Origin of the sequence: Marinobacter sp. SS21, from assembly GCF_028369065.1 — a bacterium.
Classification (GTDB): Bacteria; Pseudomonadota; Gammaproteobacteria; order Pseudomonadales; family Oleiphilaceae; genus Marinobacter.
The window spans coordinates 114,549-217,039 of the sequence record NZ_JAQNDA010000008.1; the positions used below are offsets into that span (position 1 = coordinate 114,549).

86 protein-coding genes, 3 tRNA genes and 2 pseudogenes (1 of these 91 only partly in view) are annotated in these 102,491 nt (G+C 58.8%); 56 read left to right on the forward strand and 35 right to left on the reverse strand.

Going from position 1 to position 102,491, the window contains the following annotated elements; genetic code table 11:
* Positions 1-26, forward strand: the end of a protein-coding gene (locus N6L25_RS12340; protein WP_271980753.1) for a flavin reductase family protein. 589 nt of this gene lie to the left of the window's left edge; only the last 26 of its 615 coding nucleotides appear in the window; the start codon falls outside the window, past its left edge; the stop codon is at positions 24-26.
* Between the two features lie 20 nt (positions 27-46).
* Here N6L25_RS12340 and N6L25_RS12345 read toward each other — a convergent pair whose 3' ends face one another.
* Positions 47-994: an AEC family transporter gene (locus tag N6L25_RS12345; RefSeq protein WP_271980755.1), complete on the reverse strand. Its 948-nt coding sequence runs from the start codon at positions 992-994 to the stop codon at positions 47-49.
* Between the two features lie 159 nt (positions 995-1,153).
* Here N6L25_RS12345 and N6L25_RS12350 point away from each other — a divergent pair, with 159 nt between their 5' ends.
* From N6L25_RS12350 to N6L25_RS12360, 3 genes are all read left to right on the forward strand, one after another.
* A complete protein-coding gene (locus N6L25_RS12350; protein ID WP_271980757.1) occupies positions 1,154-2,065 on the forward strand; it encodes an ROK family protein in 912 nt (303 codons plus the stop codon).
* A 77-nt stretch (positions 2,066-2,142) separates the two neighbouring features.
* Positions 2,143-2,541, forward strand: a complete 399-nt coding sequence (locus N6L25_RS12355) for an antitoxin Xre-like helix-turn-helix domain-containing protein (protein WP_271980760.1) — start codon at positions 2,143-2,145, stop codon at positions 2,539-2,541.
* Positions 2,542-2,564: 23 nt separating this feature from the next.
* A complete protein-coding gene (locus tag N6L25_RS12360; protein ID WP_271980948.1) occupies positions 2,565-3,239 on the forward strand; it encodes an RES family NAD+ phosphorylase in 675 nt (224 codons plus the stop codon).
* 177 nt (positions 3,240-3,416) lie between these two features.
* Here N6L25_RS12360 and N6L25_RS12365 read toward each other — a convergent pair.
* Together N6L25_RS12365 and N6L25_RS12370 are read right to left on the reverse strand one after the other, a co-directional pair.
* A tRNA-Ser gene (locus N6L25_RS12365) sits at positions 3,417-3,507 on the reverse strand.
* A gap of 119 nt (positions 3,508-3,626) precedes the next feature.
* Positions 3,627-3,905 carry an acylphosphatase gene (locus N6L25_RS12370; RefSeq protein WP_271980764.1) on the reverse strand — a complete coding sequence of 93 codons (279 nt, stop codon included), beginning with the start codon at positions 3,903-3,905 and terminating at the stop codon, positions 3,627-3,629.
* 182 nt (positions 3,906-4,087) lie between these two features.
* On the opposite strand from N6L25_RS12370, the gene N6L25_RS12375 reads away from it, so the two are divergent.
* From N6L25_RS12375 to N6L25_RS12405, 7 genes are all read left to right on the forward strand, one after another.
* Positions 4,088-5,713, forward strand: coding sequence for a methyl-accepting chemotaxis protein (locus N6L25_RS12375; protein WP_271980766.1), 1,626 nt, complete (start codon positions 4,088-4,090; stop codon positions 5,711-5,713).
* A 65-nt stretch (positions 5,714-5,778) separates the two neighbouring features.
* Positions 5,779-6,030, forward strand: a complete 252-nt coding sequence (locus N6L25_RS12380) for a hypothetical protein (protein WP_271980768.1) — start codon at positions 5,779-5,781, stop codon at positions 6,028-6,030.
* A 93-nt stretch (positions 6,031-6,123) separates the two neighbouring features.
* Positions 6,124-6,783 (forward strand): UvrY/SirA/GacA family response regulator transcription factor, encoded by a 660-nt coding sequence (uvrY, locus tag N6L25_RS12385; RefSeq protein WP_271980770.1) that lies wholly within the window; start codon positions 6,124-6,126, stop codon positions 6,781-6,783.
* Positions 6,767-8,620, forward strand: a complete 1,854-nt coding sequence (uvrC, locus tag N6L25_RS12390) for an excinuclease ABC subunit UvrC (RefSeq protein WP_271980773.1) — start codon at positions 6,767-6,769, stop codon at positions 8,618-8,620. The genes uvrY and uvrC overlap by 17 nt, the downstream gene beginning before the upstream one ends.
* 6 nt (positions 8,621-8,626) lie before the next feature.
* Complete coding sequence (pgsA, locus tag N6L25_RS12395) at positions 8,627-9,205, forward strand: CDP-diacylglycerol--glycerol-3-phosphate 3-phosphatidyltransferase (protein ID WP_271980775.1); 579 nt, start codon at positions 8,627-8,629, stop codon at positions 9,203-9,205.
* Between the two features lie 114 nt (positions 9,206-9,319).
* A tRNA-Gly gene (locus N6L25_RS12400) sits at positions 9,320-9,395 on the forward strand.
* A 96-nt stretch (positions 9,396-9,491) separates the two neighbouring features.
* Positions 9,492-9,565 (forward strand) — tRNA-Cys (locus N6L25_RS12405).
* A gap of 153 nt (positions 9,566-9,718) precedes the next feature.
* Here N6L25_RS12405 and N6L25_RS12410 read toward each other — a convergent pair.
* Genes N6L25_RS12410 through N6L25_RS12425 form a run of 4 tightly spaced genes read right to left on the reverse strand, consistent with a single transcriptional unit; the run spans position 9,719 to position 12,594 of the window.
* A complete protein-coding gene (locus tag N6L25_RS12410; RefSeq protein WP_271980777.1) occupies positions 9,719-10,600 on the reverse strand; it encodes a DUF7281 domain-containing protein in 882 nt (293 codons plus the stop codon).
* A gap of 10 nt (positions 10,601-10,610) precedes the next feature.
* Complete coding sequence (locus N6L25_RS12415) at positions 10,611-11,918, reverse strand: hypothetical protein (protein ID WP_271980779.1); 1,308 nt, start codon at positions 11,916-11,918, stop codon at positions 10,611-10,613.
* Between the two features lie 5 nt (positions 11,919-11,923).
* Positions 11,924-12,358: a type II toxin-antitoxin system VapC family toxin gene (locus N6L25_RS12420; protein ID WP_271980781.1), complete on the reverse strand. Its 435-nt coding sequence runs from the start codon at positions 12,356-12,358 to the stop codon at positions 11,924-11,926.
* A complete protein-coding gene (locus N6L25_RS12425; protein WP_271980785.1) occupies positions 12,358-12,594 on the reverse strand; it encodes a type II toxin-antitoxin system Phd/YefM family antitoxin in 237 nt (78 codons plus the stop codon). Before N6L25_RS12425 ends, N6L25_RS12420 begins: the two co-directional genes overlap by 1 nt.
* Positions 12,595-13,494: 900 nt before the next feature.
* On the opposite strand from N6L25_RS12425, the pseudogene N6L25_RS17720 reads away from it, so the two are divergent.
* Positions 13,495-13,593: pseudogene (locus tag N6L25_RS17720) on the forward strand (PEP-CTERM sorting domain-containing protein); the annotation flags it as partial.
* Positions 13,594-13,695: 102 nt separating this feature from the next.
* Here N6L25_RS17720 and N6L25_RS12435 read toward each other — a convergent pair.
* The 3 genes from N6L25_RS12435 to N6L25_RS12445 are packed head-to-tail and all read right to left on the reverse strand — an operon-like array spanning position 13,696 to position 18,474.
* Positions 13,696-15,258: an FGGY-family carbohydrate kinase gene (locus tag N6L25_RS12435; RefSeq protein ID WP_271980791.1), complete on the reverse strand. Its 1,563-nt coding sequence runs from the start codon at positions 15,256-15,258 to the stop codon at positions 13,696-13,698.
* Positions 15,255-16,859 (reverse strand): glycerol-3-phosphate dehydrogenase/oxidase, encoded by a 1,605-nt coding sequence (locus tag N6L25_RS12440; protein WP_271980794.1) that lies wholly within the window; start codon positions 16,857-16,859, stop codon positions 15,255-15,257. The genes N6L25_RS12435 and N6L25_RS12440 overlap by 4 nt, the downstream gene beginning before the upstream one ends.
* Before the next feature lie 10 nt (positions 16,860-16,869).
* On the reverse strand, positions 16,870-18,474 hold the full coding sequence (locus N6L25_RS12445; RefSeq protein ID WP_271980797.1) for an FAD-binding oxidoreductase: 1,605 nt from the start codon (positions 18,472-18,474) through the stop codon (positions 16,870-16,872).
* A 231-nt stretch (positions 18,475-18,705) separates the two neighbouring features.
* Between N6L25_RS12445 and recC the strand changes: the two genes are divergently transcribed.
* From recC to recD, 3 genes are read left to right on the forward strand one after another with little or no spacing between them, the layout of a single operon-like run.
* Complete coding sequence (gene recC / locus N6L25_RS12450) at positions 18,706-22,290, forward strand: exodeoxyribonuclease V subunit gamma (protein ID WP_271980801.1); 3,585 nt, start codon at positions 18,706-18,708, stop codon at positions 22,288-22,290.
* A gap of 1 nt (position 22,291) precedes the next feature.
* Entirely contained in the window at positions 22,292-26,059 is a 3,768-nt protein-coding gene (recB, locus tag N6L25_RS12455; protein ID WP_271980803.1) for an exodeoxyribonuclease V subunit beta, read from the forward strand.
* A gap of 11 nt (positions 26,060-26,070) precedes the next feature.
* Complete coding sequence (gene recD, locus N6L25_RS12460) at positions 26,071-28,290, forward strand: exodeoxyribonuclease V subunit alpha (RefSeq protein ID WP_271980805.1); 2,220 nt, start codon at positions 26,071-26,073, stop codon at positions 28,288-28,290.
* Here recD and N6L25_RS12465 read toward each other — a convergent pair.
* Both N6L25_RS12465 and N6L25_RS12470 read right to left on the reverse strand, forming a co-directional pair.
* On the reverse strand, positions 28,282-28,938 hold the full coding sequence (locus N6L25_RS12465; RefSeq protein WP_271980807.1) for a transglutaminase-like cysteine peptidase: 657 nt from the start codon (positions 28,936-28,938) through the stop codon (positions 28,282-28,284). The two genes, recD and N6L25_RS12465, sit on opposite strands and share 9 nt — an antisense overlap.
* 9 nt (positions 28,939-28,947) lie before the next feature.
* Entirely contained in the window at positions 28,948-29,613 is a 666-nt protein-coding gene (locus tag N6L25_RS12470; RefSeq protein WP_271980809.1) for a type II secretion system protein N, read from the reverse strand.
* Between the two features lie 211 nt (positions 29,614-29,824).
* Between N6L25_RS12470 and gspE the strand changes: the two genes are divergently transcribed.
* The 11 genes from gspE to gorA all read left to right on the forward strand — a co-directional run bounded on the left by gspE (position 29,825) and on the right by gorA (position 39,791).
* Positions 29,825-31,336 carry a type II secretion system ATPase GspE gene (gspE, locus tag N6L25_RS12475; protein WP_271980812.1) on the forward strand — a complete coding sequence of 504 codons (1,512 nt, stop codon included), beginning with the start codon at positions 29,825-29,827 and terminating at the stop codon, positions 31,334-31,336.
* Between the two features lie 7 nt (positions 31,337-31,343).
* A complete protein-coding gene (gspF, locus tag N6L25_RS12480) occupies positions 31,344-32,555 on the forward strand; it encodes a type II secretion system inner membrane protein GspF (protein ID WP_271980814.1) in 1,212 nt (403 codons plus the stop codon).
* Positions 32,556-32,600: 45 nt separating this feature from the next.
* Positions 32,601-33,044, forward strand: a complete 444-nt coding sequence (gene gspG, locus N6L25_RS12485) for a type II secretion system major pseudopilin GspG (RefSeq protein ID WP_271980816.1) — start codon at positions 32,601-32,603, stop codon at positions 33,042-33,044.
* 3 nt (positions 33,045-33,047) lie between these two features.
* Positions 33,048-33,578, forward strand: coding sequence for a type II secretion system minor pseudopilin GspH (gspH, locus tag N6L25_RS12490; RefSeq protein WP_271980818.1), 531 nt, complete (start codon positions 33,048-33,050; stop codon positions 33,576-33,578).
* The gene (gspI, locus tag N6L25_RS12495; protein WP_271980820.1) at positions 33,575-33,952 is read left to right on the forward strand and encodes a type II secretion system minor pseudopilin GspI; all 378 of its coding nucleotides are present in this window, start codon (positions 33,575-33,577) and stop codon (positions 33,950-33,952) included. Before gspH ends, gspI begins: the two co-directional genes overlap by 4 nt.
* On the forward strand, positions 33,949-34,734 hold the full coding sequence (gene gspJ / locus N6L25_RS12500; RefSeq protein WP_271980822.1) for a type II secretion system minor pseudopilin GspJ: 786 nt from the start codon (positions 33,949-33,951) through the stop codon (positions 34,732-34,734). Before gspI ends, gspJ begins: the two co-directional genes overlap by 4 nt.
* A complete protein-coding gene (gene gspK / locus N6L25_RS12505; RefSeq protein WP_271980824.1) occupies positions 34,731-35,732 on the forward strand; it encodes a type II secretion system minor pseudopilin GspK in 1,002 nt (333 codons plus the stop codon). Before gspJ ends, gspK begins: the two co-directional genes overlap by 4 nt.
* A 38-nt stretch (positions 35,733-35,770) precedes the next feature.
* Positions 35,771-37,075 (forward strand): type II secretion system protein GspL, encoded by a 1,305-nt coding sequence (gene gspL / locus N6L25_RS12510; RefSeq protein ID WP_271980827.1) that lies wholly within the window; start codon positions 35,771-35,773, stop codon positions 37,073-37,075.
* Positions 37,076-37,079: 4 nt separating this feature from the next.
* A complete protein-coding gene (locus N6L25_RS12515; protein WP_271980829.1) occupies positions 37,080-37,604 on the forward strand; it encodes a type II secretion system protein M in 525 nt (174 codons plus the stop codon).
* 57 nt (positions 37,605-37,661) lie between these two features.
* Complete coding sequence (locus N6L25_RS12520; protein WP_271980830.1) at positions 37,662-38,330, forward strand: GNAT family N-acetyltransferase; 669 nt, start codon at positions 37,662-37,664, stop codon at positions 38,328-38,330.
* Positions 38,331-38,438: 108 nt separating this feature from the next.
* Entirely contained in the window at positions 38,439-39,791 is a 1,353-nt protein-coding gene (gorA, locus tag N6L25_RS12525; protein ID WP_271980950.1) for a glutathione-disulfide reductase, read from the forward strand.
* Positions 39,792-39,799: 8 nt separating this feature from the next.
* On the opposite strand, the gene N6L25_RS12530 is transcribed toward gorA, so the two are convergent.
* From N6L25_RS12530 to N6L25_RS12540, 3 genes are read right to left on the reverse strand one after another with little or no spacing between them, the layout of a single operon-like run.
* Entirely contained in the window at positions 39,800-41,758 is a 1,959-nt protein-coding gene (locus tag N6L25_RS12530) for an ATP-binding protein (protein WP_271980832.1), read from the reverse strand.
* On the reverse strand, positions 41,755-42,744 hold the full coding sequence (locus tag N6L25_RS12535; RefSeq protein ID WP_271980834.1) for an ABC transporter substrate-binding protein: 990 nt from the start codon (positions 42,742-42,744) through the stop codon (positions 41,755-41,757). Before N6L25_RS12535 ends, N6L25_RS12530 begins: the two co-directional genes overlap by 4 nt.
* A 57-nt stretch (positions 42,745-42,801) precedes the next feature.
* Entirely contained in the window at positions 42,802-44,868 is a 2,067-nt protein-coding gene (locus N6L25_RS12540) for a TonB-dependent receptor plug domain-containing protein (protein WP_271980836.1), read from the reverse strand.
* 195 nt (positions 44,869-45,063) lie between these two features.
* Between N6L25_RS12540 and N6L25_RS12545 the strand changes: the two genes are divergently transcribed.
* Complete coding sequence (locus N6L25_RS12545) at positions 45,064-45,726, forward strand: J domain-containing protein (protein ID WP_271980838.1); 663 nt, start codon at positions 45,064-45,066, stop codon at positions 45,724-45,726.
* 62 nt (positions 45,727-45,788) lie between these two features.
* On the opposite strand, the gene N6L25_RS12550 is transcribed toward N6L25_RS12545, so the two are convergent.
* The 3 genes from N6L25_RS12550 to N6L25_RS12560 form a co-directional block, all read right to left on the reverse strand.
* Positions 45,789-46,772 carry a bile acid:sodium symporter family protein gene (locus tag N6L25_RS12550; RefSeq protein WP_271980840.1) on the reverse strand — a complete coding sequence of 328 codons (984 nt, stop codon included), beginning with the start codon at positions 46,770-46,772 and terminating at the stop codon, positions 45,789-45,791.
* Positions 46,769-47,464 (reverse strand): FadR/GntR family transcriptional regulator, encoded by a 696-nt coding sequence (locus N6L25_RS12555; protein ID WP_271980842.1) that lies wholly within the window; start codon positions 47,462-47,464, stop codon positions 46,769-46,771. The genes N6L25_RS12550 and N6L25_RS12555 overlap by 4 nt, the downstream gene beginning before the upstream one ends.
* 145 nt (positions 47,465-47,609) lie before the next feature.
* Positions 47,610-49,088 carry a flavin-containing monooxygenase gene (locus N6L25_RS12560; RefSeq protein WP_271980845.1) on the reverse strand — a complete coding sequence of 493 codons (1,479 nt, stop codon included), beginning with the start codon at positions 49,086-49,088 and terminating at the stop codon, positions 47,610-47,612.
* A gap of 382 nt (positions 49,089-49,470) precedes the next feature.
* Between N6L25_RS12560 and N6L25_RS12565 the strand changes: the two genes are divergently transcribed.
* Positions 49,471-51,141 carry a sensor domain-containing diguanylate cyclase gene (locus N6L25_RS12565; protein WP_271980847.1) on the forward strand — a complete coding sequence of 557 codons (1,671 nt, stop codon included), beginning with the start codon at positions 49,471-49,473 and terminating at the stop codon, positions 51,139-51,141.
* A gap of 105 nt (positions 51,142-51,246) precedes the next feature.
* Here the strand turns inward: N6L25_RS12565 and N6L25_RS12570 are convergent, their stop codons facing one another.
* The 3 genes from N6L25_RS12570 to N6L25_RS12580 all read right to left on the reverse strand — a co-directional run bounded on the left by N6L25_RS12570 (position 51,247) and on the right by N6L25_RS12580 (position 53,358).
* Positions 51,247-52,443, reverse strand: a complete 1,197-nt coding sequence (locus tag N6L25_RS12570; RefSeq protein ID WP_271980850.1) for a benzoate/H(+) symporter BenE family transporter — start codon at positions 52,441-52,443, stop codon at positions 51,247-51,249.
* Positions 52,444-52,461: 18 nt separating this feature from the next.
* Positions 52,462-52,659, reverse strand: coding sequence for a tautomerase family protein (locus tag N6L25_RS12575; RefSeq protein WP_271980852.1), 198 nt, complete (start codon positions 52,657-52,659; stop codon positions 52,462-52,464).
* A gap of 90 nt (positions 52,660-52,749) precedes the next feature.
* Positions 52,750-53,358 (reverse strand): glutathione S-transferase family protein, encoded by a 609-nt coding sequence (locus tag N6L25_RS12580; protein WP_271980854.1) that lies wholly within the window; start codon positions 53,356-53,358, stop codon positions 52,750-52,752.
* Positions 53,359-53,615: 257 nt separating this feature from the next.
* On the opposite strand from N6L25_RS12580, the gene N6L25_RS12585 reads away from it, so the two are divergent.
* Positions 53,616-53,966 (forward strand): winged helix-turn-helix transcriptional regulator, encoded by a 351-nt coding sequence (locus tag N6L25_RS12585; RefSeq protein WP_271980856.1) that lies wholly within the window; start codon positions 53,616-53,618, stop codon positions 53,964-53,966.
* 11 nt (positions 53,967-53,977) lie between these two features.
* On the opposite strand, the gene N6L25_RS12590 is transcribed toward N6L25_RS12585, so the two are convergent.
* On the reverse strand, positions 53,978-55,996 hold the full coding sequence (locus N6L25_RS12590) for a protein-L-isoaspartate(D-aspartate) O-methyltransferase (RefSeq protein ID WP_271980858.1): 2,019 nt from the start codon (positions 55,994-55,996) through the stop codon (positions 53,978-53,980).
* A 132-nt stretch (positions 55,997-56,128) separates the two neighbouring features.
* Positions 56,129-57,097 carry a beta-ketoacyl-ACP synthase III gene (locus N6L25_RS12595; RefSeq protein WP_271980860.1) on the reverse strand — a complete coding sequence of 323 codons (969 nt, stop codon included), beginning with the start codon at positions 57,095-57,097 and terminating at the stop codon, positions 56,129-56,131.
* Positions 57,098-57,308: 211 nt separating this feature from the next.
* Here N6L25_RS12595 and N6L25_RS12600 point away from each other — a divergent pair, with 211 nt between their 5' ends.
* Positions 57,309-58,370: a methyltransferase domain-containing protein gene (locus N6L25_RS12600; protein WP_271980862.1), complete on the forward strand. Its 1,062-nt coding sequence runs from the start codon at positions 57,309-57,311 to the stop codon at positions 58,368-58,370.
* A 91-nt stretch (positions 58,371-58,461) separates the two neighbouring features.
* Here N6L25_RS12600 and N6L25_RS12605 read toward each other — a convergent pair whose 3' ends face one another.
* The 4 genes from N6L25_RS12605 to ycaC all read right to left on the reverse strand — a co-directional run bounded on the left by N6L25_RS12605 (position 58,462) and on the right by ycaC (position 63,074).
* A complete protein-coding gene (locus N6L25_RS12605) occupies positions 58,462-60,225 on the reverse strand; it encodes a monovalent cation:proton antiporter-2 (CPA2) family protein (protein ID WP_271980864.1) in 1,764 nt (587 codons plus the stop codon).
* A gap of 34 nt (positions 60,226-60,259) precedes the next feature.
* Positions 60,260-61,174, reverse strand: a complete 915-nt coding sequence (locus N6L25_RS12610) for a pirin family protein (RefSeq protein WP_271980866.1) — start codon at positions 61,172-61,174, stop codon at positions 60,260-60,262.
* A gap of 146 nt (positions 61,175-61,320) precedes the next feature.
* A complete protein-coding gene (locus N6L25_RS12615; RefSeq protein WP_271980952.1) occupies positions 61,321-62,184 on the reverse strand; it encodes a pirin family protein in 864 nt (287 codons plus the stop codon).
* 263 nt (positions 62,185-62,447) lie between these two features.
* Positions 62,448-63,074 (reverse strand): isochorismate family cysteine hydrolase YcaC, encoded by a 627-nt coding sequence (ycaC, locus tag N6L25_RS12620; RefSeq protein WP_271980868.1) that lies wholly within the window; start codon positions 63,072-63,074, stop codon positions 62,448-62,450.
* A gap of 275 nt (positions 63,075-63,349) precedes the next feature.
* Here ycaC and N6L25_RS12625 point away from each other — a divergent pair, with 275 nt between their 5' ends.
* From N6L25_RS12625 to N6L25_RS12685, 13 genes are all read left to right on the forward strand, one after another.
* Positions 63,350-64,264: a LysR substrate-binding domain-containing protein gene (locus tag N6L25_RS12625; protein ID WP_271980870.1), complete on the forward strand. Its 915-nt coding sequence runs from the start codon at positions 63,350-63,352 to the stop codon at positions 64,262-64,264.
* 179 nt (positions 64,265-64,443) lie between these two features.
* Complete coding sequence (locus N6L25_RS12630; protein WP_271980872.1) at positions 64,444-65,541, forward strand: AraC family transcriptional regulator; 1,098 nt, start codon at positions 64,444-64,446, stop codon at positions 65,539-65,541.
* A gap of 143 nt (positions 65,542-65,684) precedes the next feature.
* Positions 65,685-67,859 carry a prolyl oligopeptidase family serine peptidase gene (locus N6L25_RS12635; protein ID WP_271980873.1) on the forward strand — a complete coding sequence of 725 codons (2,175 nt, stop codon included), beginning with the start codon at positions 65,685-65,687 and terminating at the stop codon, positions 67,857-67,859.
* Between the two features lie 103 nt (positions 67,860-67,962).
* Positions 67,963-69,594 (forward strand): GMC oxidoreductase, encoded by a 1,632-nt coding sequence (locus N6L25_RS12640; protein WP_271980876.1) that lies wholly within the window; start codon positions 67,963-67,965, stop codon positions 69,592-69,594.
* A 465-nt stretch (positions 69,595-70,059) separates the two neighbouring features.
* Positions 70,060-71,799, forward strand: a complete 1,740-nt coding sequence (locus N6L25_RS12645) for a sensor domain-containing diguanylate cyclase (RefSeq protein WP_271980878.1) — start codon at positions 70,060-70,062, stop codon at positions 71,797-71,799.
* A gap of 195 nt (positions 71,800-71,994) precedes the next feature.
* Entirely contained in the window at positions 71,995-73,533 is a 1,539-nt protein-coding gene (locus N6L25_RS12650) for an aldehyde dehydrogenase family protein (protein ID WP_271980880.1), read from the forward strand.
* A gap of 529 nt (positions 73,534-74,062) precedes the next feature.
* Positions 74,063-74,533: a chemotaxis protein CheW gene (locus N6L25_RS12655; RefSeq protein WP_271980882.1), complete on the forward strand. Its 471-nt coding sequence runs from the start codon at positions 74,063-74,065 to the stop codon at positions 74,531-74,533.
* Positions 74,505-76,151 (forward strand): CheR family methyltransferase, encoded by a 1,647-nt coding sequence (locus tag N6L25_RS12660; RefSeq protein WP_271980884.1) that lies wholly within the window; start codon positions 74,505-74,507, stop codon positions 76,149-76,151. Before N6L25_RS12655 ends, N6L25_RS12660 begins: the two co-directional genes overlap by 29 nt.
* Positions 76,148-76,777 carry a chemotaxis protein CheW gene (locus tag N6L25_RS12665; RefSeq protein WP_271980886.1) on the forward strand — a complete coding sequence of 210 codons (630 nt, stop codon included), beginning with the start codon at positions 76,148-76,150 and terminating at the stop codon, positions 76,775-76,777. The genes N6L25_RS12660 and N6L25_RS12665 overlap by 4 nt, the downstream gene beginning before the upstream one ends.
* Positions 76,774-78,528 carry a methyl-accepting chemotaxis protein gene (locus tag N6L25_RS12670; protein ID WP_271980888.1) on the forward strand — a complete coding sequence of 585 codons (1,755 nt, stop codon included), beginning with the start codon at positions 76,774-76,776 and terminating at the stop codon, positions 78,526-78,528. The genes N6L25_RS12665 and N6L25_RS12670 overlap by 4 nt, the downstream gene beginning before the upstream one ends.
* A gap of 133 nt (positions 78,529-78,661) precedes the next feature.
* Positions 78,662-80,929, forward strand: coding sequence for a hybrid sensor histidine kinase/response regulator (locus N6L25_RS12675; RefSeq protein ID WP_271980890.1), 2,268 nt, complete (start codon positions 78,662-78,664; stop codon positions 80,927-80,929).
* A 9-nt stretch (positions 80,930-80,938) separates the two neighbouring features.
* Positions 80,939-81,988, forward strand: coding sequence for a chemotaxis-specific protein-glutamate methyltransferase CheB (gene cheB / locus N6L25_RS12680; RefSeq protein WP_271980892.1), 1,050 nt, complete (start codon positions 80,939-80,941; stop codon positions 81,986-81,988).
* 185 nt (positions 81,989-82,173) lie between these two features.
* On the forward strand, positions 82,174-82,884 hold the full coding sequence (locus N6L25_RS12685; protein ID WP_271980894.1) for an SGNH/GDSL hydrolase family protein: 711 nt from the start codon (positions 82,174-82,176) through the stop codon (positions 82,882-82,884).
* Positions 82,885-82,909: 25 nt separating this feature from the next.
* On the opposite strand, the gene N6L25_RS12690 is transcribed toward N6L25_RS12685, so the two are convergent.
* Complete coding sequence (locus tag N6L25_RS12690; protein ID WP_271980896.1) at positions 82,910-84,283, reverse strand: ATP-binding protein; 1,374 nt, start codon at positions 84,281-84,283, stop codon at positions 82,910-82,912.
* Positions 84,267-84,935 carry a response regulator transcription factor gene (locus N6L25_RS12695; RefSeq protein ID WP_271980898.1) on the reverse strand — a complete coding sequence of 223 codons (669 nt, stop codon included), beginning with the start codon at positions 84,933-84,935 and terminating at the stop codon, positions 84,267-84,269. Before N6L25_RS12695 ends, N6L25_RS12690 begins: the two co-directional genes overlap by 17 nt.
* 203 nt (positions 84,936-85,138) lie before the next feature.
* On the opposite strand from N6L25_RS12695, the gene N6L25_RS12700 reads away from it, so the two are divergent.
* From N6L25_RS12700 to N6L25_RS12710, 3 genes are all read left to right on the forward strand, one after another.
* Positions 85,139-85,702, forward strand: a complete 564-nt coding sequence (locus N6L25_RS12700) for a cupredoxin domain-containing protein (protein WP_271980900.1) — start codon at positions 85,139-85,141, stop codon at positions 85,700-85,702.
* Positions 85,703-85,810: 108 nt separating this feature from the next.
* A complete protein-coding gene (locus N6L25_RS12705; RefSeq protein WP_271980902.1) occupies positions 85,811-87,625 on the forward strand; it encodes a copper resistance system multicopper oxidase in 1,815 nt (604 codons plus the stop codon).
* A gap of 77 nt (positions 87,626-87,702) precedes the next feature.
* Positions 87,703-88,371, forward strand: coding sequence for a copper resistance protein B (locus N6L25_RS12710; RefSeq protein ID WP_442915242.1), 669 nt, complete (start codon positions 87,703-87,705; stop codon positions 88,369-88,371).
* 213 nt (positions 88,372-88,584) lie between these two features.
* On the opposite strand, the gene merR is transcribed toward N6L25_RS12710, so the two are convergent.
* Positions 88,585-89,040, reverse strand: coding sequence for an Hg(II)-responsive transcriptional regulator (gene merR / locus N6L25_RS12715; RefSeq protein WP_271980904.1), 456 nt, complete (start codon positions 89,038-89,040; stop codon positions 88,585-88,587).
* Positions 89,041-89,112: 72 nt separating this feature from the next.
* On the opposite strand from merR, the gene merT reads away from it, so the two are divergent.
* From merT to N6L25_RS12745, 6 genes and pseudogenes are all read left to right on the forward strand, one after another.
* Positions 89,113-89,505 (forward strand): mercuric ion transporter MerT, encoded by a 393-nt coding sequence (gene merT / locus N6L25_RS12720; RefSeq protein ID WP_442915240.1) that lies wholly within the window; start codon positions 89,113-89,115, stop codon positions 89,503-89,505.
* 13 nt (positions 89,506-89,518) lie between these two features.
* A complete protein-coding gene (gene merP, locus N6L25_RS12725) occupies positions 89,519-89,797 on the forward strand; it encodes a mercury resistance system periplasmic binding protein MerP (RefSeq protein WP_271980906.1) in 279 nt (92 codons plus the stop codon).
* 2 nt (positions 89,798-89,799) lie between these two features.
* On the forward strand, positions 89,800-90,045 hold the full coding sequence (gene merF, locus N6L25_RS12730) for a mercury resistance system transport protein MerF (protein WP_271980908.1): 246 nt from the start codon (positions 89,800-89,802) through the stop codon (positions 90,043-90,045).
* An 11-nt stretch (positions 90,046-90,056) separates the two neighbouring features.
* Positions 90,057-91,691, forward strand: a complete 1,635-nt coding sequence (gene merA, locus N6L25_RS12735) for a mercury(II) reductase (protein ID WP_442915243.1) — start codon at positions 90,057-90,059, stop codon at positions 91,689-91,691.
* Positions 91,690-91,995 (forward strand): annotated as a pseudogene (locus tag N6L25_RS12740) (Tn3 family transposase); the annotation flags it as partial. The gene merA and the pseudogene N6L25_RS12740, both read left to right, overlap by 2 nt.
* 30 nt (positions 91,996-92,025) lie before the next feature.
* Positions 92,026-92,355, forward strand: a complete 330-nt coding sequence (locus N6L25_RS12745) for a YnfA family protein (protein WP_271980958.1) — start codon at positions 92,026-92,028, stop codon at positions 92,353-92,355.
* Here the strand turns inward: N6L25_RS12745 and N6L25_RS12750 are convergent.
* Positions 92,324-92,869 carry a winged helix-turn-helix transcriptional regulator gene (locus N6L25_RS12750; protein ID WP_271980914.1) on the reverse strand — a complete coding sequence of 182 codons (546 nt, stop codon included), beginning with the start codon at positions 92,867-92,869 and terminating at the stop codon, positions 92,324-92,326. The genes N6L25_RS12745 and N6L25_RS12750 overlap by 32 nt on opposite strands.
* A 216-nt stretch (positions 92,870-93,085) precedes the next feature.
* On the opposite strand from N6L25_RS12750, the gene N6L25_RS12755 reads away from it, so the two are divergent.
* From N6L25_RS12755 to N6L25_RS12765, 3 genes are all read left to right on the forward strand, one after another.
* Positions 93,086-93,820 carry an SDR family oxidoreductase gene (locus tag N6L25_RS12755; RefSeq protein WP_271980917.1) on the forward strand — a complete coding sequence of 245 codons (735 nt, stop codon included), beginning with the start codon at positions 93,086-93,088 and terminating at the stop codon, positions 93,818-93,820.
* A gap of 14 nt (positions 93,821-93,834) precedes the next feature.
* Complete coding sequence (locus N6L25_RS12760; RefSeq protein ID WP_271980919.1) at positions 93,835-94,428, forward strand: 2-hydroxychromene-2-carboxylate isomerase; 594 nt, start codon at positions 93,835-93,837, stop codon at positions 94,426-94,428.
* A 78-nt stretch (positions 94,429-94,506) separates the two neighbouring features.
* Entirely contained in the window at positions 94,507-95,328 is an 822-nt protein-coding gene (locus N6L25_RS12765) for an acyl-CoA thioesterase (protein ID WP_271980921.1), read from the forward strand.
* A 19-nt stretch (positions 95,329-95,347) separates the two neighbouring features.
* On the opposite strand, the gene N6L25_RS12770 is transcribed toward N6L25_RS12765, so the two are convergent.
* The 3 genes from N6L25_RS12770 to N6L25_RS12780 are packed head-to-tail and all read right to left on the reverse strand — an operon-like array spanning position 95,348 to position 98,809.
* Complete coding sequence (locus N6L25_RS12770; protein ID WP_271980923.1) at positions 95,348-96,067, reverse strand: hypothetical protein; 720 nt, start codon at positions 96,065-96,067, stop codon at positions 95,348-95,350.
* Between the two features lie 12 nt (positions 96,068-96,079).
* Positions 96,080-98,329, reverse strand: a complete 2,250-nt coding sequence (locus tag N6L25_RS12775) for a xanthine dehydrogenase family protein molybdopterin-binding subunit (RefSeq protein ID WP_271980925.1) — start codon at positions 98,327-98,329, stop codon at positions 96,080-96,082.
* 3 nt (positions 98,330-98,332) lie between these two features.
* Positions 98,333-98,809: a (2Fe-2S)-binding protein gene (locus tag N6L25_RS12780; protein WP_271980927.1), complete on the reverse strand. Its 477-nt coding sequence runs from the start codon at positions 98,807-98,809 to the stop codon at positions 98,333-98,335.
* Positions 98,810-99,184: 375 nt separating this feature from the next.
* On the opposite strand from N6L25_RS12780, the gene N6L25_RS12785 reads away from it, so the two are divergent.
* Positions 99,185-100,957: a response regulator gene (locus N6L25_RS12785; RefSeq protein WP_271980929.1), complete on the forward strand. Its 1,773-nt coding sequence runs from the start codon at positions 99,185-99,187 to the stop codon at positions 100,955-100,957.
* Between the two features lie 295 nt (positions 100,958-101,252).
* On the opposite strand, the gene N6L25_RS12790 is transcribed toward N6L25_RS12785, so the two are convergent.
* On the reverse strand, positions 101,253-102,065 hold the full coding sequence (locus tag N6L25_RS12790) for a hypothetical protein (RefSeq protein WP_271980931.1): 813 nt from the start codon (positions 102,063-102,065) through the stop codon (positions 101,253-101,255).
* Positions 102,066-102,491: the final 426 nt, after the last annotated feature.

The following is a 102,491-nucleotide window of genomic DNA, read 5'->3' on the forward strand; positions in this document are numbered from 1 at the left end:
TGCTGACAATTCCCCGACCGTCGTAGTCTCCGGCGGCCTCAGTCTTTTAAGCGGCGCCACTGGCACGAAGCACGAACGCCCCTGCTGTGATGGTGACACTGGCCAGCAGGGTGGTCAGCGCGACGATGTTTGCAGCCAGTCGATCGTTGCCGCCCAGCGCTTTGACCATGACATAGCTGGCGGCGGCCGTGGGGCTGGCAAAGAACAGGAACATCAAGCCCAGTTCCTGGCCTTTGAACCCGCAAAGCCAAGCGCCAGCTGTCGCTATCAGGGGTAAGGTGATCATCTTCATGACGCTGGCGCCGAGCGCGGACTTGCTGTCACTGCGGATGGTGCTCAGGGACAAGGTGCCGCCAATGCACAGCAGTGCGAGCGGCAGGGTCAGCGAGGCGAAGTAATTGCCACTGGTGTGAAGCCAGGAGGGCAGGGTCACTCCCGACCAGGCCACCGGGATGGCTGCCAGCACCGCCAAAATGAGGGGGTTGCGCAGGATATCTCCCAGGATGCTGGATAGGCGGGCTTGCTTGTTGGGGTGGTAGGCGGTGAGCACGATAACGGACAGGGCGTTGTAGGAAATGATCACCAACCCCAGCAAGATACCTCCGGCTGAAAGCCCGAAATCGCCGTAAGCGTTAGCCGCCAGGGCCAGGCCGACAATGCCGCAGTTACCGCGAAACGCGCCCTGGACGAATACGCCCCGGTCTTCCCGGGGGACGCGCCACACTGACCACAGCCAGGCAATGCCGAAGCACGCAATGGTTGCCGTCAGGTAGTATCCAAGCATGGCCGGGTTAAAGGCGCTGCCGAGATCGGCCCGTACGATGCTGAAAAACACCAGGGTTGGTAGGGTGGCGCGAAACACCAGCGCCGAGGCGGTGTTGATGAAGGCGTCGTCGATCCAGTTAAGGCGTTTCAGGCCCAGGCCAATAAACACCATGGCGAATACCGGCAAGGTGGTTTCCAGGGTCTGGAAAAAGATGTTCGCAAGGGTCATGGGTGTTAACGGCGCTCTGGAGAAAGCTGGTATTTTCGCTTATCGCTGTGATGTTGGGAACGTAACTATTGGTCGACACTGCGGTCTCAACGTGGCGAGCCAATATTCGATGTTTTTTCGCTCAGTTGTCGAGTTTGCCGTAGGGCTGGTGAGGTCGTTATGTCCGATTCCTGGATGATTGGTGTCGACTTGGGCGGCACCAAAACCGAAGTGATTCTGCTGGACAGGGACAGTCGAGAGTATTTCCGGTTGCGTCAGCCGACACCTCCGGGAGACTACGCCGCCGGATTGGAGGTGATTCGGTCGTTGGTCGGTGAGGCGGAAAGCGCCGCTGGAGTTCGGGGGATTTCGGTGGGGGTCGGAATACCGGGAACGGTGTCTCGTCGGTCGGGGCGGGTGAAAAACGCCAATTCGACCTGCCTCAATGGCCGACCTTTGGCCGCGGATCTGCAACGTACCTTGCAGCGCCCGGTAACCCTGACCAACGACGCCAATTGCCTGGCCCTGTCGGAGGCGACGGACGGTGCCGGCAAAGGGTATGAGGTGGTGCTGGCGGTGATTCTTGGGACTGGCTGTGGTGCCGGGGTGAGCGTAAGGGGGCAGCTGCTGACTGGGCCTAACGGCCTGGCGGGTGAATGGGGCCACAACCCCTTGCCCTGGACGTCTCAGGAGGAGCTGGCGCGACGACCTTGCTTTTGCGGCCAGCTGGGCTGCGTGGAAACTTTCCTGTCGGGAACCGGATTGTCGCTGACCCATCGCCTGCTGTGGCGGGCCAGGCACAGTGCCCAGGACATCGTGGCCGCCGCTGCCGGGGGAGATCGTGCCGCCCGGCGTACCCTGGATCACTACATGCCTCAGTTGGCGAGGGGGTTGGCGTCGGTCATCAACGTGTTGGATCCGGATATCATCGTGGTCGGAGGTGGCTTGTCCAATGCGCAGGCAATCTACGGAGAACTGCCCCGGCTGCTTCGCGACCATGTTTTTGGCGGGGAGTGTGACACGCCTGTGGTGCCAGCCCGGCACGGAGACTCCAGTGGTGTACGTGGTGCCGCCTGGCTGGGGGCGCTTTGACCAAGCCTGTCTCCATATGGACGAAAATTATTAAAGTGTCTATAGTGAGACGAGGTGAGTGAGAAGGAGGAAAGCCCATGATGCAGAGCTCGATTACCCAGTCAGCTCCGCCCCCCAATGTCCGTGCGGGATTGCAGGCGGTGCTGAATATCCTGGACAGGTGGCAGTGTTCTCCGGGGCAGATCCAGAACATTCTCAGTATTTCCCGAGCGGCGCTGTACAAGTATCGCCAGCATCCCGAATCGGCGTCGCTGTCTCGGGACCAGCTGGAGCGCCTTAGCTATGTGCTCAATATTCACGCCAGCCTGAGAACCCTGTTTGATAACCCTGGCAACGTTTACGGCTTCATGTCCCTGGCCAATGATAATCCCTACTTTAACGGCCGCACCCCGCTGGAGGTCATCAGCTCCGGTCAGTTCGCCGATTTGTACGAAACCTTCAAGCGGATTGACGCCTTAAGGGGAGGGCTTTGGTGACGGACTACGCCGCACTTCCATGGATGGAAAACACAGAAGTCATCGGCTTTCGTCTGGTGAATTCCAGATTTCCACCCATAGCGTTGTTTGATGATGTGGCCGACGCCGACGATTTCGAGGCGCTGTATCAATTGCAGGCCCTCACCAACCCCCGACTTCGCACCGAGGTCGGTGAGCTGAACCTGATTCCCAGGGACCAGATTCCGTTTGGCATCGCCGGCTGCTCCTACGCCACCGCGCCGTTCACCCATGTTAATCCTGATGGGGGGCGCTTCAATGATGGCCAGTACGGCGTGCTCTATATTGCCGACTCTTTTGCCACCGCGATTGACGAGGTTGCTTACCATCAGGAGCGCTACTGGCAAGGCGTGCGCGGCCTGCAATACGACCGGTTCGTGTTCCGGGGCCTGGTCTGCCGCTTTGAAAGCGCCGCGCTGAAGGATGCCGCTGCGCTGCCCATGACCGACCCGATTTATGATCCCGGGAGTTATGAGGTATCGCGGTCGTGTGGTCGGACCCTGCGCGAGCTGGGCGCAAGTGGCCTACAGTTCCGGTCGGTGCGCGGCAAGCGGGATCGCGCCTTGTGCTGGGGGTTGTTCACACCGAAGCGCGTACGTCGAATCCACCAGTCCTGTCATTACGAATTTATCTGGACAGGAACCGAGATAGGTTCAATCAGTAAGCTGTCCAGGCCTTAGCGGTGCCCGGAGAGGGAGGGATTATTCGGCACTGCGTGCCTCACCCCTTCGGGGTCGTCGTCGCGTTGCTCCGACGTTTCTCAGCCTGCTACGCAGGCATCGGTCGAACCCGCGAGGGTACTCTTGACCCTCCCAATCGGCCAATAAAAAACCCGGCTCGAAAGCCGGGTTTTGTATTGGCGGAGAGGGAGGGATTCGAACCCTCGATACGCTATTAACGTATACACACTTTCCAGGCGTGCTCCTTCAGCCACTCGGACACCTCTCCAAGAAACTCTTTCAAATCAGCAACGTCGTCGCTCATTTGAGGGCGCAAACTTTAATGGTTTTGCTGGGCTTTGGCAACTCCGATTCGATAATTCGTTTAAAAAAATTCTGGAACTGTAATCAGCGGCGTATGGCAAAGCGGGTGAATTCGCCAGTGGCGGCCGATTCGGTTACGTCGATATCATCCACCCTGGCCGCTGGTGGGCCTTGCAGGCACCACTGGTGAAGGGCTTTAAGGCGGTCAGGTTCGGCTTCTGCGACCACTTCCACTCGCCCGTCAGGAAGGTTGAGGGCGTATCCGGTGACGCCCAGTCCGGTGGCGCTCTTTTCCGTGGCGGCGCGGTAATAAACGCCCTGAACCCGTCCGCTGATTCTCATTGTCCATCGCTTCTGGTTCATGCTCTGCTCCCCCTGAGTGACTGGCTGCCTTGCTCTGATCACTTTGCCTCACTCGGATGACGGTTTAAAGCCTTTCGCTGCCATCGCCGCCCGGTTTGGTTGCGGGCAGTCGCTCGCACTGAAATAAAAGTGACACAAAAAAGTCATAACCTGCCCGGACCCTTACTGATCGGACGTTCTGCATGCTTACAACGGTTCGCAGCCGCATCCTGTTTTTCTCCGGTTTGTCGATTGCCGCGCTGGCGGCCTTGGCGTCAGTGGCCTGGATCATCATGTTGCGGGCCGAGCAGGCCAGTGGTCAGCTGGTGCGCGGAAATCTGAACGAAGCCTGGCAACTGAGCGACCTGGAGCAGGACCACCGACGCATTCAGGATCTTGCCTACAAGGTGAAAGCGCAGCTTCTGCTGTGGGACGAAATCGATGCCGAGTTCGCAGCGGTGTCCGCGGTGTTGCCCAGACACTGGCAGGACATCGCCGGTAACGACGCCTTGGCGTCCTGGGCCGTGGATAATGCGGCCAATTTTGAGCGTGTTGAGGCATTGATCTCTGCGCTGGCAGAGGCCATTGCGCAAAAAAGCTACTATCGGGTCGGTCAGGTGGTGGATTTCCAGCTGTTTCAGTCGTTGGACCCCATGCTGGAGGCCATTCGGGCCCGTCAGCTGTCCAGTCGTGAGCAAATTGCCATGGAATCCTCCAGCCTGCTGGCATTCCTGTCTCGCCAGCAGCACGGCCTGGCGGTGGGAAGCGCCGCTTTTCTCTTCGCGATCATTGCAATGACCCTGTGGCTGCGCCGCACCGTGATCGTTCGGCTGCAGTCCATCGAACGCGATTTGTGGGCGATGGAGCAGGCCTCGGATTTGACCCGTTTGCCGCAAGTTGCCGGTAACGATGAAGTTGCGGGTGTGGGCGCGGCCCTCTCTGGGTTGGTGGGGCGATTTGGGCGTTTTGTCACGGATATTCGCGCCACTGCCGAAAGCGTCAATCACCAGTCTGTAAGGCTGGATGAACAGGCGGAGGAGGTTCAGCAAAGCTCAGGCAAGACCCGGCAGCAGATTCAGGATGTCGCCAGCTCGATGTCGACCATCGCAGGTCAGGCGTCGGTCATCGAGGAGATCACGGCAGGGTCAAGTCGCACCGTTGTGGCTGCTGTCCAGCGTAATCTGGAGGTTCAGGCCGGGCTGAGAAACAGTGAGCACGCTGCTGAAAATGCCGTCGAAGTGATTGAGCGGGTGATCGGATCGATTCAAGCGTTGGCGGAGGCGTCCGGCAAAATCGAGCAAGTGATCGGCGTGATCGCGGAGATTGCCGAGCAGACCAATTTGCTGGCGCTAAATGCGGCAATCGAAGCTGCTCGAGCCGGAGAGCATGGTCGAGGCTTTGCGGTTGTTGCCGAGGAGGTCCGCAATCTTTCCCGGAGGACCGCGGACTCCACGGGCGAGATTCGTCAGTGGGTCGCGGACCTGTCCGAAGGCGTCGGTGATGTGGACAGGCTATTATCAGAAATGCGGGAGGCAGGTAGTCAAAACCAGGCTCAATTAGAGAGCCTGAAGTGGCATCTTTCGGGGTTAAAGAACCAGTTCGAGAGCCTGGAGCGGCACAGTGTCGAGATCGGTGGCGCTTTGGCGGTCCAGCGCGATGAGATTGACCGTGTGGGCCGGCGGGCGTCCGCACTGGATACCAGTGCCGAGCTGCTGAGCCAGAGCGTTGCCAGTACCCGTGCGGTCAGCGACGGCCTGCGCAGCGAATCCCACTCAATGACTGCACTGGCCGCAAGTTTTCGCACGACAGCCCAAGCGGCACACGAATAGACTGGCCATTGTCGCTGCCGGTGATTACGATGTGGGTTTGGTCCAACCCCTAGGCAGGTTCTGCAATGAGTTCACACTCCGACTTATCCTCGCAAGCCGACCCCCGCAGTGAGCGCTTTGTGGTGGATGCAAATCTGATACCCGACGATCAGCTTCTGGGGTTGGTGGAGGAGTACTGCACCCGCTATCACGGTCTCAATGACGTGGAATCACCAATGGCGGAGCGAGACCGGGTGATGGCCGCGGTTAGGCGAGGGGAACTGGTGGTGTGGTTTGATCCGGCCGAGAACGTTGCCGGCTTGGGGCTTGCCGAGTAGGTCGATGTACCAAACGTTACTATCCCAAAGGATGCCTAAGCGGTACAATCTTCTGTAATTTTTCCCGCAATACTGTCTGGCATGAGGTGAGTTTTGATAAGGGTACTGGTTGTTGATGACCATGACTTGGTCCGCTCCGGGATTACCCGGATGCTGGCTGACGACCCCGATATTGAAGTCATCGGCGAGGCTTCTTCTGGCGAATCGGCCATTGACGCGGTACGCCAGTCTCGGCCTGATATTGTTCTGATGGATATACGGATGCCCGGTATCGGCGGATTGGAAGCCACCCGCCGTATTCTGAGAATCGATGATTCGATCCAGGTGATTGTGGTGACCGCCTGTGCCGACGATCCATACCCAACCCGGGTAATGCAGGCCGGCGCCACCGCTTACATCACCAAAGGGGCGGATATCCGCGAAATGGTTCGTGCCATTCGCATGGCCCATACCGGGCAGCGGTACATCAGTCCCGAGATTGCCCAAAAAATGGCCCTTAAGAACCTGGGCGGAGAGTTCGCTGAGGAAAAGGGGGAGTCGGTGTTCGACCGCCTCTCCGAGCGGGAATTGCAGATTGCCATGATGGTCGTTGACTGTCTGAAAGTGCAGGATATTTCTGACAAACTCTGCCTCAGTCCAAAGACGGTCAACAGCTACCGCTACCGCATTTTCGAAAAACTGGAAATCTCCAGCGACGTAGAGTTGGCATTGATGGCAGTCAGACTCGGGTTGCTCGATGCCGACAAGGTCTGAAACGCAACGCCAGGAGTTTGATTCAAAAGGATTTCTAAAACGGCTGACCGAGCGTCCCGGTGTTTACCGGATGTACGACGTTGAGGCCAAGGTGCTTTACGTGGGTAAGGCCCGCAACCTGAAGCAACGGGTCAGCAGTTACTTTCGTAAGACCGGTCTGGCGCCGAAAACCGAGGCGCTGGTGAGCCGGATCGACGCTATTGAGATCACCATTACCGGCAGCGAGACCGAGGCCCTGTTGCTGGAACAGAATCTCATCAAGTCCCTGCGTCCGCCCTACAACATCCTGCTCCGGGACGATAAGTCCTACCCCTATATTTACCTGTCTTCCCATGAAGATTATCCATCATTGACCTTTCGCCGCGGGCGTAGCAAGAAGGACCAGGGGAGCTGGTACGGTCCGTTTCCTAGCTCCGGAGCGGTCAAGGAAAGTCTTAATGTTTTACAAAAGATCTTCAAGATAAGATCTTGTAGTGAAAGCTATTTTAGAAATAGAGCCCGTCCGTGCCTGCAGTATCAGATCCATCGCTGCACGGCGCCGTGTGTGGAATACATATCACCCGAAGATTATCAGCGCGACGTACGCCATGCGACGATGTTTCTGGAAGGCAAGAACCCGGCGATCCTGCGAGATCTGATGGATGCGATGGAGCAGGCCTCGAAGGCGCTTAATTTTGAGCAGGCGGCCGCGTATCGTGACCAGATCAGTCACCTGCGACATGTCCAGGAGCAGCAGTCGGTCGATGGCGAGGGCGGTGATGCCGATGTGGTCGCCATTGATCAGGATGCCGGCATTGTCTGCATCGTGGTGATCATCGTGCGTGGCGGTCGTGTGCTGGGCACCAAAGACTATTTCCCCCGCTTTTCCCTTGAACAGTCCGAGGCCGAGCTGGTGAGTGCGTTTCTCGGTCAATTCTATTTTGGCGGAAATGTAAAACGGGATATTCCCCGGGATGTCCTCGTGCCGGTTGAGGTGGAGGGTGCCGAGCTTCTCGCTGAGGCGCTCAGTGAGGCCTCCGGACGAGAGGTACGCATACGGGGCAATGTGCGGGGCGAGCGCCGGCGCTGGCTGGAGTTGGCGGTGACCAACGCCCGGCAAACGCTGCAATCGCACCTGGCCAGTAGGGAAACGGTGTATCGGCGGCTACTGGCGCTCAGGGAGTTGCTGGAGTTGGCCGAAACACCGTCGCGGATGGAATGTTTTGATGTCTCCCACAGCCATGGGGAAAATACGGTCGCGTCCTGTGTGGTTTTCGACGAGAATGGTCCGCTCAAGTCCGATTATCGGCTATATAATATTCAAGGAGTTACCCCCGGCGACGATTATGCGGCCATGCATCAGGTGCTTAGCCGGCGCTACCGCAAGCTGGCGGCGGGGGAGGGGAAGCGTCCGGATCTGGTGTTTATCGATGGCGGCAAGGGACAGCTGAATGTGGCGCGGCAGGTTTTTGAGGAGTTGGCGATCTCCGACATACCCCTAATCGGGGTCGCCAAGGGCGTCACGCGCCGGGCGGGCATGGAGCAGTTAATCGACGCCATCACCGGGGCCGTCTTCCGGGTGCCCGCGGATTCGCCGGCGCTGCACTTGATTCAGCACATCCGGGATGAGTCCCACCGGTTTGCCATTACTGGACACCGGGCTCGAAGGGACAAGAAACGACGCCAATCCACCCTGGAAGGGATCGAGGGGATTGGTGCTAAACGACGTCGCGAATTGATTCGATATTTTGGCGGCATACAGGAAATACGAAAGGCCAGCGTCGATGAGATCGCCAAGGTACAGGGCATCAGCCGGAACCTGGCGGAAACGGTCTACGCAGCGCTGCACGACGAGTAAGATAGTATGAATCTACCCAACATTCTGACGCTCTCGCGGATCGTGATGATTCCGGTGTTTGTCGCAATTTTTTACATGCCGGTTGAGTGGCGTTATATGGTGAGCGCTGCGATCTTCGCGCTGGCGGGCGCGACTGATTGGCTGGACGGCTACTTGGCAAGGAAGCTGGATCAAAGCACGCCTTTTGGGGCGTTTCTGGACCCGGTTGCCGACAAGCTGATGGTTGCCGTGGCGCTGACGGTGCTGGTTGAGGAATACCACAGCGTGGTGCTGACGCTGCCTGCGGTGATCATTATCGGTCGCGAAATCGTGATTTCGGCACTACGGGAATGGATGGCGGAAATCGGAAGCCGGGCCAGTGTCGCGGTGTCCTATATCGGCAAGGTCAAGACCACGGCGCAAGTGGTGGCCATCATCATGTTGCTGGCCTTCCCGCCAGGGGTGTCCTGGGCTTATGCCGGGGTGTCACTGCTCTATGTAGCGGCAGCCTTAACGCTCTGGTCAATGGTGCTGTACCTGAGGGCGGCGTGGCCAGACCTGTTTCCATCAGCCGAAAGCACGCGGGCCGTCGAGCGGGCTGATTAAAGAATAATCAATCAGTTACATGTAATATTTTGGCAAAAAAAGGGTTGACACTGCGCGGCGATCCATTAATATATGCGCCACTTCGACGGCAACAGCAAGTCGCAGTGACTTAGAGCGGGAATAGCTCAGTTGGTAGAGCACAACCTTGCCAAGGTTGGGGTCGCGAGTTCGAATCTCGTTTCCCGCTCCAATTTCTCCCGATTTTTCGGTAGAAATGAAAAGCTTCCAAGTCTCTCAAAGCCCACCTGAGAGCAGAAAGTCCTTAGGTAATGATCGGACTTTTCCCGGCGCGGTGGCAGAGTGGTTATGCAGCGGACTGCAACTCCGTGTACGCCGGTTCGATTCCGACCCGCGCCTCCATTTTTACCCTTTATAATCAACAATCTGCCTCATCCGATTTTAGTTGAGCTCCTCACCCAAAAAATTTCCAAATTAAACCCAAAGTATTATCCGCTTCAATGAGTGGCGGAAGAGCGAATCACTGAATGCGCAGAGCATCTTGAACAAGCTTGATTAGCGGTCCGTTGTGATCAGAAAAACAGCCTCTTGCTCTAACGCTTTACCGCTCAGCTTAAGGGCCTCAATAAGCTCCAACACCTCATCCGGCTCCTGATCCAAATTTAAATTTTCCTCGGCATTGGCAACATAGTTAAGATTATTTCGCCATACCTCAGAATTGCCATAGCGCTCCAATTTGCGTTTCCAGTCAGGCATTAGCCATAGTTCGATGTGGTCGCCCAGCGCTTTGCGCAGGCGGGCATAGTTTTCGAGTCCGACGCCATCATAGTCTGGAAAGATAACAATCCGTGGACTTCGTTTTTTCCCGCATAGCCAGTCTATCAGCCGTTCACTGAGCTGGCCCTGATAATAGAGTACAGACCCGTGCAAGCCTTCAGGCACCCAGCTGGTGTCATCCAGCAACCCCTGATTTTCCACCAGCCACAATGGGCTGTCGGTGGCCAGAGGCGTTTCATTCTGGCTGATATCGATGGCGAGGGCGCCGGCGATTGATGTCAGCTGCCATAGGTCGAGCAACTCTCTATCACTATTCCAGGTTACGCCCGGCATTGTTGCCTTCAGTAGGCGGTAAGAAGCGGCGTGTGAACTCTTTCGACCTTTGGTGGACCGGGTAAACGCGAGGTTTTGTGCCCGGACTGGATGCGCCTTGTTGGCAGGCTCTGCATCGGGCCGTAACTCCCTAAGATGTTGCTCAAACACCGGTGAGTTGCTGATGCGATAAACGAAGCCATTGCCCTGACGCATCTTGGTGACACATGCGGTGCTGCGGAGGAACTCGTCAAGCACCCGCTTCTGTGAGGGCGTGAACCGTGATCCAGGACATTCTCCGCCGGAATCCTCAAGTTTGACCAATGCTTCTCTGAGTGACCTGTTCATGAGGGCGAGCTCATGCCTCGACAGCTTCAAGCGGCTGCAGAATCTGCCAATGCTTGCGGCTGATGTGGTTTTTTCCGTTGCTCAACTGTTGGATAGGAACGCAGTAATGGGCGGTAATCAACGGAGAAGGGGAGGCGAACATTAGCGCGAATCCGAATTCGGAAGCGGTTTTGATCAAGCTTCTCTGGTTGGCCGAATCCAGGGCCAGGGCTTCGTCCAAGTAGCAAAGAGCTTGAACATTTCGGCTCTTGTCCTGCATCAGGTGGAGCATGGCCAGGCCGGTCACCAACTTTGCCATGAGCACGGTGCCGTTGGAAGCTGCACTATCAATGTCGTCAAAGCTTTCCACGTCCTGATTTTCTTTGCCTAACTCGAAAGTGAGGCGAAACAAATCCGCAACCTTCAGCCCGTGGCGAGCGCTACCTTCATCAATCAGTAACTGGCGCGCGTGGTCCAGTTGTCGGTCGTCCAGCACAGTAGCCTGGTTAAACAGTTCGAAGGATTCACCGGACTCCACTTTTTCTGCTGTTTGGATCAGCAAGTCTATCGCTTCTACAAGGTGATTCTCGTGAATCGGCTGAATGCGGATTACCTTGAGGTCTGACAACTTCCTGCGGCTGATCAGACGGTTGAATTCATGCATGGCATTCTCGAATGAATGCAGGTTGCCTCGAACCAGGCGATTGTAGCCGAGGTCGAGGGCGTCTTCCGCTGCGGCGAGGTGGTGGTAGAAAATGCCGGAAGGCCCGGAATCCATCATCTCGTTCATCGGTTCAACATACTGGTCGTAGGCGTCGAGGACCGACTTGTAGCGTTTTGCGATGGGTGCCCGGGTGTCTGCTGATTTTGCTTGCTCGGCCAGCTCAGCAATCGCATGGCGGTCCTGCTCGAGCTGACGGGCAATATCTCTGAACAGGGTAGATAGCCGGCTAATGGCTTGAGTCTGCTGACCGGTATCTCCGGCTTCGATACCTGCGGTGAGGGTCTCTGTCGCGCCACGAATGGCTTCGATGCGCGCCTGAATGACTGACGACAGTCCTAGTTCGTGTTCATGGGTCAGACCACGTACAAATTCAAGCACATGGGCATTGACCACGAAGCTCTCAGAGCGACTTTGAACCTCCAGTACGCCACCTGACAAAAGCCTGCGTAGAGCGTCTCTGACTTGAATGTCGTCCAGGGCCGGTTGAGCCTGGCGAATGGCAGCAAGAACCTGCTCGTCGGAGAACGCCGGCATCTCCCGGGTGGCCCGCACCAGTGCCTCGACAGTTTCCCATTGCTCAAACAGTGTTCGAGTGAGGTGTTTGGGGCTAGCCATGGTGCTCAGTCGCCCTTTGAAGCAAGGCGGGCGTCTATACCGAAGAAAACGGCCGCGTTCACGAGCGCTTCGTCCTCACTGATTAGTTGAGCCCCGCGATGTTCTGCGCATGCCAGGTGAAGTGCATCCAACGTCCTCAAGCTTGTCTTTCTTGTGCCAATCCAGTGGCTGGCCCGTTGATAGTGGGCCGTTTCAATGGGGCACAGGCTGAAGCGCCCATGGCTGACGTCATCATGGAATGCACTTTCGATCCGATTCGCCTGGGGTTCGCTGAGTTCTCCCATCCGAACCCATCGGGCCAATGCGCTTGCCACCTCGACTTCCGTCAGATGACTGATAAGAACCGGCTGGGTTTGCGACCCAAGCAATGCCTGAACACGATCGCTAGCATGCTCTTGTCTGTAGTAGGGGAGAACAGCGCTGGTATCGAAGTACAACATTAATAGCGCTCTTCATCTCTGAGTTCCCGCACCGCATGGGCAGAGCTTTCCTGGACCGGTGGCAGTGATGCCCTGAGTTCCGAACGGTTTGGAAACTGAATCTTTTCGGGCAAGGCCGCGGTCAGGCGTGCGGCAGGTTTGCCGTGGCGCAGAATCACAACCTCTTCTCCTGCGGCCACCGCGTCCAAAAGATTTGAGAGCTTTTCCCGAGTTTCCCGAACATTGATCGTTTGCATGAATCTCACCCTATTTGTGTACACAATGAGTGTACTCTTGGTGGAGGTTCCATAGCAATCAGGTCCGTTGGAGATTTTTCTGTTTTATCTAACTCACTCAGAAACTTTCTGTTCCCGCTCAAATCTGATCGTTGTCCGCGCCCGCTTCGGTGGCTTGATCAACCGATAATGATTCCGCATAGCCTCCGTTTCATGGCCGCCTTTGTCATTTTCTCCTTGGCTCAGGAATTCTTCAGTCAGTCCTTTCTTGCGGAGGTCTCTGAGGTCGTACATTCCGCCATAGCCGGCTTTCTTACACGGCTCTCTCCAAGCGGCTTGGTTTTACTTGCTGTGTCGTTTTCGCCTTGACTCAGATACTCGTCCATCAGACCTTTCTTGCGCAGCTCCCGCATTCCGATCACATGCTGGCTTATTACTGCTTCAGTTCCGGGTTTATCCAACGTCAGCTTTATTAACACCGCGCTACGGCTTCGCTGTCAGAGCAAATCTGTACGATTGTGCAATTATCTCGAGGGGTTCCCATCGATCCTTTACGCGCATTACGCACAGTCGAGCGAATATGAAGTGTCAGTGGATTTAACGTAATTTGACGTTTTGCCGTTGGTGCCTGAGTAAAATAGTACATTTGTCCCGTTATAGTCGGGGTCTTAACAGTATTGGCCTGCATATTGCTCTGCCTATTGGGTCTGACGGATTTGTCACGTCCGTGCGGAAAATCATCTCGCTAGGGAGGGTATCTGGATGGGTTCGATCAATCGACGGATTTACCAATGGCTGCTTGCAGCCGTGTTCGTAAGCTTGGCGTCGTCCGCTAACGCGTTATGGTTCGGTGGTGGCGATGAGGATGGCGCTTATACATTTCCTGAACTCATTGATTATGACAAGCACCATGATCACGATAATGGTGATGAAGTAGAGGTCCCGGAACCAGGCACCATCGCGTTGCTTGGGCTCGGGTTGCTGGGAATCGGCATTGCGAGAAGCCGGCGCAAGCGTTAGCGGTTCCCCGGCTCTCATTCTGTTGATACATAGGTTGATGAAGTGTGCGTTGCATTGCCGAAGGGGCATGGCGGTTCCAGGGTGCCCCTTCGGTTTTTTTCGTCATTTCGGATAGCCGGTGATCTGGCGAATTTTTTGGTAGAGCGGGCGAAGCTGGCGATACATGTCGAGGTAGACCTCCTTGTACAGCTGGTCATAGAGCTGACTGGTTTCCGGTTGCGGCTCGAAGGTCTGGCCAATCCGTGTCATCTGCGCCACCGCTGTGTCGAAGTCTGGGTGCAAACCCAGGCCCACCGCGGCGTCGATGGCGGCGCCCAGGCCCGACGTCTCGTAAGTGTCAGGACGCTCGGCAGGAATACCGAAGACGTCGGCCGTCAGCTGGAGGGCGGCGTCGCTCTGTGACCCGCCGCCGGCAACCCTGAGACGGTCGATGCGAACGCCACTGCGTTTTTCGATTCGCTCTTTGCCTTCCCTGAGGGCGTAGGCCAGGCCTTCGAGGATGGCGCGGTAGAGGTGGGCGCGGGTATGGACGTCGCCAAAACCAATGACCGCGCCCTTGGCTTCCGGCCCAGGCTCCCGTACCCCTGGGGACCAATATGGCTGCAGCATCAGCCCCATGGAGCCGGCTGGCACCGATTGGACCAGCTCATCGAAGAGCGCTTCCGGCTCGATGTTTCGCTCACTGGCTAAGCGCTGTTCCCGCAGGCCGAACTCCTTCTTGAACCAGCTCACCATCCAGAAGCCGCGGTAGATCATGACTTCTGTGGAGTAATAGCCTGGCCGCGCTGACGGATAAGGCGGCATCAGCCGTGAGGGTTCGACGTAGCGCTCGCTGGTGGCATTGATGGTGGCGGTGGTGCCGTAGCTCATGCAGCCAATATTGGGGGTCAGCCCGCCGCTGCCTAGGATTTCGCAGGCCTTGTCGGAGGCGGCGGCAATCACCGGCAGCCCTGCTTTGACGCCCAGGTGGGCGGCGGCCGCCGCCGTTAGGTGGCCGATGGGCTCGCCGGGGGAGACCAGTTCCGGCAGGGTTTCCCGCCGCACGGGCATTGAGCGCCATTTGAAGTCCCGCGGGCCGGCCCAGCGCTGGCGGCGGTAATCAAAGGGAAGGTAGCCTACCTGGCAACCGGTAGAATCCCTGAACTCTCCGGTCAGTCGGTAATTGAGGTAGCCCGAGAGCAGCAGGTAGTGCGCCGTGTTCTGCCAGACGTCGGGTTGCTGTTGCGCAATCCAGTTGGCCTGGGTCTTTTCCCGGAACCGGGTGATGGTGTCTTCCAGTCCGGCCAATTTGAAAAGCCAGCCCCAGGGGCCGGGCAAGGGGGCGTCTACCTTGGCATGACGCTGGTCCAGCCAGATAATCGCCGGACGCAGGGGCTTACCGTTGGCATCGAGGTTAACTACGGTGCCTCGTTGAGTGGTCACGGTGATGCCTGCGACCTGATCGGGCTTGGCGTCGGTGTTGTCCCATAGGGTCTGGCAGGCCAGTCCCAGATTGTCCCAGAAGTAATCCGGGTGCTGTTCGGCCCAGCCCGGCTGCACGGAAAAATACGGCTCAATCTCCTGCTTGCCCTTGCCGACCAAGTGGCCGTCGGTATCGAACAGCAGGGCGCGCACGCTCTGGGTACCGTTGTCGATGGCGAGGATGAGTGGGCGCGGAGAGCTCATGGTGCCGGGCTCTCCGCGTCGGCCAGGTTTCCAGGCGGGGCGTAACCGTTTTGCCAAAGGTCCCGATACCGGTTGATCTCGGCCTGCCAGGTGGAGTCGTTCCAGCCGAGCGCCGGGCCGCAGTGTTCGCGAATTTGGTCAAGCAGCCCTTGGCCGCCGTCTCGCAGGGTCAGCCCCAGGCGGGTGCGTCTGAGCAGCAAGTCGTCCAAATGAACCACATCGGCATGCTGAGCAGCCCAGATGAGTTCAGCCCAGAGGGTATCGCTATCCGCCACCGGCGTTAGCGGCCCGGATGCCAGCACCTGTTCCAGTGCCGGACCGTAGAAGCCGGTTAGCCGGTGCCAGGTTGTCGCAGCAATGGTGGCCGGGCAGGGCGGTGCCGTGGTTGTGGTGAACACCGGGAGCCGGGAATCCCGAAGCCTCAGGCTGGGCAGGTAGTCTCGGCTTCGTTGCAGGACTTGCCGGGCGATGAGGCGGAAAGTGGTGAGTTTTCCGCCGGCCACCGAGATCAGTCCCTGCTCATCCCAGATCACGTGCTCCCGGTTCTCCCGCGACGGTGCCTTACCGTCACCGGAGCTAACCACGGGGCGTACGCCGGCCCAGGAGGAAAGGACGTCACGCACCTTGATGGGATGCTCGGGAAACAGGGTGGTGGCGATTCTTAGCAGGTAATCCACCTCCGGTTGGGTGATGTGTGGTTCCTGATCCAGGTCCAGCCGGTGATCCAGATCGGTGGTGCCCAGTACGGTGGTGCCGTGCCAGGGAAACGCAAACACCGGCCGACCGTCATCGGGATGCAGCAGCGACACCGCACAGGACACTGGCAGCACCTCATGGCGGACGACCAGATGGCTGCCCCGGAGTGGGCGAAGGCTGGCCTCCGATGCCAGGAGCCGACCGGCCCAGGCGCCGGTGGCGTTAATGACAACGTCGGCGTGGGCTTCGAACTCGGTGCCGTTGGTGTCGGCCTGATCCTGCAGGGAGACGCCTCTGGCCCGGCCGTCTTGCCGCAGCACCTGGCTGACTTTCACGTAGTTCAGGCAGCTGGCGCCGTCGCGGCGAGCCTCTTCCAGCGTCCGTTGTACTAGCCGGGCGTCGTCGGTGACCGCGTCAACAAACACGCTGCCAGCGGCCAGTCCTGAGCGGCTTAAGCCGGGCACCCACTGTAGGGTCTCGGTGGTGGTCAGTCGGCGGCGCGAGTGTTCGCCAGCCATGCGGTCGTATAGCCACAACAACAGCCCGAACAGCCGTGGGCCGGGGAACTGCTTGCGAAAGTGCGGCATGACAAAGGGTTGCGGATTGATGAGCCCCGGCGCCTCCTTGAGCAAGCGCTGACGTTCCCGTACCGCCGCCTTGGTCAACCCGAACTGGCCGCTGCCCAGGTAGCGCAGGCCGCCATGCACCATTTTCGAGGACCGGCTCGACGTGCCCCAGGAAAAATCCCGTTGCTCCACAAGCAGGGTTTTCAGGCCGCTACCGGCGGCCTCACGGGCGATCCCGGCACCAGTGATGCCGCCGCCAATCACGATGATGTCGAACCGGTTGTTGCCGGACCTGAGCTGATCGAGCAGGGACGACCGGCACGGCTGTTGTTGGGCCATGTCGGTGTCCTCAGGCTTTGTCGTCGCGGATCAGGGTTCCAGGGTTGAGTAACCGGTCCGGGTCGAAACTTTGGCACAGTGCGTGAATCGCCCGCATACCGAGCTCGCCTTTCTCCACCGGCAGGTAGGGCGCATGGTCCTTGCCAACACCGTGCTGATGGCTGATGGTGCCCCGGTTCTCCACGATGACCCGGGAGGTCTCATGCTTGAGGTGTTTCCAGCGCTCCAGCGTGTTGGCGTAGCTGCTGCCGTTGCGGAACACGTAGGTGGTGTAAATGCTGCAGCCCTGACCGTAGAAGTGAGACAGGTGGGTGAAGACATGAACCTTCTCCCCAAAATCCGCGAGGCCATCCCGCAGGGTGCCTTCCATCCGATTGAGCAGGTGATCGACATTGTCCCAATCGGTGGCGGTCTCGAGGGTATCCACGGCGTACCCCAGTTGCCAGAGCGCTTCCCGCAGATAGGGCATGGTAAATCGTTTCTCGGCCCACTTCGCGCCCAGATAGGTGCCGGTATACACACCTTCCTGTTTGGCGCAGATCCGGCGGGCTTCGCGCAGCGCCGCGGTGCACTGCTGACGACTGCCGGTGAGTCCGAACGTCATCATGCATTTTTGATTCCCGGCGCCTCGGAACGACAGGTAAGCCTCCAGCAGCCGAATCTGGTGGGGGTGTCCCGCCAGCGCCAGTTGGGTTTCGGTTTCGATGGCATTGCTCAGCCGCAGCATGGACAGCTGCACCTTGCTCTGAACCAGGGCCCGGGCTGCCGTGCGGGCCTGCTCCCAGGTCGGGAAAAAGGTGACGTGGAAGCTCTCCTGATCCGCCAGGGGGGTCGCCCGTACTTTAACTTCGGTGAGGATGCCGAGCCGCCCCTCGGAGCCGAGGATCATCTCTCGAATGTCCGGACCTGCGCTGGACGCCGGGAAAGTGGGAATATCCAGCGAGCCTTGCAGGGTTTCGATCCGGCCACCGGCGAACAGTTGCTCGATGCGACCATAGCGCAGGGATTGCTGGCCGCTGGAGCGACTCGCTACCCAGCCGCCCAGGGTTGATAATTCAAACGACTGGGGAAAGTGCCCCAGGGTGTACCCTTTAGCCCGCAGCTGGGATTCCACCAGCGGCCCCGGCGTGCCCGCGCCAAAGGTGGCGATCTGGCTCTCCGGGTCGAAGTCCATCAGCTGGTTCATGCGCCCCATATCCACGGTCAGCACGGGGCGGGTGTCGGCGAGGGGATTGATATGGCCAGCGACGCTGGTGCCACCGCCATAGGGGATCAGGGTGATTTCATGACGCTGGGCATACTGGAGCAGGTCCCGAACCTCGTCGCTGTTCTTTGGTTGCGCCACCCCGTCGGGGAACACGCCGATGTCGCCACTGCGCACGGCGAGCCAGTCGGGAAGACTCTGACCGCGGGCGTGACGGACCCGGGTTTCGGCCGAGGTATCGATGAGCGGGTGGTCGGCAAGACGGCTGGCGGGTACTCGCTCACAGACCGTGGCCAGCTCGGTATCTGACAGGGCCTGGCCCGGGCCGATTCGTTCCGACAGGAACTGATGGCCCTGTGGTGGCAGGTCCAGGTGAAATTGATCATCGCCCCAGCCGTTCCAGCGTCTCATGATGGCCGCATCTCCTGTTGCTATTGTTGTTATGATCTACCGCTTACACACCCGCTCGCCTCGCAGTCTTCCCGATAATGGAGCCCGGGCTAGGGCAGAGTGGATGCATCATTGCGTTTGGATAGAAGGGATTGTAGCGGTATTCTCCACCGCTATATTAACGATTCACGACAAACTCACTGCCGCCGTCTTGTTGGGCAGGATCTACGCATCGGAGCGGCAACGCATACCATGGCTGAGCGCCTATCGGATCATATCGTCAACGAACCCGCCGAGTTGGATCGGCCCGTGGGATTTCAGGTCATCCACGCCAACCGGCTGGAGGATCTGCGAACCCTGCTGGTGGAGGTGATCCGCCGTTTTCCCTTGCCGCCGCTGGAAGAGGAAGTGTTCCTGGTGCATTCCAACGGCATTGCGCAATGGCTCAAGCTGGCGCTGGCCCGGGACGAGGATGACCCCGACCAGCCTGGGCTTGGCATTGCCGCGGCCATGCGGTTCTCCTTACCGTCCAGATTCCTCTGGCAGGTGTATCGTGCGGTCCTCGGCACCGAGGCGGTGGCGACCCGTTCGCCCTACGACAAGGACGAGATGACCTGGCGGCTCTACCGGATGTTGCCGGAACTGAATGGCGATCCGCTGTTTGCTCCGCTGAGCCGGTTTATGGCCGGTGCCGAAGCCGAGCGCCGACGCTACCAGCTGGCGGAGCGGATTGCGGACCTGTTTGATCAGTATCAGGTTTACCGGGCGGACTGGCTGGCGCAGTGGCAACGGGGCAGGAATGTCATGCTCGTGCGCGGCGGTCAGGAGAAAGACCTGCCGCCAGATCAGCGTTGGCAGGCAGCCTTGTGGCGCCGGCTGGAACGGGATATTGAGGCCCAGGGGGGGCGGGATGCCGGCGCCAGCCGGGCCGAGATCCACGCCCGGTTTCTGGCGGCGGCTGGTCAGTTGCGAGCGACCAATCGCCCCCGGGGTGTGCCCAGGCGGCTGATCGTCTTTGGGGTATCGTCGTTACCCCAGCAGACCCTGGAGGTGTTGAGCCAGTTGGGTCAATGCTGTCAGGTGTTGTTGTGCATCCACAATCCATCCCAGTACTACTGGGCGGATATTGTCGAGAATCGGGACCTGTTGCGGGCGGTCAATCGGCGGGGTGCCCAGCGCGAGGGGATGCCGGCCGTGCTCGATGACCACAACCTGCACCTGCACGCCCAGCCGCTGCTGGCTGCGTGGGGCAAGCAGGGCCGGGACTATATTCGCATGCTGGACGAATACGACCACCAGGCGGACTATCGCCACTGGTTTACGCAGATTGACCTGTTTAGCAGTCCACTGGACGGCGTCCCAGAAGCACAGCAAACCCTGCTGATGGTGCTGCAGGACGATATCCTTAACCTGCGCCCCAATCGCGAGGCCATCCGTCCTCTGATCCAGCCCAACGCCAGCGACCGCTCACTGGTGTTCCATACCGGCCACAGCGCCCAGCGGGAGGTGGAGATCCTGCAAGACCAGCTATTGGAGGCGTTCAGCGCCGATCCGGATCTCAGGCCCCAGGACATCCTGGTGATGGTGCCGGACATCAACCAGTATGCGCCCCATATCGAAGCCGTATTTGGTCAGCTCGACCCTGAAGACGACCGCTTCATACCGTTCACCATCTCGGATCAGGGTGAACGCCATCAGGTTCCGGCGCTGATCGCTCTGGAAAAGCTGTTATCGCTGCCGGAATCGCGCATCGCGGTGAGTGATGTGCTGGACCTGCTGGATGTGCCGGCGGTGCGAGCTCGCTTCGGCCTGGTGGAGGAGGACCTGCCTCTGCTGCACCAGTGGATTCACGGTGCCAATATTCGCTGGGGGCTGGATGGCCAGCAGCGGGCTTCCCTGGCCTTGCCCGAAGGAATGGATCAGCACACCTGGAGCTTTGGCCTTCGCCGCATGCTGCTGGGCTACGCGGTTGGCGATGGTCAAGCCTGGCAGGGCATCGAACCGTTTGGTGAGGTCGGTGGTCTGGAGAGTCGGCTGGCGGGCCAGTTGGAGCTGTTGTTGAGCCAGTTGGAGCGGCTGTGGCTGACCTTGTCCGAGCCGCACGCTCCGGGGGCCTGGGCGCAGGTGATTAACGAGCTTCGCGAGCAGTTTTTTGGTCCGCTCGATGAGCAGGACAGCCTGGTGTTCGCTCGGCTCGACCAGACCGTGGAGCAGTGGTTGCAGGCCTGTGACGGTGCTGGACTCGACACCACCGAACTACCGCTGGCGATCGTACGGGAAGTGTGGCTGTCGAGTCTTGATCAGAGCGGCTTGAGCCAACGCTTTCTCGCGGGCAAGGTCAATTTCGCCACGTTGATGCCGATGCGGGCGATCCCCTTCGAGCACATTTGCCTGTTGGGCATGAACGACGGCGACTATCCCCGCAGTCAGCCACCGGTGGACTTCGACCTGATGGCCGAGGATTACCGACCCGGTGACCGGTCCCGCCGGGAGGACGACCGCTACCTCTTTCTCGAGGCGCTGCTTTCTGCTAGAAAACAGCTATATATCAGCTGGATAGGTAGAAGTATTAATGATAATTCCGAGCGTCCGCCATCGGTTCTGGTGGCCCAGCTGAGGGACCACCTGGACGCCATTCGGCCGCTGGCGGAGACGGCCCGCGATCATCGCTCGGTGTCGCAATGGCTGACCACCGAACACCCGTTGCAGCCCTTCAGTCCGGCCTACTTTGGCGACTCCTGCACCCGCGGCGGGCTGTTTACCTATGCCCGGGAATGGCGACAGGCTCACGCGGAAGCGGCCGGTTCGGCTGATGGCGTCATTCCAACATTTTCAGAGCTGCCCGAGGACCTGCTGGCCGAGCCCATCAATCTGGCCACCCTTGGCCGCTTCCTGCGGTCGCCGGTGGATGGCTTCTTCCAGTCCAGGCTTGGGGTGTACTTCGACCAACCGGATGCCGGCACCGAGGATGACGAGCCCTTTGTCCTGGACGGCTTGTCCCACTGGAAGCTCAGCGACCAGCTGATTCAGGGCGTCATCGCCCGATCCGCATCGGCATCGGGTCCTGGACCCGAACAGGCCTTCGAAGCGGCCTTGAACGAGGCGATAGACCTTGAGATCCGGCGTCAGGCCACACGAGGGGATTTCCCCAGTGGCGGTGTTGGCCTGGTGTTGCAGCAGCGGCTGAAGGCCGATTTACCAGCGCTGTACCAGCGTTACCGCAGTTGGCTGGCACGGTTCCCGGGTGAATTGGACTTGCAGGCCTATGAGTGTCGTGCCCAGATCGATGGCCTGACGGTGGCGGTGGAAGATTGGCTCGGCCCGTTCAAGGTGGCGCCAGAGGGTGGCTGGGCATTGATCCGCCTATCCAGCAGCGGTCTGACGGACAACCGTAATCGGTACCGTTGGCATCACTTCCTGAACCCTTGGGTGACCCACCTGGCGGCCTCGCAACGGGCGGATATCCCGGTGGTGACCTGCCTGCTCAGCAAAGCCGGTGATGTGACCCTGCCACCCCTCGCCCGGGAACGCGCCGACGAGCTAATGACTGACTTGCTGACCGCCTGGCTAACCAGCCTGCGCACACCCTTGCCGCTGGCGCCAAAGACCGCATTTGCCTGGATTGCAGGCAATGCCAAGTCGGAGGAGAAAGGGCTCGCTGATGCCCGGGCAGTTTATGAGGGCGGGTTCAAGCAGAGCGGTGAGATGGATCAGTCGCCGGCGTTGCGACGGGCCTTCCCCAGCTTCGACGCCCTGGTGGCCGGTGGCGGCTTCCAGCAGTGGAGCGAACGCCTCTATCGTCCGCTCTGGCAAGCGGTAAAGGAGGCAGCACGCTAACATGATCAGCAAAAGCGCAACGGCCAAGGCGCCGAGCAACCCAAGACTCGATCCGCTGACGCTGCCGTTGCAGGGCAGTCGCCTGATTGAGGCCAGTGCCGGCACCGGCAAAACCTTCACCATCGCCCTGCTGTACGTTCGGGCAATCCTGGGGCATGGCGACGTACCCAGCGGTGGTCGCCTGCTCACCCCACGGGATATTCTGGTGGTGACTTTCACCGAGGCGGCCACCAAGGAGCTGCGGGATCGCATCCGGCAGCGTCTGGCGGAAGCGGCGGCGGTATTTCGCGAGCCGCCGGGAGCGGAGACGGCCAGCGCCAGCGATCCCCTCAGACAACTGCGCGACCAGTACCATGATCCTGCCCAATGGCCGGCCAAGGCCCGGCTGCTGGAATTGGCGGCCGAATCCATGGATGAGGCCGCGGTGCACACCATTCATGGCTGGTGCAATCGTATGTTGCGAGAGCACGCATTCGACAGTGGCGGCCTGTTCAATCAAAGTCTGGAGACTGACCAGAGCGAGCTCCTGGCCCAGGTGGTCCGGGACTACTGGCGTACCTTTGTCACGCCGCTGGACCAGGACTCAGCCGGACTTTGGCTGAAAAGCCTGGCAACGCCGGAAGCGCTGCAGCAGGAAGTCGCCGGGCTGTTGGGGCTCGGCGATCAGCTGCCGCTGGGAGACGAGGATCCCGGCCGCCTGCTGGGGGATATGGTGACACGGCGACGTCAGGTGTTTGACCGTGCCCGCCAGGACCTGGCCCAGCAGGCGGACGACTTCGCCGTGGTGCTGGCGGACGCCAAGGGCAAAAAAGCCTTCAACGGCAACATGCTGCGGATGAACCATGTTGCCAGTTGGCTGGAGCGGCTGCGGGAATGGGGCAGTGGCAAGGATCTCAATGCACCGGACTTATCGGACTCGGCGTGGCACCGGCTGACGCCAGAGGGCATTGAGGAGGCCTGGAAGTCGGGGGCTGCCCCCACAGAGCACCCGTTGGTGGTCAAGGTCAGCCAGCTTAAGGCTGCCTGCAGCACCGGTGTGCCCCGGACTGAACTGTTGTTTCATGCCACCCGCTGGATGGCGGACCGCCTGGAACGTGAAAAACAGCGTCGCGCTGAGATGGGCTTTGACGACCTGCTGCACCGACTGGATCGCGCTCTTGGGGGCGACGGTGGTGAGCGGCTGGCGACGGCCATTCGCAGTCAGTTCCCGCTGGCGCTGATTGATGAGTTCCAGGATACCGACCCGGTCCAGTATCGAATCTTCGACACCGTGTTTCGGGTCCGTGATGACGATCCGAATACCGGCTTGCTGATGATCGGCGATCCCAAGCAGGCCATCTATGCCTTTCGTGGTGCCGATATCTTCACCTACCTGAAAGCCCGCGAGGCCACGGCGGGCCGTCATGTCACCCTGCCGCGAAATTTCCGCTCCGCCGCGGCCATGGTGAGCGCCAGCAATCGGGTATTTGCTTTTGCAGAAACCGAGGCCAAGCGGGGCGCTTTCTTGTTCAGGCGCGCGCGGGGTAATCCGGTACCGTTTGATGAGGTGGAGGCCCATGGTCGTGCTGAGTACCTGGAAATCCAGCAGCAGGCACCGCCGGCGTTGACATTCTGGGTGCGGGAAGGCGAGGACGCCAAAGCCCAGGTCATCGTCGAAACGGCAGAGGCGTGCGCCTCGCACATTGTGCACTTGCTCAACCTGGGCCAGACCGGGGCCGCCGGCTTCCGGCACCCGGATGGTCGCCTGCAGGCCCTGCGATCGTCAGACTTCGCGATTCTGGTCAACAATGGCACGGAAGCCCGTCACGTGCGGGCGGCGCTGGATCGTCGCAGTGTTAAAAGTGTTTACCTGTCCGATCGCGCATCGGTGCTCGACACGGCCCAGGCCCGTGACATGTTGCACTGGCTGGAAGCCTGCGCCGAACCGGAACGGGATCGTCTGGTGCGCGCCGCTCTGGCGACGGCGACACTGGACGTCGATTGGCAGACTCTGGACCAGCTGCGCAGCAATGAACTCGCCTGGGAGGCTGAGATCGAGAGTTTCCGTCAGCTGCATCGGAGCTGGCAGCGCCAGGGCGTGTTGGCGATGATTCGCCGACTGCTGCAACGCTTCGACGTGCCAGCCCGCCTGTTGGGGCGCGCGGACGGCGAGCGGATCCTCACGGATGTGCTCCACCTGGCGGAGTTGCTGCAGCAGGAAAGCCGGCAAGTGGATGGTGAACAGTCGCTGATCCGGCGGTTCCGGGACATGGTCACCGCTGCCCACAAACAGTCGGAATCGCTGCAGGTCCGGTTGGAAAGCGACGCCGACCTGGTGCAGGTGGTGACGGTTCACAAGTCCAAGGGGCTCGAATACCCGCTGGTGTTCCTGCCCTTCGCTACCCATTGCCGTCCAGTCCGTAATCAGGATTTGCCCTTGCGTTGGCATGATGAAGCGGGTAACCAGCAAGTGGCCTTCGAGGCCAGCGACGATGTCCTCCAGCAGGCGGATGAGGAGCGGCTTGGCGAAGACATTCGAAAACTTTACGTGGCCTTGACCCGGGCTCGCCACGCCACGTGGGTGGGGGCACCGGCCCTGAAGGGTGAGGAGGACCGCAGCGCTTTGAGCTACCTGGTAGCTCGTAACACCGAGGGGTCTTTTCGCTCCAGGCTGGAGCAGCTAGCGGCGGGCTGCGATCACCTGGCGGTCGCGGCCTTGCCACCGGTTTGCGAGGAAAGCTACCAGCCGCCTGCGGAACGGGAGCTGACACCGGCCCGGGTGCCGACGCGCCGGGCCAGGGAGGACTGGTGGATTTCCAGCTACTCCGCCATTCGTTACCGCGCTGCCATACACGACCAGGCAGTGAATGTCGCGACTGCCGCAGACGCTCGCCAGCCGTCGTGGCCAGAAGCCGAAACGCCGGGTGCCGAGCGCTTCCAGGAAGAACGGGAGCGACCGGGGGCAGCGCTGCCGCCCCCGGTCGCCGTGCCGGCGCCGGAGGTGGCTGATATTCATGGCTTCTATCGCGGCGCCGGTCCAGGTACCTTTCTGCACGATCTTTTGGAATGGTGTGCCGAGCAGGGGTTTGCCTCGGTACTGGCGAACCCGCAAACACTGCGGGAACGGCTACACCAGCAATGCCTGAGTCGGGGTTGGCAGGCGTGGGCGGAGCCACTGTGGAAGTGGTTGCAGGCGTACCTGCAGGTTCCCCTGGCGTTGCCCGGTGCGGCTCCGATGCGGCTTGGCGATTTGTCCCAGGTCATGCCAGAACTGGAATTCTGGTTTGCCAGTAACGGGGTGCAAGCCGAAGACCTGGATCAGCTGGTCCGGCGCCATACCCTGCATGGCCAGCCGGCGGACATCCTGGCCGCGAGGCCGCCGGCCACCACGCTGGCGCTCAATGGCATGCTCAAGGGCTTCATCGATCTGGTGTTTGAGCACGACGGCCGCTACTACGTGGCCGATTATAAGTCCAACACCCTGGGTACCGACGATCAGGCCTATACGCCCAACGCCATGGCACGAGTAGTGGCGGAAAAACGGTATGACCTGCAGTACGCCATCTATCTGCTGGCCCTGCACCGATTACTGGCGTCGCGGCTGCCTGGTTACGACTATGATCGGCACATCGGCGGCGCTGCCTACCTGTTTCTCCGGGGCAGCGGCGGCGCGGTCAACGGACTGCATTTCGACCGGCCCGACCGGCAGCTGATCGAGGCCATGGATACACTGTTCCGCCAAGGACGGATCCCCCACGACGGGGTTATGGAACAGGAGCTGCTACTGTGATGGAGAAATCGATGGCTCGCACTGACGCGCCCGTAGACAAACTCACCGATGCTGTCGAAGCCCTGTCCCCGTCATCGGTACTGGCGAGCCCGGACAATCTGGCGCGCCTGTTGGCGCAATGGCTCGCCCTGGGCTGGCTCCGCGCCTTGGACGTGGCCTTGGTCACCTTCCTCCGCCAGCAAGCCGATCTCGCCAACCAGCCTGCGGACACCCTGTTGCTGCTGGCGGCGGCGCTGACCTCGCACCAGTTGGGGCGGGGCCATGTGTGCCTGGATCTCAAGGCCATGGCCGAGGATGGTTATAACAACGCATTGTCCCTGCCACCGGAGGATGTGGCGGCGCCGGAGCGACACTTGTTACCCTCCGAGTTGATGGCCCGGGTCAGCGATGAGGATTGGCTGGCCTCGCTCCAGAATCCCTTACTGGTGGACCAGGAAGGCGATCCACAGGGCAATACACCGCTGGTTCGTCAGGGCATGCGGCTGTACCTGCGTCGTTACTGGCAGTACGAGCAGCAAATTCATCAGCGATTGGCAACCCGGCTCGCGCCATTACAGGCCATGGAGGATGCGAAAGGCGCCGGTGCCCAGGCCTTGGCCAGGGCGCTGGCGGCGTTGTTTCCGTCTGCGCTTGCGGAGGACGTCGATTGGCAGAAAGTGGCTTGTGGAAACGCGGCACGGCAGGCGTTCAGCATCGTGACTGGCGGTCCCGGCACCGGTAAGACCACAACGGTGGTCAAGTTGCTGGCGGCATTGCAACACATTGCACTGACTTCTCCGGACACGGGGCGGGCGCTTCGCATCAGGTTGGCGGCACCGACTGGCAAGGCCGCGGCTCGTCTCAATGAATCCATCGCTGGCGCCGTTAACGGGCTTGAGCTTGGCGATTTACCGGACAGCGAAACCTTACGGGCGGCCATACCCACCAGTGTCACCACCTTGCACCGCCTGCTAGGAAGCAAGCCGGGGTCACGAAACTTTCGCCATCACCGGGACAATCCCTTGGTGGTGGATGTCCTGGTCATCGACGAGGCCTCCATGGTGGACCTGGAAATGATGGCGAAGGTACTGGACGCCCTTCCGGATCAGGCCCGGCTGATCCTGCTCGGGGACAAGGATCAATTAGCGTCGGTGGATGCCGGCGCGGTGTTGGGCGATATGTGTCAGCGGGCGGACCGGGGGGGATACCGAGCAGCTAGCGCCAGCTGGCTGGAGACAGTTACCCGCTATCGCCTTCCCGAACATCTGATCAGTGAGGCTGGCGCCGGCCTGGATCAGGCGGTGGCCATGTTGCGCAGGAGTTACCGCTTCGGCGTTCACAGTGGCATTGGGCAACTGGCGTCTGCAGTCAACGGCGGCGGCTGTGAAGAGCGTTCCGTCGCCGAGGTCGCGCGCGAGGTTCTGGCGGCCGATTATCGCGATCTGGCGTTAGTGCGTTTGCGTGGCAGCGACATCGAGCAGACCATCGGGCGACATTGCATCGAGGGTGGCGCCGGCTGTTTTCCGGAGCGGGGCGTGGGGCGAATTCAGGGCGACCGGGTGCTGGAACCGCCGATGGGCTACCAGCACTATCTGCGGTTGATGAAGTCGACGCGCCCAAGTCACGATGCGCCGGCCGAGACCTGGGATGCCTGGGCCAGCGAAGTGCTCACGGCCTACGGTCAATTCCAGTTGCTGTGCGCGTTGCGTCGCGGTCCCTATGGGGTCGAAGCGCTCAATGAATTGATCACGGCCGGGCTCCGCCGGGCCGGTTTGATCGGTGGCACGGAGGGCTGGTATGCCGGCCGGCCGGTGCTGGTGACCAGGAACGATTACAGTCTGGGCTTGATGAACGGAGACATAGGCATCGCCCTGGACGTGCCTGCACGACAATGGCGCGCCGGCGAGCAGGCCCTCGAGCCAGGTCATTGCGTGATGCGAGTGGCCTTTCCCGCCGGCGATGGCAGTGGCCGGATTCGCTGGGTCTTACCCAGTCGTCTGCAGCAGGTGGAGACGGTCTATGCCATGACCGTGCATAAATCCCAAGGCTCGGAGTTCGTACATACCTGCCTGATCCTGCCGGACCGGATCAGCCCGGTCTTGACGCGGGAACTGGTGTACACCGGTATCACCCGGGCCCGGCACTGGTTCAGCCTGCTGTTGCCGGATGAAAGGGTGTTTGAGCAGGCGTTGGCGCGCCAGGTCCGGCGATCCAGCGGTCTGGGGGAGTTGTTGTTGGGCTCCCTAGCGTAGGGTATCCAGCAATCGCGCGTTCAGGTCCTGCCAATGATCGAGCCGGGTGGCGTCGCCGATACGCTGGTCGTCGGCGCCAAAGCGATTGAGCCAGAGGCCCTCGCCGTTGAAGCTGTAGACGGGTTCCAGATCGGTTCGTTGCGATGCCGGTTTGATTTCGTTGATCAGGTTATCCAGGATCAGCGGGTCCGCATCGGGGGTGGGGTACCAGGCCAACACCATGTGGGCCTGGTTCAGTTCCAGCGCCTTGACGTAGGTGATGCGCAACTGATCGTCCGGTACGCCCATGGATTTCAGGGTCAGGTACTTGGCGATGGAGAAGTCTTCGCAGTCGCCGCCGTTGGTGGCCAGCAGCTCCACTGGTGTGGCCCAGTAGTCCTCCTGGCCCCAGTGTTTGATGTCGTTGATAAAGCGGACCCGGTTGAAGAACGAGTTGACCAGTTTCATTTGCCGCTCGACCGGGGCTGAGGACGCCATTCTCTGGAGGCTTTGCCAGGTGGTCAGGCGGTCCCGGGCTTCAACGCCGAATTCCTCATGCACATACTCCAGCAGGCGTGAACTCAGTTCCAGTGCAGCGACCGTGGTTACCAGCAGGAGTACCGGGAGCAGGGCAATGCGACGAGCAATTGTCCAGATCCCTGTGTCCATGGTATCGCCTCAATTAGAGTTGCTACGTAACCGTTCGCGCAGTTGCTCAAGACGCTGTCGGATTTCTTCCCGGCGTTGTTCGGACGCTTCTGGTGTACTCACTACGGGTGAGCCGGAGGTGGATGCCCCGGATGGCTGGGCCGGCGTGTCCGTGTCTGCGGTGGTAGCGCCATCTTCTTCAGCGAAGTCCATACCGCTGCTGTCGTCCAGTTCCGGGAAATAAAGATTTTCCAGCTTACCGCTGCGCTCAATGATCACCCGATTGGTGTGTACCGAGCGTAGGGTGGCATTACCGGGCAGTTCGTCGCCCACCAGGTAGGAATCGGTGATGTTACTGTCGTCTTCGATCAGTGCGCTGCCTGGGAACTCGCCCTCTGCCGCCAGTACGCCCCGGAGATAAAGTCGCAGATTGGTCTCCGGCAGGTTCTCGGTATTGGTGACCTGGGCGGTAACCTCGGCACTGGCAGTGCCAAACAGCTCAACTTCTGCCAGACTGATTGACGGTGTCTGGGTTTGCCCGGAAGTGGCCGGGGTGATGGCGGACTGGGCTGCCTGTTGGCGGTCGGCTTGGGTCTGTAGCCAAAGGCTGTAGCCTTGCCAACCCAGGGCCGCTGCCATGGCGAGGACAGTAACCAGGGCCAACAACAAAGGAAGCCGGGCATTAAGGGCTGACATGGTGTTCCTTGTGCCTAATCAGTAAGGGTTTAACTATCATAGCCTTTTTTGCGCTTTAAAGGCTTGCAAGGCGTTCATGGGCACTACGTTTCGCAGTATAGTGTATACAGTTGTTCAGCGGTTCCAAATCCTGTGGTAGCCTTTCTGAATTATTTGAATAACAAGGGAAACTTTCCCAATAAGGCCTCCGGGCCAACGTGACAGAATGAGGATGACCTTGAACTCAGATTCCGAACTCCAGCAGCAGGATGCGCCGCTGGGCCGTCTGCCATTTACTTTTGCCAAACGTAACGGCGTGATTCTGACCCGTGACGACGAAGGCAGGGCGGTGATTCTGGTGCGCCCCGGCGCCGGACATGCTGCGCTGGCCGAAGCCAATCGCGTCAGCGGCGGCAGTGCCCGCTTCGCCGCCATCGAGCCTGAGCAATTCGACGCCGCCCTCAATATGGCCTACCAAAGCGACTCCACTGAGGCCATGCAGATGGTGGAAGGCATCGGTGACGATATGGATCTGGCTTCGCTGGCCGAGTCGGTCCCCGAAACCGAGGACCTGCTGGAACAGGAAGACGATGCGCCCATCATACGGCTGATCAACGCCATCCTTACCGAAGCGGTCAAGACCCACGCTTCGGATGTCCATATCGAAACCTATGAAAAACGCCTGGTGGTGCGCTTCCGGGTGGATGGCGTTCTGCGCGAGGTGGTCCAGCCCAAGCGAGCGCTGGCTCCCTTGCTGGTTTCCAGGATCAAGGTCATGGCCAAACTGGATATCGCGGAGAAACGGGTGCCCCAGGACGGCCGCATCGCCCTGCGTGTCGCCGGGCGGGAAGTGGACCTGCGGGTGTCCACCATGCCCTCAGCCAATGGCGAGCGGGTGGTACTGCGTCTGCTGGACAAGCAGGCCGGCAATATCCGGTTGGAATCCTTGGGCATGGCCGAGTGGGACCTGAAGATCCTGCGCCAGCTCATCAGCCAGCCCTATGGCATCCTGCTGGTCACCGGTCCGACCGGTTCCGGTAAGTCCACCACCCTGTATGCGGCACTCCAGGAGATCAACGACCGCAGTCGGAACATTCTCACCGTCGAGGACCCCATCGAGTACAACTTGCCGGGCATCGGCCAGACCCAGGTCAATCCGAAAGTGGATATGACCTTCGCGCGGGGGTTGCGGGCGATTCTGCGCCAGGACCCCGACGTTGTGATGATCGGCGAAATCCGGGACCTGGAAACCGCCGAAATTTCCGTGCAGGCCAGTCTGACCGGCCACATGGTGATGTCCACGCTGCACACCAACACCGCCGTTGGCGCCATCACTCGTTTGATGGATATGGGCATCGAACCGTTCCTGATCTCATCCAGCCTGGTGGGCATCATCGCCCAGCGCTTGGTGCGGGTACTGTGCGAGGATTGCAAGGAGCCATGCACCGCCACGGAAGAGCAGTGCGAGTTCATGCAACAGGACCCGGAGAAACCTCCGACCATCTACCGGCCTAAGGGATGTGAACACTGCAATCAGTTGGGCTATCGGGGCCGCATCGGCATCTACGAGGTCGTCGAGGTCACTGAGCCGATCAGTGCCCTGATTCACAAGCGCGCAGGCGAACTGGACCTGGAGTACGAGGCGCGCAAACGCAGTCCCAGTATTCACGCCGACGGCGTGGACAAGATCCTGCGAGGGGTGACTTCCATCGAAGAAGTTCTTCGCGTGACCCACCGGAGCTGAGCCGCTCATGCCAGCATTTGATTTCAAGGCCCTCGACGAACGAGGCAAGCAAAAGCATGGCGTGCTGGAGGCGGACAGTGCCCGCGCCGTGCGTCAACAGTTGCGGGAACGTTCGCTGACGCCGCTGGAGGTCGTCCCTGCCGTTGAAAAGCAGGCGCGAACAAACCCGTTGAGCAGTCGCGGTAGCCTCAGCCCCGCAGACCTGGCGTTGGTGACCCGGCAGTTGGCGACGCTGATCCAGTCTGGCATCCCCATTGAGCAGGCGCTGTCTGCGGCCGCCCAGCAGTCCCAGAAACCCCGGCTCAAGAGCATGATGATCGCCATTCGGGCCAAGGTGATGGAAGGGTATTCGCTGGCGGACAGTCTCGGTGAGTTTCCGCGGGCGTTTCCCCGGTTGTACCGTTCCACCGTTGCGGCTGGAGAGCATGCCGGTCACCTGGATCTGGTACTTAATCGGCTGGCGGATCACACCGAGCGACGCCAGGAGGCGCGGCAGAAAATCCAGCTGGCCGCCATCTATCCGATCATCCTCAGCTTTGTGGCGATCGCCATTGTGGTGTTTTTGTTGACCTACGTGGTCCCGGACATCATTGATGTGTTTCTCAAGCAGGGCCAGGAGTTGCCCGCGCTGACCCAGGTGATGCTGTCGGTGTCGGAGTTCCTATCCAGTTACGGCGTCTACCTCGGGGGGCTGATTGCGCTCGCCGTGGTGGTTTTTCGCCTGGCCTTGCGCAAGCCTGCAAACCGACTGCGATTTCACCGCTCGTTACTGAACCTGCCCTTGGTGGCTGGGATGGTGCGAGGAGTGAACACCGCCCAGTACGCCAGCACACTCAGCATCCTGACCACCAGTGGCGTGCCGCTGGTGGATGCCATGCGCATTGCCGGCGAGGTGTTGTCCAACGACTACCTGCGTCAGGAGCTTCGCGGTGCGGCGCAGAAGGTGAGTGAAGGGGGCTCGCTGCATCGGTCACTGGACCAGACCGGCTATTTCCCGCCCATGATGCTGCACATGATCGCCAGTGGCGAGGCCAGTGGTGAACTGGACAGCATGCTGGAGCGTACCGCGCGGATGCAGGAAAATACCCTACAGGCAAAGATTGCCACGATTGTTGGCTTGTTCGAGCCGATGATGCTGCTGGTGATGGGGGTCGTGGTGCTGATCATCGTGTTGGCCATTATGTTACCCATTCTGAACATGAGTAACCTGGTTGGTTGATCGCCAAAACATTCACAGCAACGATAACGGAAGGACTTGAACATCATGACGAACGAACATGCCCGGATCCAACGAGGCTTCACCCTGATTGAAATCATGGTGGTAATGGTGATTCTCGGCCTGTTGGTGGCCATTGTTGCGCCCAACATCATGGGTCGCAGCGAGCAGGCCAAGGTCACGGTTGCCAAAACCCAGATGAGCAACATCGGCAACTCGTTGGACCTGTACCGGCTCGACAACAGCCATTACCCATCCACCCAACAGGGCCTGGAGGCCCTGGTGAGCAAGCCGACAGGAAGCCCTGAGCCGAAGAACTGGAACCCGGACGGCTACATGAAGAACGTGCCGGAAGATCCCTGGGGTAACCCCTACCAGTACATCAGCCCGGGTGTTGAGGGGCCTTACGACCTGCTGTCCTATGGCGCCGATGGCCAGGAAGGTGGTGACGGCAACGACACCGACATCAGTGTCTGGGAAGTGCAGGAATAACCGGTGATTCACCGCGGCATCTCCAAAGGCTTCACCATGATCGAGATCCTGGTGGTACTGGTGGTGGTCGGTCTGCTGGCCGCCCTGGCGGTGACCAACATGGGAGGTGCCAGCCAGCAACGGGAGCTTGAAAACCAGGTTCGTGAATTGTTCCTGTTGATGCAGACCGCTTCCGAGCAAGCCATTCTCAATAATGACGAATTGGGCCTGCTGTTTACCGATGAGGGCTACCAGTTTCTCGTGTTCGATGACGAGAACGACGAATGGAGCGAGCAGGGAGAGCGTCTGTTCCGTCCGCGGAATTTTCCGGAATGGCTCACGGTCACGCCGCTGGTGGAGAACGAACTGCCCAGGCTGGGCGGGGATGAAGATGCCTTTCGTCCTGATCTGATGTTCTTCTCCAGTGGCGAGACAACGCCGTTTGAACTGGAGTTTACGGTGGGTAGCGATTCCGATTACGTACACCGTATCGTTTCCGATGGCCTGTCTGCGATCGAGTGGCTTCCTCCCGGTGCGCAAGAGGGGGAATCTTGATTCGAGTAAAGGGCTTTACCCTGATCGAAGTGCTGGTGGCCCTGCTGGTGTTTGGCCTGATCGGTACCGCCGCGGCGCAGGTGGGGAGCCAGTACATCACCAGCTACGAGAGGGTTCGGGATAAAACCCTGGCGCTGTGGATTGCCGACAACCGGATGAATGAAATTCGTCTCGCTGACGCCTTTCCCGACATTTCCGAGAACACCGACGAGCTCGATTTTGGCCAGTACCGTTGGCAGGTGCTGACCTCGGTGAAAGGAACCGCCGAGCCTACCATTCGTCGCGTGGATATTAGCGTTTCCCGGTATCCGGACGAATACGCCGACCCCATTCCCGTTCATTCGTTGTCCGGCTTCATCGGAGATCCACAATGAAGCCGGGCACGCCCATCACACCCTTCGTTGGCAAGCCGCGGCGGCGGCAGTCCGGCTTCACCCTGATGGAGGTGCTGATCGCCGTGACCATCACTGCGATCATCGGGCTTGGGGTGTGGCAGGTACTGTCTGGCGTGATCGCCTCCCGCGACCGGGTAGACGACGTGGCCGGCAAGTTTGACGGGCTGCAGAAGGCCTTTCTGCTACTGGAGCGGGATATCACCCAGGCGGTCAATCGGCCAGTTCGTAACGTTTATGGGGATTTTGATCCGGCTTTGACCAGTCGCGGCGATCAGTTCGACTTGATGCTGACCCGTCAGGGTTGGCGCAATCCCCTCGGCAGTCGTCGCTCCGAATTACAACGTGTCGCCTACGAATTTACCGGCGAGGAGCTGCGGCGGCGCTACTGGCAGATGGTGGATCAGGGGCAGGAGGATACCAGTCGAGACCAACTGCTGCTTCAGGATCTGAAGAGATTCGAGGTTCAGTATCTGGACGATGAGAACAACTGGGTGGATGAGTGGCCGACCCAGGAGGCCCTGAACAATGCCACCGACCGAGGCATGCAATCCCTTGGTCTGCCCAAGGGGCTGAGAATTCGGCTGGAGCATGGTCGATTTGGTGAAATAGAGCGGCTTTACGTGCTGCCATCGTTTGATCGCCAGGCGCTGCAGCGTCAGGTGGACGATCAGAATGTCCCGGCCAATGGGCAGTCGGGGGAGACCGACGAGCAGGGCGAACAGGGTGAACAGGGCGAGCCGGCGGCAGGAGGCTCGCAATGACCGCGTTCAGCCCGGTCCGGCAGCAGCGCGGCGTGGCCTTGATTATGGTGCTGCTGGCGATGGCGTTGGTGATCATGTTGACCGCCGGCATGACCCAGCAGCAGAGCGTGCGGATATTCCGCGCTGGCCATTATCTGGCCCAGCAACAAGGGTACAGCGTGGCTCTGGGTGCCGAGGAGTTTGCTCAACAGATCCTGTTTAAGGACTACGAGCAGGACAAGGACGACGGCGCCCTGGTCGATAGTCCGGACGAACCCTGGTCGCAGTACTCCGCGATTTTGCCCCTGGACGACCAGGGGGTGGCGGAGGTGCAGATCGACGACCTCAGCGGACGCATCAACCTCAATGACCTGGTCACCGCCAGCGGCGATGTTGATGCCATCACCCGTGCTCGCCTGGAGCGATTGCTGCAGGTGCTGGATATCAACACGGTGAAGGTAGACGCGCTTATCGACTGGCTCGATGCCAATGACGAGACTGTCAGCGCTTCGGGTGCCGAAGACGGGCTTTATCTGGTGCAACAGCCTTCTTATCGGGCGGCCAATCAGAAGTTCACCAGCGTCAGCGAATTGCTGCTGATCATGGGCATGACCGATGAGGACTACCGGAAACTTCGCCCTCACGTTGCAGCGCTGCCGGTGTCCGGCCTGGGGATCAATGTTAACATGGCGACCGCAGCCGTTTTGCAGTCACTCCATGAAAGGCTGACGCCGTCCCAGGCAGAAGCTATCCTAGCCAAAGTGAAGGAAGAGCGGTTTGAAGAGATGGCCGACTTCCTGGCATTGCCAGAGTTTGCCGGCCTGGGGATGAAGGCGGACAGGCTGAGTCTGAACAGCCGATTTTTTGACGTGGTTTCCCGAATCACCTTCGACAACCGCACCGTGAACCTGGTGAGCACCCTGTATCGCAGTAGTGACGGGAAGTTTCAGATTGTCGCCCGGGACAGCGGTCAGAAACACCGAATCGATAAGCCGCCTTTCGCCGTGTCGGAAGGCTGATCGTAATTCACAGGCATAGCACAAGGACGCCTAACACCATGACTTATCGCTTATACGTTCAACCCGAGCAGAGCCGGGAGGACACCGGCCCCGATCCGGCCGGCCTGGCCTTCAATTGGGTGTTGCTCGATGCTGGCGGCGATGTTCAGGCCCATGGTGAGGCGGATTCCAGGGAAACCATCGAACAGACCCTCGCCCAGAACGCCTTGGAGCACGTAGCCCTGTACGCGTTGGTACCGGGGGACGAAGTGATTTTCTGCCTGGCTGACATTCCCGCCAAGCAGGCTCGGTTCATCCGCCAGGCGCTGCCGTTCGCGGTGGAGGAACAGTTGGCCCAGGAAGTGGAAAGCATGCATCTGGCCCTTGGCAGCAAGGGAGAAACAGGCTATCGGGTGGCTGCGGTCGACCGTCGCACCATGGCCGGTTGGACGGCGGTGTTCTCGAATTGGGAACATGTCAGGCTTGTGGCGATGTACGCGGATGCGTCGTTGCTGCCGGTACAAGGGCGTGAGTGGGTCATCTGCCTGGGGGCGGAGACAGCGCTGGTGAGCAGTGGTCGCGGCGAATGGCTACGCATGGCGGCCGCCAATCTGGAAATGTTCATGCACACCCTCGCCATGCCGCAAGAGGACGAGGTCAAGGCGGAAGTTCGGGTTGCCCTGTACGGAACGGAGGACGTACTGAATCAACATGTTGCGCTGGAGGGGGTGTTGGCCTCTGACTCGACGCTGAACTACAGCCAGGAAACGCTGGAGGTCTCGCCGGTAGAGCTGCTTGCCCACGCCCACTATCAGCATCTGTGCGATCCGATCAACCTGTGTGAGGGGGAGTTCGCGGTGAACGGTGGTCGTCGCAGTGCGCTGCGGCCTTGGCGACCACTCATCGCAGTGGCCTGCACCTGGTTTGTGCTGCAAGTGGCCCTGGAAATCGGTACAGGCATCTATCAGCAGCAGCAGGCGGAGCGACTCGAAGATCAGGCCATGGCCGTTTATCAGGAATTTTTCCCATCCGATCGACGCACTCATGCCGGCAATGTGAGACGGGTAGTGGGCGGTCAGCTGCGGCAACTGGATGCGACCGGTCAGAGTGCCGATTTCCTGTCGTTGATCAAATACGCCGGACAACAGTACGCCAGTTTGCCTGGCAAGGAGCGCGTCAGCTTCAACTCCATTAACTATACCCAGTCCCGCGGGGAACTGGTGATGGACCTGCGCGCCGACAATTTCGACAAACTGAGTGCGTTGCGCAACGGTTTGGTGCAGAAAGGCCTGGAGGCGGATATCGGGTCCGTGGTGAATGAACCCAGCGGTGCGAGAGGCCGCCTGACAGTTTCTGGAGGTTAAGCCGGTGCTTGCGAAAATTAAGGAACACCCTGCGATCGGCAAGCTCATTGCGCAATACGACCAGCTGCCCAAACGTGATCAACAGGCGCTGTTAGTGCTGGTGGTGGCGGTGCTGCTGGCCTTTGTCTATTTCGGTCTCTGGCGGCCTGCCGCCGGTTATCATGAGCGAGCCGCCGATGCGAAGGACAACGCCGAAGCCTTACTGGCGTGGATGCAGGAAAACCGGCCGGCCCTTCGGCAGCTGGCGCAGTCCGGGGGTGATCCGGGCGGAGCATCCCAGCTGACCGACAGCCGGGCACTGATGTCGACGGTGACACGGACTGCCGGACAGTCTGGCCTGTCGCTGAACCGCTTTGAACCCAGCGGCGATTCCGCCATACGCGTATGGCTCGAGGACGTACCGTTCAAGAACGTGGCGTCGTGGCTGGAAGGGCTGAGCCAGCAGTACGGTGTGGTGGTCGATCAGGCATCCTTCGATCGGGGAGATGCCCCAGGACTGGTGTCGGTGAGGCTTACCCTGGAGATTTGATGCCAGGGTTCCGGAGGCGGGCGATGTCGCCTGCCGTTTCTTTTGGGGAGTGCAAAGATGGCAGGCAGTAACCCAGGCAGTCAGTTCCATCCAGAGGCGGCGATCGTCCGGCTCGATGAAACCGCTCGCAACGAGGCCAAATCCATCCTGTTTCAGGCCTACCGGCACGAACCGACGTTCCAGTATCTGTTCGATCACCGACGTCCAGGCTATGAACAGCGAGTGCGCGCCACCATACGGGAACTGATCGGCCTCTACTTCGAACTGAATCAGGAAGCCATTGGGGTGATGGTTAATGAAACCCTGGTGGCGGTGGCCTTCATTGGTGATCCTGAGTTGAGGCTCAACCTCGCGGACCAGTTCAGCTGGCGACTCAGAATGGTCCTGACCGCCGGCTTCGCCAGCACTCGCCGCTACCTGGAATACCATGACCGGATCAGGGCCATGCTGCCCCAGCCCCAGGCGCATCAACTACCGCTGATGGGCGTTCACCCCAAATACCAGAATCGCGGTTACGGCCGTCTGCTACTGGAAACGGTTCAGCGCCTCTGCGAGGACAATCCCCGCGGCAGCGGCTTGGTACTGGATACCGGTAACAGTCGCTACCTGCAATTTTACGAGTCGGAAGGCTTCCGCAGCCTGGGTAAAGTCAAACTCGGCGATTTTGAAGACCATGTTTTGTTTCGGGAAGTGCACAGGGCGGAGAACGCCGGTAGCCACGGGTAAACAGGCCTTAGGGTAACGTTTGGGGCTCCCTGGGGCTTCGATATCTGGGGCATTGCTCTTGGGAACTTTGACATTAGGGATGTAGGAGACAGCGTGTCTGAGCAACAGATGTTCGATTTGATTGTCATAGGCGCCGGCTCCGGTGGCGTCCGACTGGCCAGGATGTCTGCCCAGCGGGGGGCCCGGGTGGCGGTCGTGGAGTCCCGCTATCTCGGCGGCACCTGCGTCAATGTTGGCTGTGTTCCCAAGAAGCTGTTCGTTTACGGTGCCCACGTTCGTGACGAGCTGGAAGATGCCGCGGGTTATGGCTGGAAGGTGCCAGGCGAGCAGGTGGCCTTTGACTGGCCGACGTTGGTGGCTAACAAGAATGCGGAAATCGAGCGGCTGAATGGCATCTACCGGCGCATGCTGGAGTCGGCCGGCGTTACCATCATTGAAGGGAGTGCACGGCTGACGGACGCCCAAACCGTCATGGTCGGTGATCGCCGTTACCAGGCCAGGCACATCACCGTAGCCACCGGGAGTTGGCCGGTGGTGCCGGATATTCCCGGCAAAGAGTGCATTTTGACCTCCAACGAGATGTTCTACTTACCGCAGTTGCCCCGGCAGGCGGTGGTTTGGGGCGGCGGCTACATCGCGGTGGAATTCGCCGGCATCCTGGCCGGGCTGGGGGTTGAGACCACCTTGATCTACCGCGGTGAGCTTTTCCTCAGGGGGTTTGATGATGACGTGCGTCGCTTCACCGCCGAGGAGTTGGCGAAAAAAGGTATCCATCTCCGCTTCGGGGTGACGCTGGACTCGGTTCAGGCGGAGGGCGGTCACTACAACCTGGCGCTCTCTGATGGCTCCCGCCTCACGACTGGCTTGGTAATGGCCGCCACCGGGCGGCGAGCCCTGACCGAGGGACTGGGACTGGAGGCGCTTGGCGTTGAGCTGGAAGCATCCGGCCATATTCGTGTCGATGAACACTTTCAGACCAAAGTGCCCAATATCACCGCGCTGGGCGATGTGATCGGCACCCCCCAGCTGACTCCGGTGGCCCTTGCCCAGGCGATGGTGCTGTCGCAGCGGTTGTTTGGCGATGGTGGCGGCGAGATGGACTATCAGCATATTCCCACGGCGGTATTCTGTCAGCCCAACATCGGCACCGTGGGGCTGACCGAGGCAGAGGCGAAAGCCGCCGGCCATCAGGTGGTCATCTACCGGTCAGAGTTTAAGCCGATGAAATACACGCTGAGTGGGCGTCAGGAACGTTGCTTGATGAAGCTGGTGGTGGACAAAACAACCGATCAGGTGCTCGGCGCCCATATGGTTGGCCCCGATGCCGGTGAGATCCTGCAGGGGCTGGCTGTGGCGATCAAGGCCGGAGCCACCAAGGCGGAATTCGACAGCACCATTGGTATCCACCCCACGTCGGCGGAAGAGTTTGTCACCATGCGGGAGCCAGTGGCCGACCACTGAGGGCGGATTCAGAACCGTATCCAGCGGCTGAGCACTGCCCGGAGGTTTTCCTTCCTTACGGGCTTGGCCAGGTAATCGTTCATTCCCGCTTCCCGGCATGTATTCTCGGTGCCGGGCAGAACGTCGGCCGTCAGCGCGATGATGGGTACGCTTGTGTGGCCATTCTGTTGCTCCCACTCCCGGATCGAACGGGTGGTTTCATAGCCATCCATGACAGGCATCTGGCAGTCCATAAGGATCACCGAATAGTTGAACTGAAGGGACTGCACGCGCTCAAGGGCATCCTGCCCGTTGCTGACCGCATCGGTTTCGAAACCCAGCCGAGTCAGTAGCGCTGTGGCGACTCGCTGGTTAACCGGATTGTCTTCGACCACCAGGGCCCGCGACGTTGCGCCGTCGGTCATGATTACCCGTGACTGTGACTGTGACTGTGACTGTGACTGTGACTCGTCGGTTGTGCTATCGGTATCCAGCTCGAAAGGGAGCTCAAAACAGAAGGCCGAGCCCATGCCCAGATCGGTGTCCACTTTGATATGACCGCCCATTAACTCAACTAGTTTCTGCACCAGGGCAAGACCAATACCGGTGCCGCCGTGGCGACGGGCGTCTGAGTTGTCTAGCTGCTCGAACGTCCGGAAAATTTCCTTCATGCGTTCGCTGGGAATGCCACTGCCTGAATCGCGCACCGTGCACTGTAGAACCATGCACTGGTGCTCCAGATGGTGCCATTCGGCCTGCACCGATATGGTGCCTTCCTCGGTAAATTTAATGCCGTTGTCCAGCAGGCCGGCCAGAACCTGGCGAAGCCTGGGGGCGTCGCCCCTGACCAGGGTGTGTCCTGGCCAGTTTCCGCTGAACTGAAGTGATAGGCTCAAACCTTGCTGCTCCGCTGCATGACGGAAGGTGGCAACGCAGTTTTCGATGACTTCCCGGATATCGAAGTCGTGGTAGTCGAGCGCCAGCTGGCCACGGTCCATGCGTGAGAAATCCAGAATGTCGCTGATTACGGTGAGTAGATCCTCGGTAGAGCGTTTAGCAGTGTGCAGGTAGTCTCGTTGTTGTTCCGTCAGTTCGTCTTCCGTAATCAACTCAATCATACCCAGCACGCCGTTTAACGGTGTCCTGAGCTCGTGGCTCATCACCGCCAGGAACTCCGATTTTGCCTTGCTGGCCGATTCTGCTCGCTCCCGTGCCGTTTCGGACGCCGCCAGAGTTTGGTCGCGGGAAGACTGGAGGTTCTGCATGTGCCGGGCAAGGGAATTGAGGTTTTTCTCAAGCTCGATGATCTCGGTGGTATTGTGCAATCGCTTGATGGGGACGTTTGCGTAGTCTCCACCAATCAATGCGGTCACCCGATCCGCCAGGTCCTGCATTGGTCCAACCAGGCTGGTCAGGCTGCGACGCACAACCAACACGGTGAAAAATAGCAAAGCCAGTCCGACAATGAACGACGACCATAGAATGTCCCGCTGTTTGGCGGCAATGACCGCTTCCGACACGCCTACTTCCACAGCCCCAATGCGGATGGCACCGCTGGAGAAGCCATAGTTCGGCTCGAACCAGCCGGTGCTGCGTTCCGTTCCCATATCGAGGGGGAGTTGCAGGATATCGGCGATAAACACCTGCCCCTGGCTGTCGTCGATTTCACCGTCATCCTGCTGGACCGTGCCCACGGTGCGGCCCGTTACGTCCTTGACCCGGATCCAGTTGACCTGACTGCGCCGGATTGATTGTTCCAGGGTTTGCTGGAGTACCTGGGTATTGCCTGAAACGACCGCGTACTCCACCGCCGGGGCCAAATTGTCGGCCAGCAACTGGCCGCTGTTGAAGAGGTCCTTGCGGGCGTCGTCGAGTCGGGCCGAGGTAAAGAAAAACATCAGCACCAGAAACATCAACAGGGCGGGGAGAATCCCCAGCCAAAGCAGATGCCGACTGAGTGATCTGGAGGCTCGCTTCCTTAGCGTCATGGCGCTTCCTCCTCAGTACCGGCGCCGAGCAGTGATTTGAGCTGGGCTTCCAGTTGGGAAGCCTCGGGAAGTGGAATGTTGAGTGAGCGGGCTACCTGCTGATTGATTTCAACGCCAAAATCCTCTGGATGCACGGCCGGCGGTAGCCGTCCGGACTGCAAAAAGGCCTTGATGTGCCGGCTGGCCGCTCTTGCGATATCGTCCACTGGCGTGTACGTGGTGGCCAGCACGCCCGCGCGCACGAAGGCCCGCCCGGGACCGATGACGATGCGATTGCGACGGTAAGCCGTCAGTAGAATGTGTTTGATGGTACGTGGGTTGTAAATGGCGTTGTCGGATACCGCCAACAGATAGTCGCCGTAGGTGAGGGCTCGCGCCAGTGAGGCGATGAGATTGTCCTCACTGTCGACGGTAAACAGTTTCGCTTTGAGGCCGTAGCTGGCCAGCTCGTCAATAAGTTGATCGTAATTGGTTTCCTGCCCGGGTCGTACCAGCATTGACACCTGGTTGCCATGTGGCAGGATCAGGTGACCGAGCAGTGCCTGTCTGAGCAGCGGCGGATCGTAGTAGATGGCCGACAGCGGAGGACCATTACGATTGGCGTAGTTGGCGAACTGGTCTTCGTCGATCATCAGCGCAAGCGTTGGCGGACGGGTGGACTGTTGCTGTACCCGGCTCAGCGCTCGGTTGCCCAGGGAGACCACCAGTGCCTGTGGTTGAGCCTGGCTGATGGCTTCAGTATATGGCCTGACCTCAATCCGGTCGCCAAGCGTTTGCTTGAGCAGTTCGATGAAGCGAATGTTGAAGGCCGCATTGTCCGATCCGGCAACCAGCACCAGGTGGGAGAAGCTCTGATCCGTGGGAACCAGTGACTGCGCTCCGGCCGAACTGCCCACAAGCAGTGCCAGCACAGACATCAGTGCAATTAGCAGACGTCGGGCACGGCCTGCCAATGAGGTAGTCAATGTCTGTGGGCGATTGGTCATTACCAGCCTTGGTAATTGCACGTCTGTACGATACGGCTTTGGCTCACAGAAGCCTGATTAAAACCTTAAGCCGGCTTCCAGAAAGACCTGATTCCTGTCCTTGATGATGTTGTTTCTGCTGATGGGCGGTATGTCATGCAGGTAATACTGGAAGATCACCGCAACATCGTAGTTAAGTCTAGGGGTATATACGTTTTTTACCAATCGAAGGTCGGCTCGCTCAAATTGTCCGCGGCGGAACTCGTCGACAAAATAGTAGGCGAGGGCAGAGGAGATATCGAACCCGTATTGTTGAACCCAGACCGCGCTACCGGAGTGTCGTGCGGTGAGACGGCTTTCCAGATCGATGAATTCCTGCTCGTCCGCTACCGGCTCCCCGGTGTACTCACCATCCTGATCCATATAGGCGTAGGTGAGCCGGAGCTGGGTATCGGGGTATTCCAGGGAGGTTTCCACCTCAAAACCTTTCTGGTCCAGGGCGACGTTGTTATCCAGATCCCATTCCCCCAGGCTCAGGTGGCCACTGATGATGTCGCGCAGGTGATCGTAGAAATACTTGATCTCGGTGGACAATAAGCCATCGCCGACCCGGAATTGGCCAAAGTAGCTGATCTCCCGGGAGATGATACGCTCCTCATCGAGCGTCCCGGGTGCCTGGAATACCGGGCCGACTCTCATGCCCTCCAGGAAAGCGAGCGCGTCCGGCTCGACATTGGTGGCACGATAACCCCAGTCTGCGCCTTGTTCGAAGGCATCCGGGGTGCGCACCGCCTTGGAGAAGACAAACCGCAGGGTCTGGTTTTCGGCCAGCTGGAAGTTGGCTGCGAACCTGGGCGAGATCACCTCGTTATCCAGCGTGTTGGAATCCTCCCAGTTTGCCCCGACGTTAAAGGTGAGCCACTGGATGGGGGTGTACTCGACGTTGCTGAACAGGCGCGATTGATAGTTGGAACCGTTGCCATTGAAGAAGGTATCGGAGTTGAAACGGTCCTCCCGATAGCCTAAGCCGGACACCAGTCGCAGGTCTGGATTGAGGATAAGGGTATCCTGAATCTCGAGTTCCAACCGGGATTCCTCAATGTTCTGATTGGTGTCGGCGCAAAAACCGAACCCTGGCGGACAGGTCCGCCACTTCTGGTGACGGTCGTAGTTCTGGTAGCTGGCCTGTACATGCAGGTAGTGGTTCTCCAGCGGCGCGTAGTTCCAGCGAGCCTGCAGGTAGTAATCCCGCACGTCCACGTCCGGGTCGGTGATGGCGCCAAATTCGTCTCCGATACGGCCTTTGTCTTCTTCATCGATGCCGTCGGTGACACCGGCGCGGAGGTCGAGGGAATGAACACTGCTCAAGGTCTTGCGGGCGTCGTAATTGAAAAAGTTCAGGCTGTAGCCATCGTGAACCGTTTCCCGCTCTAAGGTGTCATCGTTAACTTGAAAGTCGAACCCGTCCTCGTCCCGACGCTCGTAGGAGAGGCGCCAGCCAAAATCATCCGAGACGTTGCCTGCCGAGCCAAACACATTCTTGTGTCCGCGACTGCCGTAGGAAGTGTGCAGATTGACACCCTGGGTATCCTCCGGAGACCGCGTGATGATGTTGATGGTGCCCAGAAAGGCGTTGATGCCGTAAGCGGCGGCATTGGGCCCCCGGCTGATCTCGATGCGCTCAATGTTCTCCAGCGCAACCGGCATGGTATTCCAGTCCACACCAGACAGGCTCGGTAGATAGGCGGTACGGCCATCAATCAGCACCTGCAGTCGTCGCTGGTCGTAGGCCACCGTGCCATGGTAACTGGTGACAGGGCGATTGCTGCCGACGTAACCCACCGTCATGCCGGGAACCAGCCGGAATACCTCAACCAGATTGAGAATGCCAAGGTCTCGAATAAGCTGACCCTGGATAACCGTGGTGGTGCCAGGTACCCGGGATTTGGGCTGGCGCAGTTTGGTGGTGGTGAGGACTTCCGGTACCGGGGCTTCCAGCAGGAAGCCGTAATCCTCAGCAAAGGCGTCCGAGACATCGAGTGCGGCCACCAGGTTGTCGGCGAGCACCTGGGCGGGTACGGAGCTCAACGGGGCCAACAAAGCCGCGGCGAGATACTTTTTTATGTTCGGCGTAAGCAGGGACATGGGGTAGTCTTATACAGGTATCGATAACAGCTTGGGCGAAGGGGGCCGACCATTGTTGTCGGAGCGGGAGGCCGCCCGACATAATCGGGTCAGCCTGGGAATGATAAGTCAGTCACAAACCTGTGTCTTCCCGAAAGCTTGTTAATTGCTGCAAAAAGTTAATTGCCCACAAGACGATGTAAGGAGTCAGTGTAGATGAGCTGTTGGGATGTGCTGGGAATTGAGCCTACCCGTGACCCGGGGGAAATCGAGCGTGCCTATCGGCAGCAGGTCAAGTTCGTCGAGGCCGCCAACGCCAGGCAGTTGGATGACGCCTACCGGGACGCCATGGCCCAGGCCGGGCAAGCAGCGTACCGGCCAGCACAGGCTCAGGAAACCAGGGACGACATTTCGGGCAGCCAACCGTCAGCGGCGGAATTGGGCGCGGCCGAGCACCAATTGGTACGGGAGGTCGTCATCCAGGTTAACGCGCTGTTAAACGACACCGCCCGCAGCGGTGATGTCGGTATCTGGAAGGCTGTATTGACCGATCCCCCAGCCGACCAGGCGCCGTTAAAGCAGGCTATTGCAGGCAAGCTGGAGGGGCAGTTGAGGCCCATGGCCCGCCAGGGCGACCTGGCGGCGGACGTCGCGAGTTTTCTGGCGAGCTGGTTTGGTTGGGACGACGTTGCCGATTCGGAAGCGGTGGGGGCATCCGTCCCGTCGGAACAGCCGGCATCAGCCGGGCGCTCAGAAGGCCTTGAGCGAGTTGAAGGAGAGCAGCAACAGCCCGCGGGCAATTTCTGGCCCGCGGCGATTGGCTGGATTGTGGCGCTGATCGTGCTCACCAGTCTATTCAGCAACTTAACGGGCCAGTAACTGAGTCGCTCGTCGCAGCCGTACCCGCCCCGCTTCGGCAAGGCGCGGGTGCGCCGGGCGGGTTACTCGGGAGCGCTGTGGGAGGCTTCGATACGGGTGCGGTAGCGCTGGGCGAGGACCGCGCCAATAATCACCTGGATCTGGTTGTAGCACATGATGGGTAGCACGATCATGCCAAATCCGGGATGGCCCGAGAACAGAACCTTGGCCATGGGCAGGCCCGAGGCCAGGCTTTTCTTGGAACCACAAAAAACCACAGCCGCTTCGTCTTCCAGGCTCAGCCCAAGCCAGCGGACGATGGTCCGTGCCACCAGAATCAGCAAACCCAGCAGCAGGACGCACAGCCCTATCGCAAGCAGGATGGCGCCAAGCGGCAGTTTGTCCCACAACCCGCTGACCACCGAGTGAGAAAAGGCCGAATAGACGATCAGCCAGATCACACACTGATCGTACCGGGAAGCCAGCGATTCATGCCGGGCCAGAAAGCCTCCCAACCATGGCCGAAGCCCATGACCGATGGCGAATGGCAACAGCAGTTGCAGCGCAATGTCTTGCAACGCCTCCAGCACCGAGAAGTCTCCGCTGCTGGTGGTACTGACCAGGACGATGAGCAGGAACGGGGTCAGCATCATACCGAAAACGTTGGACGCCGCCGCGCTGCATATTGCGGCAGGCACGTTGCCCCGGGCCATGGCGGTGTAGGCAATCGACGATGACACCGCCGACGGCAACACCCCCAGATACAAAAAGCCCAGCCCCAGATCCTCGGGAATCCAGCGTGGTGCCAATTGGTTGATTGGGAGCACTGCGAGGGGGAAGAATACGAACGTGAGGCTTGTGATGACCAGGTGAAGGCGCCAATGACTGGCCCCGGCAATCACCTGGTCCCGGGATAGGGCCGCGCCGTGCAGGAAGAAGAGCAGGGCGACCGCCAACGTACCGGCATCGGCTAACCAGTAGGCGGCAGCGCCTCTTACCGGTAAGAACGACGCCAACACGATGGCGCCGAGCAGAAGCAGGGTAAAGCGATCAATGTTCAGTTTCATTGACGACCCTGGCGCTGGTTTTGAGCCCGCAGGACATCGAGGCAGGGTTGCAGCAGTGCCTTGGCCAGCTGGGATGCCCGGTTGGCGTCCTGGCGACGAATGGCGGCCAGTAACAGTTCGTGCGCTTCCTGGGACGGTTCCGGCAGGCTGGTATCCAGTTCGGTGCGTTCAATGGTGCGGGTGATGGTATGGGCAAAATAGCCATACAGTTCCGTTAGCGCCGAGTTGTGGGAGGCCTGCACAACTGCGTGGTGAAAGGCGTTATCGTGCCGAATGCGAGCTGGAAGGTCGTCACCGGCCTGAGCGCGTCGGTCGAGGGCATCGGACATGGCCTGCAACTCCTCGCTGGAGCGGCGACAGGCGGCCAGGCCCGCCGCTTCCGCCTCTAACATCTGGCGCACTTCCAGTTGATCCTGTAATTGGGCACGTTCAATACGTCTGAGCGCCGCTCCGGCGTCACGCGTTGCGCGCACATAGGTGCCGTCGCCCTGACGGGTTTCCAGCATGCCGACGTGTACCAGTACCCGAACGGCCTCCCGCACGGTGTTGCGGCTGACGCCGAGGGCGTCCGACAGTTCGGCTTCCACCGGCAGGCGGTCACCGACTTGCCACTGACCGCTTTCGATGGCATTGCGCAGCGACTCGAGGGCGTTGTCGACCAAGGAGCCCTTGGCGATGCGTGTCAATTTCATGACTGAAAAGATCCTAAGAAACTATGATCCAATCATCCTATGAATATCGAGAGGCTTCAACCCCTGAATTGCGGGGTACTCTGCCAGAAGCGTGAACAAGGGGATGGGCGATCGAGGATCGCCCAATGCAAAGCGCTGTGTGGGCTTAGTTCTCAGTGGGCAGGAAGTCGAAATCCTTCAGGTTTACAGCCCGAGTGGCGTGTCGGTAAACAAACGTGAAACCTGGCCAGTTGATGGTGTTTTTGCCGTTTTCATCCCGGTACCAGGAGGTACAGCCCGCATCCCAAACGGTGCCTTCGAGGCGAGCCTGAATGGCATCCACGTAGCTGCGCTGGCGCTCGGTGCGCACGTTCATGGCGCCGGCATCCTTACGCTGGAGGGCCTGCAGGCAATCCATGATGTAGGTGACCTGAGATTCCAGCATGTAAACGATGGAATTATGGCCGAGGTTGGTGTTGGGGCCATACAGCATGAACATATTGGGGAACCCGGATACGCAGATGCCTTTGTAAGCCTCGGCGCCATCCTGCCAGGCATCGTTCAGAGCCTGGCCCTGGCACCCGGTGATGGTCATGGGGGACAGGAACTGCGTGGCTTTAAAGCCGGTGCCATAAATGATGGCGTCCACTTCATGGCGCCGACCGTCCGTGGTAACCACGGCATTTTCCTCAATCCGCTCAATGTTATCGGTGATGAGGTCCAGATTGTCCTGGTCGATGGCCGGGTACCAATCGTTGGAAATCAGTATGCGTTTACAGCCAATTTTGTAATCCGGAATTATGTTCTTACGCTTCTCCGGGTCGCTTACCTTGCGCTTGGCTTCCCAGCGGGCCTGCAGGGCGAGCAGTTCCAGTACCGAGCCGAAGCGGGTGAACGCCAGCGCCCGGCTTTCGTTCTTCAAATAGATTAATGAGCGATACAGGCGGTCATGGGCCGGCAATTTCTTGAACAGCCACTGCTCCCAGGAATTGAACGGGCGATCGGCTTTGGGGACGACCCAGGCGCCGGAGCGCTGGAACAGCTTCAGGTTCTTTACCTTCGGTACGATCTCCGGGACAAACTGGATAGCGCTGGCGCCGGTGCCGATCACCGCGACGGCTTTGCCTGTGAGGTCATAACTGTGGTCCCAGCGGGCCGAATGAAACACTTTACCCTTGAAGGTTTCCGTGCCTTTGATTGAGGGGTAGGCGGGCTGGTTCAGCTGGCCGGTGGCGGTCACCAGTACGTTGGCTTGCTGAATCTCGCCGTCGGCAGTTTCGATGGACCAGAGATGGCTGGTTTCATCGTAGCTCGCTTTCACCACCTCTTTATTGAAGCGGAGGTGGGATTGCAGGCCAAATTTCTCGACACAGTCCTCCATGTAGCCCTTGATTTCCTGCTGCCGGCTGAACTTGCGGGACCAGTCGTGCTTGGGCTCGAAGGAATAGGAGTAGAGGTGTGACTGGACATCGCAGGCCGCGCCCGGGTAGGTGTTGTCCCGCCAGGTGCCGCCTACGCCGCTGGCCTTCTCCAGCAGGACAAAGTTGTTCATCCCTGCTTTTTTGAGCTGAATCGCCATGCACAGGCCGCCAAAGCCGGTGCCAATGATCACCACGCTCGGGGCGCTGGTTCTGCTGTCGGTCATTACCTAAGACTCCGTAATACTCAATAACGTTACTGTGGAGTATACGGCTACGGCTTCTTCAGGCGCATGACTTGTGGGGACAAAAATACCAACCGCAAAGGCCAATTGATTTGGCCTGGCAGGAATTTATGGGGCCTACTGAGTGTATAGCGGGGGGGGGGGGGGGGGCTGCATGCCGGCCTGGCGTGTGCCAGTATGGCGTGCTGTCGACAACCGGAGTATTGGTGGGCGATCCGCAAGCTCCGGTTTGGCCGATATAAGGGAGGCATCTCTGGCCCTTGGTTGATAAGATTCCGCCGACACCATAATGGGAGTTGTACCGTCGTGCCATTATATTGCAAGCGTAGGCCAGCAATGGGAATCAGAGCCTGGGGGATGCACATTGAAACTTAAGCATCTATTGATCATCGCATTCCTGTTGATATCAGCATTGCCGCTGTTTCTCGGCCTGAAGTACCTGAATCAGCAGTCGGGCAACCACACCCGGGATCTCTATGCGCAGCACCTCTCTGCCCTGTCGAACATCGCCAAGCAGCGAATTCTGACCGCGGTTGATCGCATAAAGGACAACACGGCGTTGGTGTCCAGCCGAACGCAGATGCGGATCAGCCTCGCCCGCTGGAATGCCACGTCGGGCGTGGCGGATCAGGAAAAAATCACCAAAATCATCCACGATGCGAAGAACGGGCTAGCGCACATCAAAGACATCAGCGTCTTTGACCGAAATGGCCGGCTGGTGGCGACGACGGCTTATCAGGCCGACATTGAGCAACTCGATCTCCGCCTCGAATCAAGAGCATCCATCTCGCTCACGTCCGGCGAGCCCGGGTTGCTTGCTATCAGCACCGCGCCTTTGCTGTTGAACCATGACACGGTGGGCCACATTCGGCTGACGTTCTTCCCGGAATTCATTCTCGAGCTGGTGAGAGACCGAACGGGATTGGGAGAAACCGGCGAGTGGTCGTTTGCGGTTCGCCACGAAAGCGGCGATGCGTTGTTTGCGGTACCGCTTAAGTACGATCACCAGGCCGCGTTTACTCGACGGGTGTCGAGCGATCGGCTGGATGTTCCGATCACTCAGGCTCTGCTGGGCAATGAGGCTCTGATGAGCTGGGCGCCAGATTACACGGAGCAGCCGGTCATGGCCTCGACCCGTTACATCAAAGAGCTAGACTGGGGGCTGGTGGCAAAGATTAACGAAGCAGAGGTGAATCAGGTTATCAACCGGAACCTTACGCTGATTTATGCGGCTGAGATGGTGATCATCCTGATCGCGCTGGTTGTGGGCATCGTGCTGTCGTACTTTATCGCCAAGCCGATCGAAAAGCTCAGGGCCCACACCTCAAAAGTGGCCCGAGGTTCCCTGGAAGAGCCTCAGATGATGGGTGGTTGGCGGGAGGCCCGAGAACTGACTGCGCACTTTTCGTTCATGATCAAATCGCTGCGGGAACTTAACGAAAGCCTTCAGCTTAAGGTCGATGAGCGAACCAAAGAACTGAACGAAGCTAACCTGAGATTGGAGCAGCTGGCCATCCGTGATCCGCTGACGGGACTCCATAACAGGCGTTACCTGGACGCGCGTATCAGCGAGGAGTTCGAGCGGGCCAAGCGGTACCAACACCCGTTGTCGGTGGTCATTCTGGATATTGATCACTTCAAGTCCGTCAACGACACCCACGGTCATGGGATGGGCGATGAGGTACTGAAAAAGATCTCGAACCATCTCAAAGGCGCCATACGGGATTCCGATATCCTCGCACGGATTGGCGGCGAAGAGTTTTGCCTGGTATTGCCCGAATGTTCGCCCAAGGCATCGTTGGCGTTTTTGGAGCGGGTCCGGGTGAATATTTCAGAGATCGAATTCAGGTCTGACGACAAGGTCTTCAACGTGACCTGCAGCTTTGGCGTTGCTTATCTGAAGTCCTGTAGCGATGCTCCTGCGGAACTGATAAGTCATGCGGACGCAGCCTTGTACCAGGCCAAAAGGACTGGCAGAGATCGGGTGGTTCAACATGCCGCCCAAGCCGAGCCCCCGGTAACTGCGGACCCATAAGGCGGGTCATTCCGGGGCGACCTACAGGCCTGTCACCGGGGAGTTCTCCACCGGAGCCGGCCTGACCTTCGAAGCATTCGAGCGTTGCCAGCGCTCGCCTGGGCCTTAGGGCGAGGGCGGCGTTGCCAGCCGTTTGCCGGAGACGCCGCCATTCAGCACGAACTGAGCAGCGCCTCCGGCAATCATCCCCCAGAAGGCAGACCCGATATCCAGCAGCGTCACCCCGGAAGCGGTGACCAGGAAGGTGATCAACGCGGCTTCCCGCTGCGCTGGCTCGCCAAGGGCGCTGGCCAGTCCATCGCCAAGGGTGCCGAGCAAGGCCAGGCCAGCAATGGCAAAGATGAACTCCTCCGGGAAGGCCGCGAACAGCGAGCCCACCGTAGCGCCGAACAAACCCACCAGAAGATAGAAAGCGCCGGCGGCGACACCGGCCACGTAGCGTTTGGCCGGATCTGTGTGGGCTTCCCTGCCTACGCATATCGCCGCCGTGATGGTGGCCAGATTCAGGGCGTAGCAGCCAAAGGGGGCCAGTGCCGTGGTGGTGGCCCCGGTCCAGCCAATCAACGGTGCGGCGGGTGCGTTGTAGCCGGCGTTACGCAAGACCGTGAGCCCCGGCACATTCTGAGATGCCATGGTCACGGCAAACAGGGGCAGGGCCACACCCACCAAGGCCGACCAGCTGAACACCGGCGCTACGTACACCGGGGTGGCCAGGGCCAGCTCGACCTGGCTGAAGTCGAGAGTGCCGTGGGCACCTGAAAGCGCCGCCCCAAGGCACAAAGGCGCCAGGATCGCGTAGCGGGGAACCAGCCTTTTGGCCACCAGGAAGCTGCAGAACATGCCAGCGACAAGGCCGAACTCGCCATTCATCGAGGCGAAGGTATTGAGGCCGAATTGCAACAGGATGCCGGCCAGCATACCGGCGGCGATGGGCCGGGGAATCCGGATGATGATCCGGTCGAACAGCCCGGTAAATCCGCACACGGTGATGAGCACACCGCTCACGATGAATGCGCCGATGGCTTCGTTCATCGACACCCCGGCCGCGGCGGAAATCAGCATGGCGGCGCCGGAGGTTGACCAGGCGGTGGCGATCGGCATGCGGTACCTCAGGGACAGGCCAATGCCGGTCAGCCCCATGCCCAGGCCGAGCGCCAGCATCCAGGAGCCAATCTGTTGCGGAGTCGCGCCCAGGGACTGCGCGCCCTGGAACACGATCACCGCGGAACTGGTGAACCCCACCAGCACCGTGATAAACCCGGCGTTGATCGCTGACAGGGACAGGTCTTTCAGAACATTCATAATCAACACCAACCTTGTCTATCGCTTGGAGCGTTGGGACACCTGCTCGCCGGCAACGCCCCAGTTGTCCAGGCCGATTTCATTGATCACCACAAAGGTGCTTGCCGGATCTTTTCCGAGCACTTCCCAGAGCAATCGGGTGGTGCCTTCGATCAGTCGGGCCTTGTCTTCTCGGGTCACGCCGGTATCGGTGATTTGAATGTTGACGTAGGGCATCTTCGTTCTCCTGGTTTGGCCAAGGCCCCCGCTTGAAGCGGGGGTGTACTCCGTAGGTGAAGTCTGCTTTCCATCCGGGGGATGTCGAGCTCAGGCAGCTTGCTGGGCTTCCTCATCCGCAACGGCTTTCTGGAATGCCGGATGCTGCCTTACCTGCGCCAGCATCCTTTCCACATGGCTGCCCAAGCGGATGTCGACCGGAAACAACCCGCCCCATTCCGCATAGACGGCCAGCATCATGTCGACCACGCTGAGGTCCGGACCGCAGGTGAAGGTTGACGAGGCAAGCCTGGCGTCAACGATGGTCCAAAGCTGCTCGATCATCGCCGCCGCCCTGGTGAAGGCTTGCTGCTGTGCCTGAGGCTCGACGATGGCCTGGGCGATGAAGAACAGCCGACCGTAGGCTGGGTGCAGGGTCGCGTTGGCGAACATCAGTTGCTGCAGGAACGCGGCCCTGCCTGTGGCGTCGTCAACGCCCGGTAGGGCGCCGTGCTTGTCCAGTAGATACAGAATGATGGCAGCGCCTTCGCGTAGCACCAGATCCTTGTCCTTCAGAACCGGTACCTGGCCGGTGGCGTTGAGGTCGGTAAAGCCGGTGCTCTGAGTTCTGTCGCAGATTTCAACGGGGCAGCCGAGGTCATGCAGCAGCGCGTGGATGGCGCGAGAGCAGGCGCCGGGCAAGTAGTAAAGGGTGTACATGCGGGTTCTCCTTCTAGACGGATCGGATTCCTGAGTTATTCCGAGGTTCCTTAGAAAGCGAGAGGTTTGAATGCTCACCTCAAGTTTTCTGCAGCGAGTCTAGAATCGAGAGTTACCTTTGTATACCTAGTGTGAGATAGTTACATGATTTAGCGGTTACCAGTTGGTAACCAGAATGCGTATTGTCGTGCCTGTTCGGTCAAGGGTAAGTGCTTGTTAGCAGTGACCATTCGGGCAAGAGAATAAGGAGGCTTAGTGTGTTGCCGCGTCGAAAAAACCTCGTTGAAGAACCACCTGAACGTTGTCCCCTCAATGAGTGCCTGAGCATTATCGGTGGTGCCTGGACCCCGAATATCATCTGGTACTTGAGTGAAAAACCAAGAAGATTCAGTGAATTAAAGGACGATATTCCAGGAATTTCCGCGAAAATGCTGACTGCACGACTAAAGCGCTTGGAAGCCGATGGCGTGGTTGAGCGGCGGGTAGAGCCCACGTCGCCGCCCAGTGTCGAGTATCGCCTCACCGCGTTGGGGGGTGAACTCAAGCCTGCCATCGACGCCATCGTGAGTGTGGGTCATCGACTCAAGGCGTTGAATGGCGAAGGTTAATCAGAGGCTCCCTAGATGCCAAAGGGGTAGGTGTCAGGCAGGCCCGCCAGTGACTCTGTGGCTAATGGCGTGACTGCCGTGGTCTGGTCGATCCAGATGTATTCGTCAAATTGCTGGGGCAGGCGGGCCTCGAAGTAATGGCTCTGGCGCTCCGTTTCCGGTCGGTAGATCACGCCAATGGCTCGCTCCAAGTGGCGGGTGCTCAGACCATTGACCAGCACACCGTCGCCTCCACGTAGTGGAAGCAGGAAGCGCGGCGACCCTGTTTGGTGACACAGTGCTTCATAACTTCCTTTAAGTGCGGGTCTTACCTCTTTGATTTCCATTGGTTGATCCCAGTCTGAGGCGGCTGCTACCGTGCCTGTGTCGGTACCGAACCCGATGCTGTAAGCAAGACTGCCGAAACGGGCCCGGCACAGCCGGCCGATGTTGAACTCATCCCGCAGGGCCATCTCGGTGGCGGCCGAGTCACCGACGTGGGAGTTGTGGGCCCAAACGATTGCCCGGCTGTCTTCACCGTAGTGTTTGAGCAGGCTTTCCAGGGTTTCGAACATGTGGGTATCGCGAATGTTCCAGGCACTGCGGGAGCCGTAGAACATGGTCCGGTAGTATTCCTCCGCATTGGCCACCAGGCGGGCGTTCTGCACGGTGTTCAAGAATCGGTCGCCGTCGTGCTCCGCGTATTTTCTGTGCTGGACTTGCAGCTCCCGCAGCATATCCAGTACGGGCTTTTCGCAAGTTGCGTAATCGGGATTAAGCGCCGCTTTACCATAGGCGCCGGGGTTCGACTGGAACGGGGTCAAGCAGCTGTAGCGTTCACGGGCGAGGGCGGCGGTGGCCGGGTCGACGTCATCCAGGAACTCCAGAATGGCGCGAATGGAGTTGTACAGGCTATACAGATCAAGGCCGTGGAACGCGATCCGGGCTTTCTCCGGTAGGTGTGAATTGTGCTGTCGCAGCCAATCGACAAAGCCCCGAACCTCTTCATTGCGCCACATCCAGGCCGGGAACCGGGCAAAGGCGGTCCATTCCGATGGCGGGTACTCGGCGTGACGAACGTAGTGGTCAACCCGGGCGGCGTCGGGCCAATCGCCTTCGATGGCCACGACATTGAATTGCTTCTGTTCGATCAGGGCGCGAGTGATGCGTTCACGGACCCGATAGAATTCCGAGGTGCCGTGACTGGCTTCGCCGATCAGTACCACGCGGGCATCGCCAATCCGCGCCAACAATCCCTCGATCGGCAGGCGGTCCATATCCTCAAAGCCGATCGCTTGCTGGCGGATGCGATCGGTGAGGTTGTTCTCGCGGTCCTTGAGTACATAGCGGCCAAACGGAGTGCGGCTGCTCAGAGCGTCGTCGTGTCCATCAAACTCGCCGTGGAGGGAATGGAAGGCGATGTCGGCGATGTCGTCGGATCGAAAGTCGTTCTGGGAGACCCGGGTGACTCTCACCAGTTCCTGAACCAGCGCATCCTTGCCTAATGGAATGACCATGCTGCCACCAATCTTTAGCTGGTGTAGCAGTGCCTCGGGAGGCTTGGCGCTGCCGGCCGTAACCACGATGGCGTCGAACGGCGCCTGATCCGGGCAGCCGAGGCTGCTGTCGCCCACCCGCACCTCGACATTGTCCAGCCCCTCGTTGGCGAGAGCATTCCTGGCCTCGCTAGCCAGTTCCGGAATGCGTTCGATGCTAAACACCTGCTTGGCGAGGCAACCCAGGATAGCGGCCTGATAGCCGGAGCCGGTACCGACGTCGAGCACCCGCTCGCTCCCCGACAAATCGAGGGCATCCACCATCAGGGCGATGACGTACGGCTGGGCGAGGGTGTGGCCGGCCTTAATGACCAAAGGGGCGTCATCGTAGGCGAATTGCCGGACTTCTGCGGGTACGAAAGCTTCACGGCGAATCCGACGCATGGCCTGCAATACCGCAGGTGTGAGAATGCCGCGACCAAGGATCTGTTCCCGTACCATGCGATCCCGTAGGCTGGCGGCACTTTCGGAGTCAATCTGGTTTCGTCCTCCCATGGCTCTGACGCTCCTGTTCCCGGCGTGAATGGGGGAATGCAACCGCTTTGACTTACATCATAGTCCTGGCTTCGCCTGATTAGAAAGTGAACAGTGGTTAAGTCGGTATGTTTCCGGTGACGCCTCGGGAAATCAGTATCTTATTAATGCCGAACCCCAGGTGAAGCCACCTCCGAAGGCTTCCAGCAGCACCACATCGTTGCGCTTGATGCGACCGTCCCGCACCGCCACGTCGAGGGCCAGCGGAATCGAGGCGGCAGAGGTGTTGCCATGCTCATTCACCGTGACCACGACCTGATCCATGGCCATGTCGAGTTTCTTTGCGGTGGCGGCGATGATCCGGAGGTTGGCCTGGTGGGGCACCAGCCAGTCGATGTCCGATTTTTGCATCTGGTTGGCGGTCAGGGTTTCGTCCACAATCTTGCCGAGGGTGTTCACCGCCACTTTGAACACCTCGTTACCCTTCATCTCGATGGTACCCAGGCCCGCCTTCAGTTGATCCGGCTTGTCGGCGATGCCGCAGGGAACGTGCAACAGCTCTTCGTACTGTCCGTCCGCATGGAGGTGCGTCGAAAGAATACCGGCGTCTTCGTTGGCCTCCAGTACCACTGCTCCGGCGCCGTCGCCAAACAGCACACAGGTGCCGCGGTCTTTCCAGTTCACAATGCGCGAAAAGACTTCGGCGCCGACCACCAGTGCCTTTTTACTGCTGCCGGCTTTAATGAAATTGTCAGCGGTGGCCAACGCGTACACAAAGCCGCTGCACACCGCCTGCAGATCGAAGGCGGGGCAGCCGTGGATGCCCAGTCTGGCCTGGAGGATACAAGCGCAGCTGGGGAAAACCTTATCGGGCGTGGATGTGGCAAAGACGATCAGGTCAATGTCCTGGGGCGACAGGCCAGCCGCTTCAATGGCCCGCAGCGATGCCTGTTCCGCCAGGTCGACGGTGGTTTGGCCTTCCAGCGCGATGTGGCGCTGCTCAATCCCGGTACGCTCGCGGATCCACTGGTCGGTCGTGTCCACCGTCGCTTCGAGGTCTTTGTTGGTGACGATGTTCTCGGGCAGGTAAGAACCTGTACCAGTGATGCGGGCGTAAGTCATGAAGGTGTCCTGAAGGGTGTTGGCTCGTGTCGATTGTTGGTTGACTCCATCGTATACCCAAGCTCCGTGCTGGGGTTATTAGCGATTTGTCGATCATGGTGGGGGAAAGTTCCCGCATCGCCAGCCCTCAAGCCTTGAAGCGAATCCATTTTCTGGCCACTATGCAGCGTCTTCGTCTATGACCAACTTTTGCCGCAGAGAGGGAACCTTCGTGATCCACGACCAAGTCAAAGACTATTACGGACGGGTATTGCAGAAATCCGAGGATCTTCAGACCAATGCCTGTTGCACCGATGCCAACATGCCGGGCTATCTGAAGCGGGTGATCGGCAAGATTCACGATGAGGTGCTGACCCGCTATTACGGTTGTGGACTGGTGGCTCCGGAGCAACTTGGTGGTATGCGGATACTGGACCTGGGCTCAGGCTCAGGCCGCGACGTCTACGCCCTGTCGGCCCTGGTCGGGGAGGCCGGCGAAGTGGTGGGTGTCGATATGACCGATGAGCAACTGGACGTCGCCCGCCGACACGTTGATTATCACGCCAACGCCTTCGGCTATGCCAAGCCCAACGTGCGATTCCTCAAGGGCTACATCGAAAAACTCGACGAGCTGGATCTGGAGCCGGGCAGCTTCGACATCATCGTCTCCAACTGCGTCATCAACCTGAGCCCGGACAAACTCGCCGTGCTGCGTCACGCCTACAACCTGCTCAAACCTGGCGGGGAAATGTATTTTTCCGATGTCTACGCCGACCGACGGATTCCACAGGCGCTGGCGGAAGACCCGGTGCTGTATGGCGAGTGTCTCAGCGGTGCGCTGTACTGGAACGATTTTGAGAGCATGGCCAAAACCGCCGGCTTCGCCGATCCGCGCTTGGTTGAGGATTCCCCCATCACCATCAACAACGCCGAGCAGGCGGCCAAGACCGGCCCGATCCAGTTCTTTTCAGCGACCTATCGGTTGTTCAAACTCGATGGCCTGGAGCCGGCCTGCGAAGATTACGGCCAGGCGGTGATCTATCGCGGCACCGTGCCCAATCAGGAACACCAGTTTGTGCTCGACAAACACCACGTGATTGCCAGGGGCAAAGTGTTCCCGGTGTGCGGCAACACCTATCGGATGTTGAGCGATACCCGGTTTCAAAGGCATTTCGAATTCATAGGAGACTGGAGCACCCACTACGGGATTTTCGAAGGCTGTGGCAGCTCACTGCCATATGACCGATCGGCGGCATCTTCGGCTGAGGCCGGTAGCTCCGGTGGGTGCTGCTAACGTCTGTCTTCAAGCCGTAGTTAACCGTCGATGTTTGGCGGGGTATTCAGCCGAATTGGCTTGCTGATTCGGCTGAGGCTTGGGTAACACCTTAGCGATCGCTGTCCGACAGTAGCGAGGCCAGTTCGGCCCGGCCACGGCGGTTGCTTTCCAGCAACTTGTCCCAGTCTTCGCGATGAGCCACCTGTTCGTCCAGCAGGGATTCGTCCACTGAGCGGAAATTGCGCACCAATTCGATGGCAGTGGATTCCGGCAGTCCAAGTTGCATGAGTGTCAGCTTCGCGCTTTTCAGGGCGGATTCAAAAGTTTCCCGAACCACCATCTCTACGCCCCTGGCGTGTAATTCAAAGGCGTGGTAGCGATCCCTGGCACGGGCAACTATCGCAACATCGGGGAAGTGCTGGCGCACCAGATCCACCACTTTGAGCGCATCCTCGGCGTCGTCGACAGCCAGCACCAGCACCTTGGCGTGGGCGAGGCCGGCATTGTGCAGCAGGTCCAGTCGGGTGACATCGCCAAAGAACACCTCATTTCCATAGCGCCGGAGCAAATTGATCTCGTCCGGGTTGGAATCCAGGGCAGTAAAAGCAATCTTCCTCGCCACCAATATCCTCGCCGTGATCTGGCCAAAACGGCCCAGACCGGCAATGACCACCTCCGGGTGCTCGCTGGGAGCCGTTTCGTCCTCGGGTAACGCCTCCGAGGAGCCTTTGTCGGGCGAGGGCAGCAGAGTTGAGGCCAGCTTCAGCAGCAGGGGCGTGCTGGCCATGGAGAGCGCCACCACCAGGTTTAGCCGACCAACGGTATCGCCATCCATCAGCCCCAGCCCTTTGGCCTGGGTCAACAGCACGAACGCGAATTCGCCACCCTGGCTCAACAGAATGCCGAACCTGACGGTACTGGACCAGGCTACTCTGCGTACCCGGGCGATGAGCATCAGCACCACCGACTTAGCCAGCAATAGGACAATGAGATAGAGGATGATGGTGAGGGGTGAGTCTAGCAGCAGTCGCAGATCCATCGTCATGCCGATGGCGAGGAAAAACAGGCCGAGCAGCAAGCCCTTGAACGGTTGAATATCGGTTTCAAGCTGTTCCCGATAGGGCGAGTTGGCCAACAGGACGCCCGCGACGAATGCTCCCAATCCCATGGATAGCCCGAGATAACCCATCAACCCCGCCGACCCCAGCACCAAGAGCAGGGCGCTGGCGGTCATCACATCCCGATTGCGTAGCTTGGCGAGCCAGCCGAGCCAGGGATTCAACAGATAGCGACCGGCGAATCCCATGGCAATGAGTGCCCCCAGGCCCGCCAGCAGTTGCGGGCTACCCTCATCACGTTGGGTGCCGGCGAGAACGGGTAGTATCAGGATGATGGGAATGACCGCTAAATCCTGGAACAGCAGAATGGAGAAACCAGACCGTCCCTGGGGCGTGCCCAATTGATTGGTTTCCACCAGCATCTGTACGACAAAGGCGGTGGACGACAGGGCCAGGGTGGCACCGATGGCGATGCTCTGGTTGACGCTGAAGCCGAGAAACCAGAAGGCACCGGCCAAGGCAAGGGTGCTGAGGAAGACCTGGCTCGCCCCCAGCCCAATCAGCCGATTTCGTTGCGCCCAAAGTTGGGCTGGTTCGAGTTCCAGTCCCACCAGAAACAGCATGAGGACAACGCCTAGCTCCGCAAAATGCAGCACAGCTTCCGCACCGCTGATCCAGCCAAAGCCCAAAGGCCCAACGATGATACCCGCGACCAGATATCCCAGAATGCTACCTAGACCGGCACGCTGAAATATCGGCAGTAGCACGAGTGCCGCCGCGAGCAAGACCAACGCTTGCGCGAAAAAATGTTCCACGGTATCTCCTTGCCCCCCCAGAGGGCATCAAAGCCTATTCCGGGAGGGGAATGAACTCCTGTTCATCGCCCGGGACTTTGTCGAATCGTCCATCCCTCCAGTCCTGCTTGGCCTGTTCAATACGCTCCTTGCGACTGGACACGAAGTTCCACTCGATAAACCGTTTGCTGAAGGGCTCACCTCCGATGATGGCCAGCCGGGTCTCCGCCAGTGCCTCAACCACCACGCCGCTTTGTTCAGACACAATGGCCATGGCGTGTTCTGGAATTACGGTATCTTTTGCCTTCAGCTCGCCTTTGGCGACATACACCGCGCGTTCCTGGGCGTCGGGAACAGTAATCCGCTGACCTGGCTGCAGCCAGGCTTCCACGTACAGGGTATCCGCAAAGATCTTGACCGGCGATGTAACGCCAAACGCGGAACCCATCATTACCCGTATCGGTACGCCATCGACATTAATGGCGGGAATATCCGTGTCCGGGTAGTGGTAAAAGGCGGGTTCGATCTCCTCCTGCGCTTCGGGCAGCGCCAGCCAGAGCTGCAGACCGTTCAAGGTGTGGTCCGTGGCGGTGATTGCCGGCCGCTCCCTTTCTGAATGCACAATGCCCCGGCCAGCTACCATCAGGTTAATGTCACCCGATCGAATCGCCTGCAGGCTGCCCAGCGAATCCCGATGCAGGATCTCGCCCTCGAACAGATAGGTTACCGTGGCGATGCCAATGTGAGGGTGAGGGCGCACGTTAATGCCGGTACCCGCCTCAAACCGTGCGGGCCCCATGTGGTCGAAAAAGATCCAGGGGCCTACCATTTTCCGGCGAGCAGTTGGCAGCAGGCGCCGCACCGAAAAGCCACCGAGGTCGCGGTCCTTGGGTTCAAGCAGCATCTCGATGGCACCGCATTCTTCTTTACATAGACATTCCAATTCAACTTCGCTGGCAAGATTGCTCATGGGTGTCTCCTAGACGGCACAGGCTTTCGGCACAGATCTCTCATCGACTATTGTTGAAGAAATCCGAACTTTCCATCTTGAAATTAAGGATAGCTCGCTCAAATTCGTCCTGTCCGGCCGTGGATGGTGGACTTCTGTCCGTAGCGTTAGAGCGCCCCGAACTTGCCGGCTTGGAAATCGTGCATTGCCTGCTGGATCTCTTCGTGGGTGTTCATCACAAACGGCCCGTGGCCGACCACCGGCTCGTCGATGGGTTCGCCGCTCAATACCAATAACCGTGCGTTGTTGTTGGACTCGATCAGTACTTCCTGCCCCTCGCGATCCAGGTTGGCCAGCTCCGCATCACGCAAGACGTCGGAGCCGTTGATCTGGGCTGTGCCATTCAACACCGCGATCAGGGTTGTGTGGCCGGCCGGAACCGCCAGATTCAACCGCGCGCCGGGCTCCAGCTGGAGATCCCAGACATTGATGGGGGTGAAGGTTTTGGCCGCTCCTTTGTGCCCCAAGTACTCGCCGGCGATGACCCTTAGCGTGCCGCCGTGGTCTTCCAGTGCTACCTGAGGGATCTCCTCGTCGAGCAGTGTCTGGTAGGCCGCCGGTGCGTCCTTGGACTCAGCGGGCAGATTGACCCAGAGCTGCACCATCTCCAGCAGGCCGCCATGCTCCGTGAACCGGCGGGAGTGGAACTCCTCGTGCACAATGCCCGCACCGGCGGTCATCCACTGGACATCCCCTTCGCCGATGAGTCCGCCGGCCCCCGAGGTGTCCCGGTGTTCCAGCTCCCCCTTGTACACCAACGTGACGGTCTCAAAGCCCCGGTGTGGGTGCTGGCCGACGCCCCGGGGGCGCTGTGCCGGCGGGAATTCCGCTGGCCCCGCATAGTCCAGGAGGAGAAACGGCGAAATGTTCTTCGCCCCCATGCGGTCGTAGGAGAACAAGGAGCGAACGGGAAACCCGTCGCCTACCCAATGGCCATGGGGTGGACTGTAGGTCGTTAAGATCTTCTTCAACATCGTGGCCTCCGTTTGGGCCGGATCGGCCCAGTGTTCAACAGCATCGGTATGACCATAAACCCGTGCAGGGGAACTGACTAGACGCCGAAAATCACACTCAGTGTTCTATTTCAGGAACGCAACTCCTTGATCAACGAAAGCCATAGGGCCATTGGCCCCACCACAATCCACCAAAGGCCACTGCGCTACTGTCTCAGCGGGTAAAAGTCTGTGGGTACGCCGGGGCACCCAAGGGGAATGACGGATGCCCCGTCATTGCCTTATTGCTTCTCGGGCAGGGTGTTGTAACTGGTGATCAGGTTTCGGTAGTCCGGGATGTGGTTCGAGAACAGGGTGCCGAGACCTTCAATGTCGTTGCGCCAGTCACGGTGCAACTCACACGCCAGGCCGAACCAGGTCATGAGCTGGGCTCCGGCTTGCGACATGCGGTCCCAGGCGGAATGCCGGGTCAGCTCGTTGAACGTGCCAGAGGCGTCGGTCACTACGAAGACGTCGTAACCTTCGGCCAGTGCGGACAACGCCGGAAACGCGACGCACACTTCCGTGACCACGCCAGCGATGATCAGCTGCTTCTTGCCCGTCGCCTTGACCGCCTTCACGAAGTCCTCGTTGTCCCAAGCGTTGATCTGGCCGGGACGAGCAATATAAGGGGCTTCAGGAAACTGCTCTTTCAGCTCGGGGACCAGTGGGCCGTTGGGTCCAGTTTCGAAGCTGGTGGTTAGAATTGTTGGTAATCCGAAGTACTTGGCAAGATCGCCAACCGCCAGGACGTTATTCTTGAACTTATCCGGGTCGATGTCGCGGACAAGAGACAGTAGCCCGGTCTGGTGATCAACCAACAATACTGCGGCGTTATTCTTATCGAGTCGAACATACGGCTTGCTCATGGCTTAGTCCTTTCAATTACGGTTTGTGAGATCAACCTTCATTGTTCAAGTACTCCATCGGTGCGGCTTGCAGGCCTGCTTGCGGCACTGAAAGCAGGCAGGGTCCTGGAGGCAAGTCGCTTCACGTCGGAGCCGATCTGAACACGCAAAGCAGGGGCAGTCTGGCGCTGTTGGTTCACCGTTTTGCGGTTCTGGCTCTTACGTTAGACCATGCGATGTGTCGCGAGTAGGCTCAAAAACTTATACTCAGTGTTCTATATATAGGACGAAATTCTATGCAGGATCTAAACGACCTTTACTACTTCGTGCAGGCCGTTGACCACGGTGGATTTTCGCAAGCCGGTCGCGCCTTGGGCGTACCCAAGTCAAAGTTGAGCCGCCGTGTTGCCGAACTGGAGCACCGACTGGACACCCGGTTAATCAACCGGTCTACGCGTGGGTTTACGGTTACTGAATTGGGCAAAGAATACTATCGCCACTGTGTGGCCATGCTCGTAGAAGCGGAGGCGGCGCAGGAACTGATCGATCGGTCACGGTCTGAACCCCGAGGAATCGTCCGACTGAGCTGCCCACCTGGTCTGATTTACTTCCATGTCGGGAAACTCCTGGTCCGGTTCATGGCCGAGTACCCCCAGGTCAAAGTTGAGATCGTCGCCACCAGCCGACGGGTGGATGTGATCAGGGAGGGGTTGGACCTTGCGTTGAGAGTCCGGTTTCCGCCGCTTGAGGACAGCGAATTAGCGATGAAGGTGCTGTGTCAAAGTCCCCAGTGCTTGATGGCATCGCCGGATTTCATGAGGCAGCATCCGCACCCGAATAGTCCATCGGATTTGGCCGGGCTACCAAGCCTGGACTTTGAGCAAGCCGACGGAAAGCACATCTGGTGCCTTGATGGTCCCGATGGGGATACGGTTCAGATACACCACCAACCTCGATTGGTAACTGATGATGTCTTTACTCTCAGGGAAGCCGCATTGGCTGGGTTGGGAGTGGTACGAATGCCCTTGATTGCTGGTGGTGGGGATTTGATAGAAGGTCGATTGATGAGTGTGATGCCAAGCTGGCGGCCAAGGGGCGGGGTCCTACACGCGGTATTTCCCTCCCGACGGGGCCTGGTGCCGGCAGTCAGGGCCTTGCTGGACTATCTGGCCGATGCTATGGACGATGTGGACTTTGTCCTGGAGGGTTAACCCGCCACCCTGGGTTCGGAGCCCATGCGTGAACATTTCAGGTTCTGCAATGTCCTAAAAAGTTTACTTCGCGTCCGCATAAGTGATGGGCAATGCCGGGCTCCAATCGTTAATGTGCCTTTTACACTCAAAGAGCAATGCCCGAGTGGTATCACACAGTACTGAATATGCGGTAAGCCATGACAACAAAAAATCACCATGGATCGCGCTCCCTGCGAGCAGCCAATACCTCAGGCGTGGTTCTCGCGGGACTGGTCCAGCAGCTGTTGATCGTTGCCGAGAAACAGGGTTTGTCCCGAGAGTATCTTCTCGCGGTTATGGAGATGAAGCCTGAAGAGCTGGCGGACCCAAACCAACTGATTCGTACCAATTACCTGGAACGACTGCTGAATGCGGGGCTCGCCTTCAGTCAGGATGAATTGCTGGGTCTTCATCTCGCTCAATACTCACGTCCCGAAGGCTTTGGCGTGGCCGGGTACATTCTCCAGGCCTGTAGCACCATTCGGGAGGCCATTGAGATGTGCATCCGTTATGAGCACCTGGCTAGCAGCATCGGGACTACTTCGTTGCATTACGAGCCGGGAGTTGCTCTTTGGGCCTGGGACATTGCCACACACGATGACGTCTTTCGCCGTCACGCGGTCGACTTTTTGCTGGGGTCACTGAGCTTCATTACCCGTACCCACCCAACTACCTCGACCCACAACTTTTTCAGCTACGTCCTATTACAACATTCCCCGCCGGCTTCCCCCCGCCAGCTGGAGGAGTATGAACGGGTATTCGGGTGTCCTGTGCGATTTAACCAACCCCTCAACGCCCTGGCATTTCCCTTGGAAGCCCTCAATGCAAAGCTGGTGCATTCGAACTCGGGAATGCTGGACGCCCTCGAAGCACACGCACGTTTTCTCCAGCGCAAGAATGAGGGTGTGAGCTTTTACGTGAGAGCACGTACCAAGCTGAGAGTACTTTTGGGGGATGGTTTTGCCTCGAGGGAAGGGTTGGCAGAGTGCCTGGGCATGAGTAGCCGCCACCTGCTTCGGCGGCTGAGAGATGAAGGAACCACCTATCGGGAGCTGGTCGACGAATTGCGCCTCGAATTGGCCTTGAGACTACTTGCGGAAAGCAGCGATAGCGTTGAGTCCATCGCTCACCGTCTGCAGTACACCGAAAGCCAGTCTTTTATCCGATGGTTCAAGTCCAGAAAAAAGATGACACCGACACAATTCAGGCAGGCAGCGACTAGACCTACCGGCACCTTAAAAAATGTTGAATGGTAATGGACAGAGTCAGAAGTCGGTAGCGTTGAACCGTGGTGAAAGCGGTGACGGTTTCCCTGGTCCGGTTGGCCGATAGAGCTGGTGTATTTTTCCATTGAGCGGTAAGCATCCGCTCCGCTCGTTGAACACAAGGAATACCTCAAATGCAAAACAACAATAAGTTTTCCCTTACTTTGATGACAGTGCTTCTGACCGGATGTGGTGGTAGTGGGGATGACCCCGTGGTGGCGTCCGACGTGCATGTGAACGATACCCAGCAAGAGTCCATGAGGCCAGGAACGCTGGCCGATTCGCCCTGTACCCGCGAAAGCTGGGCGGCGGGTACCACCGAACTGTGCCGGGGTGCGTTGATTTATTACGACTATATTTACGACGACTACGGTGCGGATGGTGGCCTGGTATCCATGAATCCTTCGCTGCTGAGTCTGTTGAATCGGGGTGGGCAGTATGACCAGCCGTTTGCCAACACGCCGGGATTGTTGTCGCCGGCAGCCGGTGACCAAAGGTACCCGGAGGGGTTGGAGAATACTGCCGATCTGGTAAGGCTCAGTGTGGCTATTAATGGAAATCGTCTGGTGATCAATGCCGAACTGAACACTATGTTCAATACGGAAGATGCGATTCTGGGAGTCGCGATCGACACCGATTTCCCGGCAGATACGGGTGGCGGCCATTGGGGGAAAGTTGATGTCCGCAGTGACGGATGGGATCAGATCTATTTCACCAACCATGGAGATCCAGATTCCAACATAATGAGCCTCACCGCACCGATGCCGGAGGGCAATCGCTGGCGTATTCAGGCGGCGGTTGCAAAGGCCGATGGCACGGTCATGAATGTGGCATTCCGAGGCCCTCATGAAGAAGCTTCTGCGGACGGGGCAGTCAATCAGGTGCTGCCAGCCTCGGGGAATTTCTGGGAAGACCGGCAGGCCGCTGCGCTGGCTGGTGGTGACATCAGTGAGTTCGGCGAAGTCGTGAACGTCTCGGACCTCCGTCAACGGGTAACCCGGGCCGCAGCGAAGCCGACCGGGTTTCACCAGCGAGTCTATACGTCAGATTATCCCCTGGGTGAGGGCATTGCGATGCCCGGTCTTAATGGCCGGGATGGAGGCGGATTATTCTGCGGTCAATCGTTTAGCTATCTGGGAAAATATCAGCCATATGGCGTCTATGTGCCTGAGGGGGCTGAAACCTCCACAATGCAACCAGGAATGATGTTAGTGATGCATGGTTGCGAAGCGAACCACGCCAGTCAGATCAATCAATCCGCCATGCAGCGCCAGTTCGGGGACGATCTGAACCGTATTTTGGTGGCACCTCTTGGACGAGGTCCCTACGGATTCTACACCGGCCCCTCCGAACGGGATGTTCTGGATGTCATGGCGGACATGACGCAGGCTTACAATATCGATTCCGATCGGGTATTTGCTAGTGGCTATTCAATGGGCGGATTTGGAGCCTTGCATATGGCGACTCATTATCCCGATCGATTTGCCGGTATGGTCAGTTGGGTCGGTCACACCGGGGACCTGATCAACAAACCTGCTGTCCAGCCGCTGGTCGATGAGTTGATTGATACCGCCCTGGAGTCCCTGTTACGGCCGGCGTTGGCGGCGATATTGGGTAGCGTTGCCGACCCGCAGACCGGAACCGAAAACGTCATCGACTATCTTGGCAACTTGCGCCATGTGCCAAGTGCGCACCTGTACGGCGCTGCGGATGAGTTGGTGCCCATCCACGAGGCACTGGCCATCGCCCAGCGGCTCGCCCAGGCTGAGGCCGTGGACTACCACTTCTACCTGCACCCGGTGGCGGAACACCTGACGTTGATGGCGCTGGACGACTGGTCCAAGGAAGCCAGTCGGAGTGCCGAGTGGACCCGGGTGAGCAAGCCCTCCCGCGTCAGCTATCTGTTCGATCCTCGTTTCAATTATCCCGACTTTGGCATCATCCACGACAAGGCCTACTGGGTAAGCGATCTGAGAGCTCGAAATGCCAGCCAGGCGTTGCTGGACCTTTCCGCGCCAGGCTGCGGAGCCAGCTTGCTGAGTTTCGCGACGGGGAACGACCTGGGGGCTTACCCATTACCCTGGGCGGGCAGCTATCGGCACCTGTCGGCGACGAGCCCGCTTCCAGCTGCATTGACCTTATCCGGTGAACTGAGCAACGTGAACAGTGCCTCTGTGGACCTGGCGTCGGTTTGCCTTGAGGGGATGGCCTTTCATTATGATATCGACAGCGATGGTCCGGCAACACTGTCCTTGAGTGATGGCCGGGTGCTGGATCTGGTGGCAGGCAGGAATCAGGGAATCTTCTAGACCATGCTCCTGGCCTGTGCAGCGCTAGCGCAGGCTACCAACATCGCCCATGATATGTTGAGCACATTGATCAAGTGACCAATAACAACGGGAAGGGAGTGCCATGGCAGCGGGTGAATTCGATTATGACTATGTGATTGTCGGCTCTGGTTTTGGCGGCAGCGTATCGGCCTACCGGTTGAGCCAGAAAGGCTATCGCGTGTTGGTAGTGGAGCAGGGGCGTCGATGGAGCGCCGATAATCTGCCCACAACCAATTGGAAAGCCTGGGACTACCTCTGGCGCCCGTTTCTTGGCCTGAAGGGGTTTCTCAGCCTGCGGCTTTTCCGTCATGTCATGATTCTTCATGGTAACGCCGTTGGTGGCGGTTCGATCACCTACGCCCAGACCCTGCTGGTTCCCCCCGATTCGGTCTGGCGGGATGGCAACTGGGCGGGTCTCGATGACTGGGAGTCGGTAATGCCCCAGCATTACGACACCGCGCAACGCATGCTCGGGGTGACCGAGAACCGGCGGCCAGGCCCAGCGGATGCCAAGCTGCAGGAAATGGCCAGGGTCTCGGGTGTGGAAGACAGCTTCTATTACACCCAAGTGGGAGTGTTCTTCGGTGAGGACGACGACAAACCGGGTACCGAGTACCCGGATCCCTATTTCGATGGCGAGGGGCCGGCACGCAACTCCTGCATCGGCTGTGGCGGCTGCATGGTGGGTTGCCGTTACAACGCTAAAAACACCCTGGACAAGAATTACCTGTATCTGGCGGAAAAGCTCGGCGCGGAAGTTCGGGCCGAGACCCAGGTGGTGGATGTTCGCCCAATCAACGGACAGGACGACGGCGCTGACGGTTACGAGGTGGTGACGGTGCCGACTTTTGCCCGCTGGTCTCCCCAGCATACCCGCATCACTGCTCGCAGCGTGGTCTTTTCGGCGTCTTCGCTGGGTACCCAGGAACTGTTGTTCCGCCTGAAGCAGGGCGGCTCGTTGCCCAATATCTCCGACGACCTGGGCAACCGCGTTCGCACCAATTCTGAGTCGATTCTCGGGGTGCGCTATCCCGGCAGTTCAGAAGATCTCTCTACCGGTGTGGCCATCGGCTCCGGCATCTACATCGACGATCATACTCACATCGAGGCGGTACGTTACCCCAAAGGCTCCAACCTGCTCAGCAGCTTGCTGACGGTGCTCACCAACGGGCGTCCGGGGCCAACCCGGGTTCTGGTGTGGTTGTGGGCGTTGCTTAAGCTGTTGATTAGCCGCCCCCTGGCCGGGCTGCGCAGCGTGCTGCCGTACCACTTTTCTTCGGAAACCGTCATCTTCCTGGTGATGCAAACGCTGGACGGGCACATCAACATGCGTTGGAAGCGGCCCTGGTACTGGCCGTTTGGTAAGACGCTAACCACCCACGGCGAGCGGATTCCAACCTACATTCCCGAAGCCAATGCGTTCACCGAAAAGGCTGCCGCAGCCACCGGCGGTGTTGGCATGAGTTCGCTGAGCGAGATTCTTTTTAATGTGCCCATGACCGCGCATTGCATGGGCGGCTGCGCGATGGCAGAAACGCCCGAGCACGGGGTGATCGATGCCCAGAACCGGGTGTTCAACTACCACAACCTTTACGTGGTGGACGGTTCCATGCTGTCGGCCAACCTGGGGGTGAATCCGAGCCTCACCATTACCGCGCTGGCGGAGCGGGCCATGTCGTTCATCCCGCCGAAGCAAGAGGTCGAGGAAGCGTAGCCCCCCCCCTGGGCTAGCCAGGCCCCGCTGGAGCCCTTTCAGGCTGCTCGACGCTGAGCACGATCTTGCCGGTGTGCCGCGGGTGTTCCATTGCCCGCTGGCCATCGGCAGCATACGAGAGGGGAAAACCCGGCGCTCAGAGCACGATTTCCTTCCTGGCGTTTGGAGTCGCCGACGGGCAACCCACATTACAGTGTGGCTCTGGATAGGACAGCCAATGTGCGCTCCAGGCTGCAAATCCTGGCATTGGCATCTAGTATGAGTAGTAAGGGCTGGCGGGAGTGGACTGCCAATATTCTCTCCCAATTTACCCTAGCCAAGGAGGCAGTGAGATCGTTCAAAATCGGTCATAGAAGGCCTCTGAGGCACGCCGCTTCAGCCACTCACGGATGCCGCATCTCTCAACTTAAGGAAAACCAGCGGGGTGAGCCTGGTTATTCGACCTTGGGTTGGAGAGCCGTGGTTATGAAGCTAAAGAATTTGCTGATAGTAGTGTTTGTCGTTATCGCGGGTGTGCCATTATTTGTTGGGCTACAATCCTTGAATCACTACACCGGAGAACACTACCGCAGGCAGGTGGAGGAGCACCTGGGCTCGTTGTCACTGATTGCCAAAAAAAGGGTGCTGGATATTGTCGAGCGGGTCGAAGACAACACCGCCCTGGTGGCCAGTCGAACTCAAATGCGCCTAAGCCTAGCCCGGTGGCTGGAGTCCGGGGACTCGAAGGAAATAGAGGTAATCCAGCGTATTCTGAATGATGCCAGAAACGGCTTGCGTCATCTCAAGGGGGTCGGCGTGTTTGACTCCCAGGGCCGGCTGGTTGCCTCAAGCACGGAACTCTCACCGCCCCTAACCCAGCTTTCAGCCGACATCTCAAGGCAATTCTCAGCGGGTTTCTTAGTCGGAAGGGGCGCTTCTCCGCAGCGGTTAAAAACGGCCCTTTTGCGGTTAGAACCAGAACAGGATCAGGTACTGCTGATCAGTATTGCGCCCCTGATATTGGAAAATCGGCGCATTGGCTACGTTCGGCTTGCCTTTTATACCGAATTTCTAGCCGATCTGGTTCGTGATCGCACCGGGTTGGGAGCAACAGGGGAGTGGCTGTTTACCATCCGGCATGAGAGCGGAGACGCCCAATTCGCCATTCCCCTCAAGTACGACCCGCAAGCCGCCTTTAAGCGTCGGGTCGCCAAGGACCGGCTGGATGTGCCCGTCACCCAGGCCTTATTGGGCAACGAAGTCATCATGAGAAACGCCCCCGATTACCGGGAGACTCCGGTACTTGCCTCCACCCGCTACATTGCGGATCTGGATTGGGGCCTGGTGGCCAAGATGAATGAGGAGGAAGTGAACCGACTGGTGAATCAAAACAGGGTATATATCTACCTGTCCGAGTTTGTCATTGTGTTCGTGGCTATATTGGCCGGCATCCTGCTTTCGATCTACATTGCCGGTCCGATTGAAAAACTCAGGGCCCATACCTCCAAGGTTGCCAGTGGCCGATTCGAGCAACCGCCACGGGCCGGTGGCTGGCAAGAAGTCAAGGAATTGAGCAAGAACTTCAGCTACATGATTCTGGCCCTAAAAGATCTCAACGAAAACCTGCAACAGAAGGTAGAAGAGCGTACACAGGAATTAAACCTTGTGAACCGGCAACTGGAATTGCTGGCAACCCTGGACCCGCTGACCGGCCTGCACAATCGCCGTTATTTCAGTGACCGACTTGATCAGGAACTGAGCCGGGCGCATCGCTACGATGGCTCCCTGGCGCTGGTGATGATGGACATCGACCTGTTCAAGGCAGTCAACGACGCTCATGGGCATCTCACCGGGGACGAAGTGCTCAAGGGCATCGCGCATTTCCTGGCCGCGGAGATTCGGGAAACGGATGTGGTGGCCCGTATCGGCGGCGAGGAATTTTGCCTGGTGCTGCCAGAATGCAACAAAGCTTCCGCACTCACCTTTCTGGAGCGGCTCAGGGCCGACATATCTGCCATGAAATTCCGCAGCGATGGCGCCGAATTTACAATCTCCTGCAGTTTTGGCATCGCCTTTATGGATGACTCAGAACCGGATGCCAACACCCTGATGACACGCGCCGATCAGGCTCTTTACCAGGCCAAGGAGCAGGGCCGGAACCGGGTCATGATCTATTTGAGTGATGGTCGCGTGGTACCTGTTAACGAATTTCAGGAAGGAACCTAAGTCTCGGCTTCGCACCGCGGGCGATACCAGTGGGCTCGCTGGCGCCTTTTTACGGTTTCTAGTGCCAATGCAGCGCTAAATCATGGCACGTACGCTAAGGCTAGCATTCTCAGTATCCGTCCATAAAAATTCCAGGCGAGGATCCAAACCATGAATTCTGTTGCTTCCGTTACTCCTGGCGGGGAAACGCCCGCGATGAACCCAGCTACCGGCGCTCAGTTAGGTGCGGTCACGAATACCCCGCTGGAGCTGATTCCAGCGATCTTCGAGCAGGCTCGAGAAGCGCAGCGTGTATGGGCGGACAAATCGTTCTCCGAGCGCCGGCGGCACATTCTGAAAATGCGCGACTATATTCGTGATAACGCCGATGAGTTGGCCAAGATTGTCAGTGAAGGCAACGGTAAGACCCGCCTGGATGCGCTTGCCACCGAGGTTCTGCCATGCCTGATGGCGTGCAGCTGGTATGGAAAGAATGCCGAAAAGGTTCTGCGACCCGAGCGTCGGGAGCCCTCGAGCCTGCTGTGGGTCGGTAAGCGCTCTGAAATCCGATACGAGCCGCTTGGGGTAGTCGGTATCATCAGCCCCTGGAACTACCCGCTGTCGATTCCGTTTGGTGAGATTGTGATGGGCCTGATGGCGGGCAACGCCGTCCTCCTCAAAGTCGCCGCGGCAACCCCTTTGGTGGGCCAGGCCATTGAGCAGATTGTCGCTGCCGGCGAGCTGCCAGAAGGTCTGTTCAGCCACATCGTTGGCTCCGGCGGCAAGGTGTCCAGCGCCATGTTCGAAAATGGCATCGACAAGCTGTTCTTCACCGGCTCCGTGCCAGCGGGCAAGCAGTTGATGGCGCAAGCGGCCGAATCGCTGACCCCGGTATCACTGGAGTTGGGGGGCAAAGACCCGATGATCGTGCTCGAAGACGCCGACCTGGAACGGGCCGCCAACGGGGCTGCCTGGGCCGGCTACCAGAATGCTGGCCAGTCCTGTGGCGGTGTTGAGCGCATCTACGTGCACGAATCCGTCTACCGGAAGTTTGTCGACCTGCTGGCGGAAAAAACCCGCCAACTGCGTCACGGTGTGCCCTGCGACCAAATGGCCGTGGACATTGGTTCCATGACCACGGCCAAGCAACGCCAGACGGTGGCCCAGCACCTGGCGGATGCGCTGGCCAACGGCGCTAAGGTAGTGGCGGAATCCCAGGGGGTAGGTGACCAGGACGGTGAATTCCATCCCGCGACGCTGGTTACCGATGTGCATCACGACATGCTGTTGATGCGGGAGGAAACCTTCGGCCCCATCATTCCTGTGATGCCGTTCAAAACCGAAGATGAGGCCGTTGCCCTGGCCAATGATTGCACCATGGCGCTCACCGCATCCATCTGGACTCGCAACACCAAGCGGGGCAAGCGTCTGGCGAATCGGGTCAAGGGTGGCGTGGTTGCCATCAACGACCATCTCTATACCCACGGCATGTCCGATCTGCCTTGGGGCGGACCGGGCGAATCCGGCATCGGCCGCACCCACGGGCCGGAAGGCCTGCTGGAAATGACCAAGGCCAAAGCCGTGAACTGGGACTGGTTGCGAGCCAAGCGCAACCTTTGGTGGTACCCACAGGACCAGGAAAGCTACCAGGCGATTCGTAACGCCATGCGCATGGTTGCACCCAGTTCTGGCGCCGATTTTCTGCGGGCGGCCGGGAAGGTTGTACCTGTGATGGTCAAGAAGATGTATTTGTAACCTCCCTGTAGCCTGAGCCTGCCAGCCGTACCTTCCGGATCAGTCATTGATCCGGAAGGTACGGCGTTCCTGTCGATTCCCTTCTCCCATTATTCAGTGGCTGCCTAGCCCATTTTTACTGCCCAAACAGGGATCACCGCGTTACCCGCAAGATGTTCTGAAAAGACCCATTCCCCCTGACGAGGGTTTGCGCGTTGCTTGAAAAGCAACTACTAATTAATGCTAATCCAACCAAATACGCAGTGGCGGGATGGGCCACACCTATAGCGACGCTGAACGTGCCAAGAAGTCGGGCACAGCATGTGCAGGCGCTAAGGGAATACGCAGCGATTAGCTGCGATAAAGGGACGTATTCATGCGACACACCTTGAATTCCGTAAAACAACGATCTAACTCAGCGACCGATGCCTGATGATTTCCCCGAAGGCACAGGGAGGTCCTGGTCGTTTGAGGTCGTGGAATACCGGGGCATGCAGGCGGCTCTACGGGCATCCAATTGGCTATCGAGGGGAGTAACAGGGAGGTTGGCATGGCGGAGTCCGAACAGTACTTATTGGAATTCGGGCTGGGGGATATGCGATATGCACTGGAGTTGCAGGACGTGTGTCGCGTACTGAGGGCGGTGGCAATCAGCCCACTTCCGGCTTCTCCGAGTATCGTTAAGGGAGTCGTTAATGTAGCGGGACAGCTACTCGCAGTTGTTGATTTACGGGCACGACTGGGCCTGCCGAAGAAAAGCCTGGAAATAGAAGACCGACTAATCTGGGTCACGGCGGCGGGCTATGACTTGCTGTTACCCGTTGACACAGTACAAACCGTCCAGGGCTATTTGCCGGACGCTATTGCTCCGGCAACGGATGTTCCAGAACCGGCACCCTTGCTCAAGGGGCTTGTCCGTTTGCCCGATGGAGTGATGTTGATCCAGGACTTGACAGGGCTGTTGGAGCTACCGGAAAGGGAGGCGCTGGCACATGCAGTCGACCGTCAATCGAATTGCTGACCGCCCGACGAGTCTTGACGCCACGGTCTTGGCGGAGTGCCAACGCTGGATCGACCATCGATTGGGGTTGCACTTCCCACCACCCAATTGGCACGACCTGGACCGGCACCTGGCATTACTGGCTGTTGAGTTGGGCTATGAGGATACCCGACACCTGGTCCGGGATCTGTTGTCTTCGCCGGGCGACAGTCGACTTGAGAACCGGCTGGCGGACGCCCTGACGGTTGGCGAAACCTACTTCTTTCGAGACCCGGCCTGTTTCGAACAGCTGAAAGATCAGGTCCTGCAGCCGTTAATCGACCGTCGCAAGTCGGCCGGGGCAAAGTACCTGAGCCTATGGAGTGCCGGCTGTGCTACCGGAGAGGAAGCCTACAGCCTGGCCATGCTGGTGGACGACCTGCTGGATGATGCCGATTCCTGGCAGATCAACATCCTCGGCACCGATCTAAGCCGCCAATCACTCAAGAAAGCTCAGGAGGGCGTCTACGGCGCCTGGTCCTTCAGGAGCGCGGCCAGCGACCTCACTAGCCGTTACTTTCAGCCTGAACCAGCGGGAGTGGTTGCGGCCAAGTCTGCCGAAGCCCGGTTCTGGCGTATACGAAGAAACATCGGAAACCGTATTCGCTTTTTTGAACTGAATCTGGCGGCGGCGTTTTACCCGGATGCGACCCGGGGGCTGGCGAACATCGATGTCATCATGTGCCGCAACGTCCTGATGTATTTCTCGCCCGCTCAGGCAATTGCGGTACTCGGACGCCTGATCCAATGCCTTTCCGATGAAGGAATCCTGTTGGTCGGGGCGGTGGATGGCGGCTACAGCCAAGCTGCCGGGCTGAAGACTCAGAGCTGGCCCGGAGCCCTTGCCATATCGGCGCAATCTCCCAGTAGCGGCGTTGACCCGGAGACAGCCAATGCACTCGATTCAGAATCGACGGAATCAGTGCTAGCGGTGGGGGGCGGCGCCCCGTCGCCTGAGCCTTTGGAGCTTGCACAGTTAACGCCATTCCAGAGCGGGCGTCTCGGAAATACCCAGCCTGGGTCGCAGACAGGTCGATCCGTAGACGAAAACGGGTGGGCGAGGGCCAGTCAGGCGCTGGCCGAGGGTAATTACTCCGAAGCCTTGTCACTGACTGGGCGTTATTTGAAGCAGGGCGGCCTTACGCGACGACAGGAAGCCGAAGGCGCAAGCCTCTACGCGCGTATCTTGGCAAACCTAAGGCAACTGGACGAGGCCGAATACTGGGCACGCCAGGCCATTCAGCTAGACCGTCTGCAAGCCTCCAGTTACTGGGTGCTGGCAACGATCCTATTGGAGCGTAATCGGCTCGAAGGGGCTCGGGACGAGCTGGCCAAAGCACTCTACCTGCAACCGGATTTCGTATTGGCTCATTATCTCAGCGGCCTGATATTCAAGCGGCTACAAGATCACCGTGGAGCCAGGCGAAATCTGCGCAACTGTTTGGACTTGCTCACGCACATGGCGCAAGGGGAACCGGTAATGGAAGGCGAAGGGATGAGTGTTTCGGACCTCAGTCAGCTGGCAACGACGGTCCTGGCTGAGTTGGAAAATGAGGGAGTCGATAGGGAGCTTGGAACCGTAAAAGGAACCGTACTATGAACAACGACAAGCTACCCCAGGAAACCGAATCAAGGGCCACTCAGCACTGGGCAGCCATCAAACGCCGTCTGGCTGAGATGGAGTCGCGGTTGGTTGCCGAGTTCGAGCCGGCCCCGGCTGAGGTGGAACAGCGGTTGCGGCAGCGGGCAGAGAAACTGGCCAGGCCAGAGCCTCCGATGGAGGCAGGTTCGACTCTGGATCTGCAGTTGTTTGAACTCTCCCAGGAAACCTACGGTATCGAGACCCGTTATGTCGATGAAGTTGTGCCGCTGAGACAACTGGCCAGCATACCCTGCACACCAGACCACATACTGGGCATTGTGAATGTGCGTGGGCGGATGGTGTCAGTGCTGGACCTGCGGCGTTTCTTCGAGCTCCCATTTAAGGGGCTGTCCGATTTGAACAGCGTGATGGTGATCGCTGACAAGCACATGGAGTTCGGGTTACTGACCGACCGCATCCAGGGCAGCAGCGTGTTCCCGGAGTGCAAGGTGCTGGAGCCGCCAGCCCATTTGCAGGGGATTCGCGCAGATTATCTGCTCGGCGTCACGGCTGACCAGAGGATTCTCCTGGATGGACAACGATTACTGACGGACCCACATCTGGTGGTGGAGGACAGGCTATGAAAGCCTATTTTAATCTGAAAACGGCCACCAAGCTGGGGCTTGCGTTTGGCTTGCTGCTGGTGTTGTTCGTCGCGGTAATGCTGATGGCGCAGCGGGGGATGGTTTCGCTGCAGGAATCGCAACAACGTCTGACAGAAGAACATCTTGCGAGCTTTGCCACCATCAAGGACCTGCGAATCGACATCAACACGGCCCGTGCCATTCTGTTGGCGGCCAGTCTGGTGCAGGATCAGGAGCCCACGGGTGAGGTGGTTAAGGAAGACGAAATACGAGAGATTGTCCAAAAGAAACAGCAGCACATAGATAGATTGAGGAGACTAAACCACGACAACGTGGAGACCCTCCAAATCGTCTCCGAGATGGAGCGGGTCCTGGATCAGCTTCACACCCAGAACGGGCACGTGATCCAACTGATCAAGACCGGGAACTACTCCGAAGCCCACAGGTTGCTGTTGGACACCCGCCAACAAATCTACCAATTCCGTGACTTGAGCAAGCTGGGTACGAAACGAATCGAAGCCGAAATGAATGAGTTGTTGCTGGCCAATCTGAACCTGATCGACCGCCAGCGTCAGGCGACCCTGGCAGCGGGAACGGGCTCTCTCGCCCTGATTGCGATGCTGATTTGGCTGACTACCCGCGCCATCGCCCAACCGTTGGGGCAACTCACGCAGTGGGCGGACAGAATCGCCACCGGCGACTTGATGGCGGAGTCGTCGCTGGAGCAGCGGCGGGACGAGGTCGGTTACCTGAGTCTGGCCTTCGCGAGAATGGGCAATTACCTGCGGGATCTGGCGGAAAAGGCTGAGCTGATCGCCCAGGGCGACCTGACGGTGGTTGTCACGCCCCGCTCGGATCAGGACGTGTTGGGTAAAACCTTCGCCACCATGGTCGCCAACCTGCAGCAACTGGCGGCCGAGTTGCAGGAGGGCACCTCGGTGCTCGCAACCTCCAGCCAGGAGATCCTCTCTTCCACCAGTCAGGTGTCCTCCAGCGCCCAGGAAACCGCAACCTCCATCAGCGAAATCACCACCACGGTGGAAGAGGTCAAACAGACCGCCAGCCTGGCGAGCCAAAAAGCAAAGCACGTGACAGAAGCCGCGCAGCGCACCGTCAAGGTGTCCCAGGAGGGGCGTCGATCGGTGGAAACTTTCATTCAGTCCATGGCGGAAATCCGCGAGCAGATGCAGGCGGTGGCCGACAGCATTGTGCGCCTGAGCGAGCAGAGCCAGGCCATTGGGGACATTGTCGCCAGCGTCAGCGACCTGGCCGAACAGACCAACATGTTGGGGGTGAATGCGTCCATCGAGGCGGTCAAGGCCGGGGAACACGGTAAGGGGTTTTCTGTGGTCGCCCAGGAGGTCAAGACTCTGGCGGCGCAATCCAGGCAGGCCACGGCCCAGGTTCGTACCATTCTGATGGACATCCAGAAAGCAATGAACAGCGCGGTGATGGTGGTGGAGCAAAGTGACAAGGCGGTGGAAGGCGGTTTTCAGCAGATCAAGGAGTCGGGAGAAACCATTCGTACGCTGGCAGAGAGCATTGACGATTCCTCCGGGGCTGCCCTGCAGATTGCCTCGTCGTCACAACAGCAACTGGTTGGCATGGACCAGATCGCCGTGGCCATGGGAAGCATCAAGCAAGCCAGTCAAGACAATGTGCAAGGCACCAGGCAATCGGAACAGGCTGCCAGGAACCTGCATGAGTTGGGGCAGCGGTTGAAGGAGCGTGTCGCCCAGTTCAAGACGTGAATTGCCGGCCTCTAAGTGACATCTGATGAATGTGGGCCCAGGGTTGGCCGACTGATTGGCGGCTGGGAACAGCGGCGGAGCGCTCAGCCTGCGTCATTTTGAATGGATAAGTACGACAGAGCAATGGATCACCATGGCCAACAGTAACGACGAATTACAGCAACGCCTCAGGCAGGCGTTCCGCGAAGAGGCCATGGAACGACTGCAGATGCTGGCAGACGCCCTGGCTATGATTCAACAATCGCCGGTCGATGAGGCCGCGGTGATCGAACGTATTTTCCGTGAGGTACACAGCCTGAAAGGGGCGGCGCGCGCCGTATCGTTAAAGCAGGTTGAACAGTTTTGCCAGCAATGGGAGAGCTTGCTGTCGGCCTTGAAGCATAAGCAACTGCTGCCAACCGCGGAACATTGGTCCTTAAGCCGCAAAGCCCGTAAGGTCATGCAACAGCTGGTGGAGGACGAGGACGCAGCGGTCCCGGAATCGGTAGTACGACTGGGGGAGGCCTTCGAAGTTGCGGCGCAGGGAGAGCCCTCCGATGAGGCCAGCGGATCAGAACTGCGAGACGGCGGTGTGATGGAATCCGCGTCTGAGGCGGACGCTGGCAATGCAACCTCCCTGACGCCACCCGATACAGGCCCAAGCAGGCACTTGAAAGTAAATGTCCAGCGTCTCGACAACTTGCTGTTCAACGTCGAAGCGCTGCAGCAGCTTAAGCTCTATGCACTGGAACATGCCCAAGCTGCCCGTGACGCCGCCAGAGAGTTCCAGGTTTGGCGCCGCAACCGGCACGATGTGGGCACGGCCGCCCGGCAGCTGAAGGGCCGACTGGGCGAGTTCAATGAATCGACGCAGAGCCAGTTACAGACCTTGTTGGATCAGCTGGATTGGTCTGGCGACTTTCTGGGGCAATGGGAGTTTCGCCTGGGGTATTGGGCCGCTGGTTCTGATCAGTTTGCACGGGAGTTGGTCTCATTGGCCGATCTGATGCGTCAGGAGATGCAGCATACCCTGATTCTTCCCTGCGGGGTGCTGACCGAAGGAATCCCCGCGATGGTGCAGGACATCGCTGACGATTCCGGCAAGGAAGTTCGGCTTGAGGTAACGGGCGATGACCTGCAGGTTGATAAACGAGTATTGGATGAGTTGCGAAGCCCGTTACAGCACCTGATTCGTAATGCTATCGACCATGGCCTGGAACCTCCCCAACAGCGCCAGGAGAGGGGCAAGGCAAGCGCTGGCAGTTTGAAGGTGACGTTCAGCCACGAAGTGGGGGACAAGTTCGAACTGCTAATCCAGGACGATGGCCGCGGCATGGACAGCGCCGCTCTGGCACAAGAGGCGCTGGAGCGCGGCCTGGTGAGCGCTGAAGAACTGAAAACCTGGAGTGAGGAACGGGTTTATCAGTTGGTGTTCAGCTCCGGATTTTCCACCAGCGCGATGATCACTGACCTTTCGGGACGTGGGTTGGGCTTGGCCATTGTCCAGGAGAAGGTGGAACGCCTGGGCGGCGAGATCAGGATCGAGTCGCAGCCCGGCGAAGGCACTACGTTCCTGATACGCCTTCCGACCACAATGGCAACCTACCGCGCTCTGCTGGTGAAAGTAACGGAAACCGTGCTAGCCGTACCGGCGCAGGTCGTGGTTAAGGTCTTGCGGGTTCCACTCGAGGAACTGACAACCATGGAGAATCGCCTGTCACTCAGCCTGGATGGCCAGGTACTGCCCCTATGGCGGCTGGCGGAGGTGTTGGACTTGCCGTGGGAGACTTCGATTACAGCGGAAACCTGGGCGCAGCTGGTCGTACTCAAGGTCGGTGGTAATACCTTCGCCTTATTGGTGGACGAGGTGCTGGATGACCAGGAAATTACCATCAAGCCCCTGGGACGACAACTGAAGCGGGTGTGCAACGTACTGGGGGCCACCTTGCTGGGGAATGGCGAAATCGTACCACTGCTGCATCCTCAGGATCTCTTTGAAAGTTGCCGTCGTACTCAGGCAGCGCCTTTACGAGAGGCAAGCAAAGAGGATCTGCTAACTAAGCCCCGGATTCTGGTGGCTGAAGACTCGGTCACCTCCCGTGGCCTGCTGAAGACCATTCTGGAGAGCGTGGGCTATGAAGTCACCACGGCAGTCGATGGCATGGAAGGCTGGAACCTGCTCAAGCAAAGTGAGTTTGAGCTGCTGGTGTCGGACATCGAAATGCCACGTATGGACGGCTTTGCCCTGACCCAGCGCATACGCAACGACCTGAATCTGAGACAGTTACCCGTCGTTTTGGTGACGGCGCTGCAAAGTCCGGAAGACCGGGAGCGTGGGCTTGAGGCCGGTGCCAATGCTTACATCGTCAAAAGTGGCTTTGATCAGTCGAACCTATTGGATGTTATTCGTCGACTCCTTTGAGGGGGCCCTATGAAAGTACTGATAGTGGAAGATTCCATCGTGGTGAGACAGCTCTTGCGTTACATCTTAGAGCAGGGCGGCATGGAGGTCATTGGCGAGGCGACCGATGGTGAGGAGGCCCTAAGCCTCATTCAACAGCAACGGCCAGACGTCATTACCATGGATGTGCATTTACCGAAGATGGATGGGTTCGAGTGTACCCGCAGAATCATGGAGAGCGACCCGATTCCCATTGTCGTGGTTACCGGCAGCTACAACATCAGCGACAGTGCCTTTGCCCTGCGGTTACTGGATGCGGGGGCGGTTACCGTGGTCGAGAAACCCATGGGGATGGTGGATTCCAACTTCGAAAAGGATGCCGCCAACCTGATAAAGACCGTGCGGAACGTCGCCGAACTCAAGCTGGTGCGCCGTGTCGAGCGGTTTTCGTCTGCACCATCTCCAGAGCCCGAACGCAACTGGGCCCCCAAACTGGTGGCTATTGGCGCCTCCACGGGGGGGCCGGCAGCCCTGAAAGCCATGTTGGCGGCCCTGGAGCCGTCATGCCCCTGGCCGATACTGGTCGTCCAACACATCACGCCGGGATTTTTACCTGGTTTTTGCGAATGGTTAAACGGCGACTCCAACCTGAACGTTCAAATTGCGCAGAACGGCACCCGCGCCAATGCTGGCAACGTGTATGTGGCCCCGGATGGGGTCGATATGGCTATTGATGACGGCTTGCACATACGGCTCGTACAGCAAAAGGGGGTTGGTAACCTGTGCCCTTCGGCAGCGTCCTTGTTTGAAAGTGTCGGGCGGAATTTGGGCGGGCAAGCCCTGGCCATTCTGCTGTCGGGAATGGGTAACGACGGCGTTAGCGAGATGCTGGAACTAAAAAAATTGGGCGCGCTGACGCTGGCGCAGGATGCCGAATCTGCCGTGGTCAACGGCATGCCAGGTGAGGCGATGAAGGCCCATGCGGCCTCTCGCAGTTTGCCTCCAGAGGCGATCGCCCAGGTTCTGAACCAACTGGCTCATGCCCCATCCGGTCAAGCTGCAGGTCATTGCTCGGACTGACGTTTTGTTGAGCCACCGCGGGTGGGAGCTTAGGGAGCCTCTGATTAACTCCGAATCGCCTCTGCGCGATCTGGGTCGGCTGGTTTCATCGAGTAGATGCGCCAGGTTCATGGCACTGGCGATAGATGTTCGGCAATCTATGGGGTACATTGGCAATGCTGCGAATCGCCGGAACAACGCCAACCATGCTTGAAATGCTTGCCACCCTTGCCCTGAGTCCCTGGCTGATTGGCCAAGGCCTTTACACTCGCGCGAAAACGCCCAGGCTGCCGGAAGCAAAAGGGCCCCGTGAAGGACTCAGCGGAGAGGGCTCCCCCCTGAAGGTGTTGGTACTTGGCGACTCCGCGGCCGCCGGAGTGGGCGTGCGATATCAGTCCGAAGCCCTCAGCGGTCGGCTCGCCCAAGACCTTGGTAAAGACTTTTCCGTTGCCTGGAAACTGCTCGCGCAAACCGGTCGGGATGCCGGCGAGGTATTGGCCTTGTTGGAGGCTGAGCCGGAACAACGCTTTGATGTTGCCGTGCTTTCCGTTGGCGTTAACGATGTCACGGGAAGGACGAGTCTTCAGACCTGGGACAAGAACCTGCACCGCCTGCACACCTGTCTTACAACCCGCTTTGGCGTTCGCCACGTTTTCTTCTCGCCCATCCCTCCTATGCATGCGTTTCCCGCTCTACCACAGCCCTTGCGTTGGTGGCTTGGCCGACGGGCTCGCCATTTGAATCAAGCGTTGGCAGAGAGGGTGAGCCGTCATGATAACTGCACCCTGCTGGCGGGGGATTACCCGATAGATCCCAATCTGATGGCTGCCGATGGGTTCCATCCCGGCGAGGAGGCTTATTCGCTGTGGGCGAGTGAAGCCGCTGGCGCAATTCGACGGCGGATATGGACGCGTTAAGCGGGCGGGGCATTGTCGAACATGCTTACCTGCGACCCGCATGTGCGGTGTTAGCGGGCAGTTCGGGTGTCGGTATCTTGAGGATAGCTTCCAGGCCTTTTGATGGGCGGTTGCTGAAACTTAACGTAGCCCCGTATCGCTGAACAATGTCGGCCACAATGGCAAGCCCCAGGCCATGGCCGGGTGTCTGCTCGTCCAGCCGCAAGCCTCGGGTGCCAAGATCGTTGATCAGCTTATCGTCCACGCCGGGGCCATCATCACTCACCTGGATGCTGAGCGTCGTCTCGCCCGCCTGCAAACACAATTCAACGCAGCGAGTAGACCACTTGCCGGCGTTGTCGAGGAGATTGCCCAGGATCTCGTTCAGGTCGTGTTCTTCAACTGGCCAACGGCAATCGTCCGTAAGCTCGGTCATCAATTCAAACGACTTGCCGGGGTAAAGCCGCCCCATCATCCACAGCAGATCTCGCGCCTGTTTAACCGGGTAGGCACTCTTGCCGATTTGGGGCCCGGCAAATTTACTGCGCCGCATCTCCGCTTCCAGCTGCCTGGCAATCTCGCCAAGCCGTGCGGCCATTTCCTGCCGTAGTTCCATGTCCAACGGCCGACTGGTGTCCTCGAGTATCTGGCGAACTGCGGAAATGGGCGTCTTGATGCTATGGGACAGGTTGGCCAAGGCCTCCCTGGATCGCGCCAGCCTTTGGTCCAGGGAGTCCAGAAGCTGGTTCAGCTGCAGCACCAGTGGCTGGAACTCTTCGGGCGCGTGGACATCGAGGCGGGAGATCTCACCGCCTTGCAAACTGCGCAGTGCGGTTCGCAGGGAGGCGACTGGCTTCATGGCCAGGGTAATGCCCAGCCAGATAACCGCGGCCAGCAGCAGGATAAGCGCAATCGACACGATGGCGGTCCAGATGTGCAATTCCACCTGGCTGGCCTTAAGCGCAGCCATGTCTTCGGACACAATGACGACGATCGGTTGACCCGCCACCAGGAAAGCCTTTCGATAGGCGAGGATGTCCACGGGGTTGGCTTGGGCATCGTAGTCCTGGATACGAATGGCACCCTGGGGACCAGACTGAACCAGCGGCTCCAGAACCGGTGCCCATGATTCCGGAGAGAGGATCGTTTGCTGGGGAGTGTGAATCACAAAGGCGTGATGAAACACCTCCTCGAAGTAGTCTCCGGTCTGAAGTTCCTCGATCCTTCCGTCGAATTGCCGAATCTGGTGCTCAAGGAAAGCGACCTCATCCTGGATTCGATTCTCGACAAAATCGCGGGACATGCGATCAAGCAGTAGACCGTGAACAAACCAGGCAAGAGCCATCAAGCCAACGCCGGTGGGTAAGAGAAGGAGCAGGAGCGCTTTTCGAACAGAGCTGATTTTACTCAGGAGCGTCATTGAAGGTATATCCCTGCCCACGCCGGGTTGCAATCGTGTCTGGGCCCACCAGTTTACGCAATCTTCGAATGTAGGCTTCTATGAGGTTTTCACTGGGACTTTCGCTGAGGTTATAGAGTTGCTCCATCAGCTGCTCTTTCGAGAAAACCTGGCCCGGCCGACTCATCAGGCAACGCAACAGACGGAACTCGGTACCGGTCAGGCTATGACTGGAGCCGTCGGCGAGTCGAAGGCTTTGGCGATTCTCATCCAGTTCAAACCTGCCGGCCTTGAGCGTTGACTGGACTCTCCCTTCGCTACGGCGAACGATGGCATGCAATCGGGCGATCAGTTCTTCGGATTGGAACGGCTTGGCGAGATAATCGTCCGCGCCGGCCTTCAGGCCATTCACTTTGTCTTGCCATTCGCCCCGCGCAGTCAGGATGAGTACCGGGAAGAGGGCACTGTGTGCCCGCCACTGACTCAATACCTCCAGGCCATTGCCGTCCGGCAGCCCCAGATCCAGTACGCCCACCCGATAGTCTTCCTGCTGGCCGAGTAAGACGGCATCTTTGGCGGTGCCGGCAACGTCCACGCTAAAGCCCGCTTTTTCCAGTTGTCTGGATAGTCCGTCAACTAATAATCGATCGTCTTCTACCAGCAATAACCGCATCGAAATTTCCTTGTCGTCCGTTTCAAAGAGGGATCAGAGTGTGGCTGACGAAACTGAACTCAATCTGAATATAAATTCTACCGGGATTTTCAGGAAGAATTCAGGCTGGCGCGAGACCCTAGGGTACGTTTTGATCCTGTAGCCTGAAAGGTCTGGAAAGTACGCAGGTTTTATCCATCGGTTGCACGTTAGGAGAGTATCAGATGAAAAGTTCCAAGTTGATTGTGGCTGCCGCCACCATGGCGGTCTCGATGACGGCCCTGGGCGGCGGGACCCATGGTGGCGGCCATGGCCACGCCACCCCTATCGGTGAGCCTGGCCTCGCCGACGATGTCAGCCGGACGATCTCGCTGTCGATGAAAGACAACTACTTTGAGCCCGAATTCGTCAACGTGGTGCCTGGTGAAACGGTACGTTTCAGCATCCATAACGAAGGCAGCCTAGTGCACGAATTCAATATTGGCACACCCGACATGCACGAAGCCCACCAAGAAGAAATGCTGATGATGGTGGACCACGGCGTCATACAGGGCGGAACACTAAACCGGGACATGATGAAGATGGACATGGGGAACGGTCACACCATGGAGCACGATGACCCTAACAGCGTGTTGTTGGCCCCAGGTGAATCGGCGGACATTATCTGGACCTTCAGCACACAGGCGAATCTCGAGTTTGCCTGCAATGTACCGGGCCACTACCAATCCGGCATGTACGGTGATGTCCAGTACGAGTCCGGTGCCGATACTCAGGCGCGCGCTGAGTGAAGCCGTTGCTCGGCAATTAATGCGGAGTAGTTAAAAAAAGTAGCGTAATGTGCGGGTAGCCCAGGATGGGCTATCCCGCTTGGGAATTGATACAGAGGTGAACATTTAATGAGAACCAGTCTAGTGGCAGGCGCTGTTGCGCTACTTCTTCCGATCATCGCCAATGCTGGCGAGTACAACTTGACGGTTGATCGGGTTGAAATCGACACCGGTGAGTTTGTAAAGAAAGGGATTGGCTATAACGGTGCATCTCCAGGTCCGGTGCTGCGATTCAAGGAAGGCGAAGAGGTCACCATTAATGTCACCAACAACCTGGACGAAATGACCTCGATTCACTGGCATGGACTGATTCTGCCATTCACTCAGGACGGAGTGCCGGGTATCAGTTTTCCAGGCATCATGCCTGGTGAGACCTTTACCTACCGGTTTCCCTTGGTTCAAACCGGAACCTACTGGTTCCACAGCCATTCCGGATTTCAGGAACCGGATGGCGCTTTCGGCGCGATCGTCATCGAGCCGAAGGGCAGGGAGCCTTACCGCTATGACCGGGAATACGTTGTCCAAATGACGGACAAGCACCCCCACTCCGGCGACCGCATCATGCGCAATCTGAAAATGATGCCCGATTATTACAATCGCCAGCAGCAAACCGTCGGTGAGTTCTTTTCCGATATCTCCGAGTATGGCTTCATAAACACCCTGCGGGATCGTCTTGCCTGGGGTGGTATGCGGATGATGAAAGCCGATGTGGAGGACGTCCAGGGCTTTGTCGGCATGATCAATGGCAAAAGTCCGGAGCAGAACTGGACCGGGCTGTTTGAACCCGGTGAGCGGATTCGCCTGCGTTTCATCAATTCCTCCGCCATGACCTATTTTGATGTGCGGATTCCGGGGCTGAGCATGACGGTGGTTCAGGCCGATGGCAACAACGTCCAGCCGGTGACGGTGGATGAGTTCAGGATTGGCGTTGCGGAAACCTACGATGTGATCGTACGACCCAGGGATGCCTCTGCGTACACGATCTTTGCCGAATCCATGGGACGTTCAGGCTATGCTCGGGCAACCCTGGCTCCCGAACCCGGCATGGAGGGCGAGGTGCCTGACATGCGGGAGCCCGTTCGACTGACCATGGCCGATATGGGCGGTATGCACGGCATGGATCATTCCGATATGGCAGGATTGGATCATTCCAACATGGCGGGCGTGGATCATTCCAACATGGCGGGCATGGATCATTCCAGTATGGCGGGCATGGATCATTCTGATATGGCAGGTATGGATCATTCCAGCATGGCGGGTATGGATCATTCCAACATGGCGGGCATGGATCATTCCAGTATGGCGGGCACGGATCACAGCAGCATGCCGAGGAACGGCAATAGCCCTAGCGACCCGTTTTACGCAGAAGGGAGCGGACTGATTCCGACGGCAGCGAATGGTGGCAAATTCCTTTCCTACGCCGACCTGAAGGCACAGACGCCGCTATACGATGAGCGTGAACCCACCCGGGAAATTGAGCTGCGGCTTACCGGCAATATGGAGCGCTATATTTGGAGCATCAATGGCGTTAAGTATGAGGATGCAGATCCGATTCGACTCCAATACGGCGAACGGGTTCGGTTTAAATTCGTGAACGAGACCATGATGACGCACCCCATGCACCTGCACGGCATGTGGTCGATTCTCGATGTTGGCGCTGGCCAGTGGAACCCCATCAAGCACACCATCAGCGTGCAACCCGGCACCACCATGTATATGGAAACCGAAGTGGATGCGCCGGGGCAATGGGCCTTCCATTGTCACCTGTCATACCATGCCGCCGCGGGCATGTTTCGTAAGGTGGTCGTTGTGGGTGGTCCCGAGCCTGCCCAGGCGGCAGCCGACGCAGCCACTGATGCAGCGAACGAAGGAGGCGACGCATGAGGTGGGAAAAGTGCCTGATGGCGTCGTGGCTAGTGGGATTCGCGGTCCTGCCTGTGGTGGCATCGGCCCAGGTGCCGATGGAAGACACCACCGAACGGAAAAAACCTCTGCGAACCTGGGGCGTTCAGTTTGAGGAGCTTGAATATCGCTACAGCGACGATGATGAAGAGCTGGGTGTTTGGGATGCGGATGCCTTCTACGGCACCGACACCCTGAAACTACGCTGGTTGACCAGCGGCGAATACGCGATTGAAGAGCAGGCTTATGAAGCGCTTGAGAATCAGCTGCTGGGCCAGATCCCCATTTCGACCTTTTTTGATGCCAAGGCGGGCGTGAGGGTCGACACTCCGGAAGGGGAAGATCGCGTCTACGGGGTGCTCGGAGTTGCCGGGCTGGCGCCCCAGTGGTTCGAAGTAGACGCAAGCCTCTATGTGAGTCATAAGGGCGATCCATCGGCCGAAGTGGATGTGGAATACGAACTGCTGTTGAGCAACTACTGGATTCTCGCGGCCACGCTGGATGCCACCGTGGCCTTTAGCGAAGACCGGGACATTGGCGTAGGCAAGGGCTTGGTTTCAACCGAAGCCGGCTTGAGATTGGGCTACGACCTGATTGACCGCTCCGTTTCGCCTTACATCGGCATCGTCCATGAACGCCGTTACGGGGACACCGCTGACTTCGCCGAGGCCGAGGGCGGCAGCCGCGAAGATTGGTTTGCGGTTGTTGGGGTCAGGCTTTCGTTATGAGTCTCTGTTTAAGAAGTTCTTATTGATCCCGGACTTGTTGCTGGCGACGCCTCGGTTTCGACAGCAACGAGCTCGTTAATAACTCTGTGTAACTGCACACCTTTCGCCAGACGACTGTGCAGGTGGAAAGCCGTTACATCCTTCGTTCCAAGCTTTTCAGCCCTTGCTCTGTCAACCCGCGTTAAGTCCGACTCTTCCCTTGAATCGAAAGGATTAATGCTCATCCGTCGCGCGCGTGCCTGACGCTGATGCGGTTGGAACCGTGCCCTTTTGCAACGAAGCAACCAGCGGGCAGGAAACGTTCCCCCTTCGTCTGTGACAAGCTCCGACAAGCTGAGCCAAAGCCATTTCCAAGCGTTGCAAGTAGGCCAACTTTTCCCGCACCTCCTGAAGCTTGTGCTCGGCCAGGCGGCTGGCTTCATCACAATCGGTACCATCCTCCAGTCGCAGCAGCTCGGCGACCTCATCGAGACTGAACCCCAACCGCTGGGCGGACTTGATGAACCGCAGACGTCTAACATCCGCGTCGCCATAGCGGCGAATCCCGCCAAAGGGTCGATCCGGCAATGGCAGCAGCCCCTTGCGTTGATAAAAGCGGATCGTCTCCACGTTGACACCGCCGACTTTGGCAAAGGCACCGATGGTCAGATGTTCCAGATCGCCACCCATCCTGCTTGACTCCGTACATGACTACGGACGTAACCTTACAATATCAACAGGCGTGGCGGAAGGAGATCCATTATGGCGCAACTCAAACAAATGACGATGACGGAGCCCAAGCAGGCGGCGGAATCGAAGAAGGGGCGCGGTGCTCTAGTCGCCGGCGGCGCCGCCGCCATCCTCGCCTCGACCTGCTGCCTAGGCCCTTTGGTGCTGATCGCGCTCGGTTTTTCCGGTGCCTGGATCGGCAACCTGACGATACTGGAGCCTTACCGCCCAATCTTCATCGGCGTCGCCCTAGTCGCGCTGTTTTTCGCCTGGCGACGCATTTATCGGCCTGCGCAGTCCTGCAAGCCAGGTGATGTCTGTGCCGCTCCTCAGGCCAATCGGGTTTACCAGGTGATCTTCTGGTTTGTGGCCGCTCTGGTCTTGATTGCGCTCGCCTTTCCCTACCTGTTGCCGCTGTTTTACTAAAAGGAGATCTCCTATGAAAAAGCTCGCTGTTCTTGCTGCGTTAGCCGCTACACTCGGCACCCCGGCCTGGGCCGCAACGCAGACCGTGACATTATCGGTGCCCGGCATGTACTGCGCCGCCTGTCCGATCACGGTCAAGACGGCGCTGTCCAGAGTGGACGGCGTCGAGGCGACCAGGATCGAGTTTGACAAGCGTCTCGCCATCGTCACCTTGGACGATGCCAAGACCAATGTGGAAGCCCTGACCCAGGCGACCGAGAATGCCGGCTACCCGTCCTCGGTAGCGAAGTAAGCATGAAAAATCCGAAGGCGCTGCTGCGTATCGGGGCGGTGGGTTCATTGGTGACGGCGCTGTGCTGTTTCACACCGATTCTGGGCCTCCTGCTTGGCATGCTCGGCCTCTCCGCCCTGAGCGGTTACCTCGACTATGTCTTGCTGCCGGCGCTCGCAGCGTTCATTGGCTTGACCCTTTATGCGCTGTGGCGAAAACGCAAAGCCGAGGCGTGCTGCCCGCCATCTGGAACGGGAGATGACAAGTGATCAGAATCAACGTGGACGGGATGACTTGCAACTCCTGTGCGTTGCATGTACAGGAAGCCCTGTCCGGCATTCCGGGCGTCAGCGAAGCGACGGTGTCCTATCCCGACGGCAAGGCGGAGGTGATGGTGACCGATAGCACGGCCCCGGAGAGAATACTGGCAGCGATTGACGCGTTGGGGTATCAGGCGACCTTCGATACCGATGGGGAGTCGAGCACCGACGGGATAACGGCCTCTGCCATAGGCGGTGAGCGCCCGCACATTGCCGTCATCGGCAGTGGCGGTGCCGCGATGGCGGCGGCGCTGAAAGCCGTTGAGCGGGGGGCAACAGTCACTCTGATCGAGCGCGGCACCATCGGCGGTACCTGTGTCAATGTCGGTTGTGTGCCGTCCAAAATCATGATTCGGGCGGCCCATATCGCGCATCTGCGCCGGGAAAGCCCGTTCGATGGCGGTATTGAGGCCAGCGCCCCGGCCATTCTGCGCGAGCGGCTGTTAACCCAGCAGCAGGCGCGCGTCGAGGAGCTGCGGCACGCCAAATATGAAGGCCTCCTGGACAACACTCCGGCTATCACCGTGTTGCGGGGAGAAGCCCGGTTCAGCAGCGAACACAGCTTGAGCGTGCGATTGCGCGACGGCGGCGAGCGCGTGGTCGACTTTGACCGCTGCCTGATCGCCACCGGCGCGAGCCCGGCGATTCCGCCAATTTCCGGTCTCAAGGACACACCCTACTGGACCTCCACCGAGGCGTTGGCCAGCGACACCCTGCCGGAGCGTCTGGCGGTGATCGGCTCGTCGGTGGTGGCGGTGGAACTGGCGCAGGCGTTCGCGCGGCTCGGCAGCCGGGTGACCCTACTGGCTCGCAGCACCCTGTTCTTCCGGGAAGATCCGGCGATCGGTGAAGCGGTCACCGCCGTCTTCCGCCTGGAGGGCATCCGGGTGCTGGATCATACCCAGGCCAGCCAGATTGCCTATACAGACGGCGAATTCGTGCTCGACACACCTCAAGGCGAAGTCCGCGCCGACAAGCTGCTGGTCGCCACCGGACGGGCGCCGAACACAGGAAATTTGGCGCTCGACAGCGCCGGCATTGCCGTCAATGAGCAGGGTGCCATCGTCATTGATAGCCAAATGCGGACCAGTAGCTCCCATATCTATGCCGCCGGCGACTGTACCGACCAGCCGCAGTTCGTCTATGTGGCAGCGGCGGCCGGCACCCGCGCAGCCGTCAACATGACCGGCGGGGACGCCAGCCTGGATCTGACCGCCGTGCCCTCGGTTGTGTTCACCGATCCCCAAGTGGCCACGGTCGGTTATAGCGAATCTGAGGCGCATCACGACGGCATCGAGACCGACAGCCGGACACTGACGCTGGACAATGTGCCCCGTGCGCTGGCGAACTTTGATATGCGCGGCTTTATCAAGTTGGTTGCCGAAGCCGGTACCGGCCGGCTGATTGGTGTGCAGGCGGTCGCCCCGGAAGCCGGCGAGCTTATCCAGACGGCTGTGGTCGCCATCCGTGCGCGGATGACGGTGCAGGATCTCGCCGATCAGCTGTTCCCCTATATGACAATGGTCGAGGGGCTGAAGCTCGCGGCGCAAACCTTCAGCAAGGATGTAACGCAGCTGTCCTGCTGCGCCGGCTAATGGCCATGGCCAAATGCGGGATTCGCGAACCCGACAGCTGCGGCCAGAAGACGTTGCCAGCGACCTCAATCTGGTGGTCGCGATTGTCCTCTGGAATACGGTTTACCTTGACCGGGTAATTCGGGCGTTACTTGAATCGGGCAAGAACATCGATGAGAGGCTGCTACCGCATCTTTCGCCGCTGGGCTGGAAACGCATCAACTTGACCGGAGATTACATCTGGCGGCAGCATAAACAGGTCGAGCAAGGAAAGTTCCGGCCATTGCCCGTGATGGATGAAGCAGCAGTAGAAATTTCTTCGTAAGGTTTATCAACTGTGGAGTCGCTGATCTTGATTCTGAAAACGACTGGGTTATTCATCGCAACGGCACTTTCTGAGATCCTGGGCTGCTTTCTGCCGTACCTGTGGCTTCGTAAAGACGGTCCAATATGGCTGTTGATTCCGGCAGCGATGAGCCTGGCCCTGTTTGTTTGGCTGCTCACGTTACATCCAGCCGCCAGTGGCCGTGTTTATGCCGCCTATGGTGGTGTTTATGTAGCTACCGCACTGGTATGGCTGCGAGTCGTGGATGGCGTCAAGCTGTCCACGCTGGATTGGGCAGGGGCTGGAGTCGCGCTACTTGGCATGTCAATCATTGTACTGGGTTGGCACGACAAGGCTTAGTGTACGATTTATTCCTTTTCGTGAGATGACCCCTTGTTGCTGAGGCCCCCGCGGATTCGTCAGCAAGCCATTTGGGGCTGGGCTGCACCGAGATATCCCTGGCGGTTATCGGGTCACCGCAATGAGAGCAGACGGTCACTGGGCTCATGGCGTGACCACAGCCTTTGTGGACATGAAGCAAAGGCGCTCCCCGTTCGTCCGCCATGTGTTTGTCGCCCCAGTGGACAATCGCCATCACCACGGGATGAAGCTCCAGGCCTTTTTCCGTCAGGCGATATTCCTCGCGCCGGGGCTTGTCCTGATAGGGTTTTTTGACCAGTACTCCGTGCTGAACAAGCTTCTTGAGTCGGTCCGTCAGTACGTGGCGGGTGATACCTAGCCTGCGCTCAAATTCCTCAAATCTCCGCACTCCCAGGAAACAGTCCCGCAGGACCATCAACGTCCAGCGGTCGCCGATGACCGAGAGGGTTCTGGCGACGGAACAGGGCTGTTGATCGAGTTCTTCCCAACGCATGGCGAGCGCTCCTTTCTAAAAACCTTCACTCAGTTTAGCTTGACAAGTTCTAGAAAGGAACTGACTATCTAATAGTTCCAAAAAAGAACTGACGCTTCCATAACTGCCTGATCAAGCGCTGATGAATACAGAGCTGGCAGTTTAGTGTTGATGAACAATCGTACTGATAAAAATCGTACTGATAAAAAACCGTCCTGTTAAAAAAGGGGAGGCCCTATGAGCCAGGTGAAAGATCAGGTTGCCCTAGTCATCGGCGCTGGAGATGCGACCGGTGGCGCGATCGCCAAGCGCTTTGCGCGAGAAGGCTATACCGTTGTGGCGACTCGCCGGCGGCAGGAGGAGCTGCAGCCTCTGGTGAATGAAATCGAAGCCGAGGGCGGTAAGGCCCACGGCTTTGGTTGCGACGCCCGCGATGAGGATTCGATGGTGGATCTATTTGCCAGGATCGAAGCAGAGCTTGGTGAAGTCTCGGTGGTGATTTTCAACATTGGCGCCAATGTCTACTTTCCCATCACGGAAACGACCGGACGGGTGTATCGCAAGGTATGGGAGATGGCGGCCTTTGCGGGCTTCTTGACTGGGCGTGAAGCCGCCAAAGCGATGCTGCCGCGGAATCGGGGCACCATCATCTTTACTGGCGCGACGGCGTCGCTCAGGGGCGGCTCCGGTTTCTCAGCGTTTTCCGGCGCCAAGTTTGCCCTCCGGGCCCTGGCCCAGAGCATGGCCAGGGAACTGGGCCCGCAGGGCATCCACGTGGCTCACGCGGTGATTGACGGCGCGATCGACACGGCCTTCATTCGCGACAACTTCCCAGATCGCTACGCTCTGAAAGAGCAGGGCGGCATCCTTAATCCGGACCACATCGCAGACCAATACTGGCAGCTGCATCAACAACCACGGGACAGCTGGACTCACGAGCTGGATTTACGTCCCTGGATGGAAACCTTTTGAGCAGGACAAGCAAAATGACCCGATCCCTTGAGTTCTATTTTGATGTGGGCAGTCCTGCCAGCTATCTGGCTTGGACCCAAGTAGCCGGTCTGGCTGAGCGAGTGGATGCCGAGCTGGTGTGGAAACCGATGCTTCTGGGCGGTGTGTTCAAGGCAACGGGCAACCAGTCTCCCGCCATGATACCGGCCAAATCCAAGTACAGCCGGATGGACATGCAGCGCCATGCCCGCCAGTACCGCGTGCCGATGAATTTCAATCCTCATTTCCCCATCAACACCCTGTTGCTGATGCGCGGTGCTGTTGCCTACCTGGATACCCCCCGCTTCCACGACTATCTGGCAGCAATCTTTAACGCCATGTGGGTAGACCAGGAGAACATGGGCGAGCCTGAAGTAGCGGCCCGAGTACTGGCGGCGGCCGGGTTTGATCCGCAAGAGCTGCTCAATCGCTGCAACAACACGGCGGTCAAGGACCGGCTCAAACACATCACCGAAGAGGCGATTGCCCGTGGCGTGTTTGGCGCGCCGACGTTCTTTGTGGGCGATGAAATGTTCTTCGGCCAGGATCGGCTGGGGCAAGTGGAAGCGTTTTTGAACTCCCAGCGATAGCCACTTTCATGGGCCACCGTGTCACGTTGTGGCCCTGATCCCAGTTCTACTAGTCAATTCTCTTCCGGAGGCAATACCATGACGCAATACACCGCCATTCATGCTCTTGACCAGGCAACCGCGCTCCGGCCTGGAAGCGAAAACCAGTACCTGGGCCGGTTTCCACCAGCCTACGCCAACATGGTTGGGCCCTTTGGCGGCATCATCGCCGCCACCGTACTGAATTCGATACTTTCTCATCCCAATCGGCAGGGTGATCCGGTTTCCATCACGGTGAACTTCACTGGGCCGGTGGCGGACGCGCCTTATGAAATTAGCGTTCGAATAGCCCGTACCAACCGGTCGAATCAGCACTGGGTCATCGAACTCACCCAGGACGGCGCCACAGCCGTTACCGCCACGGCCCTGTTGGCCTCCCGCAGAGACAGCTGGGAAGGGGAGGACATTACCATGCCGGATGTACCCGCGCCCGGGGAAGTAGAGCGTCTGGAGACCGGGGCCTATATGTCCTGGCTGAATAATTACGAGTTTCGGGTTGTTAAGGGTGGCTTCGTCCCCGACGGTCAGGAGGGTGAACGTTCCGACGCAACCACCGGAGTCTGGGTTCGGGATGCGCCCCTCCGGCCGCTGGATTACCGGTCTCTGCTGGCAATAAGCGATTCGTTTTTTCCTCGCATTTTTGTCCGCCGCCAACAGCCTCTCCCGGCGAGTACCGTGTCGCTGACCACCTACTTCCACGCCGATGCCAGCAGCCTGGCAGCACAGGGAGATCGCCACCTGTATTGTGAGGCCAGGGCGAGCCGGTACCACCAGGGCTTTTTCGACCAGGTCGGCCAGCTATGGGGGGCGGACGGCGACTTGTTGGCTACCACCCATCAACTCGTTTACTTCAAAGGGTGAATCGGCCCGGGTGACCTCGCTAGTTCGGGGGGCAGGGCTGGCCGGCCGCCCCCCACAGGCCCACATCGGCGATGTGGACCTCCAGGGTCCCAGGCACTGGCTCCCGGTTGCCTCCGGGGTTCCAGCCCCATAACACGAAGCCATGATGGGAGGCGTCATCCCTCAAGTGTTCAATCAGGCCAAGGGCGTCGCGCCCACCGTTACGCGCCGGGTCTTTGAGTTGCTGGCAAATCTCTGCGCCGGATTTGCCAAACCACGCAAATTCCACCGGAGCGAGTTGCCAGGGAAGACCGACATGCGGTGGAGCGTGGGGGACATCATTTGGCTCGGTTGAGGTCATGTGGCAAGTCGAACAGAGGAGGGTGCCGACGCCAATGCGGCTGACCCCGGCGTTAACGTTCATACCATGGGGCCGGGGCCGATCAAAACTCGGGCCTGACCACATCGGGATATTGTCTGCGCCAACATGGCAGTTGGAACAACGGGGGTGGGTGACCACCGCTTCGATTCGCTGCCAGGCTTTGAGCCCGTCAGCCTCGCTCACGCTACCCTTGGGCGGCATTTCCTGGCCGCCATTGCCTGCGCCAAAGACAGGGGTTGGGAAGGCAAGGATAACGAGGGCAAACGTAGCAATAACCAAGATAGCAGGAACAAAGATAGCGGGAACAAAGCTAGCAGGGACAAAGGTGGCCTGCGAACAGGTGGCCAATGACATTGCCAGGCGAATGGGTTTCATCATCTTGCCCCCCCATCAAACAAAGTTGATGAATTTGTTGAATGGCATCTCACGGATGCGCTGGCCGGTGGCGGCAAAGATCGCGTTGGCCAATGCAGGTCCCGCAGGGGGCACTGGGGGCTCACCAATACCACGGATCTTGGGGCCATTGGCGAGTCCCATCACTTCGATCGGCGGACACTGGTGAATTCGCATGCCTTCATGAACGTGGAAGTTGGTCTGCTGTACCCTGCCATCGGCGTAGGTGAGCTCGCAGTTCATGGCGTGCCCCAGGCCCCAGACCACGCCGCCCTGAACCTGGTTTTCGAAATTGATGGGGTCGAGTACCCCGCCAACGTCGGCGGCAACCCAGACCTTGTCTATCCGAATGCCTTTGTCGGTGGCGGTGACGTCGATCACTTCCGCCACCGGGACGCCGAACGATTCCACGAAGGCGACCCCCCGGCCCTGACCGTTGCCCAGCGGACCATCCCAGTCAGCCATTTTGGCGACGGCTTCGAGCACTTTGCGGTGGTAGTCCACCGTGCAAAGTTCAATTCGGGCCTGTAAAGGGTCCTGTCCTGCGGCATGAATCAGCTCGTCAATGAAGCTTTCGCCGATAAAGCCCGCTGTGACTGCGCCCACCGACCGCCAGGACGAAGTCGGGGATAGCCCCGTCACCGCATAGGCTGTGGTGCGAAAATTCGGAATGCCGTAGGTCATGTTCCACACCCCGGATGGTATCTGGGAATCTGGGTCTGTGGACGGCATGCCCATGCGACCGAACATCGACCGAATAGCCGACGTGGTGGCAATGTGAAAATCTGCGGCAATTATCTTTCCATCTTTGACGGCGCCCCGGTTCCGGCCCATACCGATTTGTCGGGGGAAATCCTGCAGAAAATCTTCCTCCCGGGAAAAGGTCAGTTTGACCGGTGTCCCCCGCATTTTATTCGCGACTTCAACGGCATAGCGAACGTGTTCGAATTCCAGCCGATGCCCGAAACTGCCGCCGGAATACTGATTGTAAAAGGTAGCCTGTTCCGGCTGGAGGCCGGTTAGGGCGGCCGCCATTTGCTCAACCCCCTGGGGAATCTGATGCCCGGTCCAGACCTCGACGCTGTCGTCGCGAACCAGGGCCACGGCATTGAGGGGTTCAAGGGGCTGGTGAGCGGCGTAGGGCACCCGATATTCCGCTTCCAGCACCTCGGCGGTGGCAAGGGCTTTTTCCATATCGCCGTCCTTGCGCCAGATCTTGTCCGCTTGATCGGGGGTAAACGTTGCTTCAACCATCGCCCAGTGGTCTGCCTGCTCGCTGGGGTAGTCGGCTTCCGCCCACTGACACTCCACCGCCTCGGCGGCCTTCATGGCGTACCAGGTGTTGGTCGCAACCACGGCAATACCATTGGTGACGGGAAAGATCTGTTGCACTCCGGGCATAGTCTCGGCCTTGCCGGCATTAAATCCGGTCATCGGCGCGCCCTTGTGGGGGTTGAGTTTCACGGCCGCGTACACCATGCCATCCATTACCAGATCGATGCCGAATTGCAATGAGCCGGTGCACTTGGCCTCGACGTCGAGTCGCTGCATGGTCTTGCCAAGCAGTCGCCATTGCGATGGATCGCGCAGGGTGACTTCTTCGATCGGTGCGAGGGTGGCCGCCGCTGCCGCCAGCGCGGTGTAGGGTATGGTTGCGCCACCGGGTAACAATACCGCTCCCGCCTTGGTACCTAACTCACTAACCGGAATCCCGGTTCGTTTGGAGGCTGCCGCCTTCAGTGTCTCTCGCGCCACCGCGCCGGCTACCCGCAACTTGGTGTAGCTGTCAGGCACGGTGCTGGAACCACCGGTCATCTGCATGCCCTGTTCCTTGAGCCACTGCAGTGCCGCCGCGCGGGCGGCCTCAGCTTCGGGGCTGAGATCGGTGGCCATAAATGGGGCAAATTCCTCTACCAGCCCGCCGTTGTAGTAAACCGGGCTGGGTGGTCCAAAATCGGTGTCGAACTGAGCCAGTTCCAGATCCATTTCTTCGGCAATCAGGGCAGCCTGTATGGCCACTACGCCTTGACCAACGTCGGCGTGGGGCGTTACCAGGGTAATGCCCTCGGGCGTTATCTTGACCCACGGGTTGAAGGTAGCCGATTCCGGGCCAAGCCCGGTCAACAGCGGGTTGTTGGGTTCCGGCGTGGTCGCGAGTACGCCCAGTGAGTAGCTACCGAAAGCGACACCGCCCGCCAGCGCGGCACTGCCAATGAGAAATTCCCGACGGGAGTAAGTAGGGCTCATCGCTCAACTCTCCGTTGAATGGGTGGGCGATAATTGGGTGGCAGCAGCGTGGATGGCCGTGCGAATGCGGGCGTAGGTGCCGCATCGGCACAAATTGCCGGCCATCGCGGCGTTGATGTCATCGTCTGTCGGGTTCGGCGTCGTTGCGAGCAGTGCAGCGGCCTGCATGATCTGCCCGGTCTGACAATAGCCGCATTGCGGCACCTGGTGTTCGATCCAGGCTTGCTGCACGGCTCGAAATGGTTTAGTGGTCATTCCCTCAATGGTTTGAACCTGAGCGCCTTCCAATAAACCGATTCGGGCCTGGCAAGACCGCACCGGCAATCCGTCGATGGTGACCGTACAGGCACCGCATTGGGCAATGCCGCAGCCGTACTTCGGCCCGGTGATTCCCAATTCATCCCGAAGTACCCACAGCAGCGGCATATCCGGGACAACATCCACCTGCCGCTCTTTGCCATTAACGGTGAGTTGGATCATGTTCGATCTCCACATGTGGGCTGTTTTACATCTCGAAGTCTGATCAGAAAATGATCAGGGCTGATTTCTTGGTATAGGCAACGAGGTGCAATCGGGCAAATAGCTAAAAGGCTTATGCAATTTGGGGTTATTACCCCGACTAGGCCATTGAGAGGTGCTCCGGGCGATTTGATCTGAAACCTGCTATGTTTTTTAGGACTACCCGAAGGATGTTTCGCGAGTTGATCGCCAGGTCAATATGCCGCGATCCCATCCAGTCCGATATGGGAAGCGTTTCTCGACACACGCCGCTCCCTTGCAGCCGAAGGTTTCAAGTGCTGGTTGGCGATAACGTGGGTCAAGGTCATGTCCACCAGGGGACTTTGATAAAGCGATATGTCAGACCAACCAGTCCCACCGCCTGAGTTTAATGAGCCCGAGGCGCACGCCGATGCTTATCGACGATTTCGTTACCGCATTACTGCGGTGCTGGGCTTTATATTCATAAATGTCCTGCTCTACACCACGGTGTTCGAGAATCGGGCCGTTGTCCTGATATTTGGTGTCTGGGGGGCGATCATATTGCTGCTCGCGCTTTGGGCCATCACCGGTAAAGAAGTCGCCCGCCTCGACCAGACCTCTCCGGCGGCGTTTATCGTGAGTATTCTTGCCCTGGTTGCCGCCAGTGCCGTTACTGGCTTCACCGATTCAAATTTTATTTGGTACCTCCTGTTGGCGCCGGCTGGGGCTGCGCTGCTGCATTCATCCAGATTGTCCGTGATCGCCTTTATGGTGACGGTGTTGGTTCTGTTCTTGTTAAAATCCATTGAGATCGCGATTGATCCGGGACCACGACAAGCCGCTTCTTTTGAGACGCTGTTTGTCCAGGTGATCCTGTTAAGCACGATCACCTATTTGGGCATCGTGTCCCGAAACGCCAGCGACGCGTTCATCCAGAAACTGCAAAAGGCTCGCGCCAAATCCCATGAGGCCGAGCGCAAGGCCATTCTGGCCAGTCAGGCCAAGTCTGGGTTCCTGGCCAGCATGAGTCATGAAATCCGCACGCCACTTAATGGTGTGATCGGTGTGAATCGGTTGTTGCAGGAAACCAGCCTGAATGACGAGCAACGTTCGTTGGTGGCTATGGGGAAAGTAGCGAGCGAATCCCTGCTTCACCTGGTCAATGAGATTCTGGACCTTTCCAGAATTGAAGCGGGCAAGATGGAGCTGGAATCGGTGCCGTTTGACTTCTCGCAAGTGGTATCGTCGGTGGTAACGCTGCTTCAGGATTCGGCATCGCGCAAATCGTTGGCGGTCACTGTCGATAGCACACTGGAGAAACATATACGGCTCATGGGCGATCCTTTGCGGTTACGTCAGGTCCTGCTTAACCTGGCCTCCAACGCCGTCAAGTTTACCTCCAGTGGGCTCATCACCATCAAGTGCCGAAAAGTCACTCAGAAAGATAAAGACATCAGGGTCCGGATAGACGTCATTGATACCGGGCCCGGCATGTCAGAGGCCGATCAGGCGCGGTTGTTCTCGGTGTATTCCCAGACCAGGGAGTCCATCGCCCGAGAATTCGGCGGGTCAGGGCTTGGCTTGGCAATTTCCAGGCAGCTGACCGAGTTGATGGGGGGGGATATCGGCGTTAACTCCGCCTTAAACGTGGGCTCGACCTTCTGGGTTGAGATTCCGTTTAGCATGGCCGAGACAGCGCTGGCCGAAGAGAAGGCGTTATCAGAATCTAGGGAGGCAATTCCACGCACCTCATTGTCGCTGATTGAGCCCCCGAAACCGCTGTCCGGTTGTGTTCTGGTGGCGGAAGACAATAACATCAATCAGATCATCGTGCGCAAGATGCTGGAGCGTTTTGGGCTTTCGGTGCGTATCGTCGAGGATGGCAGGCAAGCACTGGAAGCTGCTCGATCCGAACGGTACGATCTCATCATTCTGGATTGCCAGATGCCGGTGATGGATGGTTTTGAAGCCTGTAAGGCCATACGATCGCTGGAGCAAGCCGGGAATCGACAGCCCATTGTCGCCCTCACTGCGAGCGCGTTTAAAGACGATCAGGCGAAGTGCCTGGCCGCTGGTATGGATGATTTTCTCACCAAGCCCATTGATGCCGGCAGGCTCTATGTCACGCTGGAAAAGTGGCTCGATTGAGTGGTTGTGATATTCGACGTAAGGGGATAAGACGGTTTGCTCATAGTGAACCTCAGATGCCATGTGCGGGGCGCCAAACCCTGCCAGGTCGGTATTTTTGTTGTCTTCTCGCTCAGCGATTTGTTGGCAATAAGGTTAGGAGCTGAGCGGGACTAATCCTCCTACAAAGTGATCAAAGCGTCACGATGACGAAAGGGTCGATATGATGGTTGCCAAACAGGCGGCCAATCCACGATCTAGCCTCTTCGGAATGAGTTTGGAGCAGGGGGAATGCTTATAAGGGAGGGATGGGGAGTTAGTCGCTGGGAGCCTCGTACGTTTGCCAATCCTGAAAGGGTAAACGGATATTACGGTAGAGCTGTTGCAGCCGGCCCTGTTGCTCAAGTGTTAACAGGGCTTGCTCAAGAATAGCCTCGGTCCGTTCTCCCATCTCACCCCTGGGCACTACCATGACTTCTTCGAAGCATGCGTGGAGTTCCCGGTGCACGTCCTGAAGGTCGAGCTCGCGAAGCGCATGATCAGCTTCCTCCTGGACCATCAAAAATCCGTCGACCCGTTTTGCGGCAATCTGTTTCAATGCTTGCTTGCTGTCGTTCACCTCCGTCATAGGCAAAACCCCGAATTGGGCCGCGCCTCGTACTGTAATGAGTCGATAGGGATAGTGTTCGTCTAGAGGGTAGCGATAAAGCTCATCCCGGGTTAGCTTGGTGTCGCGATGGGAATATAAAACGACGCAGGCTTCACCTATTGTCGTGCTCATCAGGCGGAACGGCTCTACCCACTTAGTGGCTCCGGGAATTCGCGGCATTGGGAGGTGGAAGTCAGCATTGCGGTTAGTGAGGTTCCACAAGGATCGCGCGAGTGGAAAGTGCATTATGGTGATCGAGCCTTTTGTGTAGACCTCATCGATGGCTTTCACCAAATCAATATAGCCATCCTCAACGTTGGAACCTGTATACGTTTCCAAAAAGCCTATGCCAGCTCGAAGATCCTGGTTCCAGCCAGTAGAGGGTAACAGCAGGAGGCTGATAAGCCAGAAGGGACGGCTCAAGCCGATACAGGGCCGCAGCTTCTTAATGAGCGAGCGCAGCGTCAACCTAAGGTGCATAGCGGGTACCTCAACAGGTCATGGAATGGACAGATGTTGGCTGATTGAACATCGCCCACCACTATCGAACTGGCTAACATTCTCAGTTTAGTAACTGCTCTATCGGCTCGTCAAAAAGGTGTTTTGAATAGCGAAAAAGTCGGCCTACTAGACGTTCGAAACTAGAAGTACACGTTTTTCGATGTGGATCTAATCATCCTGCTTCCCCCATTAGTCGTAATACCAATAGAAGCCCAACTTCAACCAAGTGAACGGTTTGCTGTACGCCTAAAACCGGTATGTTGAAGCTGTGAAGAAATTGAATGCGTATTCCGGCGAACGTGAACACCCATTCTGGTTGAACGTGAACACCTCGTTTCTTAACGCATCACCCACCGGAGTTTGTACTCCGGGTGTTCACGTTCAGTCAATTTCCTGAAGTCGTTT

Coding starts and splice junctions, on each gene's coding strand:
- N6L25_RS12345 (WP_271980755.1), bottom strand. CDS start 994: ATGACCCTTGCGAACATCTTTTTCCAGACCCTGGAAACCACCTTGCCG.
- N6L25_RS12350 (WP_271980757.1), top strand. CDS start 1,154: ATGTCCGATTCCTGGATGATTGGTGTCGACTTGGGCGGCACCAAAACC.
- N6L25_RS12355 (WP_271980760.1), top strand. CDS start 2,143: ATGATGCAGAGCTCGATTACCCAGTCAGCTCCGCCCCCCAATGTCCGT.
- N6L25_RS12360 (WP_271980948.1), top strand. CDS start 2,565: ATGGAAAACACAGAAGTCATCGGCTTTCGTCTGGTGAATTCCAGATTT.
- N6L25_RS12370 (WP_271980764.1), bottom strand. CDS start 3,905: ATGAACCAGAAGCGATGGACAATGAGAATCAGCGGACGGGTTCAGGGC.
- N6L25_RS12375 (WP_271980766.1), top strand. CDS start 4,088: ATGCTTACAACGGTTCGCAGCCGCATCCTGTTTTTCTCCGGTTTGTCG.
- N6L25_RS12380 (WP_271980768.1), top strand. CDS start 5,779: ATGAGTTCACACTCCGACTTATCCTCGCAAGCCGACCCCCGCAGTGAG.
- uvrC (WP_271980773.1), top strand. CDS start 6,767: ATGCCGACAAGGTCTGAAACGCAACGCCAGGAGTTTGATTCAAAAGGA.
- pgsA (WP_271980775.1), top strand. CDS start 8,627: ATGAATCTACCCAACATTCTGACGCTCTCGCGGATCGTGATGATTCCG.
- N6L25_RS12410 (WP_271980777.1), bottom strand. CDS start 10,600: ATGAACAGGTCACTCAGAGAAGCATTGGTCAAACTTGAGGATTCCGGC.
- N6L25_RS12415 (WP_271980779.1), bottom strand. CDS start 11,918: ATGGCTAGCCCCAAACACCTCACTCGAACACTGTTTGAGCAATGGGAA.
- N6L25_RS12420 (WP_271980781.1), bottom strand. CDS start 12,358: ATGTTGTACTTCGATACCAGCGCTGTTCTCCCCTACTACAGACAAGAG.
- N6L25_RS12425 (WP_271980785.1), bottom strand. CDS start 12,594: ATGCAAACGATCAATGTTCGGGAAACTCGGGAAAAGCTCTCAAATCTT.
- N6L25_RS12435 (WP_271980791.1), bottom strand. CDS start 15,258: ATGAGCTCTCCGCGCCCACTCATCCTCGCCATCGACAACGGTACCCAG.
- N6L25_RS12440 (WP_271980794.1), bottom strand. CDS start 16,859: ATGGCCCAACAACAGCCGTGCCGGTCGTCCCTGCTCGATCAGCTCAGG.
- N6L25_RS12445 (WP_271980797.1), bottom strand. CDS start 18,474: ATGAGACGCTGGAACGGCTGGGGCGATGATCAATTTCACCTGGACCTG.
- recC (WP_271980801.1), top strand. CDS start 18,706: ATGGCTGAGCGCCTATCGGATCATATCGTCAACGAACCCGCCGAGTTG.
- recB (WP_271980803.1), top strand. CDS start 22,292: ATGATCAGCAAAAGCGCAACGGCCAAGGCGCCGAGCAACCCAAGACTC.
- recD (WP_271980805.1), top strand. CDS start 26,071: ATGGCTCGCACTGACGCGCCCGTAGACAAACTCACCGATGCTGTCGAA.
- N6L25_RS12465 (WP_271980807.1), bottom strand. CDS start 28,938: ATGGACACAGGGATCTGGACAATTGCTCGTCGCATTGCCCTGCTCCCG.
- N6L25_RS12470 (WP_271980809.1), bottom strand. CDS start 29,613: ATGTCAGCCCTTAATGCCCGGCTTCCTTTGTTGTTGGCCCTGGTTACT.
- gspE (WP_271980812.1), top strand. CDS start 29,825: ATGACCTTGAACTCAGATTCCGAACTCCAGCAGCAGGATGCGCCGCTG.
- gspF (WP_271980814.1), top strand. CDS start 31,344: ATGCCAGCATTTGATTTCAAGGCCCTCGACGAACGAGGCAAGCAAAAG.
- gspG (WP_271980816.1), top strand. CDS start 32,601: ATGACGAACGAACATGCCCGGATCCAACGAGGCTTCACCCTGATTGAA.
- gspJ (WP_271980822.1), top strand. CDS start 33,949: ATGAAGCCGGGCACGCCCATCACACCCTTCGTTGGCAAGCCGCGGCGG.
- gspK (WP_271980824.1), top strand. CDS start 34,731: ATGACCGCGTTCAGCCCGGTCCGGCAGCAGCGCGGCGTGGCCTTGATT.
- gspL (WP_271980827.1), top strand. CDS start 35,771: ATGACTTATCGCTTATACGTTCAACCCGAGCAGAGCCGGGAGGACACC.
- N6L25_RS12520 (WP_271980830.1), top strand. CDS start 37,662: ATGGCAGGCAGTAACCCAGGCAGTCAGTTCCATCCAGAGGCGGCGATC.
- gorA (WP_271980950.1), top strand. CDS start 38,439: ATGTTCGATTTGATTGTCATAGGCGCCGGCTCCGGTGGCGTCCGACTG.
- N6L25_RS12530 (WP_271980832.1), bottom strand. CDS start 41,758: ATGACGCTAAGGAAGCGAGCCTCCAGATCACTCAGTCGGCATCTGCTT.
- N6L25_RS12535 (WP_271980834.1), bottom strand. CDS start 42,744: ATGACCAATCGCCCACAGACATTGACTACCTCATTGGCAGGCCGTGCC.
- N6L25_RS12540 (WP_271980836.1), bottom strand. CDS start 44,868: ATGTCCCTGCTTACGCCGAACATAAAAAAGTATCTCGCCGCGGCTTTG.
- N6L25_RS12545 (WP_271980838.1), top strand. CDS start 45,064: ATGAGCTGTTGGGATGTGCTGGGAATTGAGCCTACCCGTGACCCGGGG.
- N6L25_RS12550 (WP_271980840.1), bottom strand. CDS start 46,772: ATGAAACTGAACATTGATCGCTTTACCCTGCTTCTGCTCGGCGCCATC.
- N6L25_RS12555 (WP_271980842.1), bottom strand. CDS start 47,464: ATGAAATTGACACGCATCGCCAAGGGCTCCTTGGTCGACAACGCCCTC.
- N6L25_RS12560 (WP_271980845.1), bottom strand. CDS start 49,088: ATGACCGACAGCAGAACCAGCGCCCCGAGCGTGGTGATCATTGGCACC.
- N6L25_RS12570 (WP_271980850.1), bottom strand. CDS start 52,443: ATGAATGTTCTGAAAGACCTGTCCCTGTCAGCGATCAACGCCGGGTTT.
- N6L25_RS12575 (WP_271980852.1), bottom strand. CDS start 52,659: ATGCCCTACGTCAACATTCAAATCACCGATACCGGCGTGACCCGAGAA.
- N6L25_RS12580 (WP_271980854.1), bottom strand. CDS start 53,358: ATGTACACCCTTTACTACTTGCCCGGCGCCTGCTCTCGCGCCATCCAC.
- N6L25_RS12590 (WP_271980858.1), bottom strand. CDS start 55,996: ATGGGAGGACGAAACCAGATTGACTCCGAAAGTGCCGCCAGCCTACGG.
- N6L25_RS12595 (WP_271980860.1), bottom strand. CDS start 57,097: ATGACTTACGCCCGCATCACTGGTACAGGTTCTTACCTGCCCGAGAAC.
- N6L25_RS12610 (WP_271980866.1), bottom strand. CDS start 61,174: ATGAGCAATCTTGCCAGCGAAGTTGAATTGGAATGTCTATGTAAAGAA.
- ycaC (WP_271980868.1), bottom strand. CDS start 63,074: ATGAGCAAGCCGTATGTTCGACTCGATAAGAATAACGCCGCAGTATTG.
- N6L25_RS12625 (WP_271980870.1), top strand. CDS start 63,350: ATGCAGGATCTAAACGACCTTTACTACTTCGTGCAGGCCGTTGACCAC.
- N6L25_RS12630 (WP_271980872.1), top strand. CDS start 64,444: ATGACAACAAAAAATCACCATGGATCGCGCTCCCTGCGAGCAGCCAAT.
- N6L25_RS12635 (WP_271980873.1), top strand. CDS start 65,685: ATGCAAAACAACAATAAGTTTTCCCTTACTTTGATGACAGTGCTTCTG.
- N6L25_RS12640 (WP_271980876.1), top strand. CDS start 67,963: ATGGCAGCGGGTGAATTCGATTATGACTATGTGATTGTCGGCTCTGGT.
- N6L25_RS12645 (WP_271980878.1), top strand. CDS start 70,060: ATGAAGCTAAAGAATTTGCTGATAGTAGTGTTTGTCGTTATCGCGGGT.
- N6L25_RS12650 (WP_271980880.1), top strand. CDS start 71,995: ATGAACCCAGCTACCGGCGCTCAGTTAGGTGCGGTCACGAATACCCCG.
- N6L25_RS12655 (WP_271980882.1), top strand. CDS start 74,063: ATGGCGGAGTCCGAACAGTACTTATTGGAATTCGGGCTGGGGGATATG.
- N6L25_RS12660 (WP_271980884.1), top strand. CDS start 74,505: ATGCAGTCGACCGTCAATCGAATTGCTGACCGCCCGACGAGTCTTGAC.
- N6L25_RS12665 (WP_271980886.1), top strand. CDS start 76,148: ATGAACAACGACAAGCTACCCCAGGAAACCGAATCAAGGGCCACTCAG.
- N6L25_RS12670 (WP_271980888.1), top strand. CDS start 76,774: ATGAAAGCCTATTTTAATCTGAAAACGGCCACCAAGCTGGGGCTTGCG.
- N6L25_RS12675 (WP_271980890.1), top strand. CDS start 78,662: ATGGCCAACAGTAACGACGAATTACAGCAACGCCTCAGGCAGGCGTTC.
- cheB (WP_271980892.1), top strand. CDS start 80,939: ATGAAAGTACTGATAGTGGAAGATTCCATCGTGGTGAGACAGCTCTTG.
- N6L25_RS12685 (WP_271980894.1), top strand. CDS start 82,174: ATGCTTGAAATGCTTGCCACCCTTGCCCTGAGTCCCTGGCTGATTGGC.
- N6L25_RS12690 (WP_271980896.1), bottom strand. CDS start 84,283: ATGACGCTCCTGAGTAAAATCAGCTCTGTTCGAAAAGCGCTCCTGCTC.
- N6L25_RS12695 (WP_271980898.1), bottom strand. CDS start 84,935: ATGCGGTTATTGCTGGTAGAAGACGATCGATTATTAGTTGACGGACTA.
- N6L25_RS12700 (WP_271980900.1), top strand. CDS start 85,139: ATGAAAAGTTCCAAGTTGATTGTGGCTGCCGCCACCATGGCGGTCTCG.
- N6L25_RS12705 (WP_271980902.1), top strand. CDS start 85,811: ATGAGAACCAGTCTAGTGGCAGGCGCTGTTGCGCTACTTCTTCCGATC.
- N6L25_RS12710 (WP_442915242.1), top strand. CDS start 87,703: ATGGAAGACACCACCGAACGGAAAAAACCTCTGCGAACCTGGGGCGTT.
- merR (WP_271980904.1), bottom strand. CDS start 89,040: ATGGGTGGCGATCTGGAACATCTGACCATCGGTGCCTTTGCCAAAGTC.
- merT (WP_442915240.1), top strand. CDS start 89,113: ATGGCGCAACTCAAACAAATGACGATGACGGAGCCCAAGCAGGCGGCG.
- merP (WP_271980906.1), top strand. CDS start 89,519: ATGAAAAAGCTCGCTGTTCTTGCTGCGTTAGCCGCTACACTCGGCACC.
- merF (WP_271980908.1), top strand. CDS start 89,800: ATGAAAAATCCGAAGGCGCTGCTGCGTATCGGGGCGGTGGGTTCATTG.
- N6L25_RS12750 (WP_271980914.1), bottom strand. CDS start 92,869: ATGCGTTGGGAAGAACTCGATCAACAGCCCTGTTCCGTCGCCAGAACC.
- N6L25_RS12755 (WP_271980917.1), top strand. CDS start 93,086: ATGAGCCAGGTGAAAGATCAGGTTGCCCTAGTCATCGGCGCTGGAGAT.
- N6L25_RS12760 (WP_271980919.1), top strand. CDS start 93,835: ATGACCCGATCCCTTGAGTTCTATTTTGATGTGGGCAGTCCTGCCAGC.
- N6L25_RS12765 (WP_271980921.1), top strand. CDS start 94,507: ATGACGCAATACACCGCCATTCATGCTCTTGACCAGGCAACCGCGCTC.
- N6L25_RS12770 (WP_271980923.1), bottom strand. CDS start 96,067: ATGATGAAACCCATTCGCCTGGCAATGTCATTGGCCACCTGTTCGCAG.
- N6L25_RS12775 (WP_271980925.1), bottom strand. CDS start 98,329: ATGAGCCCTACTTACTCCCGTCGGGAATTTCTCATTGGCAGTGCCGCG.
- N6L25_RS12780 (WP_271980927.1), bottom strand. CDS start 98,809: ATGATCCAACTCACCGTTAATGGCAAAGAGCGGCAGGTGGATGTTGTC.
- N6L25_RS12785 (WP_271980929.1), top strand. CDS start 99,185: ATGTCAGACCAACCAGTCCCACCGCCTGAGTTTAATGAGCCCGAGGCG.
- N6L25_RS12790 (WP_271980931.1), bottom strand. CDS start 102,065: ATGCACCTTAGGTTGACGCTGCGCTCGCTCATTAAGAAGCTGCGGCCC.